At 58.6% G+C, this 84160-nt stretch carries 69 protein-coding genes and 2 tRNA genes (1 of these 71 running past the window's edge); 50 read left to right on the forward strand and 21 right to left on the reverse strand.

Going from position 1 to position 84160, the window contains the following annotated elements; genetic code table 11:
- Together JK199_RS08945 and JK199_RS08950 are read right to left on the reverse strand one after the other, a co-directional pair.
- Positions 1-60 carry the 5' portion of an L-dopachrome tautomerase-related protein gene (locus JK199_RS08945; RefSeq protein WP_212375417.1) on the reverse strand. It extends 1092 nt beyond the left edge of the window, so 60 of the gene's 1152 nt are visible here — the first part of the coding sequence; the start codon lies at positions 58-60; the stop codon falls past the left edge of the window.
- Between the two features lie 139 nt (positions 61-199).
- Positions 200-1705: a carboxypeptidase M32 gene (locus JK199_RS08950; RefSeq protein WP_212375334.1), complete on the reverse strand. Its 1506-nt coding sequence runs from the start codon at positions 1703-1705 to the stop codon at positions 200-202.
- A 150-nt stretch (positions 1706-1855) separates the two neighbouring features.
- Between JK199_RS08950 and JK199_RS08955 the strand changes: the two genes are divergently transcribed.
- From JK199_RS08955 to JK199_RS08965, 3 genes are read left to right on the forward strand one after another with little or no spacing between them, the layout of a single operon-like run.
- Positions 1856-3802, forward strand: coding sequence for a tetratricopeptide repeat protein (locus JK199_RS08955; RefSeq protein ID WP_212375336.1), 1947 nt, complete (start codon positions 1856-1858; stop codon positions 3800-3802).
- Between the two features lie 46 nt (positions 3803-3848).
- Complete coding sequence (gene mutS / locus JK199_RS08960; RefSeq protein WP_212375338.1) at positions 3849-6497, forward strand: DNA mismatch repair protein MutS; 2649 nt, start codon at positions 3849-3851, stop codon at positions 6495-6497.
- 57 nt (positions 6498-6554) lie between these two features.
- A complete protein-coding gene (locus JK199_RS08965; RefSeq protein ID WP_212360657.1) occupies positions 6555-9521 on the forward strand; it encodes a [protein-PII] uridylyltransferase in 2967 nt (988 codons plus the stop codon).
- Positions 9522-9548: 27 nt separating this feature from the next.
- Here JK199_RS08965 and JK199_RS08970 read toward each other — a convergent pair whose 3' ends face one another.
- Positions 9549-10448 carry an NUDIX hydrolase gene (locus JK199_RS08970; RefSeq protein WP_212375340.1) on the reverse strand — a complete coding sequence of 300 codons (900 nt, stop codon included), beginning with the start codon at positions 10446-10448 and terminating at the stop codon, positions 9549-9551.
- Between the two features lie 127 nt (positions 10449-10575).
- On the opposite strand from JK199_RS08970, the gene JK199_RS08975 reads away from it, so the two are divergent.
- The 6 genes from JK199_RS08975 (at position 10576) to JK199_RS09000 (ending at position 18492) form a co-directional block, all read left to right on the forward strand.
- Entirely contained in the window at positions 10576-12402 is a 1827-nt protein-coding gene (locus JK199_RS08975) for an ABCB family ABC transporter ATP-binding protein/permease (protein WP_212375342.1), read from the forward strand.
- 93 nt (positions 12403-12495) lie between these two features.
- Positions 12496-12798 (forward strand): hypothetical protein, encoded by a 303-nt coding sequence (locus JK199_RS08980; RefSeq protein WP_025827621.1) that lies wholly within the window; start codon positions 12496-12498, stop codon positions 12796-12798.
- A 114-nt stretch (positions 12799-12912) separates the two neighbouring features.
- Positions 12913-13218 carry a 50S ribosomal protein L28 gene (gene rpmB, locus JK199_RS08985; RefSeq protein WP_086656111.1) on the forward strand — a complete coding sequence of 102 codons (306 nt, stop codon included), beginning with the start codon at positions 12913-12915 and terminating at the stop codon, positions 13216-13218.
- 217 nt (positions 13219-13435) lie between these two features.
- Entirely contained in the window at positions 13436-15523 is a 2088-nt protein-coding gene (gene fusA / locus JK199_RS08990; RefSeq protein WP_025827617.1) for an elongation factor G, read from the forward strand.
- 216 nt (positions 15524-15739) lie between these two features.
- Positions 15740-17224 carry an AMP-binding protein gene (locus JK199_RS08995; RefSeq protein ID WP_212375344.1) on the forward strand — a complete coding sequence of 495 codons (1485 nt, stop codon included), beginning with the start codon at positions 15740-15742 and terminating at the stop codon, positions 17222-17224.
- 2 nt (positions 17225-17226) lie between these two features.
- Positions 17227-18492, forward strand: a complete 1266-nt coding sequence (locus JK199_RS09000) for an acyl carrier protein (protein ID WP_212375346.1) — start codon at positions 17227-17229, stop codon at positions 18490-18492.
- Positions 18493-18708: 216 nt separating this feature from the next.
- On the opposite strand, the gene JK199_RS09005 is transcribed toward JK199_RS09000, so the two are convergent.
- Together JK199_RS09005 and JK199_RS09010 are read right to left on the reverse strand one after the other, a co-directional pair.
- Positions 18709-20868, reverse strand: a complete 2160-nt coding sequence (locus JK199_RS09005; RefSeq protein WP_212375348.1) for an AsmA family protein — start codon at positions 20866-20868, stop codon at positions 18709-18711.
- 167 nt (positions 20869-21035) lie between these two features.
- A complete protein-coding gene (locus JK199_RS09010; protein ID WP_212375350.1) occupies positions 21036-23825 on the reverse strand; it encodes a phosphoenolpyruvate carboxylase in 2790 nt (929 codons plus the stop codon).
- Positions 23826-23955: 130 nt separating this feature from the next.
- Here JK199_RS09010 and JK199_RS09015 point away from each other — a divergent pair, with 130 nt between their 5' ends.
- The 9 genes from JK199_RS09015 to JK199_RS09055 all read left to right on the forward strand — a co-directional run bounded on the left by JK199_RS09015 (position 23956) and on the right by JK199_RS09055 (position 32068).
- The gene (locus JK199_RS09015) at positions 23956-25254 is read left to right on the forward strand and encodes a DUF445 domain-containing protein (RefSeq protein ID WP_212375352.1); all 1299 of its coding nucleotides are present in this window, start codon (positions 23956-23958) and stop codon (positions 25252-25254) included.
- Positions 25255-25371: 117 nt separating this feature from the next.
- A complete protein-coding gene (locus JK199_RS09020) occupies positions 25372-25836 on the forward strand; it encodes an SUF system Fe-S cluster assembly regulator (RefSeq protein ID WP_025827606.1) in 465 nt (154 codons plus the stop codon).
- 3 nt (positions 25837-25839) lie between these two features.
- Positions 25840-27330: a Fe-S cluster assembly protein SufB gene (gene sufB / locus JK199_RS09025; protein ID WP_086656116.1), complete on the forward strand. Its 1491-nt coding sequence runs from the start codon at positions 25840-25842 to the stop codon at positions 27328-27330.
- A 13-nt stretch (positions 27331-27343) separates the two neighbouring features.
- Positions 27344-28120 (forward strand): Fe-S cluster assembly ATPase SufC, encoded by a 777-nt coding sequence (gene sufC / locus JK199_RS09030; RefSeq protein ID WP_025827603.1) that lies wholly within the window; start codon positions 27344-27346, stop codon positions 28118-28120.
- Positions 28117-29394 (forward strand): Fe-S cluster assembly protein SufD, encoded by a 1278-nt coding sequence (gene sufD, locus JK199_RS09035; protein WP_212375354.1) that lies wholly within the window; start codon positions 28117-28119, stop codon positions 29392-29394. The genes sufC and sufD overlap by 4 nt, the downstream gene beginning before the upstream one ends.
- A complete protein-coding gene (locus JK199_RS09040) occupies positions 29391-30644 on the forward strand; it encodes an aminotransferase class V-fold PLP-dependent enzyme (protein ID WP_212375356.1) in 1254 nt (417 codons plus the stop codon). Before sufD ends, JK199_RS09040 begins: the two co-directional genes overlap by 4 nt.
- 5 nt (positions 30645-30649) lie before the next feature.
- Positions 30650-31099, forward strand: a complete 450-nt coding sequence (gene sufU, locus JK199_RS09045) for a Fe-S cluster assembly sulfur transfer protein SufU (RefSeq protein ID WP_212375419.1) — start codon at positions 30650-30652, stop codon at positions 31097-31099.
- Positions 31086-31682, forward strand: coding sequence for an SUF system Fe-S cluster assembly protein (locus JK199_RS09050; protein WP_212375359.1), 597 nt, complete (start codon positions 31086-31088; stop codon positions 31680-31682). The genes sufU and JK199_RS09050 overlap by 14 nt, the downstream gene beginning before the upstream one ends.
- A 17-nt stretch (positions 31683-31699) precedes the next feature.
- Positions 31700-32068: a HesB/IscA family protein gene (locus JK199_RS09055; RefSeq protein WP_025827593.1), complete on the forward strand. Its 369-nt coding sequence runs from the start codon at positions 31700-31702 to the stop codon at positions 32066-32068.
- On the opposite strand, the gene JK199_RS09060 is transcribed toward JK199_RS09055, so the two are convergent.
- The 3 genes from JK199_RS09060 to JK199_RS09070 all read right to left on the reverse strand — a co-directional run bounded on the left by JK199_RS09060 (position 32016) and on the right by JK199_RS09070 (position 36000).
- The gene (locus JK199_RS09060; RefSeq protein WP_342356305.1) at positions 32016-33344 is read right to left on the reverse strand and encodes a class I SAM-dependent RNA methyltransferase; all 1329 of its coding nucleotides are present in this window, start codon (positions 33342-33344) and stop codon (positions 32016-32018) included. The two genes, JK199_RS09055 and JK199_RS09060, sit on opposite strands and share 53 nt — an antisense overlap.
- Positions 33341-35377 (reverse strand): DEAD/DEAH box helicase, encoded by a 2037-nt coding sequence (locus JK199_RS09065; protein ID WP_212375361.1) that lies wholly within the window; start codon positions 35375-35377, stop codon positions 33341-33343. The genes JK199_RS09060 and JK199_RS09065 overlap by 4 nt, the downstream gene beginning before the upstream one ends.
- A gap of 167 nt (positions 35378-35544) precedes the next feature.
- Complete coding sequence (locus JK199_RS09070) at positions 35545-36000, reverse strand: hypothetical protein (protein ID WP_212375363.1); 456 nt, start codon at positions 35998-36000, stop codon at positions 35545-35547.
- A gap of 161 nt (positions 36001-36161) precedes the next feature.
- Here JK199_RS09070 and JK199_RS09075 point away from each other — a divergent pair, with 161 nt between their 5' ends.
- From JK199_RS09075 to JK199_RS09205, 27 genes are all read left to right on the forward strand, one after another.
- Positions 36162-37643 (forward strand): NAD(P)H-hydrate dehydratase, encoded by a 1482-nt coding sequence (locus tag JK199_RS09075; RefSeq protein WP_212375365.1) that lies wholly within the window; start codon positions 36162-36164, stop codon positions 37641-37643.
- Positions 37644-37674: 31 nt separating this feature from the next.
- Positions 37675-37759 (forward strand) — tRNA-Leu (locus JK199_RS09080).
- 91 nt (positions 37760-37850) lie between these two features.
- Positions 37851-39185 (forward strand): trigger factor, encoded by a 1335-nt coding sequence (tig, locus tag JK199_RS09085; protein ID WP_077931452.1) that lies wholly within the window; start codon positions 37851-37853, stop codon positions 39183-39185.
- 169 nt (positions 39186-39354) lie between these two features.
- Positions 39355-40017, forward strand: a complete 663-nt coding sequence (locus tag JK199_RS09090; RefSeq protein ID WP_025827015.1) for an ATP-dependent Clp protease proteolytic subunit — start codon at positions 39355-39357, stop codon at positions 40015-40017.
- A 117-nt stretch (positions 40018-40134) separates the two neighbouring features.
- A complete protein-coding gene (clpX, locus tag JK199_RS09095; protein ID WP_025827013.1) occupies positions 40135-41403 on the forward strand; it encodes an ATP-dependent Clp protease ATP-binding subunit ClpX in 1269 nt (422 codons plus the stop codon).
- 186 nt (positions 41404-41589) lie between these two features.
- Entirely contained in the window at positions 41590-44109 is a 2520-nt protein-coding gene (gene lon, locus JK199_RS09100) for an endopeptidase La (protein ID WP_212375367.1), read from the forward strand.
- 143 nt (positions 44110-44252) lie between these two features.
- Positions 44253-44537, forward strand: coding sequence for an HU family DNA-binding protein (locus JK199_RS09105; protein ID WP_025827010.1), 285 nt, complete (start codon positions 44253-44255; stop codon positions 44535-44537).
- Between the two features lie 96 nt (positions 44538-44633).
- Positions 44634-44708 (forward strand) — tRNA-Val (locus JK199_RS09110).
- A gap of 251 nt (positions 44709-44959) precedes the next feature.
- On the forward strand, positions 44960-45325 hold the full coding sequence (locus JK199_RS09115; RefSeq protein WP_025827009.1) for an NADH-quinone oxidoreductase subunit A: 366 nt from the start codon (positions 44960-44962) through the stop codon (positions 45323-45325).
- Positions 45326-45336: 11 nt separating this feature from the next.
- Positions 45337-45900: a NuoB/complex I 20 kDa subunit family protein gene (locus JK199_RS09120; RefSeq protein WP_025827008.1), complete on the forward strand. Its 564-nt coding sequence runs from the start codon at positions 45337-45339 to the stop codon at positions 45898-45900.
- Complete coding sequence (locus tag JK199_RS09125) at positions 45893-46558, forward strand: NADH-quinone oxidoreductase subunit C (protein ID WP_212375369.1); 666 nt, start codon at positions 45893-45895, stop codon at positions 46556-46558. Before JK199_RS09120 ends, JK199_RS09125 begins: the two co-directional genes overlap by 8 nt.
- Entirely contained in the window at positions 46555-47838 is a 1284-nt protein-coding gene (locus tag JK199_RS09130; protein ID WP_212375371.1) for an NADH-quinone oxidoreductase subunit D, read from the forward strand. The genes JK199_RS09125 and JK199_RS09130 overlap by 4 nt, the downstream gene beginning before the upstream one ends.
- On the forward strand, positions 47835-48476 hold the full coding sequence (locus JK199_RS09135) for a complex I 24 kDa subunit family protein (RefSeq protein WP_212375373.1): 642 nt from the start codon (positions 47835-47837) through the stop codon (positions 48474-48476). The genes JK199_RS09130 and JK199_RS09135 overlap by 4 nt, the downstream gene beginning before the upstream one ends.
- Before the next feature lie 11 nt (positions 48477-48487).
- On the forward strand, positions 48488-49816 hold the full coding sequence (gene nuoF / locus JK199_RS09140; RefSeq protein ID WP_077931457.1) for an NADH-quinone oxidoreductase subunit NuoF: 1329 nt from the start codon (positions 48488-48490) through the stop codon (positions 49814-49816).
- A 5-nt stretch (positions 49817-49821) separates the two neighbouring features.
- The gene (gene nuoG, locus JK199_RS09145; protein WP_212375375.1) at positions 49822-51921 is read left to right on the forward strand and encodes an NADH-quinone oxidoreductase subunit NuoG; all 2100 of its coding nucleotides are present in this window, start codon (positions 49822-49824) and stop codon (positions 51919-51921) included.
- 6 nt (positions 51922-51927) lie between these two features.
- Positions 51928-52956, forward strand: coding sequence for an NADH-quinone oxidoreductase subunit NuoH (nuoH, locus tag JK199_RS09150; protein ID WP_077931459.1), 1029 nt, complete (start codon positions 51928-51930; stop codon positions 52954-52956).
- Positions 52956-53444 carry an NADH-quinone oxidoreductase subunit NuoI gene (gene nuoI / locus JK199_RS09155; RefSeq protein WP_077931460.1) on the forward strand — a complete coding sequence of 163 codons (489 nt, stop codon included), beginning with the start codon at positions 52956-52958 and terminating at the stop codon, positions 53442-53444. The genes nuoH and nuoI overlap by 1 nt, the downstream gene beginning before the upstream one ends.
- A gap of 36 nt (positions 53445-53480) precedes the next feature.
- Positions 53481-54197, forward strand: a complete 717-nt coding sequence (locus tag JK199_RS09160; RefSeq protein WP_077931461.1) for an NADH-quinone oxidoreductase subunit J — start codon at positions 53481-53483, stop codon at positions 54195-54197.
- Positions 54194-54517 carry an NADH-quinone oxidoreductase subunit NuoK gene (gene nuoK, locus JK199_RS09165; protein WP_035373926.1) on the forward strand — a complete coding sequence of 108 codons (324 nt, stop codon included), beginning with the start codon at positions 54194-54196 and terminating at the stop codon, positions 54515-54517. Before JK199_RS09160 ends, nuoK begins: the two co-directional genes overlap by 4 nt.
- 8 nt (positions 54518-54525) lie before the next feature.
- A complete protein-coding gene (gene nuoL / locus JK199_RS09170; RefSeq protein ID WP_212375377.1) occupies positions 54526-56466 on the forward strand; it encodes an NADH-quinone oxidoreductase subunit L in 1941 nt (646 codons plus the stop codon).
- 81 nt (positions 56467-56547) lie between these two features.
- A complete protein-coding gene (nuoN, locus tag JK199_RS09175) occupies positions 56548-57975 on the forward strand; it encodes an NADH-quinone oxidoreductase subunit NuoN (protein ID WP_212375421.1) in 1428 nt (475 codons plus the stop codon).
- A complete protein-coding gene (locus JK199_RS09180) occupies positions 57972-58736 on the forward strand; it encodes a biotin--[acetyl-CoA-carboxylase] ligase (RefSeq protein WP_212375379.1) in 765 nt (254 codons plus the stop codon). Before nuoN ends, JK199_RS09180 begins: the two co-directional genes overlap by 4 nt.
- Positions 58720-59532, forward strand: a complete 813-nt coding sequence (locus tag JK199_RS09185) for a type III pantothenate kinase (RefSeq protein WP_077931464.1) — start codon at positions 58720-58722, stop codon at positions 59530-59532. The genes JK199_RS09180 and JK199_RS09185 overlap by 17 nt, the downstream gene beginning before the upstream one ends.
- A gap of 8 nt (positions 59533-59540) precedes the next feature.
- Positions 59541-61187, forward strand: coding sequence for a ribonuclease J (locus JK199_RS09190; protein ID WP_212375381.1), 1647 nt, complete (start codon positions 59541-59543; stop codon positions 61185-61187).
- A gap of 167 nt (positions 61188-61354) precedes the next feature.
- The gene (gene proS, locus JK199_RS09195; protein ID WP_212354385.1) at positions 61355-62671 is read left to right on the forward strand and encodes a proline--tRNA ligase; all 1317 of its coding nucleotides are present in this window, start codon (positions 61355-61357) and stop codon (positions 62669-62671) included.
- A gap of 2 nt (positions 62672-62673) precedes the next feature.
- On the forward strand, positions 62674-63921 hold the full coding sequence (locus JK199_RS09200) for a lipoprotein-releasing ABC transporter permease subunit (protein WP_212375423.1): 1248 nt from the start codon (positions 62674-62676) through the stop codon (positions 63919-63921).
- On the forward strand, positions 63914-64597 hold the full coding sequence (locus JK199_RS09205; RefSeq protein WP_212354383.1) for an ABC transporter ATP-binding protein: 684 nt from the start codon (positions 63914-63916) through the stop codon (positions 64595-64597). Before JK199_RS09200 ends, JK199_RS09205 begins: the two co-directional genes overlap by 8 nt.
- Positions 64598-64644: 47 nt before the next feature.
- On the opposite strand, the gene JK199_RS09210 is transcribed toward JK199_RS09205, so the two are convergent.
- Positions 64645-65130, reverse strand: a complete 486-nt coding sequence (locus tag JK199_RS09210) for a glutathione peroxidase (protein ID WP_086656164.1) — start codon at positions 65128-65130, stop codon at positions 64645-64647.
- A gap of 278 nt (positions 65131-65408) precedes the next feature.
- Between JK199_RS09210 and JK199_RS09215 the strand changes: the two genes are divergently transcribed.
- A complete protein-coding gene (locus tag JK199_RS09215; protein WP_212375383.1) occupies positions 65409-66206 on the forward strand; it encodes an IclR family transcriptional regulator in 798 nt (265 codons plus the stop codon).
- 21 nt (positions 66207-66227) lie between these two features.
- Positions 66228-67064, forward strand: a complete 837-nt coding sequence (locus JK199_RS09220; RefSeq protein WP_212375385.1) for a DUF3108 domain-containing protein — start codon at positions 66228-66230, stop codon at positions 67062-67064.
- 130 nt (positions 67065-67194) lie between these two features.
- Here JK199_RS09220 and glmS read toward each other — a convergent pair whose 3' ends face one another.
- Together glmS and glmU are read right to left on the reverse strand one after the other, a co-directional pair.
- Entirely contained in the window at positions 67195-69018 is a 1824-nt protein-coding gene (glmS, locus tag JK199_RS09225; protein ID WP_212375387.1) for a glutamine--fructose-6-phosphate transaminase (isomerizing), read from the reverse strand.
- Positions 69018-70364, reverse strand: a complete 1347-nt coding sequence (gene glmU, locus JK199_RS09230; protein ID WP_212375389.1) for a bifunctional UDP-N-acetylglucosamine diphosphorylase/glucosamine-1-phosphate N-acetyltransferase GlmU — start codon at positions 70362-70364, stop codon at positions 69018-69020. Before glmU ends, glmS begins: the two co-directional genes overlap by 1 nt.
- Before the next feature lie 110 nt (positions 70365-70474).
- On the opposite strand from glmU, the gene JK199_RS09235 reads away from it, so the two are divergent.
- Positions 70475-71146 (forward strand): HAD family hydrolase, encoded by a 672-nt coding sequence (locus JK199_RS09235; protein ID WP_212375391.1) that lies wholly within the window; start codon positions 70475-70477, stop codon positions 71144-71146.
- Between the two features lie 54 nt (positions 71147-71200).
- Here the strand turns inward: JK199_RS09235 and JK199_RS09240 are convergent, their stop codons facing one another.
- The 6 genes from JK199_RS09240 to JK199_RS09265 are packed head-to-tail and all read right to left on the reverse strand — an operon-like array spanning position 71201 to position 77082.
- Entirely contained in the window at positions 71201-72286 is a 1086-nt protein-coding gene (locus JK199_RS09240; RefSeq protein WP_212375394.1) for a glycosyltransferase family 4 protein, read from the reverse strand.
- A gap of 6 nt (positions 72287-72292) precedes the next feature.
- Complete coding sequence (locus tag JK199_RS09245; protein WP_212375396.1) at positions 72293-73081, reverse strand: nucleotidyltransferase family protein; 789 nt, start codon at positions 73079-73081, stop codon at positions 72293-72295.
- Positions 73078-73881 (reverse strand): sterol desaturase family protein, encoded by an 804-nt coding sequence (locus JK199_RS09250; RefSeq protein ID WP_025826977.1) that lies wholly within the window; start codon positions 73879-73881, stop codon positions 73078-73080. Before JK199_RS09250 ends, JK199_RS09245 begins: the two co-directional genes overlap by 4 nt.
- Positions 73878-74972, reverse strand: a complete 1095-nt coding sequence (locus JK199_RS09255) for an LptF/LptG family permease (RefSeq protein ID WP_025826975.1) — start codon at positions 74970-74972, stop codon at positions 73878-73880. Before JK199_RS09255 ends, JK199_RS09250 begins: the two co-directional genes overlap by 4 nt.
- Positions 74969-76186 (reverse strand): LptF/LptG family permease, encoded by a 1218-nt coding sequence (locus JK199_RS09260; RefSeq protein WP_025826973.1) that lies wholly within the window; start codon positions 76184-76186, stop codon positions 74969-74971. The genes JK199_RS09255 and JK199_RS09260 overlap by 4 nt, the downstream gene beginning before the upstream one ends.
- On the reverse strand, positions 76183-77082 hold the full coding sequence (locus tag JK199_RS09265; protein ID WP_244985024.1) for a metallophosphoesterase family protein: 900 nt from the start codon (positions 77080-77082) through the stop codon (positions 76183-76185). Before JK199_RS09265 ends, JK199_RS09260 begins: the two co-directional genes overlap by 4 nt.
- A 129-nt stretch (positions 77083-77211) precedes the next feature.
- On the opposite strand from JK199_RS09265, the gene JK199_RS09270 reads away from it, so the two are divergent.
- Complete coding sequence (locus tag JK199_RS09270) at positions 77212-78192, forward strand: diacylglycerol/lipid kinase family protein (protein WP_212375398.1); 981 nt, start codon at positions 77212-77214, stop codon at positions 78190-78192.
- A 1-nt stretch (position 78193) separates the two neighbouring features.
- Positions 78194-79180, forward strand: a complete 987-nt coding sequence (locus JK199_RS09275; RefSeq protein ID WP_244985025.1) for a hypothetical protein — start codon at positions 78194-78196, stop codon at positions 79178-79180.
- Here JK199_RS09275 and spt read toward each other — a convergent pair.
- Genes spt through JK199_RS09295 form a run of 4 tightly spaced genes read right to left on the reverse strand, consistent with a single transcriptional unit; the run spans position 79177 to position 83572 of the window.
- Positions 79177-80385, reverse strand: coding sequence for a serine palmitoyltransferase (gene spt / locus JK199_RS09280; protein ID WP_086656136.1), 1209 nt, complete (start codon positions 80383-80385; stop codon positions 79177-79179). The two genes, JK199_RS09275 and spt, sit on opposite strands and share 4 nt — an antisense overlap.
- 6 nt (positions 80386-80391) lie before the next feature.
- On the reverse strand, positions 80392-80643 hold the full coding sequence (locus JK199_RS09285) for an acyl carrier protein (RefSeq protein ID WP_025826965.1): 252 nt from the start codon (positions 80641-80643) through the stop codon (positions 80392-80394).
- Positions 80644-80666: 23 nt separating this feature from the next.
- Positions 80667-82442, reverse strand: a complete 1776-nt coding sequence (locus JK199_RS09290; RefSeq protein ID WP_212375400.1) for a fatty acyl-AMP ligase — start codon at positions 82440-82442, stop codon at positions 80667-80669.
- The gene (locus tag JK199_RS09295; protein WP_077931476.1) at positions 82442-83572 is read right to left on the reverse strand and encodes a hypothetical protein; all 1131 of its coding nucleotides are present in this window, start codon (positions 83570-83572) and stop codon (positions 82442-82444) included. The genes JK199_RS09290 and JK199_RS09295 overlap by 1 nt, the downstream gene beginning before the upstream one ends.
- Between the last annotated feature and the right edge of the window lie 588 nt (positions 83573-84160).

Consider the following 84160-nt stretch of genomic DNA (forward strand, 5'->3'; position numbering starts at 1 on the left):
CAGCGTTGTCAAAGCGAGGGCGCGGCGGAACCCTGAAAAAGGCCGGGTACGTCTGGTCATCATGAAATTTCTGGCAGCCTTGCTGTACGTGTGCGGCGAAAACATGCGGCCAGTCTCCCCCTTTTTGGTCCACCCCGACAACCGCATTCTTCGCATGGCCCGCCAGAACCCTGCGAAGAGGCGGAGGATAGGCGGGCAATCAGGCGTCTGGTGCGCGGTCCAGATAGCGGCGCTGGATATGGGTCTGCCAGGCTTCGGCCCCGAGCGGTGCGCCGGTCGCATCCCGGATGATGTCCGGCATGGAGGCGCTGCGGGCGCGGCCGTGGATATGGGTGCGCAGCCAGCCCAGCAGCGGGGCAAAATTACCCTCCGCCAGAGCCGGGGCAATCTGGCTGTCCTGCTGGAAGGCGGCGGTGCGAATCTGCGCTGCCGCAAATGCGCCCATGGCGTAGCAGGGGAAGTACCCAAACAGCCCCTCCGGCCAGTGGATATCCTGCAGGCAGCCGCGCCGGTCATCCGGCACATGCAGGCCGAGCAGGGCGTGGAGGCGGTCATTAAAGGCGGCGGGGAGGTCCTTAACCGCCAGATCCCCGCTGATCATCGCGGTTTCCAGTTCATAGCGCACGAGAATATGGGCGGGGTATGTCACTTCATCCGCGTCCACGCGGATAAAGCCCGGCTCCACATGCGTTACCAGACGGAGCAGATTGTCGGCCTCCCAGCCCGCTGTGCCTTCGGGGATGTTAAATTCGGCTCTCAGCAGAGGGGCCACCCAGTCCACAAAGGCGCGGGAGCGGCAGACCTGCATTTCCATAGTGAGAGACTGGCTTTCATGCAGTGTCATGCCCCCGGCCTGCCCGACGGGCTGGGAGAGCCACTGTTCCGGCAACCTCATATCATACAGTGCGTGCCCGGTTTCATGCAGGACACCCATCATGGCGGGGAGGAAATCGGCTTCCTCATAGCGCGTGGTCAGGCGCACATCATGCGTGGCCCCGCCGCAGAAGGGGTGGAGGCTCACATCCAGTCGTCCGCGCGTCATATCGAACCCAAGCTGCTGCATCAGCTTGCGGCCGAGTGCTTCCTGTCGCGGCACCGGAAACGGTCCCTGAAGAGGAACGGCCGGGGGCAGGCTGCGCTGCTTGTCCAGCACGGTGGCAATCAGGCCGGGCAGATCTGCGCTCAGACGGCTGAAAATCGGGTCAATATCGGTCTGGCGTGTGCCGGGGTCGAACGAGTCCAGCAATGCATCGTAGGGTGAGAGGCCAAGCGCCTCACCTTTGGCGCGGGCAATCTGCTGCGTAAGGTTCAGCACTTCCTGCTGGTAGGGCAGAAAGGTTTTGAAATCATTATTCTGGCGGGCCTCACGCCACACCATCTCGCTGCGGGCTGTGGCCTGTGCGCTGGCCTCCACCAGATCCCCCGGCAGGGCGGTGGCATGGGTGTGCAGGCGGCGCATTTCAGCAATGTTGGCGCGGCGCCAGACATCATCCCCGGCGTCAGCCGTTGCCAGAAGGTCCGCCATTTCAGGGGCCGTCAGAATTTCATGCCGCAGCCCTTCCAGCATGGCCAGATTTTCCGCCCGCCGCTCTGCGGCCCCGTGGGGCATGATCACTTCCTTGTCCCAGCCCAGAATACCGATGGCGTCATTGAGGGAAGACAGGCGGGCAAAATGGCGCTCTAGGCTCTGATAGGCTTTATTCATGACTCGGAATCTGGTCCTGTAGGGTGGCAACGCGTGCTCGGGAGGGTAGAACATCGCCCTGCGGGACGGAACTGTCTGTGGTCAAGTTTGGCCAGAGTGTCAGGGAAGAATATCTGCTCCCATTCTCCAGACGGACTTTAAGGAAAGTACATGCCCCATCAGAACGGGATGGCAACGCAGACGCCATCGGTCGAACAGGCACTGGCCCTTCTGTCCGTAGGTGATGCAGAGCGGGCTGCGGCCATGCTGCGCACGCTTTTGCGCGAGGATGCGTCCGACGCCGAGGCCTGGCACGCCATGGCCTGTGTGGCGCGGGCCGGAGGGGATGCGCAGTCTGCTGTGGCGCTGGCCGGGCGGGCGATTGGCCTGCGTCCAGAAGGTCATTTCCACATCACGCTGGCGCACGCGCTGCTTGAGCAGGAGCACGCGGAACCGGCCCGGGCTGCGGCGCATGTAGCCGTGATGGCGACGCCGCGTGACCCGCGGGCGCATGAGGTTATGGCGGCGTGTCTGGAGGCACTTGGCCGCGTGCAGGATGCGGAACTGGCGTTGCGCACAGCCTTGAGGCTGCGCCCGCTGGATTGTGAGAAACATCTGAGCCTTGCCGCCTGTCTCGCCCGGCAGGGCAAGGTGACAGAGGCCTTGCGCGTCTCGGAAAAAGCGCTCCGTCTGGCTCCGGACACTATTTTTGCCCACAACCAGCATGCCCTGTTGCTGGAGCGGGCCGGGCGGATGCGGGAGGCTGCGCCATTTTTTGCGGTGGTGGCTGAGGCATTTCCGCAGGACGCGGCGGCGCTGGCGAATTATGGGGCCGCCCTTTTTGCGCAAGGCGCTTTTGAAAAAGCCAGAGTCGTCTTGCAGGACGCTGTCCGCCGCGTGCCGGATGCACCGGAAACACGGACCAATCTGGGGCTTGTGCAGATGGCGCTGGGCGCACTGGATGCCGCAGAGCAGGAACTGGGGGCAGCCCTTGCCGCCCGCCCGCAGGACGCCCGGCTGGCGGTGAATTACGGGACGGTGCTGGCAGACCTTGGCCGCAGGCAGGAGGCAGAAGCCCTCTTCCGGCAGGTTGAAAGCGGACCGGCCTCAGAGCAGGACCGGGCGAGGGCGCGTTTCAATCTGGGCACAGTGCTGCTTGCGGAAGGGCGCTTTAAGGAAGGCTGGCAGGCGTTTGAAGCCCGGCAGAGTTTACTGCCCGCATCCCAGACGGAAGGTCTGCCGCACTGGGATGGAACCGCCACAGGCGGCAGTCCGGTTCTGCTTTATGCGGAGCAGGGGCTGGGCGATACCCTTCAGTTTTTGCGCTATGTGGAGCCGGCTCTGGACCGTGCGCCGGTGCTGCTGGCTGTGCCGGAGGCCCTGCGTTCTCTGGTTGCGCGGATGGAGCCTGTGCGCACCGGGCGGGTGACGCTGCTGCAAAAAGGGCAGACAGCGCGGTCTGTCGGGGCTGTCGCGTGCTGTTCTCTGTTGAGTTTGCCTGCGTGCCTTGGGCTGTCTGAGCCTTATCCTTGGCGGCAGATGATGCGTCTGCCGGATGCGGGAGAGGGTATGGCCGAAGCCAATGGCCCACTCTCAGCGGGAGGGCCGGGAGAACCGCCCAAAGCTTTGCCCCTGTCAAAACCCCTCCGTACTGGTCTCTGCTGGGCGGGGAATCCGGGGTATCGGTTTGATCGCCGTCGTTCCCTCGCTCCTGCCTGCCTTGCGCCGCTGGCTGACGTGCCGGGTGTGGTGTTTCAGTCCCTTCAGCAGAACCATGCGGTGGCAGACCTGCCGTTTCCGGCGGCCCCGCTGCCCGAGGGCGATCTGCTCAGCACCGCGTGCCTGATGGCCGGGCTGGATGTGGTGATTACGGTTGATACCGTTATTGCGCATCTGGCTGGTGTGCTTGGAAAGCCGGTGTGGCTGCTGAACCGCTTTGGCGGGGACTGGCGCTGGGCGGAAGGGTCTTCCCGGCCCGTACCCGGCGGAGAGAGGGCGAACCTGTGGTACCCGAGTCTGCGGCTGTTTTCTCAGCCTGTTTACGGTGAGGGCAATGGGCCGTGGGCGGAACCAGTGCAGGCTGTGGCGGACGCTTTGTGCAAACTTGTTAAGATGTAACCGCAACGCCTGTTGCCCCGCCGGGTGACGCCCGTATGATAAGCCAATGACGCGTTATTCTCCCGAGGGTGCCACCCCCGCCATGGCGCAATGGTTTGCGCTGAAGGCCGAAAATCCTGAAGCCCTGCTGTTTTTCCGCATGGGCGATTTTTATGAACTGTTTTTTGACGATGCCACGGCTGCGGCCGCCGCACTGGATATTGCGCTGACGGCGCGAGGAACCCACGCGGGTGACCCGATCTCGATGTGTGGTGTGCCCGTCGCGGCAGCGTCTGCGTATCTGGCCCGGCTGATCCGCCGGGGGTTCCGTGTCGCGGTGGCGGAGCAGACCGAAGCTCCGCGCAAAGGCAAAGGGGCACCCAAAGGACCACTGGCGCGCGCCGTGGTGCGTGTGGTGACGCCCGGCACCCTGACGGAAGATGAATTGCTGGAACCGGGCCGTTCCAACCTGCTTCTGGCACTGGCCGAACAGCCCGGCAGCGGGCGAGGCCGGAAAAGCAAGGCAGCGGATGCTGAGAGTCTGATCGGGGCGGCATGGATTGATGTCTCGACCGGCCTGTTTGAAACCGCTTCTGTTGCGGCAGCCGCTCTGGCGGCTTTGCTGGGGCGGCTTGACCCTGCGGAAATTCTGGCTCCGGCGGATATGGCGCTGGGTGAGCATGACTCTGCCCGCGCGCCCGAGGTGCTGATCCCGAATGTGGAAACAGCCCGCCAGCGTCTGGCGGCTGCTTTTGATGTGGCCAGTGTGGATGCGTTCGGCACCTTTACGGATGAAGAGGCCGTCGCGGCCTCAGTCGCTGTGGACTATGTTCAGCGCAGTCAGGCAGGGAAGCTGCCGCGCCTTGCGCACCCAAGCCCGCAGATGGAAGGCGGTGTGCTGGGGATAGACCCTGCGACCCGCGCCAGTCTGGATATTTTGCGCGCACGGGATGGCGGAACGGAACATACCCTGTTCTCCGCTATGAATCAGACCGTTACCTCCGCCGGGGCGCGTATGGTGGCGGAGTGGCTGGCCGCACCGCTGACGGACCCGGCCCGCATTGCTGCCCGACAGGATGGCTGGTGCTGGCTGCGCGAATCGCCCTCGTGCAGTGCCGCTCTGCGGGATGCGCTGAAGCGCGCGCCGGATATTGCCCGTGCATTGGGGCGGTTGTCCCTTGGTCGCGGTCAGCCGCGGGATCTGGCTGCCGTGCGGGATGGCCTGCATGCCGCCCGTGCAGCTGCCGCGGCTCTGGGGGCGGATCATACCGCTTTGCCAGCCTATCTGGCGCGAGCTGCAGCCAGCCTCGGGGCTGCGCCGGAACTGGAAGCGGAACTGGTGCGCGCCGTGGCGGAGGATCTGCCTGCCCGGCTGGAAGATGGCGGGGTTATTGCCGCCGGATATGACGGCGAACTGGATGGGTACAGAGGCCTCCGGGACAATTCCCGGCGGATCGTGGCCGGTTTGCAGACGGAGTATGCCAGCCGATTCGGGGTGGCGAGCCTCAAGATCAAACACCACGCTCAGCTTGGGTATGTGATTGAAGTGCCTGTTGCTGCCAGTGCCCGTATTAAAGACCGGGATGATCTGATGTTCCGGCAAGGCACAGCGAGCAACGCCCGTTTCTCTACAGAGGAGCTTTCCTCACTGGATGCCCGGATTGCCGAGGCGGCGGAACGGGCTGCGGCGCGTGAAAAAGCGGTCTTTGCCGCGCTGGTTGAGCGTATTCTGGCGGAGGAAGCGCTGCCGGTTCTGGCGAGGGCACTGGCGGTGCTGGACGTGCTGCAATCCTGCGCTCTGCTGGCTGCGGGGGGGAGCTGGTGCCGTCCGGTGGTCACGGACGATACGGCTTTTGTGCTGGAAGGCTGCCGTCATCCGGTGGTGGAAGCGGCTCTGCCAAAAGGCACACGCTTTACGCCTAACGGGTGTGATCTGTCTGCCAGCCGCCGCGTGATGTTGCTGACCGGCCCGAATATGGCCGGTAAATCCACCTTCCTGCGGCAGACGGCTCTGGCCGTGCTGCTGGCGCAGGGGGGCTTCCCTGTTTCTGCTGATAAAGCGCATATCGGCATTGTGGATCAGCTCTTTTCCCGCGTGGGCGCTTCGGATGATCTGGCGCGTGGGCGCTCCACCTTTATGGTGGAAATGACGGAAACCGCCGCCATTCTGAATCAGGCTGGCCCGCGTTCTCTGGTTGTGGTGGATGAAATCGGGCGCGGCACGGCAACGCTGGATGGTCTGGCTATTGCGTGGGCGGTGCTGGAGGCTTTGCATTCAACTGTGCGCTGCCGTGCAATTTTTGCAACGCATTTCCATGAACTTGCCGGACTGGTGGACACTCTGCCGCGCCTTTCCCCGCACACCATGGCGGTGCGGGAATGGCGGGGCCAGATTGTCTTTCTGCATGAGGTTCTGGCCGGTTCCGCCAAGAAAAGCTGGGGTGTGCATGTTGCCAAACTGGCAGGGGTGCCCCCTTCAGTCGTGGACCGGGCAGGGCGGCTTTTGCGGGAACTGGAGCGGGACCACGCAACCGGGCCCAAGCCCCTGCCTTTGTTCGACACGCAGAAGATATTACCGCAGGAAGACGAAAATACGTTAAGGAAGCGACTGTTAGAGGTAGACCCGGATACTCTGACGCCGCGTGCCGCACTGGATATTCTGTACGAGCTTCATAAAGAGGCCGTGCGGGAAGATGGATGTCCGGCCCAGAGTTGAGCCAGAGTTAAACCGGGTTCTTTATCAGACGACCCTCAGGAGCAGATTCCGACCGCAATGTCGATTTCCCCCGCACATGCTGCCCCCGGGCAGCCCGATGTTTCCGCCCTTGCGTCCCTCACCCCGGAGGGGCTTGCTGCCTGCCTTGCGCGGGAACTCCGGGACGCCACACCGGCAGACGCAACCATCCCGCAGCGGGATGAGTCCGTGGCGATCTTCCGCCGCCATCTTGGCCGGTATCAGGCGGATGTCCGCAGCCGGTTTGAATCGCACGAACTGAAGGGCGCAAAAGCCGCCAAGCAGATTGCGGCGTTCACGGACGTGATGCTGCGGGGCATTGTCGACCTTGCGTTGCGGGCGACCGGCACGGCGGAAGGCGTCGGGCAGATCGGGGAGGGCGCGCCTCCTGCCGCAGGGCGGCTTGTTGTGGCGGCAACCGGAGGTTACGGGCGTGGCCTTCTGGCCCCGTTCAGCGATATTGATCTGCTGTTCCTGACAGAAGAAGAAAATGTCCAGAACGCGCACCGGCTGGTGGAATATGTTCTGTATTTCCTGTGGGATCTGGGCCTGAAAGTCGGGCACGCGACGCGCACCATCAATGAATGTATTGAGGAAGCGCGGAAGGACACCACAGTCCGCACTGCGTTGCTGGATGCCCGCCTGCTGGCCGGGGATGCTGCGTTATTCGCCATGTTTGAGGCGCGCTATATTGTCGCCTGTGTGGAGGCCGGAGCGCCCGGTTTTATTCAGGACAAACGGCGTGAGCGGCTGGAACGGCACCGCCGGTTTGGGGATAGCCCCTATCTGGTGGAGCCCAACATCAAGGAAGGGCGCGGCGGCCTGCGGGATTTGCAGACGCTGTACTGGATGTGCCGGAACACGTTCGGCACCCGCCATGTCATGGACCTTCTGGCACCGGAATTTATCTGGATGGGCCTGCTGACGGAGCAGGAAGCGGCGCGCGCCCGCCGGTCATGGGATTTCCTGTGGACGGTGCGCCTGCATCTGCATTACGTCGCCGGGCGTGCGGAAGAGCGCCTGACCTTTGATATGCAGCCGGTGATCGGCGCACGCATGGGCTATACCCGGCATGGCCGTCAGAATGGTGTGGAACGCTTTATGCGCCACTATTTCCTGACAGCGCGGGAGGTGATGCGCCTGACGCATGTGCTGGAACCCGCCGTGCTGCGGCAGGCGCAGGGCCCGGCCGCCACGGCCGTCAAGCCCGATGAGGCCATGCGGGAGGCCGGATTTACTCTGGTTGACGGGCAGATCCTGCCGGAACGCGGGATCTCGTTTGATCAGGAACCCATCAAGATGATGCAGTTGCTGGACTGGGCGCGGATGCGCCGCAGGCCTCTGCATCCGCTTGGGCGGCATCAGCTTATCCGCTGGGAGCGCCGGGCCGTGGCGCTCCGGGATGACCCGGAAGCCGCGCGGATTTTTCTCGACCTGCTTTGTGGTGAGACGGAACCGCAGGACCTGCCCCCGCGCCGTCGGCGCGATGCCAGTGTGCCTGCCCCGGAGGATGCGGCGGCACTCCCCCTGCGCGATTCCAGCTATGAACAGCAGACTCCACCCGGCCACGCGCACTGGCTGCATATCCTGAACGAGACAGGGATTTTCGGGCGGCTGATCCCGGACTGGGCGCGTATTGTCGGCCAGATGCAGTTTGATACCTATCACGTGTTCACGGTCGATGAGCATACGATAGAAGCCATCCGTATCATGGATGAAGTCGCATCCGGCCGCATGGCGGATGAAATCCCGGTGGCGTATGAGCTTGTCAAAGGTCTGCATTCCCGCCGCGCGCTGTATATGGCTGTGCTGCTGCACGACATCGCCAAGGGGCGCGGAGGGGACCATTCGGAAATCGGGTCTGAAATTGCGGCGGATCTCTGCCCCAGACTGGGCATGTCGGGTGAGGAAACGGAAACCGTTTCCTGGCTGGTCCTGCACCATCTGCTGCTGAGCCACACGGCGTTCCAGCGTGATATTGATGACCCCAAGACCATTCTGGATGTGGCGGACATTGTTCAGTCTCCCGAACGCCTGCGTCTGCTGCTGCTGCTGACGATTGTGGACATGCGGGCCGTCAGCTCCCGCGTATGGAACGCATGGAAGGCCACGTTGCTGCGTGAGCTGTATGTGCGCGTGGCGGAAGTGCTGGCCGGTGGTCTCGCCACGACGGAGCGGGACGTGCGCGTGCGTCACGCCAAGGAAATTACGTCTGAAATTCTGGCCGAAGACGGCGTTGCACCGCAGGATATCGACCGCTTCCTAGGCCTGGGCTACGCGGGTTACTGGCTGTCCTTCGATCATGAAACGCACAAACGGCATGCTCGCCTGATCCGGGATGCGGACGGGCGGGACGCACCGCTGACGGTGGAGGTGCTGCCGCTGCCTGCGCGGGGTGTGACGGAAGTAACGGTTTATACCGTGGACGTACCCGGCCTGTTCTCCAAAATTGCAGGGGCGCTCGCACTGGCCGGGGCGTCCATTGTTGATGCGCGTATTCACACCATGATGCACGGCATGGCTCTGGATACGTTCTGGATTCAGGACACGGCTGGCAGCGCGTATGAAGAAACGCATCGTCTGGCGCGGCTATGTTCGCTGATTGAGCAGGCCCTGAGCGGGCAGATTGATATTGGGGCTGAAATTGCGCAGGCCGGCTTCGGTCACATGCCAATGCGGATGCGCGCGATTCATGTGCCACCGCGTGTGGTGATTGATAACGGCGCGTCCAATACCTACACGGTGATTGAAATCAACGGTCGTGACCGCCCCGGCCTGCTGCATGACGTGACAGCCGCCATGAGCGAAGAAAACCTTCAGATCGCCTCAGCCCACATTACCACCTACGGAGTGCGGGCGGTGGACGTGTTTTACGTGAAGGATCTTTTCGGGCTGAAAATCACGGATAAGAAGCGTCTGGAAGAAATCCGCGAACACTTGCTGAAAGGCATGAAAGAGGCTGAGGCGGAAGCCAAGGCCCTGCTGGACGCCCGCATTTCAGCCTGAAGCCGGAATGCGGGGCCCTGCGCCCCCTCAGAGTGTTGCGGGTGCCACAGCCGTCTGGTGGCCAGACATTGTGTGGCCGGGGCTGGCGGCAGACAGGCCGTGGTTCAGCCCCTCCCGCAACTGGCGGCCTTCTGCGGAGTGCGGGTCAATCAGCCCGTTGCGCAGAAAGAGATCAATCAGCACGAGATTGACGTTGAATTTGAATTCGTCCGTATCCCGCACCAGCTTGTAAACATCGCTCAGCGGCATCAGGTGGAAGGATTCTACTTCCCCGTCCGCGGCAACCGGCTCAAAGCTTTCGGGCAGGAACAGGTCGTAGCAATACAGAATATCGCGCCGCAGCCCTTCGGGCCGGTCCAGCGCGTAGACAAGACGCCCCACCTGCTGCGCCTGCCGGGCGAGGTCTTCCTGAATACTGGCTTCTTCCGCTGCTTCCTTCAGCAGTGCGTCCCACGGTGTGTGCCCGGCAGGCACACCGCCTGCCACCAGATGGTCCAGTTTGCCGGGGTCCAGCCGTTTGTTGGCGGCTCTGCGGCCTGTCCACAGATATAATCCGTCTGTCTTGCGCACCAGACCGTTCAGATGCACCCCGGCGGCCACCAGCCCGAACAGGGGCAGAGCGCCACGGTCAATCCGCGCCAGCACGGGCTGGTCCACATCCGGCATGACGTCAAACAGTTCGTGATGAGAGCGATAAACACCGCTCCGCGCCAGATCTTCCCCCAGCGCTTCCAGATCAGCCGGGTCAGGCAGGTTAAAGCCCCGCGTGCGGGACCCGAGGCCACGCTGTTCCAGAGTCTCCGTCAGGTCCGGAGTGACCCATCCCGCGGGGCTGCAGCCCAGAGAAAACGGGAAGCGCGCACCGGGCACGACGGCAGTGTTGCATTGCCTGAGGTGACGAAGAAAGGCGGTATCGTCCGAAGGCATCGGAAATCCTGTCGTGCTTGAATGAGACCATAAACGCGCAAGGCGTCTGTGTTTATCCGGCGGATACCGGAGCGAGGCAAGGTGCGGCGGGGTTGCAAAATTATGGAGGCGTGCCACATGCGGGGGTATGTCACCACGTAATCGTTCTCCGTCCGGGGCGCTTAAACAGCCAGCCTCAGTCACTCTTGCCCGTCTTCTTCCGTATCTCTGGCCGCGTGAAAACAGCGGGCTGAGGTGGCGTGTTGTGCTTGTGCTGCTGGTGCTGGTGGGCGGAGAGCTTGCCACGCTGGCCGTGCCAATGGCTTACAGCCGCGTGGTGGATCGTCTCTCCCATCCCGGCAGCCTTGCCATGGCGCCGTTTGCGCTCATTCTGGGGTATGGGCTGGTCAGGCTTGTGTCCGCCGCGCTGACAAATTTGCGGGATTCCCTGTTTGCGCCTGTGCGGTTTCGGGTAGCGCGGCAGGCCGCCTTCCGCAGTTTCCAGCATATGCACAAACTCTCCTTACGCTTCCATCTGGACCGCCGGACAGGGGGTGTGACCCGCGCCATTGAGCGTGGCACGGAGGGAGTGGAAACCCTGCTGCGGATGGGCATGTCCATCTCTCCCACCATTTTGCAGGCCCTGCTGGTTGTGGTGGTGATCTGGCAGGTGTTTGACTGGCGCTATGTCAGCCTGATGGTGCTGATGATTGCGGCCTATATCGGCTTTACGGTCCTGTTCACCTCATGGCGGCTGGGTATCCGGCGGCGGATGAATGAGAGCAATACCGAGGCCAGCGGCAAGGCTCTGGATAGCCTGCTGAATTATGAAACCGTCAAATATTTCGGCAACGAGGCGCATGAGGCGACCCGCTATGATGCGGCACAGGCCCGGTATGAGCAGGCTGCACGGAAAACCCAGTATTCCCTCGGGCTGCTCAATTTCGGGCAGGCGGCGATTATTGCCGTGGCACTCACGCTCATCATGTTGCTGGCCGGGCGGGATGTTGAGGCCGGGCGGATCAGCGTGGGGCAGTTCGTCATGATCAACACCTACCTGCTTCAGCTTTACGGGCCGCTTAATTTTCTGGGGTCTGTCTATTCCGCCATCCGCACGGCCATGGTGGATCTGGAGCAGATGTTCGGGCTGGTTGAAGAACATGTGGAAGTGGCGGACCCGGAAAACCCGCTGCCAATCGCCACGCGGCTTGCGGACTCTGCTCCGGCGGAAGTGGCGTTTCGGGACGTCCGGTTTGGATACGGGCCCGAGCGCGAAATTCTGCATGGGGTGAGTTTTGTGGCGGCACCGGGCCAGAAGGTCGCCATTGTCGGCTCAACGGGGGCTGGCAAATCCACCATCAGCCGCCTGCTGTTCCGGTTTTATGATGTCTGGTCCGGCGCAGTGCTGGTGGACGGGCATGACGTGCGTGCCTACCGGCAGGAGGATCTGCGGGCGGCCATAGGCGTGGTGCCGCAGGATACCGTGCTGTTTAACGAGACGATTGGCTACAACATCGCCTACGGGCGTCTGGGAGCCACTCCGGCGGAGATGGAGCAGGCGGCGCGACAGGCGCAGATCCATGACTTCATCATGTCTCTGCCGGATGGCTACCAGACACAGGTGGGGGAACGCGGGCTGAAGCTTTCAGGCGGGGAAAAGCAGCGTGTGGCCATTGCGCGAACACTTTTGAAAGACCCCCGTGTTCTTGTGCTTGACGAGGCTACAAGCGCGTTGGACACACATACGGAACAGGAGATTCAGGCGGCTCTGAAAGCCGTTTCTGCCTCCCGCACCACGCTGGTCATTGCGCACCGCCTGTCCACCGTTGTGGATGCGGACGAAATTCTGGTGATGGGGCAGGGGCGTGTGATCGAACGTGGCACGCACGAGGCTCTGCTGGCTTCTGGCGGGCAGTATGCCGCCATGTGGGCGGCGCAGGGGGCAGAAAGCGTGGCAGAGCGTCTTGCCGGGTAACGGCAGGAACGTCCGGGCGGTCATCTCTGGCGAATCGAATGAAGCACTGGTCTGCGGGCCGGTGTCTGAGACAAGGAAAGAAGAGGAATTATCATGACGGATACAGCAGGACATACACCCGCCGAGCCCACATCAGACGCAATGCCGGGTGTGCCGGACGATCTGGCCCGCTGCGCCATGGTGGTCGAAAGTGCGATGGAGCACCTGCTTAAAGAGAATCACCCGCCGCTGGCAATTGCCTCTGCCCTGCTGGGCGGCTCTCTGGGGCTGCTGGCCCGGAGCATGGATAAAGACACCATCCTGCATATTCTCGACTCTGCCGCGCACAGCGTGCGTACAGGCGAGATTCATGCAGCAACACAGGCACAGACTGCTCCGGAAAGTGAGAAAGCCTGAGGTCAACCCTTGACGGAAGGCGCTTGCTCAGCCATAAGCCGCGCCAATCCTGAATGTGGTCGCCGGGCAAATTGTCTCGGCCCTCTGTTTGATACCTAAGACAAGGATGAGACAATGTCCCGTCGCTGCCAGATTACCGGCAAAGGCGTTCTGACCGGAAACAACGTCAGTCACGCCAATAACAAAAGCCGTCGCCGTTTCCTGCCCAACCTGCAGGAAGCATCCCTGATGTCCGACATCCTGGGCGCCGCCGTGCACATGCGCGTCAGCACCCGTGGCCTCCGCACCATTGAACATAATGGTGGTCTGGACTCCTTCCTGATCAGCACGCCTAACCGCAAGCTGCCGGAAGAAGCTCAGGTCGTGAAGCGCCGCGTGCTGCGCGCTCAGGCTAAAAAACAGGCTGCCGCTGGCGCCTGATTCAGGGGTTTCCTAACCGCAGTGGGTCCGGGCCAGTCAAAATCTGACGGTCCGGATTTTCTGTGCAGGTGTCTGGCAGGGTGTCAGGCACTTTTCGTCTATCGGCCGGTTTCCGGCAGCCGGGCTTCCTAAAACAAAACTGGGATCAGCACGGTGTTCGGTAGCCACAGGCGCGAAGGGTTCCCTGTCGCGCCTGACCTGTTTTCTGGAGGTTTTCGTGTCCGCCAAATCCGACCTTTCGAAGATCCGTAATATCGGGATCACCGCGCATATCGACGCGGGCAAGACAACCACGACCGAGCGTATTCTGTACTACACCGGTGTGTCTCACAAAATTGGTGAAGTGCACGACGGTAACACCACGACCGACTACATGGCGCAGGAACGTGAGCGCGGTATTACCATTACCTCCGCTGCTGTGACCTGTGAGTGGAACGACCACCGCATCAACATCATCGACACCCCCGGACACATCGACTTCAACATCGAAGTGAACCGTTCTCTGCGCGTGCTCGATGGCGCTGTCTTCATCATTGAAGGTGTGGCCGGTGTTCAGCCGCAGTCTGAAACCAACTGGCGTCTGGCTGACCGCTACAAGGTTCCGCGTATCATCTTCATCAACAAGCTCGACCGTACCGGCGCGAACTTCTACCGTGCATTCGACACGCTGAAGGAAAAGCTGGACATCGTCGCGATCCCGCTGCAGCTGCCGATTGGCGCTGAAGACCAGTTCCTGGGCGTGGTTGATCTGATCGAGATGAAAGCAATCGTCTGGGAAGGCGGTGAGCTGGGCGCGAAGTTCCACGATGAAGAAATTCCGGCCGATCTGAAAGAAAAGGCTGCTGAAGCCCGCCAGAACCTGCTCGACACCGCTCTGGCTGTCGATGACAAGGCAATGGAAGAGTATTTCGAAAACGGCGAAGTCTCCATTGAAACGCTGAAGCGCTGCATCAAGAAGGGCACCATCTCTGGTGAGTTCCGCCCGGTTCTGTGTGGCACGGCGTTCAAGAACAAAGGCGTTCAGCCGCTGCTCGACGCCGTGATCGACTACCTGCCGGCCCCGAATGACGTTGAAGGCATCCGTTGCGCTCCGCCGGAAGGTGAAGAAGACGATGAAGCCGCTCAGCCGATCATCCCGGTTGACCCGGACGGCAAGTTTGCTGGCCTCGCTTTCAAAATCATCAACGACAAATACGGCACGCTGACCTTCGTCCGCGTCTACCGTGGCGTGCTGAAAACCGGTGATACGGTTCTGAACACCACGAAGGGCCACAAGGAACGTATCGGTCGTATTTACCAGATGCATGCTGACAAGCGTGAAGAACTGACGGAAGTTCATGCTGGTGATATTGCTGCGTTCGTGGGTCTGAAAGACTCTCAGACAGGTGATACGCTTGCTGATGCGGCCGATCCGGTTGTTCTGGAACGTATGAGCTTCCCGATCCCGGTTATCGACATCTCTGTTGAGCCGAAAACCAAAGACGGCGTGGAAAAGATGACGCTGGCGCTGCAGAAGCTGGCCAGTGAAGATCCTTCCCTCCAGCTGAAGACGGATCAGGAAACGGGTCAGACCATTCTGTCCGGCATGGGCGAACTGCACCTCGACATCATCATCGACCGTCTGCGTCGTGAATATGGTGTGGATGCAAACGTCGGTGCACCGCAGGTGGCGTATCGTGAAACCATCTCCAAGCCGCACACGGAAACCTACACGCATAAAAAGCAGTCTGGTGGTTCCGGTCAGTTCGCTGAAGTGAAAATTGCTTTCGAGCCGGTTGAGCGGAACGATGGCATTCACTTTGAAAACAAGGTTGTTGGCGGTACCGTGCCGAAGGAATATATTCCTGCGGTTGAAAAAGGTATCCGCATGCAGTCTTCTACCGGCGTGCTGGCAGGCTTCCCGACGGTGGACTTCAAGTTCACGCTGCTTGACGGTAAGTACCATGACGTTGACTCGTCCGCTCTGGCGTTCGAAATCGCGGCTAAGGCTTGCTTCCGTGAAGGTATGAAACAGGCTGGTCCGGTTATTCTTGAGCCGATCATGGACGTGGAAGTGACCACCCCGAACGATCACGTTGGTGACGTTGTGGGTGATATCAACCGTCGTCGTGGCATGATCCAAAGCCAGGAAACCTCCGGTTCCACGGTTATGGTTCGCTCTCATGTGCCGCTGAAGGAAATGTTCGGTTACATTTCTCACCTGCGTTCCATGACGAAGGGCCGCGCATCCTTCACCATGCAGTTCCATCACTATGACCCCGTGCCGCGCAACGTGGCAGAAGAGATCATGGCTCAGTCTAAATAAGCCATCGTCTCCGGGATTATCTACGGATACAGAAAAGCCTCCTCATCTTGAGGTGGCTTTTTTTGTATCTTCGCTACAAAATCTGAATTACCTCACGATATCCGGTAAAATCTTATAAATGAGATTTTATCGGTAAATACTCAAAAATTACACATGTCTATTGGATAGAGAATTGTGATTACTCAATTTTCTATGACATAAAAATTCAGGACATAAATGATGTCAGAAAATGATACAGTGAGAAAATTTCTCACAATTTGCGAAGAATATCCGCAAAATACGGCAGTATACCGTGCAAAAAATAGTATAAATTATTCTCAGTTGCTTCAAATCATGAAGGCGTTTGCAGCAGTTTTTACAAAAAACAATTTTAGGAAAATACTTATTGCTGCCCCCGCAGGCGAATATGCGTATGCCGCTATGTTTGCGTCTCTTGCAAGTGATGCCACGTATGCTCCGCTCAACCTTCTCTCATCTTTGGAAAAAAAACGGAGAATAGTCGAGATTTTCAAACCTGATGTCATTATAGGAAGTCAGCAAGAAATAGAGATGTTGTGCGGAGAGAGTTCTGTTTGTGAAACTCTTTCTATAGAAACTATACAGAATTCTGTTGAAACGTATAAAGACACAGAAATCCTTATTCTACCGTCCAGTCGGCCTGCCTATGTTATTTTTACATCTGGTTCGACCGGGCTCCCCAAAGGTGTCGTGATAGGGCGGCAGGCACTGGACCATTATGTCGGGTGGATGTCTGAGTGCTTATTCATCACGCCTCAGGATCGGGTTAGCCAGTATGCCAATATTGCTTTTGACCTGAGTGTTATGGAGATTTACGGGGGGCTGTGTGCCGGTGCTGCCCTTTGCCCCATAGAGACATTTTTTGATCGGATGCGGCCAGCCCGTATGATTGCGGCCAAACAGATAAGCGTGTGGATTTCTGTCCCCAGTACCATCACCCTGATGCAGCAATCTAATGAACTGACATTCGAAAATCTGAAAACACTCAAGCAATTCGTTTTTTGTGGTGAGGCTTTGCTGGTCAGTCAGGCGCGTATGCTCAGACAAACGCTGCCAGCGTCTGATATTTTCAATACATACGGCCCCACAGAAACAACCGTTTCTATGACACATATCAAAGTTACAGATGTGCTCTTACAGGAAGCCAGCTTTCCATCTGTGACCTTGGGAAACCCAATTTCTGACATGGCTCTGTTACTGGTTGGGGAAAGTCCTGACGACGGAGAAATTGTGATCACTGGCCCGCAACTGGCTGATGGATATCTGGGCAATCCGGAGGCCACACAGGCGGCCTTCCGAGACGTGCAAACGGATCAGGGACCGGTTCTGGGGTATTTCACCGGGGATCGTGGTATCAGAATTAACGGTAAAATATATTTTGCGGAGCGTTTTGATTTCCAGATCAAGCATAAAGGCTACCGGATAGAGATAGAAGAGATTTATGGAGCCCTTAGTGCTATTGGGTACGATAAATCCTGCGTTCTTTATATGCAGCAGAAAATTGTCGTTGTTATTGAGACATCTCAGAATCCAGACGCGTCTTTTATCAGAAAAGAGCTTTCTAAGTCTCTGGAGCCTTATGCGATCCCGGATATCATCATCAATATTGATGTTTTTCCGAGAAATGAAAACGGCAAAGTAGATCGAAAAAAAATAGAAACGGCAATTGAAGGGAGAATTTGAAGATGCTGCATAAAATTGAAATGGATAAAAACTCCATGATGTCATGTGTAAAGGACATCATGGAAGAAACATTGGGGCATTCCATCCCGTTGTGGAACCCTGATCTGAAATTTACCGACATTGTCGGGTGGGGCAACAACATGACTGTCTCCACCGTTGTCGCATTACAAAAAAAGCTCTCGCACAAACTGCCAGATACACTTCTGGACGATGTGGTGACGATTGATGATCTGGTGACAAAAGCCTCTCAGGCGTCAGAAACATCCTCTGCCGGGGCACCCAAAAAACTATCAGAACGTCTGCGGGTTTTTAGTAACTTTGAAAGCCTTGGGGAAGATTGTGAATTTGGACTGGTGCAGCAACGCGCGGGTATTTTGCACCCCCATCTTCTGCGCTTCTCAGCGGCGTCGGAAAATAGTGCAGACCGTCTGCCGCATTTAATGATGCTGCTCAAATATCGTCTCCATCAACTGGAAAAGCCGGATTTTCTGGACATGTTTCTTCCGGAAGAGGAGTGGAACAATGTCGATCCTGAATGGCGGATACGACATAAAATGTATAAATGGTCCACCCATACCGGTCTTCTCGTAAAGAATTTTCCTAAAGAAACGATTGGTCAAAAAATACCTGATTTTTCAGTCGTTATTGAATTTATGAAAAGCCAGTTCCTCAGAGAACTGGAGCTTGGCCGCAAAGTCTGGATATGGAAAAGCGGTGTTCCATCTTCTCTTGTGAATATAAAAAAGCTTCTGGATATTTTGAAAAATTATGGTCCCAACAAGCTCTTATGGGTCCAGAACGCAGATCAGGACCATCCGCCGGGAACGATAGAGAAGCTGGACGCGGATTTGTGGTGTGGATACATCAAAAAGCCGAACGAGCACTGGAAAGGGCATTGGAGCGAAGACGCGGACTGGCTTGAGCTTCTGAAAAACACCCTTCAGATGTATCCGGAGCTTGATAGCTTTTCAGGCGCAGTCGCAAGCCAGAACATCAATGCTCTTCATCAGGATCGTCAGTCAGAACAGGACGATGCTGTGCATGTGTTGTCGAGACTTGTTTCCCAGCAACTCAATATTCCGAACCTTTCACTGGACAGTGTGCAGTTCCCCTCTGAGATTTCTGGGTGGGACTCTCTGAAGCACGTTAATATTATTATGGCTGTGGAAGAGCATTTTAAGATATCTCTCTCAGCAGAAGATTTTGATGAAACGCAGACAATTCAGGGCTTCACCGGTGTCGTGAACAGGCTCATGCAAGCCTCCTGACACGTAATCATTTTCCAGAGACAGGCTGAGGGAAGATTTTACGGTCGGGGACTGCTGTAAGGTATTAAGGCTGGAAGCTCCAGAACGGGGTAGCTTCCAGCCACTCTCAAAAAGCAGTCTTCCGGGTGTTCTGGCTGCAAAAGCAGGTTCGGTCAGAACCTGGGTTTTCACTTTTATTTTCACGGAAAAATGCGGATCGGTGCTCCAGTGAGAGTATCAGTGCTTCGCGTGTAGCTTGGCATTCCAGGCCGCACGGACTTCTTCTGGTGTCATACGGCCTTCGTGCTGTTTGGGCTCAGCAGTTTTGCCTGTCCCCTTTTTGGTGCTGCCCTGCGGGCGACGACTGGCGTGCGTGGATGACACACTGCGTCTGGTGCCTGCGGCATGAGACAGTGAACCGGGAGCAATGCCTGCGGCTGGGTTCTGGTTGACAGCCTGCACCGCGCGAGAGCAGCGGGAATCATCACCAACACCAAGCTGAATGGTTGGCAGCAGGGCCAGAGGCGGGAAAACGAAGCCGAGGCCCGCTGCTGCTGCCGCGCGCCCCAGAATTTCCGCACCCGGTAACACGGTAGGAGATTTGATGGGGCCGGTGATGTTGAACGCTCCCGGCAGAGACGCAATGGTCGGGTTCTGGGCACGGGTGGTCAGGGAGTAGTCCAGAGTATTGGTTTTGAAATTAATCGTGCCGCGGCCAAGCGTACGGGCTTCACCGGTTTCCAGCAGTAGGGTGTTGGTGGAGACGATCCCGTTTTTCAGCGGCATATCGGCAATAAAGCATTTGATGTCGGTGTGGGATGGAAGTCCGAGGGCTGTCAGGATAGCATTGCCCAGTTGCAGGCCCATAATATCCGGCAGAATGGCCGTAATATCGCCCCCCTGATCCAGCACCAGTGTTAGGCCGCCATTTCCCGCAGCCATCAGGCTGGCAATGGAGTTCCCCTTCGCTCTCAGGGTCATGTGGCCGCCAATAATTCCACGCGCTTTGGAATTGGCTGTGGCCTGCATGATGCGGGCCAGATCAATGCGCGCAAAGTCAATCCGTGCGGTCGTGTCAAACAGGGAACCATCCGGCTTGAGCGTTGCGGAACTGGCCAGTGTGCCATTCCCAACAGCAAAATTCAGCCGTTTGAGGTCAATTTCACCATTGTTGATGAAAAACTCCGTGTCGATATTATCAAGGGGAAGCTGCTTATTTTCGATATGTGCTCCGTGATATGTGACGTGCGCGTTAATGGCGTTCAGGCGCGGAATATTGATGGGAGTATCTGGCAGAACGGTCTTGCTTTTGGCATCCTGCTTTTTCTCAGCAGCCGTTTTTGTCGGCTTTGCACCGATGAACCCACCGAGATCCACCAGATTAACCTGTTTTGAGCGCAGATTGGCCTGAAGAGCCATAGGCTTCTGGTGTGGATCAACCTCAAGAGTGCCACCAATATCACTGGTGCCCATCCTGCCTTCAAAATCCTTGAAGAGGATGTGGTTGCGGCTGTAATCCAGATTGCCGGTAATGGTGTAGGCCGGAGTGCGCGGGATTGGCACGCCGGTCAGCGGATAAAGCAGGGACATATCAGGCCCTGCAAAATGCAGCTTAAGGTGAGCACCGGCAAAGCTCATCGGATGCACCACATCCCCTTTCAGGGTGGCGTTGGTGGGGCCGTTCTGCACGCTGAGGTCAACGGGGTAGGGGTCTTTATCTGCAACAAAAGAGAGTAACGCGCCGCCAATAAAGCGTGCGCTAATGGGCTGCTGCGCATAACGCCCTTTGGCGTCCAGACGCAGCGTGCCACGACTAGTCCCCTCAGGCGGGGTTGTCTGCACAGAAACCTGCATATCGGCCTGAAGCGGATCATATTTTACATGCAACGTGCCGTCGGTAATACGCAGTTCGCCGATATCTGGCAGGTTTGTTTTGCCGGTGGTATCTGGCTGTGCAGGCGTGCTGGCAGGTTTGCCGTCTTCGGTAAAGGTGTAGTTGTTCAGGTTATTTTTTAGAGCAATGATGTCTGCGGTCGGCTGTTCCAGCGCAATGAGCGGCAGGCGCAGAGTGCGGTGCCAGAGGTAAGACCAGACATCAACCGATACGCTAAGGCTTTTGGTCTGCGCAAACTGGTTTTTTTCTTTTTCAAATGTTTTGGGCTGCTCAATTTTGAGGTCGTCCACCTTGATGGTAGTAACGCGGCCCAGATGTACATGCAGATGCGCAATTGTGGTTTTGCGATGCAGGAGTGCTGTGGCCCGGGAATTGACCAGAGGCACAAACCAGTCCCATGACCAGAACAGGATCAGGAGCAGGATGGCGAGCGTAATGCCGCCAAAAATTTTCAACCCGAGATGTCTCGCGCGGGGAGGGGTGTCCGGCGTTGCTGTGGTCATGAGAACGCGCTCCCCTGATCTGAGGTCAGAAAAAAGCAGAGCGCAGGGGAGGAATATGACGTTCGGGGCATAAAATGTTTCGCAGTTTGTGACAGTCCTGCAAGACTGAACGCCCGCCCGGAGAGTTTGGTTCCGGGCTGAGCGTTTCGGGCGGTAAGGCTTATCCCTTAGCCAAATGCCCCGATGTCATGCATGACCCCGACACTGATCTCGCGCAGCAGAGCAAACATCTGCTGCATGGGCATAAAGATTTCCCGATGTTCGCGTTCATAAATTCCCTGCTCACGCGGGCCGCGTGGTTCATGGAAATCAAGGTTGGAGGCAACCGTTCCGGATGGGAAAATATGCACCATTTCCTTCAGGACAGCCGGAATTTCCAGACGCAGGATCTGCTGCATCATCATATCCCGGTTAAAGCCACCCCGCGGCATAAAGAAGGGGATCCGGCAGGCCAGAATCCAGATCCGCTCAATCAGCGCAATCCGGATGGCATGCAGCGCCCGATTGAGTGGGGCGCCATGCGGGGCATCTTCCCATGCTTCCCGCAGTGCGAGATGGTCCGCCTGAATACGGCGGAACAGAGTGCGCAGGTCGGCCGAGAGGTTCAGCTTTTCCAGATCATGCATCAGGGTGAGAAACGCGGCCCGGCGTGAGGCTTTGCCTTCGGCCGTGGCACGGTCCAGCCAGTAGCCGGGGTCCAGCAGGTTGATAACGGATTGCAGCACCCGATCATCCGAACAGCTCAGGGCATGGCGCGCAAAATCCAGAGCGCGATGGAAGCGCGGGCTGGAGGTGTTGAAGATTTCAAAGGTTTCAGGGTGGCGGCGCACAGCAGCCCCCAGCCCTTGCAGGGTGTTGGCGCACCAGCCGAGCTGCTGGAGAATCGCATTATTCGGAATGGCGCGGAGCTGGCTGGGGTGGGTCAGCCGGGTGCTGGTCGCAGCTTCCGCACTCTGGCGGGCCGGGGGGCGTGAGCCGGTACGGTCAATCAGGGCCGGGCCAAACGCGCCTAGCAGGGCGGCATAACCGGGGTCTTCCACCAGTGCCTGCATGCCTTCAGAAATGCTGGAGAAAAAGTCAGCAGAAAAGACAGGCTGTTCATAAACCGGGTCGCCTTCCTGATGCAGGGGGTTGAACAGGTTTTCCGCAATGGTGGCCAGTGTGGCGCCCGCAAGCTGTGGTGTGCCGAACAGCACATAACCATCCCCGCCCTGAAAAGCGGTTTCCTCCCGGCAGGCGATGCCGGTTCTGGCAAATTCCGCCCGGACATGGCGGGGGGAAAGATAGCTCAGCCGCCCGGCCATACGGAACGGATGCGCGCCCCGGCCAATACTTTCGCCGTGGGTGTCAAAGAAAATGACCGTAACGTCCTGAAGGTTCCAGCGCACAAGGAGGTCATGAATTTTCAGGCGCAGGCGTTCAATCAGATAGGTCGCGGCTAGCTGCCCGACATACCGCCCGGAATCGGAATACCCAAACTGGAAGCTGATGCGCCCTGTGCGCTGCACATAAGCCCGCCATGTGGGGGAGCGCAGGGCTTCTTCCACAATCCGGTCCCCGTTGCTCAGGGCTTCTTCCGTTTCAAACAAAGGGGAGATTTCCACTTTGTCCGCAACGCCAAAATGCAGAGCTGCCCAGAGCGCTGCCAGCAGCGTGTATCCTGTTTCTGTTTCAGCAATCAGGAAGCGGACCGAGGTCTCGTTATCAATATGTTTGGAAATCTGCGCGACCGTCATCATCAGGCGGCCTGCTGTGGACGGGTCACTCATCAGGGCGCCAAAATCAACCGGCACAGCCTGCACCGTGTCCAGTGCGTCATTCAGGCGGTTCAGAACGGCCCGGCGGTGAGACGGATTGGCCGGATCATCCGGGATATCCAGCTTCTGACGGACAAAATTATGGATCTGCGTGGCGTTAAGGCGGACATGCGTGTGCGCCAGAGCCAGCCCGTGCGCCATAAAACCGGCACGGGCGATTGCCAGTGGCAGGCGGTCGGCAGGTTCAGCGGCCTGAATGGCGGCGTCCAGATCGTCCGCCAGATCACCCGCATTCAGCAAGGCGGTCTGGTGGCTGTTCACCAGCACATCAGCAAACCGGGCCACAGCCTCGGCATCCGGACCGGTGGGTGTGGCGTTAATCTGCGCTTCGACACAGGCAATCGCCTGATGCAGGCGGTCCATCAGCGCCGGAGCGCTGGCCTGCGTTGTGCTGATCTGCTGTGCCAGACGTTCCAGTTGAAACAGCTTCATGCGCAGGCGCAGGCGGAGCGTATCCCACCAGCCGATATCGGTGCGCCCGTCCGTATCATAGCCCACCCAGCTTGTGGCGATGACGGGCCGGGGGATGACAGACGTCCATGCGTCCGGCCAGTGCTCCCGCGCTGTTTCCAGCAAAGCGCCGTTCAGCTGGTCCATCGCGTCACGCGCCCGGCTGATGGCCAGCGTTGCCAGCGTGAATTCTTCTTCCAGCGTCGGGGGTTCATCCCGGCGATGGGTTTCAAAAAACGGCACGCTTTCGGGAAGAACTTCTTCCGAGGCACTTTCGGCCAGCGTGGCATAAACCGGGTTGCTCACGGCAAATGTCGGGTGCGCCGTGAACACTGCGGCAAAACGCACCGGGCTGACAGCCGCCTGAAACGCCTCCGGCGTGGGTTCCGGCAGCGCCGCTATGACGCGGTGGGTTACGGCGGCCAGTCGTCTGGCGGTTGTGGCTGTTTCCGCGCCGCCAACGTACCGGTGCAGGCGGCTGGCGCGGCGCAGAAAAGCGGAATCCCGCAGTGTCTGCACCAGAGCCGTCACATCTGCGAGAGACAGTTGCCCCTCTTCCAGCGCATCGCCCAGCCGACGGGCTGTGGAGAGAACCGGATTGACGCCTTCAACCGGCAGCGGAGATTTTTTATCCTGCAGGATGGGTGCAAAAATGGTCTGAAGCTCAGGAGAAAGTGTAGAAAAATCCATTAATGCGCCTCGTTCAGGGCTCGCCGTGCGACGGGATAGAAAGGAGCAACACAGTTTCATGTCTGCTCTTTTGCTGCAACATGCTCACGCACTCTTGGGGGGCAGGAGTGGGAGTGCTATTTAAAAAATTATGATGCCATATCCAGAAAGTGAGGGCGACGTCGCCGCCCGTAAAACCCTTAAACGCTACAAGCGTGCTGCAACCGGCCTGCTGGTCGGGATGGGGGGGCTGACGGTTGCAGGCTATGCGGCCCCGGCCGCCGGATGGGTGCGGGACGGTTTCTGGCTGGAGATGCTGCGCGCGGGTGCGCGGGCGGGTGTTGTGGGTGGTCTGGCGGACTGGTTTGCCGTTGTGGCCCTGTTCCGGCACCCGATGGGACTGCCGATTCCCCATACTGCTATTCTGCCAGCCCAGAAGGAACGGCTGGGCCGGGCGCTGGGGCGTTTTGTATCCGGGCAGGTTTTTACCGAGAAAGAAGTCGGCCGCGTGCTGGAGCAGGTGGATATTTCCACCTTTCTGGCCAACATGCTGGATGACCCGGCAACACGGGAGATGCTGACGCGCTCAGTGCTGGACTCCATGCCCAAGATGCTCGACCGGCTGGAAGACGGCCGGGCCAGCGGGGCTATCGGGAAAATCTTCCCGCGTTTGCTGGGCAACAGCAATCTGGCGCCCATTGTCGCTAGGGCTTTGCGCAGTCTTGTGGATGATGACCGGCATCAGGAAGTGCTCTCCTTCCTGCTGGGGCAGATCAAGGATGGTCTGCAGGCCCGGGAGGGCGCTCTGCGCACCATGATTGAAGAACGTGTGCGGGAGCAGGGCGGGCGTCTGCTGGGCTGGGCCATTGGCGGGTCCATCGCTACGCGGGTTCTGCTTGCGGCCAGTAAGGAGCTGGAGCGGGTTGACCCCCAGAACTCTTCGCTGCGTGAGGGCTTTACGGCGTGGGTTCGCTCGCAGATTGACCGGATCGAGACAGACCCGGAGCGCGGGAGCGATATCTCTCAGGCCATTATGGGCGTCCTCTCGCATGAAAGTGTTGTGGGCTGGTGGGCCGATATCTGGCAGCGCTTCCGTCGTCTGGTGGAAGCGGATGTGGAAGATCCGGATGGCCGCATCGCTTCTCTGGTGCAGGAAGGCCTGACCCATATTGCCGCACAATTGCGGGAAGACCCGATGATGCGCCAGCGGATTATGGACAGTGTGGACAAGGCTATTGTCCGTGCCCTGCCCTTTGTGCGGGAGCGGATGGCGGAGTTTATTGCCCGTGTGGTGGCGGGGTGGGACGCGGTGCAGATTGCGGAAAAGCTGGAGCTGCGCGTGGGGAAGGACCTGCAATATGTGCGCTTTAACGGAACGCTGGTGGGCTTTGGTGTCGGCGCGTTGCTGTTTGCCGTCCTGAGGTTGCTGTTCGGGCTGAATGCCCAGTAGCTGGCCCCGTAAAACCATCTGGTCAGGCATGTTGCTTTTGGGTTGACCTTTGGCGCGCTTCGCCCCATGTGTCTGAAACAGGACCTGACTGGTCTCCAATCACCTGATGGCAGGATAATGCTGAAACTTTCCCGTCTGGCGGACTATGCGGTTGTCATACTTGTCAATCTTGGCGAGCAGGATGGCGTGGTGACGTCCCCCGCGCTGGCTGCCGAGACAGGTGTGCCGGAACCTACCGTGGCAAAAATCCTCAAGGTTTTGTCCGCTCACAAATTTGTGCTGTCCCAGCGCGGGGCCAAGGGAGGGTATCGGCTGGCGCGTCCGCTGGCGGATATCTCCGTGGCCAGCGTTATTACGGCAGTGGATGGCAAGATTGCGCTCACAGCCTGTGTGGATGGGGGAGAGTGTGATACCGGCGTGTCCTGCGGCATGTGCGGCAGCTGGGATACCATCAACAAAGCCATCCGGGACACGCTGGAAGGTATTTCGCTGGAGATCATGCGCCAGAAGAGCGCATGCGGTGCAGTCATGACGAAGAAAAATGCGCTGATGAGCGCCAGCATGAGACGCGAAGGGGCTTGAACAATGCCAGCAGTCACCGAAACGCGTGAAGCAGTCGAAAAACTCGGTCAGTCTTCCTATAAATGGGGCTTCGAGACGGACATTGATATGGACGTCGCGCCCAAGGGGCTGAATGAAGATACCATTCGCCTGATTTCCGCCAGAAAAGAGGAGCCGGACTGGCTGCTTGAGTGGCGGTTGGCGGCGTATCGCACCTGGCTGAAAATGGCAGAGCCCAAATGGGCCAAGGTGTCTCACCCGCCGATTGATTATCAGGACCTGCATTATTACGCAGCGCCCAAAAAGAAGCCCGGCCCGAAGTCCCTTGAAGAAGTGGACCCGGAACTGCTGCGCACCTATGAAAAGCTCGGTATTCCGCTGCATGAGCAGGCGATGCTGGCCGGTGTGGAACTGCCGGAAGGCGAGACCTCCCGTCCGCCCATGGCTGTGGACGCTGTGTTTGACAGTGTTTCCGTTGTCACCACGTTCCGTAAGACGCTGGAAGAAGCGGGCGTGATTTTCTGCCCGATTTCCGAGGCTGTGCGGGACCATCCCGAACTGGTCCGCCAGTATCTGGGCAGCGTGGTGCCGGTTGGCGATAATTTCTACGCCGCTCTGAACTCCGCCGTGTTTACAGATGGTTCCTTTGTGTTCGTGCCCAAAGGGGTGCGTTGCCCGATGGAGCTTTCCACCTATTTCCGCATCAATGCCAAAAACACCGGGCAGTTTGAACGTACGCTGATTGTGGTGGAAGACGGAGCTTCCGTTTCCTATCTCGAAGGCTGCACGGCCCCCATGCGGGATGAAAACCAGTTGCATGCGGCTGTGGTGGAACTGGTGGCGATGGAAGACGCCTCCATCAAATATTCCACGGTGCAGAACTGGTATCCGGGCGACGAAAACGGCCGGGGCGGGATTTACAATTTTGTGACCAAGCGGGGCGCATGTCGTGGCGCGCGCTCCAAAATTTCCTGGACGCAGGTTGAAACAGGCTCCGCCATTACATGGAAATATCCGTCCTGCATCCTGCAGGGGGAAGGCTCCGTGGGTGAGTTCTATTCGGTCGCGGTGACCAATAACCACCAGCAGGCGGATACCGGCACCAAGATGATCCATATCGGGCGCAATACCCGTTCGACCATCATCGCCAAGACCATCAGTGCCGGGCAGTCAGACAGCACCTATCGTGGTCTCGTGCGGGTGCTGCCCAAGGCCTCCGGCGCTCGGAACTTTACACAGTGTGACAGCCTGCTGATTGGTGATCAGTGTGGCGCGCATACCGTGCCCTATATTGAAAACCGCAATATGGGCGCACGGATTGAACATGAGGCCACCACCTCCAAAATCTCGGAAGACCAGCTGTTTTACTGCCGCCAGCGCGGGTTGTCTGAAGAGGATGCGGTGGGGCTTATCGTCAACGGCTTCTGCCGTGACGTTCTGAAAGAGCTGCCCATGGAGTTTGCCGTGGAAGCTCAGAAATTGTTGCAGATCAGCCTCGAAGGCAGCGTAGGGTAAGGGAGTGCATGACATGACCCAGTTTTTGGATATTTCCGGTCTGTGCGCCCGGATTGATGCTGACGGGCAGGAAAAGGAAATTCTCAAGGGTGTGGATCTCAGCATCCCGCCGGGTGAGGTTCACGCCATTATGGGGCCGAACGGCTCAGGGAAATCCACCCTGTCCTACGTTCTGGCCGGGCGTGAGGATTATGAAGTTACCGCTGGCAGCGTAAATTTTCAGGGCAAGGATCTGCTGGAAATGGAGCCGGAAGAGCGTGCTGCGGCGGGCCTTTTTCTGGCGTTCCAGTCGCCTATCGAACTGCCGGGGGTGAATAATGCCAACTTCCTGCGCACCGCCGTTAATGCTGTGCGCCGCGCACGCGGGCAGGACGAGCTGGATGCCGTCACCTTTCTGAAAACAGCGCGCGCCGCCGCCAAGGAACTTTCTATGGCGCCGGATATGCTGAAGCGGAACGTGAATGTCGGCTTCTCCGGTGGTGAGAAAAAGCGGAACGAAGTGTTGCAGATGACGCTCCTTGAGCCGTCCTTCGCCATTCTGGATGAAACGGATAGCGGTCTGGATGTGGATGCCCTGCGTATTGTCGCGGAGGGCGTGAACCGCCTGCGGTCCCCGAGCTTCTCAGCGCTGGTCATTACCCATCATCAGCGTCTGCTGGACTATCTGGTGCCCGACCGCATTCATGTGATGGCAAAAGGCCGGATTATCCATTCTGGCGGCCCGGAACTGGCGCAGCAGATTGACCGTGAAGGCTATACCCGGTTCCTTGCGGAGGCAGAGGCGGCGTGAACGCAATCACACAAGATCGGTCAGACACGCTTGCTCCGTTCGGCACACGCCTGGATGGGGTAACAGACCCGGTGCGCAAGGCCGCGACAGGCGCTTTGCACAGAAGTGGGTTGCCTGACCGCCGCGTTGAGGAATGGCGCTATACCAGCCTCCGTTTTCTGGCGGAAACGCCGCTGGCTGCTCCGGCCGACGTTTATGACGTCGCCCAGATTCAGGCGCAGCTTGAAGAGCTTGGACTGACGGATGGCCCGCTGGCGGACCTGCCGCGTCTGGTCTTTGTCAATGGGCGCTATGCCGAGGCATTTTCGGTTCTTCCTGCCGAAGTGGACGTGTCTTTTTTTGCAAAGACGCAGACCTTCGGTCCACTCTCCTGCCCGGATCGTGATCCTCTGACAGCCCTGAACACAGCTCTGGCGGCCGATGGCGCGCAGGTGCGCGTGCCTGCTGGCAAGAAGGGGGGTGATGTTCTGCTGATCTCTCTTGGTCAGACGGATGCTTCTGTGTCCTTCCATCCGCGTCATTCCGTAACGCTGGAGGACGGCGCGGACCTGACACTGATCAGCATTCAGGCCGGGCGCGGACGTTACCTGCATAATCCGGTGCTGGAAGTCAGCGTCGGGGCTGAGGCCAACCTCCGGCACATCACGCTTCAGACGGAAGGCAAGGAAGCCGCCTGTCTGGCGACCACCTATGCGCAGGTTGCTGAGCGCGGCACCTATAACAGCTTTGTGCTGGGTCTGGGGGGTGTGCTCTCCCGGCAGGAAATTCATGCCCGTCTGGCCGAACCGTTTGCCACGGTGCATGTCAATGGCGCTCAGATGCTGGGCGGCCGGCAGATTGGGGATGTGACCAGCGTGATCACACACGCAGCCCCGGACTGCATCTCCCGCCAGACCGTGCGGAACGTGCTGGATGGCCATGCGCGCGGTGTGTTTCAGGGCAAGGTATACGTGGACCGGGTTGCCCAGAAGACAGATGGCTACCAGATGAATCAGGCGCTGTTGCTGTCTGAAAACGCGGAAATTGACGCCAAGCCCGAACTCGAAATTTACGCGGATGACGTCAAATGCAGCCACGGCGCGACGGTTGGCGCGCTGGATGATGACCAGCTTTTCTATCTGCGCAGCCGTGGCGTGCCGGAGGCCGAGGCCCGTCAGATCCTGATTCATGCCTTTCTGGATGAAGCGCTGGGTCTGATTGAGGATGACGTGGCCCGTACGGTCTGCACACAGATGCTGGCCCGGTCTTTCCCTGTTGCAGGAGAGAACGCATGACATCAGTTTTTGCACAGGAAAAAACGCGGCAGGATCTGGACGTCGCGGCTATCCGCAAGCAGTTTCCTATCCTGTCTCAAAAAGTGCATGATCGTCCGCTCGTGTTTCTGGACAGTGCTGCGTCCGCGCAGAAGCCGGATGCGGTGATTGACGCGATGGCGCACACCATGCGCAGCCAGTACGCCAATATCCACCGTGGCCTCTACTGGATGAGTGAGCGCACGACGGAAGCGTATGAAGCTGTGCGTGATCAGGTTGCCCGCTTCCTCAACGCGCCATCTCGTGAAGAAATCATCTTCACGCGCAACAGCACGGAGGCCATCAATCTGGTGGCCCATTCGTTCGGCGCGCTGCTCAAACCGGGGCAGGCCGTGGTGATCTCGGAAATGGAACACCATGCCAACCTGATCCCCTGGCAGATGCTGCGGGACCGCGCCGGGATTGAATTGCGGGTCGCACCGATTACGGACGCCGGGGATATTGACCTTGAGGCGTTGCAGGCCCTGCTGGCAGACGGTGCGGTGGCACTGGTTGCCATCACCCATATGTCCAATGTGCTGGGCACGGTGACACCGGCAAAAACTATTGCTGATATGGCGCATGCCGCAGGTGCGCAGGTTCTGTTTGATGGTAGCCAGTCCGTTGTGCATCGCAAGACGGATGTGCAGGCTCTGGGCGCAGATTTCTACACTTTTACCGGGCACAAGCTGTATGGCCCGACCGGCATCGGTGTGCTCTGGGCGCGTAAGGATCTGCTTGAGGCCATGCCGCCGTTTCTGGGGGGCGGGGATATGATCTCTACCGTCTCCTTTGAAAAATCCACATGGGCCAACGTGCCGCATAAGTTTGAGGCCGGCACCCCCGCGATTATCGAGACAATTGGTCTCGGGGCAGCGATCTCATGGGTCGAGGCGATCGGGTTTGAAGCCATTGCCGCGCATGAAGCCGCTCTGACAACCCATGCGCTGGCTCGTCTGGCGGATGTTCCGGGGCTGAAGGTTGTTGGTCAGCCTGAAGAGCGGGGCGGGGTGATTTCCTTCACAATGGAGGATGTGCATCCGCATGATATCGCGACGCTTCTGGACCGGAACGGCATTGCCGTGCGGGCCGGGCACCATTGTGCGGAACCGCTCATGCGCCGCCTTGGCCTGACTGCGACAGCCCGTGCCAGCTTTGGCATTTACACCCTGCCGGAAGAAATCGACACACTGGCTGAAACGCTGGTGCGTATCCGGAACTTCTTTGTGTGAACAGCATGGCGGACAGCGGTGCGTTGTATGACCGGCTGATTGTCGATCGTGCCCGCACGCCTTTATATGCCGGGCGGTTGGAACAGGCTGACGGTCAGGGTGAAGGGAAAAATCCGCTCTGTGGGGATACAACCCGGGTGGAACTCCGGATGGTGGATACCCATATCGGAGAGGTCAGGCATCAGACCCGCGGCTGTGCCATTTGTCAGGCCGCAGCCGACCTGATGGCCGAGCGTGTGGTGGGGCAAACCGTGTTGCAGGCACGGGACCTTAGCCAGCGGTTTTCCGCCATGCTGGTGGGCGAACCCGCCAGCGCGCCGGATACGAATACGGATAAAACTGCACTGGGGCCGCTGGAAGCCTTTGCCCCGTTGCGCGCACACCGGGCCAGAATCCGCTGTGCAGAATTGCCCTGGGTTGCTTTGAAGGAGGCGCTTTCTCATGTCGACGTCTGAAAAGGTGCATGCTCCTGAATTGCAGGAACAGGATACAGTGCCACAGCATCCCGCAACGGATATCCTGAATGCCGATGCACCACAGCACCGGGCGGACACGGCACGGGTTGAAAGCTGGACACCGGACTCTGCTGATGCAGGGTTTGCCAGTGCCAGTGCCAGTGCCAGTGCCAGTGCCAGTGCCAGTGCTCCGGCTGAGGATGCTGCCGCTGCTGTACCAGACGCAGGGGGCACCTCCACCGGCGCTGCGACAGATTCTGTCGGGGGCGTTGCAACAGGTCCGGCCTCTGAAGATGCTGTGATTGAAGCCATCGCAACCGTTCATGACCCGGAGATTCCGGTCAATATTTATGAACTTGGTCTGATCTACGCGATTGATCTGTATGACGATGGCCGGGTTAAAATTGAAATGACCCTCACCGCGCCGAACTGCCCGAGCGCACAGGAACTGCCGGTGCAGGTCAAAGAGGCTGTTGAGAAAGTCTCTGGCGTTGCCTCAGCGCAGGTCGAGGTCGTGTGGGACCCGCCATGGGATATGTCCCGCATGAGCGATGAAGCCCGCCTTGCCCTGAATATGTTTTAACCGGAAAGGACGGACCGATGTCTCAGACCAGTGTTGTGCCGCCCGCAAAAAATGCCCTGCCGCCGCTGATGCGTCTTTCAGACGCGGCGGCGGAGCGCCTTCAGCATCTTTATAAAACGGCGCATGCCGGGCAGGTGCTGCGCATCAGCGTGACCACAAAAGGCTGCTCCGGCAAAGCCTATGACATGCAGTTTGTTGAAGCCCCGACAGATGGGGATGAAGTGGTGTCAGACAAAGGTGTCACGCTACTGGTGGACCGCAAGGCCACTCTGTTCCTGATTGGAACGCAGATGGACTACCACCAGACCGAACTTGAGGAAGGCTTTGTGTTCCTCAACCCGAATGAGAAAGGCCGGTGCGGCTGCGGCGAGAGCTTTCATGTCTGAAGCCGCAAACGGCCTCCACTTCGGCTGACCATAGGAACTGGTCAATCACCGTCACGCTGCTCAGGCAATAGCCTGCGGCGTGCAGGGCAGCAGCATCTTTGGTCAGGGCGGCCGGGTTACAACTCACATAAATCAGGTGGCGCGGCTTCCCCATAGCGATCTGCTTCATTTGCAGCCTGGCGCCTGTGTGTGGCGGGTCGAGCACCACGCAGCCTGCCTGAGCAAGCTCTTTTGCCATAATGGGCTGGCGGTTCAGGTCGCGGCAGGAAACTTCCAGTCGCGTTCCGCCAGAGGCGTTTTTTAACGCCGTTGCGGCAGGCGGATAGCCTTCATAGGCCTGCACCCGTGCTCGGCTGGCCAGAGGAAAGCTGAGCGTGCCACAGCCCGCATACAGCTCAATAACCACATCGCGCTTGTTCAGCTTAGGTAAGGCATCCAGCACGGCTTGCTGAATCAGGGCCTCACTCTCTGCTGTTGCCTGAAAAAAGGCCCCGGTGGGCGGACTGACTGTGGAACCTGCCAGCGTATGGTGCACCGTGCGGGTCTGTGCCGCCGTTTCCGGCAAGCCCTGATCACCCTGCCGCTGCCAGCAGATACGCGGAATCGCGTGTTCTGCGGATAAGCTGGCGAGTCTGGTCCGGTCTGAGGTGGAAAGCGGGCCATCGGTGACCAGAAGGATATCAAGGCCCGATTCGAGCAGATTAATCCGTACGTCCCCGGCCCGGTATAAACCTTCCAGACTTCTGAACGTCTGCCGCAGCGCAGGCAGGCAGTCCATGATGGCCGGATGGAGAACCGGGCAGGTTGTCAGGTCAATAATGTCCGTGCTGCCACGGGCATGCAGGCCAAGCAGGATTTCCTTGCCGTTCCTGCGCATCGCCAGATCAGCCCGGCGGCGGCTGTGTGGCGGAACCTGAAAGGCCTGCGGTTCTGGCAGATCAGAAAAACCAGCTTTTTTGAGAGCTGTCATGACCCGGTCTGTCTTCCAGGCCAGTAAGGCTGCGCGGTCCATTTGCTGAAGCGTGCAGCCACCGCACGTGCCAAACAGAGAACACGGAGGCTCTGTTCTATCCGGTGACGGGGTGAGGATTTCTCTGGCGGACCATTTGCCGGAGTCTGTCGGGGCGACCCGTACAACTTCACCGGGCAGGGTGTAGGGGACATGCAGTGTCTGGCCATCAGCCAGAACGGCGGCCCCGTCACCCTGTGCACCTAGATAGGTAATGGTGACGTCGCGGAGGTCTGAAGCGTGCTGCTCCGTAGAATGAGCTGTCACGTTGAGTGCTTTGCGGCCTCTTCTTCAGACACAGACACATCTGCTGTCGGGACGGGCAGGTCGGCCAGATTGGTTGTGCGGCGCGGCAACTGCATAAAGGCAGGGGCCGCGTTGCCAAACCCAACCACATCCCCGGCGGGCATGGGGGGTACTTCATCGCGGCGCGGCAGGCGGCCAGTGGAGCGTCGGCCATCCTGCGCGGGTTGCGGTGCGGCTGCGGGCGGAGCAGATTTGGGCGATACAGCCTTCTGCTGCTGCGGAGCAGGCGTGCTGGCTGATTTTTCGGGGCGCGTCCGGCCCTGATTTTTAGGCGCAGGCTTGTCTTTGCGGCGACCGTGAGACGGGCGTTTTTCATCCGACCAGTCCAGCGTTTCAACACCATCAGGACTGATGCGCGGGATGGGTTTGCCCGTCAGTGTCTCAATGGCTTCGGCCAGATTTTTGTCATAGGGCGTAGCCAGACTGTAGGCGTGGCCTTCCTTCCCGGCGCGGCCCGTGCGGCCGATCCGGTGAACATAATCTTCTGCATGGAAAGGCAGATCAAAATTGAAGACGTGAGACAGGCCGCCAATATCAATACCGCGTGCCGCCACATCGGAGCAGACCAGAATTTTCAGCTCGCCATTCTTGAATTTTTCAAGGGTCGCAAACCGGACAGACTGCGGCAGGTCACCATGCAGGGCGCCCACGGAAAAGCCGTGCTTCTGCAGGGACTGCATCAGCACATCCACATCGCGCTTACGGTTACAGAACACGATGGCGTTCTGCAGTGTCGGGTCACGCAGCAATTTCCGCAGCGTGTCGCGCTTGCTGTGTTCATCCACAATCACCAGACCGGTGGTGATGGTGGTCGCCACGGAAGAGGCACGACTGACCGTAATTTCCTTGGGAGATTGCAGGAAAGCATCCGCCAGTTGCCGGATGGCGGGCGCCATGGTGGCAGAGAAGAACAGGGTCTGGCGGTTGGCAGGCAGCAGGCCGACAATTTTTTCAATGTCGGGGATAAAGCCCATGTCCAGCATGCGGTCAGCTTCATCAATTACCAGAATTCTCGTCTGGGTAAGAAGCAGACCACCGCGCTCAAACAGGTCCAGCAGGCGGCCCGGTGTGGCAATCAGAACGTCTACGCCACGGTTCAGCACTTCTTTCTGGTCCGCCATGCTCTCGCCGCCAATCAGCAGCGCATGGGTCAGTTTGAGGTGCTTACCGTAATTGACAAAGTTTTCGGCAACCTGAAGAGCCAGTTCCCGTGTGGGTTCCAGAATCAGGGAGCGCGGCATGCGCGCTCTGGCGCGTGAGCCAGAGAGAATTTCCAGCATGGGGAGCGTGAAGGACGCTGTTTTCCCCGTGCCTGTCTGAGCAACACCCAGCACGTCTTTTGCCATCAGAATGGCAGGAATAGCCTGTTCCTGAATGGGGGTGGGATGCGTGTACCCCATTTCCGTCACAGCGCGGAGAAGGGGTTCGGAGAGCTCCAGATCAGCAAACGTCTTTTTAGGCTCAGAGTCCTTTTCAGTCTCAACGCCTGCTTCGGGACTCGCGCTCTCGGCTGCCGTGGTTTCCGCCGGTGCCTGAACATCTGCTGTTGCCGATGCTGTGGGGCCTGCCGTTTCCGGCTCCGGGGCTACAGCAGGAGCAGTTGTTTCTGTCTGCGCCGAAACGGCCTCAGACTGCTCAGTTTCGGTCGGCTCTGGCGCTGTTTTTGCAACAGCTTTCGGCGCGGCCTTTTTGGCTGGTGCTGCGCGACGGCGCGTGCGTTTGGGCTTGGGTGTTTCTTCAGCCACGACGTCCGCTTCGGCGGGCTGATCTGCCGGAGGTTCGGTCGGTTCAGGTGCAGCAGCGGCCGGAGCCGGTTCAGCGGCTTTCCGGCGGCGGCGCACAGGCTTTTTGGGCGCCTCTGCCTGTTCGGCAGGAGCAGCGTCAAGCGCGTCCGCACCCGTTTCCGTTGCGGCTGCATCTACAGCCGTGGCAGCTGTTTTTGTACGGCTGCGCGTGGTGGTCTTGCGGGGGCGGGTGGGCGTTTTGGCTATCAATATGCTCTCGGAGATACTTCAGTCGTTATAGCATGGACCGACAGGCCCTGAATTTTCCATGCTCCGGACGCCGGAGGAGGAAGAGAAGCTGAAGCCGGTCAGGCGCTTGCTGCGATTAAAGGCATTTGCCTCCGGAAGCAAGCTTTCCCCGCCCTTTGTAGTCTATTTTACAGGAATGGATGGCCAAGCGAGGCAGCCAGAATGGCAATCAGGCCAAGCGCCATGATGACGAGAGTCTGGTTACGGATCGAGTCGAACAGGGCTGGCTGCGGACGCAGGGCGCGCCGTGCTTTCTGGAAGGGCCCTGTGAGCACCCGTACATACAGAACAGCCATGACAATACCGAGGAGCTGCATGAGGTTGGTGGTCCACGGTGCCTGCGCAAAACCGCCTTCATGGAGGATCATCAGCCAGCCGGTGATCAGGGCCGTGGGGATGACATGCATCAGAACCCGGAAAAAACGGCTCAGAGATTGCAGTTGCACGGAGTTACGCTGCGTGGGGTCCAGCAGGGAGAGGCTCTGGCGCATGATGATGGCCGCATAAGCGGTGCCACCAACCCAGAACATGATGCTGATGATATGGAAAGCGAGGATGACGCTCCAGAGAATGGAATGAGGCATGCAGACTCCGCTTGGAAAAAATCGAATTCAAAAAAGGCGTACGAACGGCAGCCTGTCTCTGCGTCGCACAATGCTGGATGCCTGATTGCCAAGGGGATGCGCCGGGTGCAAGTCAGTATTCGTCTGGTAGTCACCCGGCTCCCCGTATCAGGAGGATATTCATGCCCGCTTCTCCGCATGCAGGCCTTGCTCTTTATACACCAGAACAGATGACGCAGGTGGATCACCTTGCCTCCGCGATCGTCCCGGTCGCGACATTGATGGAGAATGCCGGGCGTGCAGTCGCGCGTGCGGTGAGGCGCTTCATGCGGCCTTGCCGTGTTCTTGTCCTGTGCGGGCCGGGGAATAACGGGGGGGATGGATTTGTCGCGGCCCGTTTTCTCGCGGAAGCGGGCTGGCCGGTTGCTGTGGCCGAATTGGCCGCACCGCGTGCGGGGTCTCCTGCGGCGGAGGCCTCTGCCCGGTTTGAGGGAGTTCGCGTGCCGTTTGCTCTGGCGGAAGTAGAGCGCGCGGATCTGGTGATTGATGCGGTGTTTGGCGCAGGCTTAAGCCGCGACGTGACCGGGTTGGCGGCTGATCTGCTCAAAGCGGCCCGTAAAGTGGTGGCTATTGATACACCGTCCGGAATTGACGGTGCGACAGGGCAGATGCGGGGATATGCGCCGCACGCCGAGATGACCATCACATTTTGTCGCTTCAAGCCCGGGCACCTTCTTTATCCGGGGCGGGGTTTTATGGGGCGGCTTGTTCTGGCGGATATCGGCATGCCCGAGCAGGCGCTGGCGCAGGTTCCGTGCGGACTCTGGCAGAACGCGCCGGGATTATGGAACCTGCCGGAGCCGGGGCCGGAGAGCCACAAATACACACGGGGTGTGGTGAGTCTCTGTGCCGGACAGTCCATGCCGGGGGCTGCCCGGCTCTGTGCGGGCGGGGCACGGGCCGCGGGGGCGGGGCTGGTCCGCATTGCCGCGGGGCAGGATGCCCCCGCCTACCGGCTGGGCGCGCCGGGACTGGTGATTGATGACGGGCCTCTGGAAAGCCTGCTTTCCGATAAACGCCGCGCCGTATGGGTCTGTGGTCCGGGCCTGACAGAAGGTGAGGTAGCGGAGACTCTTCCGGCTCTTCTGAGTGCGCAGAAATGTGTGCTGGCGGATGCAGGCGCACTTTCGGCTGCGGCAGGGCGGCCTGAAAGTCTGAAAGGGGTTGCGGTTATCACGCCGCATAGTGGTGAATTCACAAAGCTGTTTGGCGCGCCGGGGGCAAATCCGCCAGACTCCGTGCGCAAAGCGGCTGTCCGGATTAACGCTGTTGTGGTGCTCAAGGGCGCGTCAACGCTGATTGCCGCGCCAGACGGACGGCTGGCGATCAATGACCACGCGAGTCCCGCACTGGGCACGGCCGGGTCGGGTGATACGCTCTCCGGCGTCATTGCGGCTCTTCTGGCTACGGGCATGCCTGCGTGGGAGGCCGCCTGTGCCGGGGTCTGGCTGCATGGTGAGGCCGGAATTCAGGCCGGAAGCTGGCTAATCGCGGAGGATCTGGACCGTTATCTTGGCCCTGCGCGGGAAAAAGCGACCCGATTGCAGCAGGAATATGGAGAGATGTGCAGACGGTCTCTTGCCGGAAGCAGCACTCTGGGCTAAGTCCTCGCAACTTGCGACGGGGTTTTACCGTGCGGGCGTGGTGGAATTGGTAGACACGCCAGATTTAGGTTCTGGTGGCGCAAGTCGTGGGGGTTCAAGTCCCTCCGCCCGTACCATTTTTCATGGTGTTCCCGTCCAGTTCCGCAGCAGCCTTTCGGCACATTGCAGCGGGGAATTTGAGTTTGTACCGAAAGGAAGGCCTGGCCGATGCAGGTTACTGAGACCCTCTCCGAAGGGCTGAAGCGTGGTTTCACCATTACCGTTCCGGCAGCAGAGCTTGCACAGAAGCGCGATGCTCGCCTGAAAGAGGTTGCTGCCAATCTGACACTCCCCGGTTTCCGTCCGGGTAAGGTGCCTGTTTCTCTGGCGCGCCAGCGTCATGGTGAAGCCGTGCGCGCAGAAGTGCTGGAACAGGCTGTGTCCGAAGCACTGCGTTCCGTTCTGGAAGAGCGTGGTCTGCGTCCGGCTGGTCAGCCGCAGGTAGAGCTGGTCTCCGGTCAGGAAGACGACGGTAAGGATCTGGAATTCAAGATCGAAACCGAAATTCTGCCCGAAATCACAGTGCCGGATCTGTCCGACCTCTCCCTGACGCGCCTGAAGGCAGTCGCCAGCGATGAAGCCGTCGATAAGATCGTGGCCGATGTCGCCAAGCGCCAGCGCACCTTTGAAACGGTCGAAGAAGAACGTCCGGCTGTGCAGGGTGACGTTGTTTCCGTTGATTTCGTTGGTAAGCGCGATGGTGTGCCGTTTGACGGTGGCACGGCGCAGGACGTCAATGTCGAAATCGGTGGCGAAGGCTTCATCCCCGGCTTTGCCGAGCAGATTGAAGGCATGAAGGCCGGTGAAGAAAAAATCATCACCGTCACGTTCCCGGAAAACTACGGCGCGGAAGAACTGGCTGGCAAGGAAGCAACCTTTGACATCACCGTCAAAGCGCTGAAAAAGCCGGTTGATGCCCCGATTGATGATGAACTGGCAAAGCAGCTTGGCTTTGAAACGCTGGATCAGCTGCGTGACCTCGTCCGCAAGCAGATTGAAGGCGAATATGAGCAGCTGACCCGTCTGCGCATCAAGCGTGACCTGCTGGACGCTCTGGCTACGAAAACCGATTTCCAGGCTCCTCAGGGCATGGTCGATGCGGAATTCGAACAGATCTGGCAGCGCGTTGAGGCCGACCGTAAAGCTGGTCAGCTTGACGATGAAGACAAGGATAAAGACGAAGACACCCTGCGTGCCGACTATCGCAAGATTGCCGAACGTCGCGTGAAGCTTGGTCTTCTTCTGGCTGAAATCGGGCGTAAGAACGCGATCACGGTAACGCAGGATGAGCTGGGCCGCGCCATGCGCGCCGAAGCCATGCGCTATCAGGGTCAGGAAAAGGAAGTCTTCGCCTTCTTCCAGAATAACCCGCAGGCCATTGAATCCCTTCGCGGTCCGATCTTCGAGAACAAGGTTGTCGATTATCTGATTGAACTCGCGAAAGTGGAGGACAAGGAAGTTACTCCGGAAGAGTTATCGGATATTCCTCCGGCTGATATCTGAGAAAATCGTGTCCCGCCGGTGTGAACCGGCGGGACACTCTTTTTCAGGGCAGATTTTCTTTTCCGGGGTGGCATCTTGCCACTTTATCTCTATCTTGATGGAGAGTGCCTGAAGTGGTTTGCGTCTTCGGACGGAAGCCGGTGAGGGATGGTGCAGGTTTTTTACGGGAATGACTGACATGAGGGATCGTGATCCCGTTGAGGTTTTCAGCAACGCTTTGGTGCCGATGGTGGTCGAGCAGACCTCCCGGGGCGAGCGGGCATTTGATATCTATTCCCGCCTGCTTCAGGAACGGATCATTTTTCTGACAGGCCCGGTCTATGATCAGGTTGCGTCTGTGATCTCTGCCCAGCTTCTTTATCTGGAAAGCGTAAACCCGACGAAAGAAATCTCTTTCTACATCAACAGCCCGGGGGGCGTTGTGTCCGCAGGTCTCGCGATTTACGACACGATGCAGTATATCCGCAGCCCGGTCAGCACTGTCTGCATCGGTCAGGCGGCCTCCATGGGGTCTCTGCTGCTGGCGGGTGGTGAAGCCGGGCGTCGTTTTGCTCTGCCCAATGCCCGCGTGATGGTGCATCAGCCGTCCGGTGGTGCGCAGGGGCAGGCCAGTGATATCGAAATTCAGGCTAAAGAAATCCTGATTATCAGGCAGCGGCTGAATGAGATCTACCGTGAGCATACCGGACAGACGCTTGAAGATATCGAGCAGAAGCTGGAGCGCGACACATATATGTCCGCCGAGGAAGCAAAGTCTTTCGGGATTGTTGACAAAGTGATCAGCCACCACAAGGCCACAGAAACTGGAAAGAAGGATAAAAGCCATCCTTAATCTGGTGTACACTAAAGCCCCTGTTCATCAGGGGTGGTCTGCCCGCAGTAAGGCAGATAGAGTTGGTAACCCGGTTCCTGGTTTTCTGAGGTCCGGGACGTTCAGGGGAGTGGGCTGATGAACGCAAAGTCCGGTGATTCCAAAAACACGCTCTATTGCTCTTTCTGCGGTAAATCGCAGCACGAGGTGCGCAAGCTCATTGCCGGCCCGACCGTGTTTATCTGCGATGAGTGTGTTGAGCTTTGCATGGATATTATCCGTGAGGAGCACAAAACGACACTGGTGAAGTCGCGCGAGGGTGTGCCGACTCCCCGTGAAATCTGTAAAGTTCTGGATGATTATGTCATCGGGCAGTTTGAGGCCAAAAAGGTCCTCTCTGTTGCGGTGCATAACCATTACAAGCGGCTCACGCAGGCAACCACCAAAGGCAATGACGTTGAACTGGCAAAGTCCAACATTCTGCTGGTAGGCCCCACGGGTTCCGGTAAAACGCTGCTCGCACAGACGCTGGCGCGTATTCTGGATGTGCCGTTCACAATGGCGGATGCCACCACCCTGACCGAAGCTGGTTATGTGGGTGAGGATGTGGAAAACATCATCCTCAAGCTGTTGCAGGCGTCTGACTATAATGTTGAGCGGGCGCAGCGCGGCATTGTTTATATCGATGAAATCGACAAGATTTCCCGCAAGTCTGACAACCCGTCCATCACCCGTGATGTGAGCGGGGAGGGCGTTCAGCAGGCTCTGCTGAAGCTGATGGAAGGTACTGTGGCCTCGGTGCCGCCGCAGGGTGGGCGCAAGCATCCGCAGCAGGAATTCCTGCAGGTGGATACCACAAATATGCTGTTCATCTGTGGCGGGGCTTTTGCGGGGCTGGATAAAATCATCACCGCCCGTGGCAAAGGGACTGGCATCGGCTTTGGTGCGGATGTGCGGTCTCCGGATGAGCGGAAAACCGGTGAAATCCTCCATGATGTTGAACCGGAAGATCTGATGAAATTCGGGCTGATCCCGGAATTTATCGGCCGTCTGCCGGTCCTCGCAACATTGGGGGATCTGGATGAGGCTGCTCTGATCCGTATTCTGACTGAGCCGAAAAACGCTCTGGTCAAGCAGTATCAGCGCCTGTTCCAGATGGAAGATGTGCAGCTTTCTTTTACGGATGATGCCCTGAAAGCCATTGCGGACCGCGCCATCACCCGTAAGACGGGGGCCCGTGGTCTGCGGTCCATTATGGAAAGCATCCTGATGTCCACCATGTTTGACCTCCCCGGTCTTGATAACGTGGAGGAAGTGGTGGTGAACCGTGACGTAGCCGAGGAAAAGACGAGCCCGGTTTACGTGTACGGCAAAGGGAAAAAAGTTCCGGCGGAACAGTCAGCCTAAGAACTGCAAAATAACTGCCAGCGGGGATAAGTCCCTGCTGGCCGGGTTTTCTGGTTAACCCATTGCAGAATGGGGCGTTCGTAACGACATGGTAGAGAGTGGGAGCCTGTTGGCAGGTTCTCGCGGGTCTGGGTACGCCACGGTACGGGTGCCCGGCCTGGATCGTCCTTGAAGGAGGTCATGGTTATGGCTGATAATGAAAAACCAGCAGTAAAACGTAAGCGTAAATCCCCGGCAAAAACACCAGCGGCGGTTGCTCCGGCCGAAAATGCGGTTGTTGCTGTGGAAAGCGCACCTGCTGATAAAAACGTGGCACAGCAGGGCAGCGGCCGTATTGCCGTGTTACCGCTCCGCGATATTGTTGTTTTCCCCCACATGATTGTTCCTCTGTTTGTCGGGCGTGAAAAGTCCGTCAAAGCGCTGGAATCCGTGACGCGGGAAGACCGGCAAATTCTCCTGATCGCGCAGAAAGATGCTGCGCAGGATGATCCGGGCGTGGACGATGTGTACCGGTTTGGCACCGTCTCCACCATTTTGCAGTTGCTCAAACTGCCGGACGGGACCGTCAAAGTGCTGGTGGAAGGCGTGCGCCGTGCGCGCGTTAAAGCCCTGCATGATATTGACGGGCATTTTGAGGCAGAAATTGAGGATGTCGTCGAGGAACCTGCTGTTGGCGCGGAAGCCGAGGCACTGGGTCGGTCGATCGTGTCTCAGTTTGAGCAGTATATTAAGCTCAACAAAAAGATCGCCTCGGAAGTTCTGGTGTCTCTTAACCAGATCAGTGATCTGTCGAAGCTGGTGGATACTGTTGCCAGCCATCTCAATCTCAAAATTTCCGAAAAACAGGAAATTCTGGAAGCGCCGTCCGTCGCGGAGCAGCTTGAAAAGGTTTTCGCGCATATTGAAGCGGAAATCGGCGTATTGCAGGTTGAGAAGAAAATTCGCAACCGCGTAAAGCGCCAGATGGAGAAAACCCAGCGGGAATATTATCTGAATGAGCAGCTGAAGGCCATTCAGAAGGAACTGGGCGAGGGCGAAGACGGCAAGGACGAAACTGCCGAAATTGAAGAGCGGATTGCCAAAACCAAGCTTTCAAAAGAAGCGCGGGAAAAGGCCGTCGCGGAGCTCAAGAAGCTGCGTGGCATGAGTGCCATGTCGGCTGAATCGACGGTGGTGCGGAATTATCTGGACTGGCTGCTTGGTATCCCGTGGAAAAAGCGCACCAAGGTCAAGAATGATCTGGCTGCGGCGGAAGCAGTGCTGGATTCTGACCACTATGCTCTGGAGAAAGTCAAAGAGCGTATTCTTGAGTATCTGGCCGTCCAGAGCCGTTCCCAGAAGCTGAAAGGGCCGATTCTGTGCCTCGTAGGGCCGCCGGGAGTGGGGAAAACCTCTCTGGCACGATCCATCGCTAAAGCGACAGGCCGCCATTATGTCCGCATGTCTCTGGGTGGCGTGCGGGATGAAGCTGAAATCCGGGGGCATCGCCGCACCTATATCGGCTCCATGCCGGGCAAGGTCATTCAGGGCATGAAAAAGGCGAAGGTGTCCAACCCGCTGTTCCTGCTGGATGAAATTGACAAGCTTGGTGCCGACTGGCGTGGTGACCCGTCTTCCGCCCTGCTGGAAGTACTTGACCCTGAACAGAACAGCACGTTTGCAGACCATTATCTGGAAGTGGATTATGATCTGTCAGACGTCATGTTCGTCACCACGGCAAACAGCCTCAACATGCCCCAGCCACTGCTGGACCGTATGGAGGTCATTCGTCTGTCCGGATACACGGAAGATGAAAAGGTTGAGATTGCCCGCCGTCACCTGATCTCCAAGCAGGCTGAGGCGCATAGCCTCAAGCCGGAAGAATGGTCGATCAGTGATGAAGCCCTGCGGGATCTGATCCGCTATTACACGCGTGAAGCCGGGGTGCGTAACCTTGAGCGTGAAATTGCGAATCTTGCCCGTAAGGTGGTGAAAGAGCTTGTGACGGGTAAGGCGAAGAAAGTCGCCATTACCGTGCGCAATCTTGAAAAGCTGGCTGGCGTTAAACGCTTCCGCTACGGGGAGACTGAAGCGGAAGATATGGTCGGCATTGTTACCGGTCTGGCCTGGACAGAGGTCGGGGGGGAAATCCTCACGATTGAGAGCGTTATGGTGCCCGGCAAGGGCGCTGTGGTGCAGACAGGTAAACTTGGTGATGTGATGAAGGAAAGTGTCTCTGCGGCATTCTCCTACGTCCGCAGCAAGTCGACGACTTTCGGGATCGTGCCGACTCTGTTTGATAAGCATAGTTTCCATGTGCATGTGCCTGAAGGTGCGACTCCTAAAGACGGTCCTTCAGCCGGTATTGCCATGGCAACGGCGCTGGTCAGTGTCATGACGGGCATTCCTGTCCGGCGTGATGTCGCCATGACGGGTGAGATCACGCTGCGGGGGCGTGTTCTGCCGATTGGTGGTTTGAAAGAGAAACTGCTGGCAGCCCTGCGCGCCGGGATCAAGACTGTTTTCCTGCCCAAGGAAAATGAGAAAGACCTCGCGGAAATCCCTGATTCCGTAAAGAACAATCTGGAAATCATTCCTGTATCCCATGTGGATGAGGTGATTGGCCGCGCACTGGTGCGCAAACCGCAGGCCATTCACTGGGAGGATGTCTCAGAAGCTGTTCCGACCCCGGAAGGAGCTGGCGCGGCCCCGGTGCTGCCGCACTGAGGGAAATTTTTACTATGTGGCCGAAGTTTACCGTTGCTCAGTTGACGTGGCGGAAAACGGCTGCATAGTGCGAGCGGGAAGCGGAGAGGCGGACGTAAAGCCGCCCGCCGCTCCAGTCACGATAAACTAGAGAGAGGCGTAATATGGAGAAGCCGCTTAACAAGCAGGAACTCGTAGCGGCAGTAGCCGACGAGGCAGCTCTGCCCAAGGCGAAGGCTGGAGAAGTGGTTGACGCCGTATTCGGTGCAATCGAAAAGGCGCTTTCCAAGAAGCAGGAAGTTCGTCTGGTTGGTTTTGGCACGTTTGTCACGGCCTCACGTAAGGCTGCCAAAGGGCGCAACCCCCGTACGGGTGAGGAAATTGATATTCCTGCCTCTACGTCTGTGCGCTTCAAGCCCGGCAAGGCTCTGAAGGATGCCGTAAGCTAAAAGTCCCCCGGACTGATAGTTTTTTGGTTTCGGCCGGTAAAACTTCCACAGGAAGGGTTGCCGGCCGCTTCTGTTTGTGACACATACGCATCCAGCGGGCGATTAGCTCAGAGGTAGAGCGTCTCGTTTACACCGAGAGGGCCGGCGGTTCGACCCCGTCATCGCCCACCATGATTTCTTTCAATGTTGTCATGGTTCCCGCGCAGAGCACCCAGATGTGAGATGCTCTCGTTTTTATGAATTCCCCTTAAAAATCTTTAGTTTTCTGCCATGTTTCTCCTGTTTTGGCGCTATTTGGCCGAGTAATCACGGGAAAGTGCCCGTTATTACTGGTGCTGGGGCATGGTTGTTCTAAGGGCTTGGGTCTACTCTCCCTGACATGACGTTTGATCTTCATGATCTTCCTCATGCAAGGAATACAGATGCAGTCTGTTCTTGGTGATTACGCACCCGTTTTGGTATTCGGCGCAATTTCAGTCGTGATTGCGGCCGCAATGCTTGGCATGGCCCTGTTATGTGGCCATCAGAAACCGTATCCGGAAAAAGTAACGGCTTATGAATGTGGGTTCGAGGCCTTTGATGACACGCGCCGTCGTTTTGACGTGCGGTTTTATCTTGTCGCGATCCTCTTCATTATTTTCGATCTTGAGGTCGCGTTTCTTTTCCCATGGGCTGTCAGCCTGTCCCGCATAGGGCTGTTCGGTTTTCTGTCTATGCTCGGGTTTCTGAGCGTTCTGGGAATTGGCTTTCTGTATGAGTGGCGCAAAGGCGCGCTGGACTGGGATTGAGGGAGCCGCCGATGTCTATAAATCCGCAAGACGAAACCATTCTGTGGAATCGCGATGCTCTGCCCCCCGGTCCGGAACAGGACGCCGTGGTGAGGGGTATTACCGGCGCCATTGCCGAGAAGGGCTTTGTGGTCGCCAATCTCGACAAGCTGGTCAACTGGGGCCGTACGGGCAGCCTATGGCCGATGTCCTTCGGGCTGGCCTGCTGCGCGGTGGAGATGATCCACGCTTACATGCCGCGCTATGATCTGGACCGTATGGGTATCATCCCGCGCGGGTCACCGCGTCAGTCGGATGTGATGATTGTTGCGGGCACGCTGACCAATAAAATGGCCCCTGTGTTGCGTCGGCTTTACGAGCAGATGGCGGAACCGCGCTGGGTGATCTCGATGGGCTCCTGCGCTAACGGGGGAGGGTATTACCATTACTCTTATTCCGTGGTGCGCGGGTGTGACCGGATTGTGCCTGTGGACGTGTACGTGCCCGGTTGCCCGCCGACGGCGGAGGCGCTGATCTACGGCATTATGCTGCTCCAGAAGAAAATTCGCCGGACAGGGACCATTCTCCGTGGCTGAGGTCAGTCTGCCCGCACCGCAGCAGACCCGCCTTCAGGGGCGGCTCGGGGCTCTGGCGTTCTCTTTCGCAACCTCATGGCCGGGCATTTCTTCCGCCGGGCTGGAGGGTGGTGAACTGGTGGTGCGCACCACACGGGATCAGCTTCTGCCGCTCATGACCTTCCTGCGGGATGCGCCGCACTGCCAGTTTGAGCAGATGATGGATCTGTGCGGAGTGGATTACCCAAGCCGGGCTGAGCGTTTTGATGTGGTTTATAACCTCCTCTCCGTCACCCATAACCAGCGCATCCGCGTGATCATCACGACGGATGCAGCTACGCCTGTCGCGTCTGTCGCTGGCCTGTGGCCTTCGGCATGCTGGTGGGAGCGGGAGTGTTATGACCTGTTCGGCGTGCAGTTCTCGGGCAATCCCGACATGCGCCGTATTCTGACGGATGACGGATTTGAAGACTTCCCGCTCCGTAAGGACTTCCCGCTGACCGGTTATGAGGAAGTCCGTTACGATGTGGAACGGCGGGAAGTGGTGAAGGAACCGGTCTCTCTCGTGCAGGATTTCCGGAATTTTGATTTCGTTTCCCCGTGGGAAGGTATGCTGACCTTGCCGGGGGACGAAAAGGCCCACGAGGTCCGGCAACATATCAAGAGGTCACGCGGATGACAGACGCGGACAGAAATACTCTACTGCAGGATGCAGAAAACATTTTGCGGACGGACATTCCGGAAAGCCTGCTGCCCACGCAACAGGTGGAAGAACGGGAACGCAAGACGCTGGAAATTGATTCCCATGCGTTGAATTTCGGGCCTCAGCATCCGTCCGCCCATGGTGTGCTGCGCCTTGTGCTGGAAATGGAAGGCGAGCTTGTGGCACGCACTGTGCCGCATATCGGGCTTTTGCATCGTGGCACGGAAAAACTGATAGAATATAAAACCTATCAGAAAGCGCTGCCGTATTTTGATCGGCTCGATTATGTCTCCCCGATGTGTGAGGAGCAGGCTTTTGCTCTGGCAACAGAAAAATTGCTGGGGATAGAGGCTCCGGAGCGGGCCCGCTGGCTGCGGGTTATGTTTGCGGAAATTACGCGTGTTCTTAACCATATTTTGAATATCACAGCGCTCGGTCTGGATTGCGGTGCTGTGACCCCGGCTTTGTGGGGATATGAAGAGCGCGAAAAGCTGCTGGAGTTTTACGAGGCCGCGTCCGGGGCACGGTTCCACGCCAATTATGTCCGCCCTGGTGGTGTGGCGCGGGATATTCCCGCAGGTCTGGAAGATAAAATTGGTGCATGGGCCAAAGAGTTTCCTGCGTGGATTGATGAGCTGGAAACGCTGCTGACAGAAAACCGGATCTGGAAGCAGCGCACCGTCGGGATTGGTGTTTTTACGGCGGAGCAGGCTCTGGCCTGGGGGTTTAGTGGTCCATGCCTGCGGGCGTCCGGTGTGCCGTGGGATCTGCGCCGCACGCAGCCTTATGACAATTACCATAAGGTGAACTTCAACGTCCCGGTTGCCCGGCATGGAGACTGCTATGACCGCTATCTCGTCCGGATTGCGGAAATGCGGGAGAGTGTCAGCATTATTGAGCAGTGCCTTAGTCAGATCCGGCCCGGTGCAGTGAAAGTGCAGGACCCCAAATTCAGCCCGCCACCGCGTGCGGAAATGAAGCGCTCCATGGAGGCGCTCATTCATCACTTTAAACTGTTCAGTGAAGGTTATCACGTGCCGCCGGGGGCGACTTATACCGCTGTAGAAAGCCCGAAAGGCGAGTTTGGCGTGTATCTGGTGGCTGATGGCAGTAACAGGCCGTATCGCTGCAAAATCCGCCCCACCGGCTTTGCGCATTTGCAGGCGCTTGATGAAATGACCCGCCGTTCCATGCTGGCCGATATGGTCGCAGTTCTCGGGTCTCTCGATCTTGTCTTCGGGGAGATTGACCGATGACCACACAGCAGACACCGCAGGAACAGCCCGATACGTTTGTGTTTGACAGCGCATCCGAGGCTGAGATCGGGACGGTCCTCGCCAAATATCCGGCAGAGCGGAAAGCCAGTGCAGTGATGCCGCTGCTCTATATTGCTCAGCGGCAGATGGGGCGTGAGACAGGGAGCGCATGGGTGCCTGTGGCCGCAATGGACGACATTGCGCGTCGGCTGGAAATGGCGGCGATCCGCGTTTATGAGGTCGCGTCCTTTTACACCATGTTCAACACAAAGCCGGTAGGGCGCTACCATTTGCAGGTGTGCACCACAACGCCATGCTGGCTGCGCGGGTCTGATGATGTTGTGGCAGCCTGTAAACGGGCGACCGGTATTGGCGGCGTTGGGGAGACCAGTGCGGACGGGCAGTTTACCCTCACTCAGGTTGAATGTCTTGGAGCCTGCTCCAACGCGCCAATCCTGCAGGTGGATGATGATTTTTATGAAGACATGGACGGCCCGCGCACAGTTGCGCTGATTGAAGCCTTGCGGAGGGGCGAACGTCCGCCTGCCGGGCCGACAATCAACCGGTGCGGTTCCGCGCCGGAAGGCGGACGGAAGACACTGATGGACTCAGTCCATTCCATTGCTGAAAACAAGTAGGAGAAACGGGCATGTTGCAGGACAAGGACCGGATCTTCACAAATCTCTACGGTCAGAATGACTGGCGGCTGGAGGGCGCACGCAGCCGGGGTGACTGGCAGAACACAGCCGAAATTCTGGCAAAAGGGCGTGATGCCATTATTGCGGAAATGAAGGCTTCCGGCCTGCGCGGGCGCGGCGGGGCAGGCTTCCCCACCGGGTTGAAATGGTCCTTTATGCCCAAACAGTCTGACGGGCGGCCGCATTATCTGGTGATCAATGGGGACGAATCAGAACCCGGAACCTGTAAAGATCGTGAAGTTTTAAGGCATGAACCGCACAAGCTGATTGAAAGCGCTCTGATTGCCTCCTTCGCGATGGGCGCGCATGCCGCGTATATTTATGTCCGCGGTGAGTTTTTTAATGAAGCCGCTCACTTACAGAGTGCGGTGGATGAAGCCTACGCGGCCGGACTGATTGGTAAAAATGCTTCCGGGTCCGGGTGGGATTTTGATTTCTTCATTCATCGTGGCGCCGGGGCTTATATCTGCGGGGAAGAGACCGCCCTTCTGGAAAGTCTGGAAGGGAAAAAGGGCCAGCCCCGTATGAAGCCCCCGTTCCCCGCCGGAGCGGGTCTGTATGGCTGCCCGACGACCGTGAATAACGTGGAAAGCATTGCGGTGACGTCCACCATTCTGCGCCGCGGGGCGGCGTGGTTTGCCGGATTGGGGCGGCCGAATAATGCGGGCAGCAAGCTGATGGCTATTTCCGGCCATGTAAACACGCCCTGTGTTTTTGAAGAAGAACTCGGCGTGCCGCTGAAAGAGATTATTGAAAAACATGGTGGCGGTGTGCGGGGCGGCTGGGATAATCTTCTGGCGGTTATTCCAGGCGGATGCTCGGTGCCCGTTTTGCCAAAATCTGTGTGCGAAACTGTCCTTATGGATTATGACAGTCTGCGTGCTGAACGCTCCGGTCTGGGTACTGGCTGCATGATCGTGATGGATAAATCGACGGATATTATCGAGGCGATTGCGCGTTTCTCACGCTTTTTCAAACATGAAAGCTGCGGGCAATGCACGCCCTGCCGGGAAGGAACCGGCTGGATGATGCGCATGATGGACCGCATGGTGCAGGGCCGGGCTGAACTGGATGAAATCGACCTGCTGGAACAGGTCACCCGGCAGGTGGAGGGGCATACCATCTGCGCGTTGGGGGATGCTGCGGCATGGCCTATTCAAGGGCTGATCCGCCATTTCCGGCCGGAAATGGAAGAACGCATCCGCCACTATAAAGCAACGCATGGCGGCACGGGGCTGGTTCAGGTTCCTGCATCTGGCGTTCCAGTGGCTGCGGAGTAAGGGCGATGGTAAGGGTGATTGTTGATGGCACGCCTGTAGATGTGCCGCCCGGTTTTAGCGCGTTGCAGGCCTGTGAGGCCGCAGGCAAGGAAATCCCGCGTTTTTGCTACCATGAGCGGCTTTCTGTAGCAGGCAACTGCCGGATGTGCCTTGTGCAGGTGGTCCGTGCGCCAAAGCCGGTTGCGTCCTGCGGTTTTCCGGTTTCCGAAGGGATGGAAATTCTGACGGATACGGAAGTGGTGCGTCGTGCCCGCCGGGCGGTGATGGAATTTCTGCTGATCAATCACCCTCTCGACTGCCCGATCTGTGATCAGGGTGGCGAGTGTGATTTGCAGGATCAGGCTTATGGCTATGGCTCTGGCGTGTCCCGGTATCAGGAAGCCAAGCGGGCGGTAACGGATAAAGATCTTGGCCCGCTGGTTAAAACCGTCATGACACGCTGCATTCAGTGCACGCGCTGTGTGCGGTTCACGACGGAAGTTGCGGGTACGCCAGAACTGGGGATGGTCTCACGCGGGGAAAATGCCGAGATCACGACCTATGTGGAAAAGGCGCTGACTTCGGAACTTTCCGGCAATCTGATTGATATTTGCCCGGTAGGCGCGCTGACGGCCAAACCTTCCGCGTTCCATGCCCGGTCCTGGGAATACAAAAAAACTGACAGCATCGATGTGATGGATGCGGTCGGCACCAATATCCAGATTCAGGCGCGTGGCGGTGAAGTCATGCGGATTGTGCCGCGCGTGAACGATGAAGTGAATGAAGAATGGCTGTCTGATAAAGGCCGTTTTTCAGTCGATGGCCTCAAGCGCAGGCGGCTTGACCGCCCGTGGGTGCGGGTACACGGCAAGCTGGTGGAAGCCTCCTGGCAGGATGCGTTTGTTGCGCTGGCGCGGCGGCTGGATGGTGTGGCCGGGTATCAGATCGGGGCCATCGCGGGTGATCTGTGTGACGCGGAAAGCCTGTGCGCCCTGAAAGATCTGATGGTCTCTCTGGGTTCCCCCAATCTCGACTGCCGTCAGGATAATGCGTGGTATGATCTGAGCACGCGGGAAGGCTATCTGTTTAACAGCGGCATTCTCGGGATTGAGGAGGCCGACGCGCTTCTACTGGTCGGTACGCATCCACGGCATGAGGCTCCCGTGCTGAATGCCCGCATTCGCAAACGCTTTCTGGATGCCGGGCGTGGTGGTTTACCTATCGCCATGATTGGTGCCCCGCTGACGGACCCGACTTATCCGGCCGAACTGCTGGGTGAGGGGCCAGAAGCGCTGGACAAGCTGCTTGATGGCAGTCACCCTTTTGCGGACATACTGAAAACTGCAAAACGGCCCATGATTATCCTTGGTCATGGTGCTCTGACGCGGCCTGATGCTGCGGCTCTCTACGCATCCTGCCAAAAGCTGGCTGAACAGAGCGGCGTGATTGCTGAGGGCTGGAACGGGCTGAACTGTCTGCACACGGCGGCGTCACGCGTTGGGGCTCTTGATCTTGGCTTTTTGCCCGGCACACGGGGGCGAACAGCCAGCGGAATGCTGCGTGGCGGGGTGGATGTGCTCTGGCTGCTTGGGGCAGACGAGTTTCCGGTCGATAAAATCGGCGCCGAGACGTTCGTCGTTTATCAGGGGCATCACGGAGACGCCGCCGCCGCACGGGCTGATATTATCCTGCCCGGCGCGGCCTATACGGAAAAGCCGGGTACGTATGTGAATACAGAGGGGCGTGTCCAGCGGAGCTTCCGCGCGGTGTTCCCACCGGGCGAGGCGCGGGAAGACTGGCGAATTCTGCGGGCGTTTTCAGAAGTGATTGGCAAAACCCTGCCATATGACACGCTGGAGGCCGTGCGGGAGCGTATGGCGGAGATCAATCCGGTGTTCCGTAAGATTGGCGCGGCACATCAGCCGAACCCGCAGATAACGGGCCAGAGCACTCCTGCTTTCCAGACGGAAGAGGCTCCCGGCACGCAGCAGGAAGGACAGGACGCGCATCCTTTCAGGCCTGTAGTGCAGGATTATTACCAGACCAACGCCATCAGCCGGGCCAGCCCGACAATGGCGGAGTGTTCCCGCACTTACGGGCCTGCGCGTGCAGTAGCGGCGGAGTAAAGGCAGATGGCGCAGTTTTTTTATCATACACTGGCGGGCCAGATTATTCTGATGCTGCTGGAAACGCTGGCCGTTCTGGTGCCGTTGCTGATTGCTGTGGCGTATCTGACGCTCATGGAACGCAAGGTGATGGCGGCCATGCAGCGCCGCCGGGGGCCGAACGTGAACGGCCCCTTCGGGATGCTTCAGGCTTTTGCCGATGCTATCAAGATGATTACGAAGGAGACAGTGATTCCCGCCGGGGCCAACCGGGCACTGTTTCTGTTCGCACCGTTTCTCACATTTTCTCTCGCCATGCTGGCCTGGGCAGTGATCCCGACCGGAAACGGGCTGGCTGTGGCGGATATCAATGTCGGAATTTTGTATCTCCTCGCCATTTCCTCCCTCGGGGTTTACGGCATTCTGATTGCCGGGTGGGCTTCCAATTCCCGCTACGCCTTTCTGGGGGGGCTGCGGTCTGCGGCGCAGATGGTCTCTTATGAAGTCTCGATCGGGCTTGTCATCGTCTCGGTTCTTCTGGCTGTGGGGAGCCTGAATCTGAATGATATTGTGCTGGCGCAGCGCCATATCTGGTTCTGCGTGCCGATGTTTCCGATGTTTATCGTCTTTTTCATCTCGGCTCTGGCGGAAACCAATCGTGCGCCCTTTGACCTGCCGGAAGGGGAGAGTGAACTCGTGGCCGGGTTCTTTGTGGAATATTCCTCTCTAGCTTTTGGTCTCTTCTTCCTTGGGGAATATGCAAACATGATCCTGATGTCAGGCATGATCAGCATTCTGTTCCTTGGGGGGTGGCTGCCACCGTTAGGGCTGGCACCGTTTACGTGGGTGCCCGGTCCGCTCTGGCTGATTTTCAAAATTCTTTTCTGTCTCTTTGTCTTTATCTGGATCCGGGCGACTTTTCCGCGGTTCCGGTATGACCAGCTGATGCGTCTGGGCTGGAAGGTTTTCCTGCCGCTCTCACTGGTCTGGATGATTGCAACGGCAGGTTTCCTGATGGCGACAGGTCTGTTGCCGCAGGTGGGAGGCGTAAACTGATGGGCGCTCTGACACGCACATTCCGCTCGTTCTTGCTGACAGAACTTGTGGGCGGTATGGCCGCAACATTCCGGATGATGTTTCAGCCAAAAGTCACGCTGAACTACCCGTATGAAAAAGGCCCGCTTTCTCCGCGTTTTCGTGGAGAACACGCGCTGCGCCGTTACCCGAACGGGGAAGAACGCTGCATTGCCTGCAAACTGTGTGAGGCAACATGCCCGGCGGAGGCAATTACCATTGAGGCCGAGGAACGTGATGATGGCTCCCGCCGCACCACGCGCTACGATATTGACATGACAAAATGCATCTATTGCGGTCTGTGCGAGGAAGCCTGCCCGGTTGATGCGATTGTCGAAGGGCCGAATTACGAATTTGCCACAGAAACACGGGAAGAGTTGCTGTACGACAAGGATAAGCTCCTTGCGAATGGAGACCGGTGGGAAGCCTTACTAGCCCGTCGGCTGGAATATGATGCCCCGTATCGTTAATCCCGTGCAGCCCCGGCAGGGGCAGGAGGCTTGCTGATGCTGGCGCAGGTTGTTTTTTACGTTTTTGCCGCTGTGTTGCTGCTATCTGGGACTATGGTCATCAGTGTGCGCAATCCGGTTCATGCCGTGTTGTTTCTCATTCTGGCATTTTTCAACGCAGCCGGTCTGTTTTTGATAGCTGGGGCCGAGTTTCTGGCGATGCTGCTTGTCATCGTGTACGTCGGTGCGGTGGCGGTGCTGTTCCTGTTTGTCGTCATGATGCTGGATGTTGATTTCACGCAACTGCGTGAAGGCCTGCAACGGAACGCCCCCATAGGGGCCTGTGTGGGCGCCATTCTGTTTGCGGAACTGGTCATGGCCTTCAGCAATTGGACGATGGCCCCGGCCGGTGCTGTTGCATCGGTGCAGGCTGCGCCTGGTCTGACCAACACGGCCGCATTAGGCACGCTGATCTATACGCATTATGTGCTGTTGTTTCAGGCCTGCGGGCTTGTGCTGCTGGTCGCCATGATCGGAGCCATTGTGCTGACTTTGCGTCAGACAGGGAGCGGACGGCGCCAGAATATTGAAAAACAGCATGCACGCACACGTGAAGACACGCTGGAGCTGGTGCAACTGCCACTTGGCGAAAACGTGTTGGAGCAGGGTGGTTTCCTGCGCCCCGGAAGCTCCTATTACGAGATTGCTGTTCCCGGGTCCTATGGTTCTGCCGAGCAGCATAAAGAGGCGGAAAAAGAGGAGACTGGCGCATGACACCAGCAATCGCTCCTGTCGGGCTTGGGCCTTATCTTGTGGTCAGCGCCGCGCTGCTGGTGCTGGGGGTGTTGGGTATTTTTCTTAACCGGAAAAATATCATCATCATCCTGATGTCCATGGAACTCATTCTTCTGGCGGCAAATCTGAATTTTGTCGCATTTTCCTCAGCCCATGCGGATCTGTCCGGGCAGGTGATGGTGCTGTTCGTGCTGACCATCGCCGCAGCGGAAGCCGCCATCGGTCTGGCGATTGTCACGGTCTATTTCCGTAACCGTGGGTCGATCCAGGTCGAAGACGTTACGATGATGAAGGGATGAGCGGACTCATGCAGACCGATCTTCACCTGTTTGCCGCCGCCGTCACCCTGCCTCTGGCCGGTGCGGTTGTGGCAGGGCTGGGTGGTCGCCTGATGGGCGATACACTGGCGAAAGTCGTAACCCTTGCGTGCATGAGCGTTGCCGCTTTGTGCGGTGTGGGGGCTTTATATGGCGGCTGGACCACCGGGTTCGGGCCTTTTTCCGTGCCGCTGGCCGACTGGATTAACGCCGGTGGCTTCCATGCCACATGGACGCTGCGGTTTGACACGCTTTCCGTGACCATGACGGCCATGGTGCTCTGTGTCTCGCTGCTGGTTCACTGCTACAGCCTCGGCTACATGAGCCATGAGACTATGCCGGTTTACCGGTTTTTTGCGTATCTCTCGCTCTTTACTTTTGCCATGCTCATGCTGGTATCTTCCTCTGATCTCATTCAGCTCTTTTTCGGATGGGAAGGCGTGGGGCTCGCCAGTTATCTGCTCATTGGCTACTGGTATGACCGGCCTTCCGCCACGGCCGCAGCCATCAAGGCCTTTGTCGTCAACCGCGTAGCGGATCTGTTCTTCCTCGTCGGGATCGGGCTGATTTACGTCCTCTTTCATTCCGTGCGGTATGAAGAGATTTTTGCCGCTGTGCCGCAGGTTGCCGGGGCACCTTATACACTCTTCGGGCAGTCCTTCCGGATGGCGGAAGTTATCAGTTTTCTGCTGTTTGTTGGCGCTATGGGGAAATCGGCGCAACTGTTCCTGCACACATGGTTGCCGGACGCGATGGAAGGGCCAACTCCCGTTTCCGCGCTGATCCACGCCGCGACGATGGTGACAGCCGGTGTGTTTCTGATGGCGCGGATGTCCCCTCTGCTGGAGGCAGCGCCCAACACCCGCCTGTTTGTGATTTTCATCGGTGCCACAACCTGCTTTTTTGCAGCAACAGTCGGCATGGTGCAGCCGGATATCAAACGCAGCATTGCGTATTCCACCTGCTCACAGCTTGGCTATATGTTTGCTGCGGTTGGTGTCGGCGCCTATCAGGCTTCCGTTTTCCACCTGACAACACATGCTTTTTTCAAAGCACTCCTGTTTCTGGGGGCCGGGTCCGTAATCCATGCGTTGCATGATGAACAGAATATGTTCCGCATGGGCGGCTTGTGGAAAAAACTGCCGCTGACATACGCAGTCATGTGGATTGGCAGCCTTGCTCTGGCCGGTGTTTTCCCTTTTGCAGGCTACTGGTCAAAAGATGCTATTCTGAATGCCCTGTGGGCGGCTGACAGTGGCATGAGCCATTACGCGTGGGTTCTGGGTGTCATTACGGCTTTCCTGACCGCATTTTATAGCTGGCGGCTCATTTTTCTGGTGTTTCACGGTGCCCCTGCCGATGCGCACGCCCGGGATGCTGCACATGAAAGCCCGCTTTCCATGGCTCTGCCGCTGGTGGTGCTGGCCATTGGTGCCGTCGTGAGTGGTATTGCGCTGGCCCCGTATTATATCGGCGCGCAGCAGGTCGCCTTCTGGCACGGCAGCATTTTCAATGCTCCTGATAACAGCATCATGGAAACCTTCGAGCATGTTCCGGGCGTGATTGCTCTTCTGCCATCGGTAGTCGGGTTGCTGGGCATTGCTGTGGCGTATCTGTTTTACGTAGTCCGCCCGGATATACCTGCGGCGCTCGCGCGCTCTTGCGGCCCGCTCTACCGGTTCCTACTCAACAAATGGTATTTTGATGAGCTGTATGACCGGATTTTTGTCCGGCCCTACGGTGCCATCGCCCGTATTCTCTGGAAAGACGGAGAGGAAGGCGCTGTGGAAGGCCTCCCGCGGGATCTGGTACAAGCTGCTGCCAATGGTGCTTCTGATGCTGTGCGTCTGCAAACCGGGTCTATCGCGCTGTATGCGTTCACCATGCTGGCGGGGCTGGTTGTGGTGCTGACTGTTGCACTCTGTGGGTGAGGGAGGGGCTGAGATGACCCTTGCTGTCTTATCTGTTTTCTCCTGCTCTGAACGGAGTGCTGCGGCATGAGCGTGACATCGGTGAACTGGACGCTGGCTTTGCCGGAAATTGCTCTCGGGCTGGCCGGACTGGTTATTCTCATCTTTGGCGTGCTCCAGCGGGAGGGGAAGGGGATTGTTTCCTGCACCCTGCTGACTGTGGCGGCCTTTATCGGGTGTGGTGTGCTTGTGGCCGTCTCGCCTGACGGCGTGGCTTATGCCGGGACATTTGTGAATGACGGCTTTGCCCGCTTCATGAAAATGCTTGCATTGCTGGGCGGGGTTGCTGCTCTTGTGCTGACACTCAGCTACCGCACGGAAGAGCGTGAGCCGCTGCCGTTTGAAACGGCAGTGCTGATCCTGTTCTCCACCCTCGGTGCGCTGATCATGGCGTCTTCCGCCAATCTGATGACGTTATTTGTCGGGCTGGAACTCTCCTCTCTCTCCATTTACATCCTCTGTGCGCTGGAGCGGGATGATGTGACGTCGTCCGAAGCCGGGCTGAAATATTTTGTTCTCGGGTCTCTCGCCTCTGGCCTGCTGCTATATGGCATGTCTCTGGTGTATGGCTACGCGGGCACCATGGCCTATACGGGCCTGATTGCGGCCATTCAGCAGACAAGCGCGCTGCCAGCGGGGCTGATGGTCGGTCTGGTGTTTATTCTGGTCGGGCTCAGCTTCAAGCTTTCAGTCGTGCCGTTCCATATGTGGACGCCCGATGTTTATCAGGGTGCGCCAACACCCATTACGGCCTACATGGCCGGAGCGCCCAAATTTGCAGCTTTTGCCCTCTTCCTGCGTGTGATGAGCGGACCGTTTGGCGCTATGGCCCCCCGCTGGCAAATGCTGATTGAAGTCCTGTCCATCCTCTCGATGGTGTATGGCGCGTTCGCAGCGATCCCGCAGACCAACATCAAACGGCTGATGGCATATTCATCCATTGGCCATATGGGGTATGCGCTCATGGGGCTGGCGGCAGCATCCGCCAGCGGTGTGCGCGCAACCCTGATTTATCTGGCGGCCTATCTGGTGATGAACGCCGGGGTGTTTGCCGTTATTACCGCCATGCGTCGGAAGGGGCGGGAAGTCACGTCCATCGCTGACCTTGCCGGTCTGGGTCGGACGGACCCTGGTCTGGCGGCTGTGCTGGCAATCTTCATGTTCAGCATGGTTGGCGCGCCGCCTCTGGCTGGTTTTTTTGGGAAATTGATGGTTTTTGCCGCCGCATGGCAATCTGGCCTTTACGTTCTGGTCGTGATCGGGGCAGTCTCGAGCATTGTTGGCGCGTATTATTATCTGCGGGTGGTGAAGGTGATGTATTTTGATGCCTCTGCGGAGGGGCTGGACCGGCCAGCGCGCAGCCTGCTGTTTGTTTCTGGCAGTATGGGGCTGGCGACGGTGTTCTTCATTCTCGCACTTGGCCCGCTGATGGCCATGGCCCGACAGGCCGCTCTGGCCCTTGGCGGATGAGTGAGCAGACGACGGACTGGCGGCTTGAATGTTACGAGGAACTGACATCAACGTCTGATATCTGTCTGGAGCGCGCCCGTAAGGGAGAGGCTCCGGGGCTGGCGTTACTGGCTTTGCGCCAGACAAAAGGGCGGGGCAGCCGGGGGCGCAACTGGGCCAACGCCGGGCAGAGCCTCGCCTTTTCTGTTTTGCTGGATGCCGGGCAGGCAGGGCAGGATGCGCTGGGCGGCTGGCCTTTTGTGGCCTCTCTGGCTTTTTTTGAAGGACTGGCGACCAGTGTTCCCGCAGCGCGGGAGCGGCTGATGATCAAATGGCCGAACGATATCCTGCTCGACGGCCAGAAACTCGGCGGTATTCTGATAGAGCGTGAAGGTCCGATGCTGGTGATTGGCATGGGGGCCAACCTTCAGCAGCCGCCGCAGGAAGCACAGATTGGCCGGACAGCAGCCTCGCTCGGGCAGTGCGGGCCGGTACCGCCGCCAGCCGATGTGGCAAAGGCGATCCTTGCACAACTGGCGCACTGGTGTACCGTCTGGCGGCAGGATGGCTTTGCTGTTTTGTGTGCGGAATGGCGGAAACGTGCACATCCTGTTGGCACGCCTCTTGTCGTAAGCGGCGGGACTACTTATGAAAAGGGCCAGTTTGCAGGGCTTGCCGCTGATGGACGGCTGCTGCTTGAGACGGAACAGGGTATGAAAACGATCGCAACAGGGGATATCCTGCTGGCAGAACAGGGGGCTGACGTTGCTTCTCGTCATTGATGCAGGCAACACCAATGTTGTGTTTGCCGTGCATGATGGTGAAAAATGGCGGGGTGTGTGGCGCATTACCATGCAGGCCCAGCGCACGTCTGACGAATATGCCGTCTGGCTGCTGGCCCTGCTGAAAATGCAGGGGATTGCGGCGGAGGATATTGAAGGCGCTGTGATTGGCACCGTGGTGCCGGCGGCGCTCTACCATCTGCGCACTCTGTGCCGCCAGTGGTTTTCGGTGGAGCCTCTGCTGGCCTCCGCCCGGCTGGACTGGGGATTTTCCATTAAAATGGATAATCCGGATGAAGTTGGCGTGGACCGCCTGTTAAACGGGCTTGCCGCACACCATCTGTATGGTGGACCGCTGACGGTGATTGATTTTGGCACGGCCACCACCTTTGATGTGGTGGATGCAGAAGGCAGCTATTGTGGCGGGGTGATTGCCCCGGGTATCAATCTTTCGGTTGAAGCCCTGCATCAGGCAGCTGCCCGGCTGCCGAGAATAGGAATTGGACGTCCGGCGGTGGATTCCGTCATCGGGCGGAATACGGTTACGGCCATGCGGTCTGGCGTGTTCTGGGGTTATGTGGGTTTGATCGAGGGGATCGTTGAGAGGATCAGGCAGGAAGTCGGGCAGACCATGAAGGTGCTCGCAACTGGCGGTCTGGCTCCGCTCTTCTCGGAAGGCACGACAGTGTTTGATCACGTGGATTCAATGCTGACCCTTAACGGGCTGCGGATATTGGCGGGGCGGAATCCCTTGCCGCGTCTCACAATCGAAAAAGACTTTTTAACAGAAGGATAAGACAACTTATGACAGAACAGAACGGCGATCTCGTCTTTCTGCCCCTGGGCGGAACGGGCGAGATCGGCATGAATCTGAATCTCTATCGCCTTGGGGAAACCTGGCTGGCGATAGATTGCGGTATTGGCTTTAGCGGGAACGATACACCGGAAGCCGAAATTCTGGTGCCGGACCCGACCTTTATTGCCGAGCGCAAGGATAAGCTCGCAGGGCTCGTGATCACCCATGCGCATGAAGACCATATTGGCGCTGTAGCCCATGTCTGGCCGCTGTTGCAGTGCCCTGTGTATGTGACGCCCTTTGCCGGGGCGGTGCTGCGCCGCAAGCTGGGTGAAGCGCGTCTGCTCCAGCAGGTGCCGATCCACGTGATTCCGTGCAGTGGGGACTTCAAGGTCGGGCCGTTTGACCTGGAATTCATCCCCGTGACCCACTCCGTGCCGGAAGCGCAGGCTGTTGTGCTGCGTACGCCCGATGGTGTGATTGTGCATACGGGTGACTGGAAACTGGACCCGGACCCGCTGGTTGGCCCGCCGACAGACGTCAAGCGTCTGAAGGAAGTGGGGGATGAAGGTGTTCTGGCGCTGGTGTGTGACAGCACCAACGTCATGAGTTCCGGCCCCTCCCGCTCGGAAGCGGAAGTGCGTCGCAGCATGACGGACCTGATCAGCGGGCTGAAAGGGCGCATTGCGGTCACCTGCTTTGCCTCCAACGTGGCGCGTGTGGAAACCATTGCTATGGCCGCACAGGCTGCGGGCCGTACGGTGGTTCTGGTTGGCCGTTCCCTGCGCAATCTGGATGTTGCGGCGCGTGAGTGTGGCTATCTGTCCGGTGTGCTGCCGTTCCTGACGGAACAGGACGTGAATGACGTGCCGGATGATCAGATTGTCATGATCATCACCGGAAGTCAGGGTGAGCCACGCTCCGCTCTGTCCCGTATCTCTCTGGATATGCACCCGAATGTCTCTCTGGGTGAGGGCGATACGGTAATTTATTCCAGCCGTATGATACCGGGGAATGAACGCGCCATTATGGCCGTGCAGGATAATCTGTCCCGCCGCGGTGTGCGCGTGATTACGGATAAAGACGCTTTTGTGCACGTGTCCGGTCACGCCACCGGGGATGATGTCCGCACCATGTATGATCTGGTCCGGCCGAAATATGCCGTCCCTGTGCATGGTGAATGGCGCCACCTGACAGCCCATGCCGCTCTGGCTCAGGAAAAGGATATCGCGCCGATCCTGCTGGAAGATGGCGATATTCTGCGGCTTGCTCCGGGTAAGGTGGAAGTGGTTGATACAGCGCCCAGCGGCCGTCTGGCTCTGGATGCTGGTCGTCTGCTGCCCATGAACGGTGGCGTTCTGGCTGCCCGCCGCAAGATGCTGTTTAACGGCGTGGTGATTGCCAGCTTCGCGGTGGATGATGAAGGCTTTGTGATTGGTGAGCCCAAAGTCAGCGCCCCCGGTCTGCTGGACCCGGATGATCTGGAAAGTGTGCGCGTGCGCGAAGAATTCGCGAACGCGATTGACGTCATTCCGGATGAACTGCGCAATGATGACCAGTCCTTCCGCGATGCGGCTAAAACCGCCCTCCGTCGCGCACTGGGCCGTAAATTGCAGAAGCGTCCGCTGGTGGATGTTCACGTTCTGCGCGTCTGAGGCGCAGAACCTCACCCTGCCTCGGGCAGGGTCGATCCGGCGACTTAAGGGAGGCCCGCATGATGCGGGTTTTCTTTGTCGCCGCACTGTTTTAGAGCAGATAACAGACTAAAATTTCAGAGTGAGGCCGCCTGTGGTCTCACCTGCCAGACAAGGCTGAGTGCATCATGCGTCTTTCGCGTAGTTTTCTTCCCACGCTTAAGGAAAACCCGGCAGAGGCGCAGATCGTCTCACATCGCCTTATGCTGCGGGCTGGTCTTATCCGGCAGACGGCGTCCGGCATTTACGCCTGGTTGCCTGCTGGCCTGAAGGTGCTGCGTAATATCAGCCAGATCGTGCGGGAAGAGCAGGATCGTATTGGCGCGCAGGAAGTGCTGATGCCCACCCTTCAGTCCGCTGATCTGTGGAAGCGGTCTGGCCGCTATGATGCTTACGGCCCGGAAATGCTGCGTATTCAGGACCGCCATAAGCGGGAACTGCTGTACGGGCCGACCAATGAGGAAATGATTACCGACCTGTTCGGGCAGGCTGTGAAGTCCTACAAGGATCTTCCTCAGGTATTGTATCACATCCAGTGGAAATTCCGTGATGAAGTGCGTCCGCGTTTTGGCGTGATGCGCGGGCGTGAATTCCTGATGAAAGACGCCTACAGCTTTGATCTGGACTATGACTCTGCCGTTGCGACCTATCGCCGGATGCTGCTGGCCTATTTGCGCACGTTCCAGCGTCTGGGGGTGCGGGCCGTGCCGATGCGCGCCGATACGGGCCCGATTGGCGGGGAACTGAGCCACGAATTCCTGATTCTCGCCCCCACGGGGGAAAGCGGCGTGTTTTATGATGCCGCTCTTGAGGAGCAGGACTGGCTGGATGAACCCGTCAACGTGGAAGATCCGAAGGCGCTGGAAGCCTTCTACAGCCGCGTCACCACGCCTTATGCCGCAACGGATGAAATGCACGATACCGCTGCATGGGATGCTGTGCCGGAAGATCGGCGGCGGGAAGGGCGCGGCGTTGAAGTGGGCCATATTTTCCACTTCGGCACCAAATACACCCAGTCCATGGATGTGACCGTCAGCGGCCCGGAAGGCACGCCTGTCTACCCGGAAATGGGGTCCTATGGCATTGGTGTCTCCCGTCTGGCCGGTGCCATTATCGAAGCCAGTCATGATGACGCCGGGATTATCTGGCCGGATGCCGTGGCACCGTTCCGCGCTGTGATCATCAACCTGAAAGTGGGTGATGAAACCTGTGATGCGTTGTGTGAGCGGATCTACAACACCAACAGCGAAGCCTTCCTGTATGACGACCGGACGGATCGCGCCGGTGCGAAATTCGCGGATGCGGATCTGATGGGCCACCCCTGGCAGATCGTGGTGGGGCCGCGCAGCGCCAAGGAAGGCCGCGTGGAACTCAAGCGCCGCGCAACAGGTGAGCGCAAGGATGTGAGTGTGGAAGACGCTCTGGCTCTGGTTCTGGCAGACTGATGATGTTTGGTCCCTTCGAGCGGGCCGTGGCAGGCCGCTACCTTCGGGCACGGCGCGGAGAACGCTTTGTTTCCGTGATTGCCATTTTCTCGCTTGTGGGGATTGCCCTCGGGGTGGCCACGCTCATCATCGTCATGGCGGTGATGAACGGGTTTCAGGCTGACCTGATGGGGCGCATCCTCGGGCTGAATGGTGATCTGAGCATTTACGGCGCGGGCCGCACGATTTCTCAGTATGAGGATGTGGCCGAGCGCGTGCGTAAGGTGCCGGGTGTGATCAGCGCGACCCCGCTTATTGAAGGGCAGGTGCTGCTCAGCGCCGGGTCTTACAGTTCCGGCGGGGTGGTGCATGGCATGACCCGGCAGGGGCTGCTGGACCTGAAAGGTGTTAGTTCCTCTCTGGTTGCGGGCACACTGGATGATTTCGGCAGTGATGATTCGATTGCCATTGGCGTAACGCTTGCAGACCGCGCCGGGCTGTCTATTGGCTCCCGTCTCACGCTGGTCTCACCGAATGGGGCCGCAACGGCCTTTGGCACCGTGCCCCGTGTGCGGGCTTACCGGGTTGTCGCCATTTTTGATGCGGGCGTGAACGACTATAATTCCAGCTACGTTTTCCTGCCGATGCATGCGGCGCAGATCTATTTCCAGATGCCGGACAAGGTCACGCAGATTCAGGTCATGGCGAAGGACGAGCAGAACATCCGCCCGGTGACGATGCGGATTGTGAATGCCGTCGGGGAGCCGGGCCTGCGTGTGCTGGACTGGACCAACGCCAACAATGCCCTATTTGGTGCGGTGCAGGTGGAACAGAATGTGATGTTCCTGATCCTGACTCTGATCATCCTTGTGGCTGCCTTTAATGTCATTTCCTCCCTGATCATGATGGTGAAGGACAAGACGGGCGATATCGCCGTGCTGCGCACCATCGGGGCCAGCCGCGGGGCCATTATGCGCATCTTCCTGATGTGCGGGGCGTCAGTCGGTGTTACGGGCACCGTGGCCGGTACTCTGCTGGGTGTGGTCTTCTGCAAGAATATCGAGCGTATTCGGCAGGCCTTGCAGAAGCTGACCGGCACCAATCTCTTCAACCCGGAAGTGTATTACCTTGAACATCTTCCGGCCAAGCTGGTCTGGGGGCAGGTTGGTGAAGTGATTCTGATTGCTCTGAGCCTCTCCCTGCTGGCAACGCTGTATCCGTCATGGCGTGCGGCAAAAACTGATCCTGTGGAGGCATTGCGCCATGAGTAATGTCGCCCTCAGCCTGCGTGGCGTAAAGAAGACCTACCGGAGCGGGGAAGATGGCGTTCTGCCCGTTTTGCAGGGCGTGGACTTTACCCTGCATGCAGGGGAGATTGTGGCCCTTGTTGCGCCCTCTGGCACAGGCAAATCCACGCTGCTGCATCTGGCTGGCCTGCTGGATACGCCCGATGAAGGTGAGATTGAAATCTGCGGGCAACGGACGCATGGCTTGCCGGAAGTCGGCCGGACTGCATTGCGGCGTGACCAGATTGGCTTTGTCTATCAGTTTCATCATTTGCTGGCCGAGTTTACAGCGCGTGAAAACGTGATGCTCCCGCAGATGATTGCCGGCGTGCGGAAGGCGGATGCCCGCCAGAAAGCTGAAAAGCTGCTGGGGCTGTTTGGGCTGGCACACCGGGTGTCTCACCTGCCGGGTAAACTGTCCGGCGGGGAGCAGCAGCGTGTGGCGATAGCGCGCGCACTGGCCAATAACCCGGCTGTGCTGCTGGCGGATGAACCGACTGGCAATCTGGACGTCCGGACAGCCGATGCTGTCTTCTCAGAACTGATGGCGGCCGTACGTGGGCAGGGGCTTGCGGCTCTGGTTGCCACCCATAATGAAGAACTGCTGAGCCGCATGGACCGTGTGGTGACATTGCGGGACGGGCTGATCGTCCCGCGGTAATTACCTTCAGGAGTCTCAGCCCGGAATTAGAGAGGGAGCGTGCCTGATCAGGGGTTCAGGATCACGCGCTCAACCGCTTTGGTCACGCGGGCAGAGGTCGGCGCGGTAACGCTCGAAAACCACGCTACGGGCGCGCCGGTCCGGTTTGTCAGATATTTATAGAAATTCCAGCGCGGACGGGCCAGAAAACCACATTCCTTGTCCAGCCACCGGAACAGAGGAATAGTCTGCGGACCTTTCACCACAGAGCGCGCCGCCATAGGGAAGCTGACACCATAATTGCGGTGGCAGAAAGAGGCGATTTCTGAGGACGTGCCGGGTTCCTGCGCCCCAAAATCGTTACTGGGGATGCCGATCACGACCAGACCCATGCTGCGGAACTGGTACCACAGGGCTTGCAGGCCTTCATATTGCGGGGTGAAACCGCACTTGGACGCTGTGTTGACAATCAGAACGGGGCGGCCACGGTAGTCCGCCAGATTGATGTCGCCGCCTTCAAGGGCAGGGAGTGTAAAATCATAGATTGTGGTCACGGTCAGACACTCATCTCTCATGTGCGAACAGGGCGCGTTGCAAACCTGTGTAGCGTAAGACAGAAGGCGGTGCGAGTGTGAAGGGGAGATGGGTCTGTAAGGTCTGGTCCGGGGGGAAGCCTGCTGCCCTGTTCCGGGTTCTTGTCAGGCTTCCACCAGAATAGTCTCTGTCAGAGGATCGAGTTCTGATTTTTATTGTTCATTATATTGAACTCGATCCCGTATTTGGAATATGAGGGTAAGGGCCCTCTTTGTCAACAAGGAAAATAAGAAACGACATGTCCAAACCTCATGACTCCGTGCCCGCCCTACGCCGCGCCGTGCGTATTCTGGATCTGGTGAAAAGTACGGAGCGCCCGCCGCTTGCCGCGGATATCGCGCGTCAGCTCGACCTGCCGCGCAGCACCGTGCACGGGCTGGTCGCGGTGATGGTCGAACTGGGGTTGCTGGAAAAGACGGTCACACAAGGGTACCGGCTGGGCGCACGCCTGCTGGACTGGGGCGGCGGGGTGACGGAACAGCGGGATCTGGTGACGGAATTCTACCAGACTCTGGAAAATGCTTCAGACCTTGCGGCCTTTACGGTCACGCTGACGGTGCTGGAAGATACGGATGTGGTCTATATGGCCTGCCGTAACAGCGCGACGGTGCTCGGGGCCTCTTTCCGCGTCGGGATGCGTCTGCCTGCCATCTTTACGGCCACAGGCAATGCCATGCTGGCCGAGATGGATGATAATGCGTTCCGTGAATGGCTGACCCTGCATCCGGCTTCCACATGGCCCGAACCTCTGACTCCCAACGGGATTCGGTCCGTCACGACTCTGGTGCGTGAAATTGCGGAAATCAGAGAGCGTGGCTACGCGGTGGATGATGAACAGGTGCATGATGGCCTGTGGTGCTTCGGGGCCGGGGTGAAGGACCATTCCGGGCGCATGGTGGCTGGGGTCGGGCTCAGCCTGCCGCAGACGGAGCTGGGGCGGTATAAGGTCAGCCAGCTTGGGCATATGGCTCTGGCGCTGGCACAGGCACTTTCCCGCAGGCTGGGGTATCGTGCTGCACACGCCGATTCTGTCTGATCTCGTTTGAAAAGGAATATTATGCAGCATTCACGTCTGCTGTCCGGTGGGACCGCTCTTCTCAGGTCTCTTGTGCCGGGCCTGTGCGCCGGTTTTCTGCTGGCCGGAGGTTCAGGATCTGCGGCCCGGGCTGAAGGCGTTCTGCCACAGACTCAGGTGCAGTATCGTGTCTATGCGCACGGCTTTAAGGTGATGGATATTCAGGCATCCTATCGCCTGAGTGAGACGCAGTATGGTGTTGCGGCGCATATCAAAACAGGCGGATTTTTCGGCCTGTTCATGAAGACCAATTTGCAGACCAGCGCGCAGGGGCATTTTAACGGGCAGGCCGTCGAGCCCTCAGCCTATGACAGTGTGGGCTGGTCCCGCGGCAGGAATCGGCATGTCTCTCTGACATATCGGGACCAGATGCCCGAAGTCACAACACTCGACCCTGCGGAGACAGACCGCGAGTCTGTGCCGGATGCGGACAAAAAAGGGGCCATTGATACCCTCGCTGTGCTGATGGATCTGCTGCATCAGGTCCGTACGACCCAGAGTTGTGACGGGAAGGCCAAGGTATTCGATGGGATGCGCCTGAGCACGCTCTCCATGCATTCCGGAGGGTTACAGCGGATTCCCTCAGGCGGCCCGCTGGAATGGGGGGATGATGCGCTGCGGTGTGATTTTGTGGCGCAGCAAACGGAAGGCTTCAAGTTCAATAGCGAGAACAGCAAGCTCCGGAACCCTCAGCCGGGCCGCGCCTGGTTTGAAAAGGTGGGAGACGCGGGTTTTGTGGCTGTCCGGGTGGAAATTGATCACCCGAAAATGGGCCGCATCACCATCATTCTGGATGGTCCGCCTCAGCAGACGACTTAAACGAAAAAAAAGCGTGCGGCGTGCATGCTGAGAGGATTCTCAGCGTGTTACGCGCAGCACGCTTTCCAGACGTAAAATTCTGTCGCCAGCCCCGGACACTAGATCCGGGGGCTGGCTCTGGACGTGGGTATTATTCGACCGTGACGGACTTTGCTAGGTTCCGTGGCTGGTCCACATCCGTGCCTTTCAGCACGGCAACCTCATAGGCCAGCATCTGCACCGGAATGGTTTGCAGGATGGGGGCTACAAAATCATGCACGTGGGGCAGCACAACCATTTCTTCCGCGATGGCGGAAACACGGTCTGCGCCTTTTGTGTCGGTAAAGACCAGTAGACGACCACCGCGTGCTTTCGCCTCCTGGAGGTTGGAGAGCGTTTTATCAAATAGCGGCGTGTAGGGAGCGCTGGCAACAATCGGCACAGTGCGGTCAATCAGGGAAATCGGCCCGTGCTTCATCTCGCCTGCCGCGTAGGCTTCCGCATGGATATAGGTGATTTCCTTGAGTTTCAGAGCCCCTTCCATCGCGACGGGGAACATGCTGCCGCGGCCCAGATAGAGCACGTCCCGCGCTTCCACGACAATCTGCGCCATACGGCGGATTGCAGGGCCTTGCGTAAACACTTCCGCGGCACGGCTTGGCAGATCCAGCAGGGCGGAAACCAGAGCATCTTCCCCGGCTTCATCCAGCGTGCCACGGGCCCGTGCCGCGGCAATGCTCAGGCAGGCCAGAACGGTAAGCTGGGCTGTGAAGGCTTTGGTGGAAGCAACGGATATTTCCGGCCCGGCCACCGTGCCCAGCACAACATCGCTTTCACGCGCCATGGTGCTGTGCTCCACATTGAGCACAGAAAGAATATGGACAGCTTTTTCCCGCAGGCTGCGCAGGGCGGCCAGCGTATCCGCTGTCTCACCGGACTGGGAGATCAGCAGGCCGAGAGAGCCTGCCGTCAGCGGCGGATTGCGGTAGCGCATCTCACTGGCAACATCAATATCCACCGGCAGGCGGGCAATGTCTTCCAGCCAGTAGCGGCCAATCATACCCGCATAAAACGCTGAACCACAGGCCGTAATGACGGCACGGGGCACGGAGGCCAGATCAAACGGCATTTCTGGCAGCATGACGCGGCGGCTGGCCGGGTCCACCATGCGCTGGAGCGTCTGGCCGATCACCAGCGGATGCTCGTGCAGCTCTTTTTCCATATAATGGCGGTAGCCATCTTTCCCGATGGAACCCGCGGCCAGTGCCGTCGTCTGCTCCTTGCGGGTGACGGGCGTGCCATCAAAGGTGATGAACTCAGCCCCGGCCGGGGTGATCACCACGCAATCTCCGTCTTCCATGTAGGTAATGCGGCGGGTCAGCGGGGCGAGGGCAAGGGAGTCAGAACCCAGGAACATTTCCCCGTCGCCATAACCGACAGCCAGCGGGGCACTATGGCACGCCCCAATCATGAGGCCTTCATGGCCCGCAAAAATCATGGCCACGGCATAAGCGCCTTCAAGGCGTTTCAGCGTGTTAAGGGCTGCTTCCCTCGGCGCGTAACCCTGCGTGAGATAAAAATCCACCATCAGGGCAATGGTTTCGCTGTCTGTTTCCGTCTGGAAAACCTGACCGACGGCTTCAAGCTCACGCCGCAGCGTCTCGAAATTTTCGATAATGCCATTATGTACAATGGCGACGCGTTCCGTGCCGTGCGGATGTGCGTTGCAGGCTGTGGGCGCGCCGTGCGTAGCCCAGCGCGTGTGGCCGATGCCGGTAGTACCCGCCAGCGGATTGTTTTCCAGCAGGCGGCCCAGATTATCCAGCTTGCCCGCGGCCCGGCGGCGTTCAACCCGTCCATCCACCAGCGTTGCGATCCCCGCGGAGTCATAGCCCCGATATTCCAGCCGGCGCAGACCTTCAAACACAATCGGGGTTGCGTGTCGCAGGCCGACAACGCCGCATATGCCACACATCAGCCGTTTTCCTTTCTGGCGTTCAGGGTTTCCTTGAAGCGTCTGCCCAGTTCAGGCTTGTTCTCCTGCCGGGGGCGGCCAAAGGCCATGGCGTCCTCCGGCACGTCTTTGGTAATCACGCTGCCAGCCGCCACCAGCGCATTGGTGCCGATGCTGACGGGGGCAACCAGAATGGCGTTGGAGCCTACAAAAACGCGGTCCCCAATGGTTGTTTTGTGTTTGAAGAAGCCATCATAATTGCAGGTGATGGTCCCCGCGCCAATGTTGGAACGTGCGCCGATGGACGTATCTCCCAGATAGGTCAGATGGTTGGCTTTTGCACCGTCACCCAGCGTGGTGTTTTTCACTTCCACAAAATTGCCGACGCGGGCTCCGGTCCCGATACTGGTGCCGGCACGCAGGCGGGCATACGGGCCAATAATGGCGTCTTTCTGCACGGTGCAGCCTTCCAGCTGGCTGAAGGAGCGGATTTCCGCACCGCTTTCCACCGTCACACCCGGACCAAAGACAACATGCGGTTCAACCAGAACATCCGGTGCGAGCACTGTGTCGGCACAGAAGAACACCGTCTCCGGCGCAACCAGCGTTACTCCGTTTTCCATGGCCTTCTGGCGCAGGCGCGCTTGCAGGGCGGCTTCCGCCTCGGCCAGTTCCATGCGGGAATTGATGCCGCGCAGTTCATCTTCAGCCGCTTCTACAGCATGGACGCGCACACCATCGGCCACAGCGCAATCCACCACATCTGTCAGGTAGAATTCACCCTTGGCGTTGTCATTTTTCACGCTGTGCAGCCAGCGGCGGAAGGTTGCGGCGTCCGCGCACAGCACTCCGGCGTTGCACAGATCCACAGCCCGTTCTTCTGGCGTGGCGTCCGCCCATTCCACAATTCGCTCTACAAGCCCGCCCTGCGCAATGACGCGGCCATAACGGCCCGGTTCCGTAGGGCGCATGGCCAGCAGGGCCAGCCCGACTTCCGGCGCATGGCGCGCTTCCAGCAGGCGTGTAAGCGTTTCAGAGGAAATCAGGGGGTTATCCGCATACAGAACAGCCACATCCCCATCGCCAAAATAGGCCTCTGCCTGCAGGGCGGCATGTGCCGTGCCCAGCCGTTCATGCTGGATCACAACCGGGTAGGGTGCGGCGAGTTCCGCCACATCGCCCATTTCCGGGCCTATGACGACGACCAGCCGGTCAAAAACCTCGGAAGCACTGGCAATCAGGTGGGCCAGCATGGGCCTGCCTGCCAGCCGCTGCATGGCCTTTGGGCGGGAGGATTTCATACGGGTGCCAAGTCCGGCAGCAAGCAGGACGGCAGTGGCGGGACGGGATGCGGAAGGAGACGTCATGATCCCTTTGCGGTAAGCCAAGCTCAGGCAGGTGTCAAACGTCTGGCCGGGGAATAACGTTATGGATGTATCATAAAACTTTTCGAAAATTTACAGAAGGATAAGAGCGTATGACGCAGTCAGGACTGGCCGTGTTTGATATGGACGGCACCTTGCTGGACTCCCTGCCGGATATTGCCGACTGTGTGCGGGAAATCCTCGCCTCTCATGGCCTGCCTCCGGTTTCGGACGCGGCAGTGCGCGGCATGATTGGCAATGGTGTGCATGCTCTGGTGGAGAGCCTGATTCGTCTCACGGATCCGGACGGACGTGCCGGACTGAACGCCACACAGACCGTCAGTCAGTTTCTCAGCCTTTACACCCCCCGTGCAACACGGCTTTCCCGTCTGTTTCCCGGCACGGAGGATGCGCTGGAGACATTACGGAAACATGGCTGGATGCTTGCGGTTTGTACAAACAAGCCGGAAGCGGCTGCCCGGCATATTCTTGACGCCTTCAATCTGACCCCGCTGTTTGCCAGCATTGGGGCCGGGGATAGTTTTCCAGCCAGAAAGCCTGACCCGGCGCATCTGCTGGGGACAATCGCGCTGGCCGGGGGGCAGGCCGCCTCTACCGTCATGATCGGGGACATGATGCCCGATCTGCTCGCGGCGCGGGGCAGCAACGTCCGCTCTCTGTTTGCTGCGTGGGGGTATGGTGACCCTGCTTTTGCCCGTGAAGCCGATGCAAGTGCCGTGGGTATGGCGGAAGTGCCCGGAAAAGTTATGGCTTTGCTGGTGTAAGAGGCTTCCGGACGCGCCTGCCGTCTGTGCAGGCCTGCCGGATGTGTCAGTCCGTCAGGCTGTCAGCGCGGCAAATCGGCTCAGGACGGCTTCCCCGGTATGGGTAAAAGCTTCCTCACTAAAATGGGTCAGAACATAGGTTCGTCCGGCCTGACCCATGTCCGCTAGCCGCTCAGGCTGAGCCAGGGCGATTGCGAGGGCTGTTGCCAGCGCATCCGGGTCTTTTGGAGGGACAGTCCAGCCGGTAACGCCGTTCTGGATGGAATGGGTGAGTTCCCCGACGGCAGAGGCAATCACCGGGAGGCCTGCCTGCATGGCCTCATGTGCCGCCATGCAGAATCCTTCCCAGTGGGAGGGCTGAAGGTAGAGGTGTTGCGCTGCCAGAAACGGCCCTGTCTGGTCACAGAAGCCGGGCAGGGAGACGTGGTCCTGTAATCCATGCTGCCGGATAAGGGCTTCCAGCGCCGGGCGTTCTTCTCCTTCGCCCGCCAGTGTCAGATGGAAAGGGGGAATGCGTCCGGCCTGCCGGAGGCGGGCCAGCGCGAGGCAGAGCGTATCAAAGCCTTTCACGGGATGCAGGCGGCCCAGAGACCCAAGACGCACAGGCTCTCCCTGTTGCCATGCGCGGGCCTGAGGGCTATCGGCGCGGGCATGGAAAATTGGCCAGCACATCAGGCGGTCCGCCGGAATGTGGAGTTGTTGCCGGGTGATATCCGTCACGTATTGCGAATCTCCGACCCATAGGCAGGAGGCGTTGCGCCGCAGCCGGAGCAAGGTGCCGTTAGGGGGGCGCAGCCGCGCAGAATGTTGCCAGCTTGCCACCGGGATGCCCCGCATCTGCCCGATGATCTGGCCCAGCAGAGTCGCACGGGTTAGCGAGGTCCATAAATGCGTGGGCTGCCAGAGGTCCATCTGGCGTTTCAGCCAGAGCAGGGCCGCCAGATGGTCCTTTCGGCCCCCTTCGCGCACCCGCACCTCCAGCCCGGCGTCCTGCATGGGTTTGATGGCTCTGCCATCCCGCCGGGTCAGCGCAAAAACAGCAACCTCATGCCCTGCATTGCGCAGCACGCGGGTAATGGCAGGCACCGGGAAGGCTGCTCCGCCGCCTTCGGTCGAATTGATAAGGTAAGCAATGCGCATGGCAGATCAGGGGTTCGCTCTGGCGTCCGCGGCAATCAGCTTTTCCGTCAGGTCCAGATCAGCCGGTTTATCAACATCCACGGCGGCCCGACCGTCTGAAAGCGGAATCAGTTCAGCCGTTGTGCCCGTTAGTGCCCCAATGCGGTTGCACAGGGCCGTGCATGTGAGTTTTTTGCACAGTGCGCGCAGCAAAACGCCGGGACCAAGGAGCCACGCTATCCGCAACGGATGTTTGCGGTTTTTTTCAACATGCTGCCAGAGTTCCGCAACCGCCAAGGACGCGGGTGTGCGGAAGAGGAACAGATTGCACCCGGAAAACGCCATATCGGCCAGCCGGATAAAGGTGCGGCGCGTGCCGGGCACATCCCGCAGCACGGCAGCTTCAGGCGCTACGGCCGCCGCGACATCCGTATCAGGGCCGCATTTGTCCAGAAATTCGCTGATCCATGCGGGGCGGAGCAGGGCATTGTCGGCTGTGGTGACAAGCAGGGGGGTGCCCATCTGTGTCAGACCCGCCAGCACACTGGCGCTCGGACCATGCGGGCTTGAGGGGAGAATATCAATGTCGGGCGGGATTATCCCGGCCAGCACAGCCGGGTTATCAATGCAGACAACAATCCGCCCGATCCCCGGTGTGGCCTGAAGTGCCGAGATCACCCGCAGGATCATCGGCGTACCGCCTACGGGCAGAATGGCTTTGTGGGAAACACCGGCGGCCTGCGCCATGAGGTCCGGCGCACCGGGGCGCGTGCCTGCCAGAATAAGGGCGGACAGAGGCCCGTGTGCCGTTGTCATGCAGCGTGCTGGGACGTATCGCGCATCAGTTTGGCTTCCGGGCGGGCACCGTCGGGCCGGTCCCGCGGGGGAGAGCCTGTCAGATCCATAACCCACGGAAAACGCTGCGCTTCTTTGACATCATATCCCAGATTGAACACCGTCGGGCTGCGCGGGCGCGCTTTGGCGTCCAGATAGTAGCTGCCAAACACGCGGTCCACCACAAAGCTGGTAATGCCGAAATTACCGTCTTCATCATGGAAGTGGTGCAGAACGTGACGCGCCTTCATACGCTGGATCCATGCGGAGCGCGGCTTGTAGTTCAGATGCTGGATGCAGTGGAAGAATTCATAAATGCAGGTGATGGCCACGCCGGTGCCAAAAGCCGTGGCCGCAGCGCCCCAGCCGCCAATCAGATACCCGATGGGTATGGTAATGACGGCAATGGTCGGCAGGGTGGTGACGGGCGCACCAAACAGAACGTCCAGCAGATGCGGGTCCTGATGGTGGTCAAAATGGATGCGCTTCCACAGGGAGGCCGTCCATTTCATTTTGTAGAGAACGCGCCCGTGCAGCACGTAGCGATGCAGCAGATACCACGCCAGCGGATACACCAGTATGACGGCCAGAATGGAAACCAGCGTCGGCCCCCACCCGGCAAAAAACCAGGTTGCCGCCGCAACGCTGGCAATAACCAGCGCGAAATATAACAGAATGGTCGGATAGGTCAGATAAGCGATCCACAACTGGCGGAGGTTCATCTTGCCAAGATCAAAACTCCGGCCCGTGCGGATGGTCGCGTTATTCAGAGTGCCGCTCATTTTGCTTCGTTCCTCAGGAGCGCGGTGACTGCCCCCAGAGTGAAAATAATCAATCCGGGGATGGTCGCAACAGGTGGGGGCAGAAGTCCGGCATTGCCCATGGCCCGTAACAGCCCTTGCGCGATAATAAACAGCAGGCCAGCCCCGAGACACCAGACCGGGACCCAGCTTCGTGTGCCTGTCCGGGGTGGAATATAGATTACCGGCATGGCAAGCAACAACAATACCATCATGGCGGCCGGGCGCAGAAAGCGTTCCAGCAGGCCAGCCTGAAGGAAGCCGGGACTGGAATCGGACGGCAGCCGCCCGCGCAGCATGCCGATAATGGTGCCGGAGGACAGAGGCGGGTTTTCAGCCGAAAGACGGATAAAGTCCCACGGATGCAGCGTGGTCTGCCATGAGGTATCGTCCTCCACCGGGAGTCTGGCGGTCTTATCCCCATCAACCTGAACACGGCGGATGGTGCGCAACTGCCAGCCATGCGCATGGGTATAATCCGCGCGGTCCGCATGCAGGGCTTCCTGCAGCATGCCATCTGGCGTGCGTGTATAGAGATCAAGCCCCGAGAGCATGTTCCCGCCATCCGCAACATACTTTACATGGCCAATGCGCCCGCCTTCATGGAACCAGAAGGCATGACCGTTTTCCGGGTGCGGGTCCGTCCGGTTCCACCACGCCGCCAGAGCCTGTTCTGAGCGGGGGGTGACCTGATCATCCAGCATAACGCCCATCACACCAATCAGCAGCGTGGCAGGCAGAAGCCGCTTGTACAGGCCCCACATGGAAAGGCCCGAGGCCTGAAGAATGGCCATCTCGCTGGCAAGGGTCATCTGGGAGAGCATGACAAGCGCGCCAATCAGCACGCTGAGCGGCAAAGCACCTGCCATCAGGAAGGGAAGCCGCATCCCCGCATAGGTCAGGATACCCGAAATACCCAGATGCCGCTGCAGGATGGGGGTCGTCTGTTCCAGCAGAGCCAGAATTTCCATCAGCCCGACCAGAATGGCGCAGCTGAACAGAACACGGTTGAACAGCACGCCAGAGAGATAGCGCAGCAGAACATGGGTCGGGGCGTGTGATTTTGTTTTCACGGCGCGGCCTTCTGACTGTCGGCCAGTCTGGCGCGTTTTTTGCTCATCCACTGGGCTTTAAGTGTCTGGAATGTGCCGGACTTGTGCAGCAGCAGCAAAGAACTCATCGCGACAAAAATGAGGGCTGGCCCCCAGATAATCAGCAGAGAGGCTTTTTTTGTGGCGACCATACTGTGCCCGAACTGGAGCATGTGATCGAACCCGACCATGATGATAAAAGCCAGCACAAGACCAGCACTGCTACGCTGCCGCTTGCGCATAATGGCAAGGGCGGCGGCAAGAGCCGGAATAAATGGAATGGTGAGGCTGCGGGCCAGCCGGAAATGCACTTCCGAACGCATATGCGGGCGGGAGATCGACGGGTCCTGATGCAGCAGTCTGCTGACAAGTTCAGGGGAGGTCAGTTCCCGCTCGTCCTCACCACGCTCACGGAAGGGGGTGATGTGGTTGGCGCGGGTCAGCAGCCGTGTGGCGTGTTCAAAAGTCGTCAGGGTGGGCACGCCTTTGCCGGTGTCGGTCAGGATTGTGCCGTTCTCCAGCGCAATTTCCACGGCGGAACTGTCTGACGCCAGCCGGATATGGCCGTGCCGGGCGGTAATGTCACGTTCCTGATTGTCCGAGGTATCCCGGATAAACACGCCATGCAGATCGGAGCCGCCCTGCGTCACCTTGTCCGCGACAATGGTCAGGGTAGAGGACGGGCTGGCAAACATGTTGGATTGCAGCCGGGGTGCCCAGCCGGTGTGGCTGGCCATATAAAATGTCGCCCGGAAGTCATAGCGCGCATGTGGCTGCACAAAACCGTACAGCAGAAAGGTGACGAGACTCAGCGCAGCCCCCAGCAGAATGTAGGGCCGCGTGATGCGTGTCAGAGAAATGCCGCTGCTGGTGATGGCGTCAATTTCCTCATTCTGACTCATGCGTCGGATGATGGAAAACACGCCCACGCAGAGGGCCGCCGGAATGGCCAGCCCCAGATAATGCGGCAGGAGTGTTGTCAGCAGTTCAACAAAAACGCCCAGATGGTTGTTGCCCGCGGCCAGCAGGTTGAACAGCACCAGCAGGCGCTCAAGCAGCAAAGCCGCCATCACGACGGACAGGGCGACCATAAAAGGCGGGATAACCTGCGCAATCAGATAGCGGTCCAGAGTGCCTGGAGTGAAGAACGCTTGCAGTCGGCGCAACAGGGGCGTGTTCGGCATGGAAGGTGTCATAGCCGGATTGATGCGGAAAGGCGATGGGGTGTGAACGTGTGCGTGGGGCCATCCCGCATGATGCCATCCGTTCCAAGTTCCCGCCGCAGAACGGTAATTGCCCAGTGCCCGGCCTGCGGATGGACGGCAATGGCGTTCCATCCGGCTGCGGTGTCCGGGCTGCCCGCACTATGCGAGGCCGAGGTCGTGCCGACAACCGGAATTTCCGTGTGCGGAATGCAGGCGAGAGTCGCGCGGTGCGAGTGTCCATGCAGCACCAGTTCGGCGCCTGCATCGCGCAGAACAGACTGCGACAGGTCCATATCGTCCAGTCCCTTCCGGCGGCTGACCAGATCGGCCACCGGGGGGTGATGAATCAGTACGACACGGCACAATCCGTCCTGCCCTGCCTTAAGAAGAACCGCACGGAGCCGTTCAGCCTGCGCAGCCCCGACTTTGCCGGACGCAAAAAATGGTCGTGTAGGGACGGCGGAGTTCACCCCGATCAAGGCAATATGGTCTTTGACCAGCAGGGATGGGAATGACGTCCCGGTTTTAAGCCAGTCTGCCCACAGAGCCGCTTTTCCGGCCGGGTTCTGGCGGATCAGGGCATCATGGTTGCCGGGCACCAGCAGGGTGGGGGGGAGTGCCTGCTCTTGCATCCATTGCCGGGCGCGCCGGAATTCCGAACGCAGACCAAGATTGGTGAGATCCCCCGTCAGAGCAACCAGTTCCGGTTGAAACCGCCGGATATCGTCCATCACCCGTGCCAGTGGGGCGGCCTTGTGCAGATGGCGGCGTTTTAATGTCCAGGACAGAAGGCTGAGGAGACGTTTGAAGCGAATTTCATCCCGAGCCGGGTATTCCGCCAGTGGCAGATGGGGGTCGGACAGGTGCGCAATCTGAAAAGAGGGCAAGGAAGAAAGTCTCCGGCGCAGGGGGCCTGACAGGACAGTATGTGACAAGTGTGCTGACTCTAATTATACCACCGCCATAAGCCGGGGCAAAAGCGCTGGCACCGTATCTGCAAAAGCAAGAGTTTCCGAGTGCCTGATCGTTTTGCCTTGATTCACAATTCCCGCAGCAGACGCAATCTCAAGGCGGATGGTCGTTATCTGGACTGCGCCCGGCGCATTCTGGGGCCGCTCTTCTTTTCCCCGGACTCTCAGGGCGCACTGCATGACGTCATAGAAGATCTGGCACGGCAGGACGTAGGGTGTCTGGTGATTGACGGAGGGGATGGCACGGTCGGCAATGTGCTGAGTGCCCTCTACGCATCATCTTACCCCAAAGACAGATTCCCCATGATTGCGGTGCTGCCGTCCGGCAATACGAATCTGATTGCCGCAGATGTGGGGTTTGGCCTGCGGGGGGAGGAAGCCCTGCAACGGCTTCAGGACAGGGCTCAGTCTGGCCGTCTGGTGTCAGACGTCAAGCAGCGTCAGCCGTTGGTTGTCTCATGGCCGGGGCAGGACCGTGCCGCGGTTCTGGGTTTTTTCGGCGGCCTTGGCGCTTTTACGCGCGGCATAGAAATTGCCCACTCGCCTGCCATTCTTAAAAATTATGCGCATGATACCGCCGTATTCATCACGCTGGCGGAAACGCTGCGGCAGATTATCACCCCCCGTCTGCGGCAGAGCTGGCTGGACGGCACCCCCGTTGGGTTAAGTCTAAACGGAGGGGACGCAGAGGCTCACAACCGCTTCCTGTTCCTCTGCACCGGCTTGCAATGCCTGCCGCACGGGCTCTGGCCTTTCTGGAGAGCGGAAGGGCTGGCCGATGAAGGGATCAGCTATCTGGATGTCGGGGCCAACCCCCAGAAGCTGCTGCGCGCACTCTGGAGTCTGCTGCGCGGGCGCAGCCCGGCATGGCTAAGGGCCGATCCGTCTTACGTCAGCGGGTCGGTGCAGCGTCTTGTTCTGAACACAGAGCAATCCTTTGTGCTGGATGGTGAGGTTCTGGAAACAGGCCCCGCACATAGTCTGGAAATTTCCGCAGGACCGATTCTCTCTTTCCTACAGGCATAAAATGGCCAAGCAGCAGCGTCCTGAAGAACCTCTGTCCGGCCAGCAGGCCAGCGCAGTCCGGTTCCTTGATGAACAGATCCTGCGTGAGCTGACAACGCGCGTCAGCCCCGCCGTGCTGGATTTTGTAGAGCAGATGGTCGGTACGGCCGAGCCGCTTGGCGTGCTGTTCTACGGCTCCGGCCTGCGGGGGGGCATACAGGATGATACGCTGCTCGATTTTTATGTGATTGTTAAAAAACAGTCTGACTGGCCACGCGGGCGGCTGGCCTGCCTCGCGAATGCGCTTTTGCCCCCCAATGTCGAATATCATGAACTGACTGTTGAAGGACGGCAGTTACGAGCCAAAGTGGCCATTCTGTCCCTTGCCCAGTTCCGCAGGCTGACCGGCTTCAGCGCTATGGATACAACAGTCTGGGCCCGTTTTTCTCAGCCTGTGCGGCTGGTCTGGCAACGGGACGCCGCTGCGGCCCAGACATTACGCCGCTGCGTCATGCGCGCCACCGTGACCGCCGCCCGCTGGACGGCCTTTCTCGGGCCGGAAAAAGGGCAGCGTGAGGATTTCTGGAATGCGCTTTATCGCCAGACCTATCAGACAGAGCTTCGGGTAGAAAAGGCGGGGCGCGGTGCCGGGATCGTCGCCAGCTATCAGGAGCGATACAGGGATCTGCTGCTGCCGTGCTGGCAGGCTGCGGGACTGGGTTACGAAAGGGATGGGGAGGAAGTCCGGCCGCGTCTCTCTTCCGCCCAGAAATTCCGGGAAGAGCAGGCGTGGCAGGTGCGGCGCAGAATGGGGCGTCCGCTCAACATCCTGCGGCTGATCAAGGCGGCTTATACCTTTACAGGCGGTGCCCGCTATGCCGCGTGGAAAATCGAGCGACATACCGGGATCAGGGTGCCGCTGACACCTTTTGCAGAAAAGCACCCCCTGCTGGCCGCGCCGCCCTTGCTCTGGCGGTTGTGGCGCAAGGGGGCGTTTAAACGCTCTTAGGCGGCTGCCGGAAGTGCTTTGGCGTCCAGAGCGGCCTGCTTAAAGATATCAATCGCTTTATCAATCTGCTCAGCCGTGTGTGTTGCCATGACAGAGCAGCGCAGCAGCGGACGAGAGTCCGGTGTAGCAGGCGGCAGGCTGAGATTGACGTAAACCCCAAGGTCCAGCAGGCGGTTCCACATAACAATGGCCTGCCCGATTTCTTCCAGAGTAACGGCAATCACCGGGCTGACCTGCTTGCTGGCATTCAGGCCAAGTCCGTGGAACCCGGCATGTAGCCGTGCCGCGTTGTCCTTCAGCTGCGTGCGCAGTTCCGGGTGTTCAGCCATATCTTCAAGTGCTGCCATGGTCGCGGCAATCACTTCCGGTGGCAGGGATGCTGTAAACATATACGGGCGGCAGTTCAGCCGGACCAGTTCCAGTTCCGGATGATCGGAGACGCAATATCCGCCAACCGTGCCAAGGCTCTTAGAGAAGGTGCCGACAATAAAGTCCACATCCGCTTCCACCCCGGCCTGTTCTGCAATGCCCAGACCGCGTTCGCCCATCACCCCGAAGGAGTGGGCTTCATCCACCAGCAGATAGGCTCCCGTTTCACGCTTGACGGCGACCATCTCGGCAATTGGCGGGACGTTACCGGTCATGGAATAAATACCTTCCACAACAATCAGCTTCGCACCCGGTGTCCCGTCCAGACGCTTCAGGCGTTTATAGAGATCATCCGCATCATTATGACGGAAGCGGATAACCTGTGCGGGGCTCAGGCGACTGCCATCATAAATGCTGGCGTGGCTGTCTGCGTCCAGAATCAGATAGTCGTCCTTGCCGGCCAGCGTGGAGATCATGCCCAGATTGGCCTGATACCCGGTGGAGAAGACCATGGCGTCACGGCGGCCAAAATAATCGGCAATACGGCGCTCAAGCTGCCGGTGCAGGGACTGCGTGCCATTGGCAATGCGGGAGCCGGTTGTGCCGACGCCACAGGTCGCGGCGGCGTCCTGCGCAGCCTTGATGGCGCGTGGGGACTGGCTCAGCCCCAGATAGTTGTTCGTGCCAAAAAGCAGGGTCTCACGGCCTTCGATAATGCCAACCGTGGAAGAAACCGGCTTTTCAATGACGACAGAAAACGGGTTGCGTCCGCCTGCTTCTACCAGAGAGCCAAGGGCTCCGGCCGTGCCGTCAAATTTTGAAAAAAGAGACGTCATGCGCGCTCAGCCTTTGTTTTTCAGATCAACCACGCAGGCGGCAAGGTCGTTAATGGTCCGGATATCAGCCAGCTTGTCGAGCGGCACGGACACATCCATGCTGTCTTCCACTTCCATGACAAAATTCATGACAGCCAGAGAATCAAAAGCCAAATCGTCCATGATCTTGCAGTTACCGTCGATGTCGCGCGGCACTTTCGGATTGGCGAGAAGTTTCTGGATGATCAGCGCAGAAACGCTTTCAACAGTTTCGCTCATTTTAAAATCCTTAATTTCCCGCCTTAGCAGGCAGAAGCTGCTTCAGGTTGCGGTTCAAACATGCCGGTCTGGAACATCTTGCGGGCTTTGGCGCGTGTCAGTTTACCGGATGAGGTTTGCGGCAGGGCATGCGGCGGCACAAGAACCACGGAAACATCCACGCCATGCAGGCGCCGGAAGAGGCTGGTGGCTTCGGCCTGAAGGGCTTCACGCGCTTCCGGTGACGTTGCGCGGCACTGGATAAGCGCCACAATTTCCTCATGGTCTCCTTTTTCCATGGAGAACACGGCAACATCGCGGCTGCGCAGGGTCGGGATATGGCTTTCGGCCGACCATTCCAGATCCTGCGGCCAGATATTCCGGCCATTGATGATAATCAGATCTTTGGCGCGGCCTGTGACCACAATCTGACCATTCAGCATGTAACCAAGGTCACCTGTGTTCAGCCAGCCATCCTGATCCAGCACCTGTGCCGTATCGGCGGGCTTGCGGAAGTAGCCATTCATCAGGCTCGGGCCGCGGACAAAAATTGTACCGGTCTGGCGGTCTTCCAGAACACGTCCTTCCGGGTCACGCACTTCCATCTCATGCCCGGGCAGAACTCTGCCGCAGACAACAAAGGTTCTGGTGGGGGTGGCAGGATCAGTTGCCGCACGCGCCACCCCTTCGCTTTCCAGCGCCGGGAGATCAATCGTATCGGTTTCAATGCCAGTATCAAGCGGCACAAAGCTGATAGCCAGAGTGGCTTCCGCCATGCCGTAACTGGCGACAAACGCTTTGGGGTTAAAGCCAACAGCTTCAAACCGCTCAGAAAATTCTTTGAGGATATGCGGACGGATCATATCGCCGCCAATCCCGGCCACGCGCCAGCAGGACAGGTCCAGTTCGGCGGAGGCGGGGCGACGTGCGCAGAGTTCGTAACCGAAAGACGGGCTGTAGGCGATTGTCCCGCGATTGCGGCTGATCAGGTCCAGCCAGACATGGGGCCTGCGGGCAAATTCACGGGTCGGGAGGAGATCAACCGTTAGCTGGCAGGTCATGGGGGTCAGGAAAAACCCGACCAGTCCCATGTCATGATAAAGCGGGAGCCAGGAGACGCAGCGGTCGCCGGTTTCATGCACGCACAGGCCATCATGCGCGATGGCGGCCACATTTGCCATGCCAGAACGCTGGCTGACGCACACACCCATAGGGGAGCGGGTGCTGCCGGACGAGAACTGAAGGTAGGACAGAGCTTCCGGATGAATGGTTGGCAGAACCATATCCGGCACCGGGCGTTCCATCAGTTCAGTGGGGGAGCCAGCAAAAGCCAGCCCCATGCCGCTGACGATATCGTCCGTCCAGCCTTCAATAATCTGCGGAATAATCACCGCGCTGGCCCCGGCACTGGTAATCATACCGCGCAGCGTGGTCAGATAGGTCTCTTTCCCGGCAAAGGCGACGGGCAGGGGCAGGGGGGCTGCAACCAGACCAGCATACTGGCAGCCAAAGAAGATACGGGCAAAGTCACCATCGCTTTCCGCGACAATCGCTACGCGATCGCCCGGCTGCAGGCCCATTCCAAGAAGGCGCAGCCCGGTTTCAATCGCCTGCTCACGCAGTGTGCGATACGGCAGGGCTTCCAGCAGAACGCCTTTGCCGGAATAGATATTAAAGCCAGCCTCACCCTGTGCCGCATAGTCCAGCGCTTCGGGGAATGTTGCAAAATCGCCATAACGGCGCTGCTGACCAGAACCGGTGGGAACCGGTTGCAGAGCCTCTTCGTTAGAAGGTGAAGATGCAGGATTTAAAACGTTCATCAGCTGGCCATTCGAAGAAAATCAACAATTGCGTCGGCCCCTACCGGCGCGGTTGGTTCGTCTCCCGTGAGATCGAACGTGTCGCGTATATAGTCTTTTTGGAGATTTACGAAAGCATGATGTGAAGAAAATGCGGCATCAATGTCTTCCGAGAACGTCTCAAGCTGGTTCAGAACCGGGCCCAAAGTCCAGAACCGATAGTTCTCATCCCCTTGCCAGGCAACGTCATGTGCGTTCAGGAAAACACACGGACGAGGGTGGATTAAAAATTCTGCAATCTGGGAGCTGGCGTCGCCCAGATAGAGGTCCGCAGCAGAGGTATAGGTCATATCAATGCTGCGGGTGCTGCCAGTATCGACAATCATGTGGGGATGGCCGCCAAAAGCACGCTTTAGCTGAGCAGCCTCAGTCCGCCGGTTATCGAACAGCCGGTAATGGGGGGCAAAGATCAGGTTGTAGCGATCCTGATTGGCAAAATGACTCAGGATATTCAGACCCATATTGGGCCAGGACGAAAGGCGGGCATTAAAATGCGGGTTATAAAGAATGGTCGGCCGGTTGTTATTAAAGAGGCGTGAGCTCGTGCTGCGCATCCGGCGCACCATGTCGAACTTTGCGTAGACACCCGTATGATAATGGCCGGGCCGGATGGCGCCCTGAGCCAGAAGGCGCTGCTCAACCTTCTTGCCCGCCATCAGAACGTAGTCAAAATTTTTGACATCCCGCGCAAAACCAATGGCCCTGTCACCCGCCCCGTGGCGGGTCCAGATCAGGCGGGGCTGACGGACGCCAAGCTTCCTTAAATAGAGTGAGGTACGCTCCGGGACGACGATGCCCTGAAACGTAGAGAAATATTTCTTGTTGAAGAAAAGGCTCGCAAAGCGGGAAAAAACGGTATGCCCGTGCCGTTCAACGCGCTCCCGGATCAGGTTCGGGAGGTGCAGAAGCTCGAAGCTGGCGCGCGATTCCGGATAGTAGGAGGCGAGGGACTGCGCATAATCCAGATGTGCCTGTGTGGCGCAGGCAATGTGGACTTCTGCTTCAGGGTGTCTGCTGGCAATTTCCATTGCAATCGGCAGAGAATGCAAGGTTTGGTGCGGCTGTGCGATGTAAGGGAAAAGAACGCGCATCAGTAGAATAACACCTCTTGAGTTGAGGCATGATCCGCCGTGTCTGCTTGCATCATCGGGTGCCTCATCAGCCTGTTTCTATGCGGCAGGATAACCTGCTCACATGCACAAATCGTGGCAGCCTCAATATAGTCAAGGCCGCCCGGAGCGGGGCTGAGCCGCCATCTCAGGTTTTTCGTGATCACACAAGCGCGGACATCAGCGTGCGCGGGACCATCAAACGGCCTCATATAATATGCGCCTTATATGCAAGGGGCAGGGTGGTGGGTTTGTGTGGCTGAGGGTGGCAAGGCTCAGCATCTCAGGTGCTCAAAGTATGATTGCTGTCATCTGAGCCGACCTTTTGCGGATGTCGGAGGGGTGGAGCAGGCCACCCGCTTACTCAGGCAACAGCAGTTATGCCGGCCAACTTATTGAAAACTGGCGGGAAACTGGGGTTTTGCGTGTGTTTAAAAATTGGGATGCACTTTTTTGAAGTTTTTGTGTCGGATGGTGTTGACGGGGTGAGGGTGATCGCTTAGAAACCGCTTCACCGGACGAGATGACGGTTGGCAGCGGCCTCTGGCTCTGCTAGATTGATCGGCTCGA

Source organism: Acetobacter persici, assembly GCF_018256955.1.
GTDB classification, from domain to species: domain Bacteria; phylum Pseudomonadota; class Alphaproteobacteria; order Acetobacterales; family Acetobacteraceae; genus Acetobacter; species Acetobacter persici.

Bases quoted from the DNA above. Each gene is read 5' to 3' on its own strand.
- JK199_RS08950 (WP_212375334.1), bottom strand. From the start codon at position 1,705: ATGAATAAAGCCTATCAGAGCCTAGAGCGCCATTTTGCCCGCCTGTCT.
- JK199_RS08955 (WP_212375336.1), top strand. From the start codon at position 1,856: ATGCCCCATCAGAACGGGATGGCAACGCAGACGCCATCGGTCGAACAG.
- mutS (WP_212375338.1), top strand. From the start codon at position 3,849: ATGACGCGTTATTCTCCCGAGGGTGCCACCCCCGCCATGGCGCAATGG.
- JK199_RS08965 (WP_212360657.1), top strand. From the start codon at position 6,555: ATGTCGATTTCCCCCGCACATGCTGCCCCCGGGCAGCCCGATGTTTCC.
- JK199_RS08970 (WP_212375340.1), bottom strand. From the start codon at position 10,448: ATGCCTTCGGACGATACCGCCTTTCTTCGTCACCTCAGGCAATGCAAC.
- JK199_RS08975 (WP_212375342.1), top strand. From the start codon at position 10,576: ATGTCACCACGTAATCGTTCTCCGTCCGGGGCGCTTAAACAGCCAGCC.
- JK199_RS08980 (WP_025827621.1), top strand. From the start codon at position 12,496: ATGACGGATACAGCAGGACATACACCCGCCGAGCCCACATCAGACGCA.
- rpmB (WP_086656111.1), top strand. From the start codon at position 12,913: ATGTCCCGTCGCTGCCAGATTACCGGCAAAGGCGTTCTGACCGGAAAC.
- JK199_RS08995 (WP_212375344.1), top strand. From the start codon at position 15,740: ATGATGTCAGAAAATGATACAGTGAGAAAATTTCTCACAATTTGCGAA.
- JK199_RS09000 (WP_212375346.1), top strand. From the start codon at position 17,227: ATGCTGCATAAAATTGAAATGGATAAAAACTCCATGATGTCATGTGTA.
- JK199_RS09005 (WP_212375348.1), bottom strand. From the start codon at position 20,868: ATGACCACAGCAACGCCGGACACCCCTCCCCGCGCGAGACATCTCGGG.
- JK199_RS09010 (WP_212375350.1), bottom strand. From the start codon at position 23,825: ATGGATTTTTCTACACTTTCTCCTGAGCTTCAGACCATTTTTGCACCC.
- JK199_RS09015 (WP_212375352.1), top strand. From the start codon at position 23,956: ATGATGCCATATCCAGAAAGTGAGGGCGACGTCGCCGCCCGTAAAACC.
- JK199_RS09020 (WP_025827606.1), top strand. From the start codon at position 25,372: ATGCTGAAACTTTCCCGTCTGGCGGACTATGCGGTTGTCATACTTGTC.
- sufB (WP_086656116.1), top strand. From the start codon at position 25,840: ATGCCAGCAGTCACCGAAACGCGTGAAGCAGTCGAAAAACTCGGTCAG.
- sufC (WP_025827603.1), top strand. From the start codon at position 27,344: ATGACCCAGTTTTTGGATATTTCCGGTCTGTGCGCCCGGATTGATGCT.
- JK199_RS09040 (WP_212375356.1), top strand. From the start codon at position 29,391: ATGACATCAGTTTTTGCACAGGAAAAAACGCGGCAGGATCTGGACGTC.
- sufU (WP_212375419.1), top strand. From the start codon at position 30,650: ATGGCGGACAGCGGTGCGTTGTATGACCGGCTGATTGTCGATCGTGCC.
- JK199_RS09050 (WP_212375359.1), top strand. From the start codon at position 31,086: ATGTCGACGTCTGAAAAGGTGCATGCTCCTGAATTGCAGGAACAGGAT.
- JK199_RS09055 (WP_025827593.1), top strand. From the start codon at position 31,700: ATGTCTCAGACCAGTGTTGTGCCGCCCGCAAAAAATGCCCTGCCGCCG.
- JK199_RS09070 (WP_212375363.1), bottom strand. From the start codon at position 36,000: ATGCCTCATTCCATTCTCTGGAGCGTCATCCTCGCTTTCCATATCATC.
- JK199_RS09075 (WP_212375365.1), top strand. From the start codon at position 36,162: ATGCCCGCTTCTCCGCATGCAGGCCTTGCTCTTTATACACCAGAACAG.
- tig (WP_077931452.1), top strand. From the start codon at position 37,851: ATGCAGGTTACTGAGACCCTCTCCGAAGGGCTGAAGCGTGGTTTCACC.
- JK199_RS09090 (WP_025827015.1), top strand. From the start codon at position 39,355: ATGACTGACATGAGGGATCGTGATCCCGTTGAGGTTTTCAGCAACGCT.
- clpX (WP_025827013.1), top strand. From the start codon at position 40,135: ATGAACGCAAAGTCCGGTGATTCCAAAAACACGCTCTATTGCTCTTTC.
- lon (WP_212375367.1), top strand. From the start codon at position 41,590: ATGGCTGATAATGAAAAACCAGCAGTAAAACGTAAGCGTAAATCCCCG.
- JK199_RS09105 (WP_025827010.1), top strand. From the start codon at position 44,253: ATGGAGAAGCCGCTTAACAAGCAGGAACTCGTAGCGGCAGTAGCCGAC.
- JK199_RS09115 (WP_025827009.1), top strand. From the start codon at position 44,960: ATGCAGTCTGTTCTTGGTGATTACGCACCCGTTTTGGTATTCGGCGCA.
- JK199_RS09120 (WP_025827008.1), top strand. From the start codon at position 45,337: ATGTCTATAAATCCGCAAGACGAAACCATTCTGTGGAATCGCGATGCT.
- JK199_RS09130 (WP_212375371.1), top strand. From the start codon at position 46,555: ATGACAGACGCGGACAGAAATACTCTACTGCAGGATGCAGAAAACATT.
- JK199_RS09135 (WP_212375373.1), top strand. From the start codon at position 47,835: ATGACCACACAGCAGACACCGCAGGAACAGCCCGATACGTTTGTGTTT.
- nuoF (WP_077931457.1), top strand. From the start codon at position 48,488: ATGTTGCAGGACAAGGACCGGATCTTCACAAATCTCTACGGTCAGAAT.
- nuoG (WP_212375375.1), top strand. From the start codon at position 49,822: ATGGTAAGGGTGATTGTTGATGGCACGCCTGTAGATGTGCCGCCCGGT.
- nuoH (WP_077931459.1), top strand. From the start codon at position 51,928: ATGGCGCAGTTTTTTTATCATACACTGGCGGGCCAGATTATTCTGATG.
- nuoI (WP_077931460.1), top strand. From the start codon at position 52,956: ATGGGCGCTCTGACACGCACATTCCGCTCGTTCTTGCTGACAGAACTT.
- JK199_RS09160 (WP_077931461.1), top strand. From the start codon at position 53,481: ATGCTGGCGCAGGTTGTTTTTTACGTTTTTGCCGCTGTGTTGCTGCTA.
- nuoK (WP_035373926.1), top strand. From the start codon at position 54,194: ATGACACCAGCAATCGCTCCTGTCGGGCTTGGGCCTTATCTTGTGGTC.
- nuoL (WP_212375377.1), top strand. From the start codon at position 54,526: ATGCAGACCGATCTTCACCTGTTTGCCGCCGCCGTCACCCTGCCTCTG.
- JK199_RS09180 (WP_212375379.1), top strand. From the start codon at position 57,972: ATGAGTGAGCAGACGACGGACTGGCGGCTTGAATGTTACGAGGAACTG.
- JK199_RS09190 (WP_212375381.1), top strand. From the start codon at position 59,541: ATGACAGAACAGAACGGCGATCTCGTCTTTCTGCCCCTGGGCGGAACG.
- proS (WP_212354385.1), top strand. From the start codon at position 61,355: ATGCGTCTTTCGCGTAGTTTTCTTCCCACGCTTAAGGAAAACCCGGCA.
- JK199_RS09200 (WP_212375423.1), top strand. From the start codon at position 62,674: ATGTTTGGTCCCTTCGAGCGGGCCGTGGCAGGCCGCTACCTTCGGGCA.
- JK199_RS09205 (WP_212354383.1), top strand. From the start codon at position 63,914: ATGAGTAATGTCGCCCTCAGCCTGCGTGGCGTAAAGAAGACCTACCGG.
- JK199_RS09215 (WP_212375383.1), top strand. From the start codon at position 65,409: ATGTCCAAACCTCATGACTCCGTGCCCGCCCTACGCCGCGCCGTGCGT.
- JK199_RS09220 (WP_212375385.1), top strand. From the start codon at position 66,228: ATGCAGCATTCACGTCTGCTGTCCGGTGGGACCGCTCTTCTCAGGTCT.
- glmS (WP_212375387.1), bottom strand. From the start codon at position 69,018: ATGTGTGGCATATGCGGCGTTGTCGGCCTGCGACACGCAACCCCGATT.
- glmU (WP_212375389.1), bottom strand. From the start codon at position 70,364: ATGACGTCTCCTTCCGCATCCCGTCCCGCCACTGCCGTCCTGCTTGCT.
- JK199_RS09235 (WP_212375391.1), top strand. From the start codon at position 70,475: ATGACGCAGTCAGGACTGGCCGTGTTTGATATGGACGGCACCTTGCTG.
- JK199_RS09240 (WP_212375394.1), bottom strand. From the start codon at position 72,286: ATGCGCATTGCTTACCTTATCAATTCGACCGAAGGCGGCGGAGCAGCC.
- JK199_RS09245 (WP_212375396.1), bottom strand. From the start codon at position 73,081: ATGACAACGGCACACGGGCCTCTGTCCGCCCTTATTCTGGCAGGCACG.
- JK199_RS09250 (WP_025826977.1), bottom strand. From the start codon at position 73,881: ATGAGCGGCACTCTGAATAACGCGACCATCCGCACGGGCCGGAGTTTT.
- JK199_RS09260 (WP_025826973.1), bottom strand. From the start codon at position 76,186: ATGACACCTTCCATGCCGAACACGCCCCTGTTGCGCCGACTGCAAGCG.
- JK199_RS09275 (WP_244985025.1), top strand. From the start codon at position 78,194: ATGGCCAAGCAGCAGCGTCCTGAAGAACCTCTGTCCGGCCAGCAGGCC.
- spt (WP_086656136.1), bottom strand. From the start codon at position 80,385: ATGACGTCTCTTTTTTCAAAATTTGACGGCACGGCCGGAGCCCTTGGC.
- JK199_RS09285 (WP_025826965.1), bottom strand. From the start codon at position 80,643: ATGAGCGAAACTGTTGAAAGCGTTTCTGCGCTGATCATCCAGAAACTT.
- JK199_RS09290 (WP_212375400.1), bottom strand. From the start codon at position 82,442: ATGAACGTTTTAAATCCTGCATCTTCACCTTCTAACGAAGAGGCTCTG.
- JK199_RS09295 (WP_077931476.1), bottom strand. From the start codon at position 83,572: ATGCGCGTTCTTTTCCCTTACATCGCACAGCCGCACCAAACCTTGCAT.